Origin of the sequence: Paenibacillus sp. W2I17 (assembly GCF_030815985.1) — a bacterium.
Taxonomy (GTDB): Bacteria; Bacillota; Bacilli; order Paenibacillales; family Paenibacillaceae; genus Paenibacillus.
On sequence record NZ_JAUSXM010000001.1, the window covers coordinates 2,537,548 to 2,652,890 of the forward strand.

The 115,343-nt window shown below is 43.7% G+C and carries 92 protein-coding genes and 2 pseudogenes; 17 read left to right on the forward strand and 77 right to left on the reverse strand.

The features are described from left to right. Positions 1-42: 42 nt before the first annotated feature. Together mtnK and mtnA are read left to right on the forward strand one after the other, a co-directional pair. Positions 43-1,260: an S-methyl-5-thioribose kinase gene (gene mtnK, locus QF041_RS11095; RefSeq protein WP_307414067.1), complete on the forward strand. Its 1,218-nt coding sequence runs from the start codon at positions 43-45 to the stop codon at positions 1,258-1,260. A gap of 23 nt (positions 1,261-1,283) precedes the next feature. Continuing rightward, positions 1,284-2,358 (forward strand): annotated as a pseudogene (gene mtnA, locus QF041_RS11100) (S-methyl-5-thioribose-1-phosphate isomerase). A 107-nt stretch (positions 2,359-2,465) separates the two neighbouring features. Here the strand turns inward: mtnA and QF041_RS11105 are convergent. From QF041_RS11105 to QF041_RS11230, 26 genes are all read right to left on the reverse strand, one after another. After that, the gene (locus tag QF041_RS11105; RefSeq protein WP_017689545.1) at positions 2,466-2,768 is read right to left on the reverse strand and encodes a YunC family protein; all 303 of its coding nucleotides are present in this window, start codon (positions 2,766-2,768) and stop codon (positions 2,466-2,468) included. 214 nt (positions 2,769-2,982) lie between these two features. Continuing rightward, entirely contained in the window at positions 2,983-3,243 is a 261-nt protein-coding gene (locus QF041_RS11110; protein ID WP_307414068.1) for a hypothetical protein, read from the reverse strand. A gap of 146 nt (positions 3,244-3,389) precedes the next feature. Then, on the reverse strand, positions 3,390-5,348 hold the full coding sequence (locus QF041_RS11115) for a DNRLRE domain-containing protein (protein ID WP_307414069.1): 1,959 nt from the start codon (positions 5,346-5,348) through the stop codon (positions 3,390-3,392). A gap of 11 nt (positions 5,349-5,359) precedes the next feature. Further along, positions 5,360-7,465, reverse strand: a complete 2,106-nt coding sequence (locus QF041_RS11120; protein WP_307414070.1) for a hypothetical protein — start codon at positions 7,463-7,465, stop codon at positions 5,360-5,362. 50 nt (positions 7,466-7,515) lie between these two features. Next, entirely contained in the window at positions 7,516-8,685 is a 1,170-nt protein-coding gene (locus tag QF041_RS11125; protein WP_307414071.1) for a hypothetical protein, read from the reverse strand. A gap of 59 nt (positions 8,686-8,744) precedes the next feature. Further along, positions 8,745-9,968 (reverse strand): SPRY domain-containing protein, encoded by a 1,224-nt coding sequence (locus QF041_RS11130; protein ID WP_307414072.1) that lies wholly within the window; start codon positions 9,966-9,968, stop codon positions 8,745-8,747. 90 nt (positions 9,969-10,058) lie between these two features. Further along, entirely contained in the window at positions 10,059-11,207 is a 1,149-nt protein-coding gene (locus QF041_RS11135; protein ID WP_307414074.1) for a galactose-binding domain-containing protein, read from the reverse strand. A gap of 65 nt (positions 11,208-11,272) precedes the next feature. Beyond that, entirely contained in the window at positions 11,273-14,332 is a 3,060-nt protein-coding gene (locus QF041_RS11140; RefSeq protein WP_307414076.1) for a hypothetical protein, read from the reverse strand. Further along, complete coding sequence (locus QF041_RS11145) at positions 14,332-15,018, reverse strand: hypothetical protein (RefSeq protein WP_307414078.1); 687 nt, start codon at positions 15,016-15,018, stop codon at positions 14,332-14,334. Before QF041_RS11145 ends, QF041_RS11140 begins: the two co-directional genes overlap by 1 nt. A gap of 4 nt (positions 15,019-15,022) precedes the next feature. Beyond that, positions 15,023-15,595 (reverse strand): hypothetical protein, encoded by a 573-nt coding sequence (locus QF041_RS11150; RefSeq protein WP_307414080.1) that lies wholly within the window; start codon positions 15,593-15,595, stop codon positions 15,023-15,025. A gap of 33 nt (positions 15,596-15,628) precedes the next feature. Then, positions 15,629-16,249: a hypothetical protein gene (locus QF041_RS11155; protein WP_307414082.1), complete on the reverse strand. Its 621-nt coding sequence runs from the start codon at positions 16,247-16,249 to the stop codon at positions 15,629-15,631. A gap of 67 nt (positions 16,250-16,316) precedes the next feature. Continuing rightward, positions 16,317-16,859 carry a hypothetical protein gene (locus QF041_RS11160; RefSeq protein ID WP_307414084.1) on the reverse strand — a complete coding sequence of 181 codons (543 nt, stop codon included), beginning with the start codon at positions 16,857-16,859 and terminating at the stop codon, positions 16,317-16,319. Positions 16,860-16,878: 19 nt separating this feature from the next. Further along, a complete protein-coding gene (locus QF041_RS11165) occupies positions 16,879-18,033 on the reverse strand; it encodes a hypothetical protein (RefSeq protein WP_307414087.1) in 1,155 nt (384 codons plus the stop codon). Between the two features lie 25 nt (positions 18,034-18,058). After that, on the reverse strand, positions 18,059-18,547 hold the full coding sequence (locus QF041_RS11170; protein ID WP_307414089.1) for a hypothetical protein: 489 nt from the start codon (positions 18,545-18,547) through the stop codon (positions 18,059-18,061). 8 nt (positions 18,548-18,555) lie between these two features. Next, complete coding sequence (locus QF041_RS11175) at positions 18,556-19,197, reverse strand: phage tail family protein (protein ID WP_307414091.1); 642 nt, start codon at positions 19,195-19,197, stop codon at positions 18,556-18,558. An 8-nt stretch (positions 19,198-19,205) separates the two neighbouring features. Beyond that, positions 19,206-19,841 carry a hypothetical protein gene (locus QF041_RS11180; protein WP_307414094.1) on the reverse strand — a complete coding sequence of 212 codons (636 nt, stop codon included), beginning with the start codon at positions 19,839-19,841 and terminating at the stop codon, positions 19,206-19,208. Between the two features lie 19 nt (positions 19,842-19,860). After that, positions 19,861-20,478, reverse strand: a complete 618-nt coding sequence (locus QF041_RS11185) for a distal tail protein Dit (RefSeq protein WP_307414096.1) — start codon at positions 20,476-20,478, stop codon at positions 19,861-19,863. 19 nt (positions 20,479-20,497) lie between these two features. Beyond that, positions 20,498-23,950: a phage tail spike protein gene (locus tag QF041_RS11190; RefSeq protein WP_483874687.1), complete on the reverse strand. Its 3,453-nt coding sequence runs from the start codon at positions 23,948-23,950 to the stop codon at positions 20,498-20,500. Between the two features lie 51 nt (positions 23,951-24,001). Next, a complete protein-coding gene (locus tag QF041_RS11195; protein WP_307414100.1) occupies positions 24,002-30,553 on the reverse strand; it encodes a phage tail tape measure protein in 6,552 nt (2,183 codons plus the stop codon). A 50-nt stretch (positions 30,554-30,603) separates the two neighbouring features. Further along, complete coding sequence (locus tag QF041_RS11200) at positions 30,604-31,014, reverse strand: hypothetical protein (protein WP_307414102.1); 411 nt, start codon at positions 31,012-31,014, stop codon at positions 30,604-30,606. Between the two features lie 29 nt (positions 31,015-31,043). Beyond that, positions 31,044-31,526, reverse strand: coding sequence for a hypothetical protein (locus tag QF041_RS11205; RefSeq protein WP_307414104.1), 483 nt, complete (start codon positions 31,524-31,526; stop codon positions 31,044-31,046). A gap of 255 nt (positions 31,527-31,781) precedes the next feature. After that, positions 31,782-32,525, reverse strand: a complete 744-nt coding sequence (locus tag QF041_RS11210) for a hypothetical protein (RefSeq protein ID WP_307414106.1) — start codon at positions 32,523-32,525, stop codon at positions 31,782-31,784. A gap of 55 nt (positions 32,526-32,580) precedes the next feature. After that, complete coding sequence (locus tag QF041_RS11215) at positions 32,581-33,297, reverse strand: hypothetical protein (RefSeq protein WP_307414108.1); 717 nt, start codon at positions 33,295-33,297, stop codon at positions 32,581-32,583. Continuing rightward, complete coding sequence (locus QF041_RS11220) at positions 33,297-33,779, reverse strand: hypothetical protein (RefSeq protein ID WP_307414110.1); 483 nt, start codon at positions 33,777-33,779, stop codon at positions 33,297-33,299. The genes QF041_RS11215 and QF041_RS11220 overlap by 1 nt, the downstream gene beginning before the upstream one ends. 303 nt (positions 33,780-34,082) lie before the next feature. Then, positions 34,083-34,853, reverse strand: a complete 771-nt coding sequence (locus tag QF041_RS11225; protein WP_307414112.1) for a hypothetical protein — start codon at positions 34,851-34,853, stop codon at positions 34,083-34,085. Then, the gene (locus QF041_RS11230; protein WP_307414114.1) at positions 34,834-37,569 is read right to left on the reverse strand and encodes a hypothetical protein; all 2,736 of its coding nucleotides are present in this window, start codon (positions 37,567-37,569) and stop codon (positions 34,834-34,836) included. The genes QF041_RS11225 and QF041_RS11230 overlap by 20 nt, the downstream gene beginning before the upstream one ends. A 269-nt stretch (positions 37,570-37,838) precedes the next feature. Between QF041_RS11230 and QF041_RS11235 the strand changes: the two genes are divergently transcribed. Further along, a complete protein-coding gene (locus tag QF041_RS11235; RefSeq protein WP_307414116.1) occupies positions 37,839-38,411 on the forward strand; it encodes a hypothetical protein in 573 nt (190 codons plus the stop codon). 123 nt (positions 38,412-38,534) lie between these two features. Here the strand turns inward: QF041_RS11235 and QF041_RS11240 are convergent, their stop codons facing one another. Next, the gene (locus QF041_RS11240) at positions 38,535-38,921 is read right to left on the reverse strand and encodes a DUF423 domain-containing protein (RefSeq protein ID WP_017689551.1); all 387 of its coding nucleotides are present in this window, start codon (positions 38,919-38,921) and stop codon (positions 38,535-38,537) included. A 468-nt stretch (positions 38,922-39,389) separates the two neighbouring features. On the opposite strand from QF041_RS11240, the gene QF041_RS11245 reads away from it, so the two are divergent. Continuing rightward, positions 39,390-39,860 (forward strand): hypothetical protein, encoded by a 471-nt coding sequence (locus QF041_RS11245; RefSeq protein WP_307414119.1) that lies wholly within the window; start codon positions 39,390-39,392, stop codon positions 39,858-39,860. Positions 39,861-39,965: 105 nt separating this feature from the next. Next, positions 39,966-40,814, forward strand: coding sequence for a DegV family protein (locus QF041_RS11250; RefSeq protein WP_307414121.1), 849 nt, complete (start codon positions 39,966-39,968; stop codon positions 40,812-40,814). Between the two features lie 199 nt (positions 40,815-41,013). Here the strand turns inward: QF041_RS11250 and pdaA are convergent, their stop codons facing one another. After that, positions 41,014-41,793 (reverse strand): delta-lactam-biosynthetic de-N-acetylase, encoded by a 780-nt coding sequence (gene pdaA / locus QF041_RS11255; RefSeq protein WP_307414123.1) that lies wholly within the window; start codon positions 41,791-41,793, stop codon positions 41,014-41,016. Positions 41,794-41,890: 97 nt separating this feature from the next. After that, complete coding sequence (locus tag QF041_RS11260) at positions 41,891-42,301, reverse strand: hypothetical protein (protein WP_221823056.1); 411 nt, start codon at positions 42,299-42,301, stop codon at positions 41,891-41,893. A 206-nt stretch (positions 42,302-42,507) separates the two neighbouring features. On the opposite strand from QF041_RS11260, the gene cysC reads away from it, so the two are divergent. Further along, entirely contained in the window at positions 42,508-43,146 is a 639-nt protein-coding gene (cysC, locus tag QF041_RS11265) for an adenylyl-sulfate kinase (RefSeq protein ID WP_307414125.1), read from the forward strand. A gap of 158 nt (positions 43,147-43,304) precedes the next feature. Here cysC and QF041_RS11270 read toward each other — a convergent pair whose 3' ends face one another. From QF041_RS11270 to QF041_RS11315, 9 genes and pseudogenes are all read right to left on the reverse strand, one after another. Then, entirely contained in the window at positions 43,305-45,122 is a 1,818-nt protein-coding gene (locus QF041_RS11270) for an ABC transporter ATP-binding protein (RefSeq protein WP_307416949.1), read from the reverse strand. Beyond that, complete coding sequence (locus QF041_RS11275) at positions 45,122-46,255, reverse strand: nucleotidyltransferase domain-containing protein (protein ID WP_307416951.1); 1,134 nt, start codon at positions 46,253-46,255, stop codon at positions 45,122-45,124. The genes QF041_RS11270 and QF041_RS11275 overlap by 1 nt, the downstream gene beginning before the upstream one ends. A gap of 52 nt (positions 46,256-46,307) precedes the next feature. Next, positions 46,308-46,790: a lasso peptide biosynthesis B2 protein gene (locus QF041_RS11280; protein WP_237176183.1), complete on the reverse strand. Its 483-nt coding sequence runs from the start codon at positions 46,788-46,790 to the stop codon at positions 46,308-46,310. A gap of 4 nt (positions 46,791-46,794) precedes the next feature. Next, on the reverse strand, positions 46,795-47,094 hold the full coding sequence (locus QF041_RS11285; protein WP_017689560.1) for a lasso peptide biosynthesis PqqD family chaperone: 300 nt from the start codon (positions 47,092-47,094) through the stop codon (positions 46,795-46,797). Then, positions 47,091-48,038 (reverse strand): phosphoenolpyruvate carboxykinase (ATP), encoded by a 948-nt coding sequence (locus QF041_RS11290; protein ID WP_307414129.1) that lies wholly within the window; start codon positions 48,036-48,038, stop codon positions 47,091-47,093. Before QF041_RS11290 ends, QF041_RS11285 begins: the two co-directional genes overlap by 4 nt. Before the next feature lie 138 nt (positions 48,039-48,176). Continuing rightward, complete coding sequence (locus QF041_RS11295) at positions 48,177-48,314, reverse strand: paeninodin family lasso peptide (RefSeq protein WP_174806426.1); 138 nt, start codon at positions 48,312-48,314, stop codon at positions 48,177-48,179. A gap of 29 nt (positions 48,315-48,343) precedes the next feature. Then, positions 48,344-50,276 (reverse strand): annotated as a pseudogene (locus QF041_RS31270) (asparagine synthase-related protein). Next, positions 50,273-51,541, reverse strand: a complete 1,269-nt coding sequence (locus QF041_RS11310) for a sulfotransferase family protein (RefSeq protein WP_307414135.1) — start codon at positions 51,539-51,541, stop codon at positions 50,273-50,275. Before QF041_RS11310 ends, QF041_RS31270 begins: the two are co-directional and overlap by 4 nt. 423 nt (positions 51,542-51,964) lie before the next feature. Further along, positions 51,965-53,299 carry an MFS transporter gene (locus QF041_RS11315; RefSeq protein ID WP_307414137.1) on the reverse strand — a complete coding sequence of 445 codons (1,335 nt, stop codon included), beginning with the start codon at positions 53,297-53,299 and terminating at the stop codon, positions 51,965-51,967. Positions 53,300-53,554: 255 nt separating this feature from the next. Between QF041_RS11315 and yhbH the strand changes: the two genes are divergently transcribed. Continuing rightward, positions 53,555-54,724 (forward strand): sporulation protein YhbH, encoded by a 1,170-nt coding sequence (yhbH, locus tag QF041_RS11320; RefSeq protein WP_036609998.1) that lies wholly within the window; start codon positions 53,555-53,557, stop codon positions 54,722-54,724. Next, positions 54,721-56,157, forward strand: coding sequence for a SpoVR family protein (locus tag QF041_RS11325; protein WP_307414139.1), 1,437 nt, complete (start codon positions 54,721-54,723; stop codon positions 56,155-56,157). The genes yhbH and QF041_RS11325 overlap by 4 nt, the downstream gene beginning before the upstream one ends. A gap of 140 nt (positions 56,158-56,297) precedes the next feature. Here the strand turns inward: QF041_RS11325 and QF041_RS11330 are convergent, their stop codons facing one another. The 5 genes from QF041_RS11330 to QF041_RS11350 form a co-directional block, all read right to left on the reverse strand. Continuing rightward, positions 56,298-58,778 carry an EAL domain-containing protein gene (locus QF041_RS11330; RefSeq protein ID WP_307414141.1) on the reverse strand — a complete coding sequence of 827 codons (2,481 nt, stop codon included), beginning with the start codon at positions 58,776-58,778 and terminating at the stop codon, positions 56,298-56,300. 265 nt (positions 58,779-59,043) lie between these two features. Further along, complete coding sequence (locus tag QF041_RS11335; protein WP_307414143.1) at positions 59,044-61,866, reverse strand: endo-1,4-beta-xylanase; 2,823 nt, start codon at positions 61,864-61,866, stop codon at positions 59,044-59,046. A gap of 252 nt (positions 61,867-62,118) precedes the next feature. After that, entirely contained in the window at positions 62,119-63,123 is a 1,005-nt protein-coding gene (locus QF041_RS11340; protein ID WP_307414146.1) for a LacI family DNA-binding transcriptional regulator, read from the reverse strand. 129 nt (positions 63,124-63,252) lie between these two features. Next, positions 63,253-64,260, reverse strand: coding sequence for a globin-coupled sensor protein (locus QF041_RS11345; RefSeq protein ID WP_307414148.1), 1,008 nt, complete (start codon positions 64,258-64,260; stop codon positions 63,253-63,255). Between the two features lie 243 nt (positions 64,261-64,503). After that, positions 64,504-66,399, reverse strand: a complete 1,896-nt coding sequence (locus QF041_RS11350) for a PrkA family serine protein kinase (RefSeq protein WP_036610009.1) — start codon at positions 66,397-66,399, stop codon at positions 64,504-64,506. A 361-nt stretch (positions 66,400-66,760) separates the two neighbouring features. On the opposite strand from QF041_RS11350, the gene QF041_RS11355 reads away from it, so the two are divergent. Next, positions 66,761-67,606 carry a DUF2161 domain-containing phosphodiesterase gene (locus tag QF041_RS11355; RefSeq protein WP_307414150.1) on the forward strand — a complete coding sequence of 282 codons (846 nt, stop codon included), beginning with the start codon at positions 66,761-66,763 and terminating at the stop codon, positions 67,604-67,606. A 113-nt stretch (positions 67,607-67,719) separates the two neighbouring features. On the opposite strand, the gene QF041_RS11360 is transcribed toward QF041_RS11355, so the two are convergent. The 3 genes from QF041_RS11360 to QF041_RS11370 form a co-directional block, all read right to left on the reverse strand. Continuing rightward, a complete protein-coding gene (locus tag QF041_RS11360) occupies positions 67,720-68,346 on the reverse strand; it encodes an FMN-dependent NADH-azoreductase (RefSeq protein WP_307414152.1) in 627 nt (208 codons plus the stop codon). A 191-nt stretch (positions 68,347-68,537) separates the two neighbouring features. Next, complete coding sequence (locus tag QF041_RS11365; protein ID WP_307414154.1) at positions 68,538-69,761, reverse strand: aminotransferase-like domain-containing protein; 1,224 nt, start codon at positions 69,759-69,761, stop codon at positions 68,538-68,540. A gap of 136 nt (positions 69,762-69,897) precedes the next feature. Then, on the reverse strand, positions 69,898-70,554 hold the full coding sequence (locus QF041_RS11370) for a response regulator transcription factor (protein ID WP_017689577.1): 657 nt from the start codon (positions 70,552-70,554) through the stop codon (positions 69,898-69,900). A 439-nt stretch (positions 70,555-70,993) separates the two neighbouring features. Between QF041_RS11370 and QF041_RS11375 the strand changes: the two genes are divergently transcribed. Together QF041_RS11375 and QF041_RS11380 are read left to right on the forward strand one after the other, a co-directional pair. Continuing rightward, the gene (locus QF041_RS11375) at positions 70,994-71,404 is read left to right on the forward strand and encodes a uroporphyrinogen-III C-methyltransferase (protein ID WP_017689578.1); all 411 of its coding nucleotides are present in this window, start codon (positions 70,994-70,996) and stop codon (positions 71,402-71,404) included. Beyond that, a complete protein-coding gene (locus QF041_RS11380) occupies positions 71,401-72,465 on the forward strand; it encodes a phosphodiester glycosidase family protein (protein WP_307414157.1) in 1,065 nt (354 codons plus the stop codon). Before QF041_RS11375 ends, QF041_RS11380 begins: the two co-directional genes overlap by 4 nt. Before the next feature lie 300 nt (positions 72,466-72,765). Here QF041_RS11380 and QF041_RS11385 read toward each other — a convergent pair whose 3' ends face one another. From QF041_RS11385 to QF041_RS11410, 6 genes are all read right to left on the reverse strand, one after another. After that, positions 72,766-73,782 (reverse strand): LacI family DNA-binding transcriptional regulator, encoded by a 1,017-nt coding sequence (locus tag QF041_RS11385; RefSeq protein ID WP_307414159.1) that lies wholly within the window; start codon positions 73,780-73,782, stop codon positions 72,766-72,768. Between the two features lie 77 nt (positions 73,783-73,859). After that, positions 73,860-76,025, reverse strand: coding sequence for a beta-glucosidase BglX (gene bglX / locus QF041_RS11390; protein ID WP_307414161.1), 2,166 nt, complete (start codon positions 76,023-76,025; stop codon positions 73,860-73,862). A gap of 97 nt (positions 76,026-76,122) precedes the next feature. Further along, positions 76,123-77,718, reverse strand: coding sequence for a type 2 periplasmic-binding domain-containing protein (locus tag QF041_RS11395; RefSeq protein WP_307414163.1), 1,596 nt, complete (start codon positions 77,716-77,718; stop codon positions 76,123-76,125). A 53-nt stretch (positions 77,719-77,771) separates the two neighbouring features. After that, entirely contained in the window at positions 77,772-78,674 is a 903-nt protein-coding gene (locus QF041_RS11400; RefSeq protein ID WP_307414165.1) for a carbohydrate ABC transporter permease, read from the reverse strand. An 18-nt stretch (positions 78,675-78,692) separates the two neighbouring features. Continuing rightward, a complete protein-coding gene (locus QF041_RS11405) occupies positions 78,693-79,652 on the reverse strand; it encodes an ABC transporter permease (RefSeq protein ID WP_017689585.1) in 960 nt (319 codons plus the stop codon). Positions 79,653-79,663: 11 nt separating this feature from the next. Continuing rightward, on the reverse strand, positions 79,664-80,428 hold the full coding sequence (locus tag QF041_RS11410) for an alpha/beta hydrolase (RefSeq protein ID WP_307414168.1): 765 nt from the start codon (positions 80,426-80,428) through the stop codon (positions 79,664-79,666). 472 nt (positions 80,429-80,900) lie between these two features. On the opposite strand from QF041_RS11410, the gene QF041_RS11415 reads away from it, so the two are divergent. Then, positions 80,901-81,818, forward strand: a complete 918-nt coding sequence (locus tag QF041_RS11415; protein WP_307414169.1) for a serine hydrolase domain-containing protein — start codon at positions 80,901-80,903, stop codon at positions 81,816-81,818. 100 nt (positions 81,819-81,918) lie between these two features. Here the strand turns inward: QF041_RS11415 and QF041_RS11420 are convergent, their stop codons facing one another. The 16 genes from QF041_RS11420 to QF041_RS11495 form a co-directional block, all read right to left on the reverse strand. Beyond that, positions 81,919-82,173 (reverse strand): AbrB/MazE/SpoVT family DNA-binding domain-containing protein, encoded by a 255-nt coding sequence (locus QF041_RS11420; RefSeq protein WP_036610032.1) that lies wholly within the window; start codon positions 82,171-82,173, stop codon positions 81,919-81,921. A gap of 167 nt (positions 82,174-82,340) precedes the next feature. Next, positions 82,341-82,808, reverse strand: coding sequence for a tRNA (uridine(34)/cytosine(34)/5-carboxymethylaminomethyluridine(34)-2'-O)-methyltransferase TrmL (gene trmL / locus QF041_RS11425; protein WP_017689589.1), 468 nt, complete (start codon positions 82,806-82,808; stop codon positions 82,341-82,343). 138 nt (positions 82,809-82,946) lie between these two features. Then, complete coding sequence (gene serC, locus QF041_RS11430) at positions 82,947-84,035, reverse strand: 3-phosphoserine/phosphohydroxythreonine transaminase (RefSeq protein WP_307414171.1); 1,089 nt, start codon at positions 84,033-84,035, stop codon at positions 82,947-82,949. Between the two features lie 239 nt (positions 84,036-84,274). Beyond that, positions 84,275-85,699, reverse strand: coding sequence for a type I glutamate--ammonia ligase (glnA, locus tag QF041_RS11435; RefSeq protein WP_074094318.1), 1,425 nt, complete (start codon positions 85,697-85,699; stop codon positions 84,275-84,277). Between the two features lie 413 nt (positions 85,700-86,112). Further along, positions 86,113-87,177 (reverse strand): 3-deoxy-7-phosphoheptulonate synthase, encoded by a 1,065-nt coding sequence (gene aroF, locus QF041_RS11440; RefSeq protein ID WP_036610039.1) that lies wholly within the window; start codon positions 87,175-87,177, stop codon positions 86,113-86,115. Positions 87,178-87,466: 289 nt separating this feature from the next. After that, positions 87,467-88,420 carry a 4-hydroxy-3-methylbut-2-enyl diphosphate reductase gene (locus tag QF041_RS11445; RefSeq protein WP_307414175.1) on the reverse strand — a complete coding sequence of 318 codons (954 nt, stop codon included), beginning with the start codon at positions 88,418-88,420 and terminating at the stop codon, positions 87,467-87,469. A gap of 67 nt (positions 88,421-88,487) precedes the next feature. Beyond that, on the reverse strand, positions 88,488-89,948 hold the full coding sequence (locus QF041_RS11450; protein ID WP_036610045.1) for a sensor histidine kinase: 1,461 nt from the start codon (positions 89,946-89,948) through the stop codon (positions 88,488-88,490). Between the two features lies 1 nt (position 89,949). Further along, on the reverse strand, positions 89,950-90,639 hold the full coding sequence (locus QF041_RS11455; protein WP_091014684.1) for a response regulator transcription factor: 690 nt from the start codon (positions 90,637-90,639) through the stop codon (positions 89,950-89,952). A gap of 173 nt (positions 90,640-90,812) precedes the next feature. After that, on the reverse strand, positions 90,813-92,477 hold the full coding sequence (locus QF041_RS11460) for a S1C family serine protease (protein ID WP_307414178.1): 1,665 nt from the start codon (positions 92,475-92,477) through the stop codon (positions 90,813-90,815). Positions 92,478-92,625: 148 nt separating this feature from the next. Then, the gene (locus QF041_RS11465) at positions 92,626-93,288 is read right to left on the reverse strand and encodes a response regulator (protein WP_017689597.1); all 663 of its coding nucleotides are present in this window, start codon (positions 93,286-93,288) and stop codon (positions 92,626-92,628) included. Positions 93,289-93,306: 18 nt separating this feature from the next. After that, positions 93,307-94,332 (reverse strand): HAMP domain-containing sensor histidine kinase, encoded by a 1,026-nt coding sequence (locus QF041_RS11470; RefSeq protein ID WP_091032721.1) that lies wholly within the window; start codon positions 94,330-94,332, stop codon positions 93,307-93,309. Positions 94,333-94,335: 3 nt separating this feature from the next. Next, positions 94,336-95,364, reverse strand: a complete 1,029-nt coding sequence (gene liaF / locus QF041_RS11475; RefSeq protein WP_307414180.1) for a cell wall-active antibiotics response protein LiaF — start codon at positions 95,362-95,364, stop codon at positions 94,336-94,338. 198 nt (positions 95,365-95,562) lie between these two features. Continuing rightward, positions 95,563-95,778 (reverse strand): hypothetical protein, encoded by a 216-nt coding sequence (locus tag QF041_RS11480; RefSeq protein ID WP_307414181.1) that lies wholly within the window; start codon positions 95,776-95,778, stop codon positions 95,563-95,565. 111 nt (positions 95,779-95,889) lie between these two features. Next, entirely contained in the window at positions 95,890-96,429 is a 540-nt protein-coding gene (locus QF041_RS11485; RefSeq protein ID WP_081595013.1) for a 3D domain-containing protein, read from the reverse strand. Positions 96,430-96,857: 428 nt separating this feature from the next. Beyond that, complete coding sequence (thrS, locus tag QF041_RS11490) at positions 96,858-98,795, reverse strand: threonine--tRNA ligase (protein WP_091014697.1); 1,938 nt, start codon at positions 98,793-98,795, stop codon at positions 96,858-96,860. A 415-nt stretch (positions 98,796-99,210) separates the two neighbouring features. After that, positions 99,211-100,164: a putative sporulation protein YtxC gene (locus QF041_RS11495; protein WP_307414187.1), complete on the reverse strand. Its 954-nt coding sequence runs from the start codon at positions 100,162-100,164 to the stop codon at positions 99,211-99,213. 171 nt (positions 100,165-100,335) lie between these two features. Between QF041_RS11495 and QF041_RS11500 the strand changes: the two genes are divergently transcribed. From QF041_RS11500 to QF041_RS11515, 4 genes are all read left to right on the forward strand, one after another. Beyond that, positions 100,336-100,740 carry a hypothetical protein gene (locus QF041_RS11500; RefSeq protein WP_307414190.1) on the forward strand — a complete coding sequence of 135 codons (405 nt, stop codon included), beginning with the start codon at positions 100,336-100,338 and terminating at the stop codon, positions 100,738-100,740. A gap of 294 nt (positions 100,741-101,034) precedes the next feature. Beyond that, positions 101,035-101,529 carry a cation:proton antiporter regulatory subunit gene (locus tag QF041_RS11505; RefSeq protein WP_036610059.1) on the forward strand — a complete coding sequence of 165 codons (495 nt, stop codon included), beginning with the start codon at positions 101,035-101,037 and terminating at the stop codon, positions 101,527-101,529. A 4-nt stretch (positions 101,530-101,533) separates the two neighbouring features. Continuing rightward, positions 101,534-102,772, forward strand: a complete 1,239-nt coding sequence (locus QF041_RS11510; RefSeq protein WP_076289901.1) for a cation:proton antiporter — start codon at positions 101,534-101,536, stop codon at positions 102,770-102,772. 114 nt (positions 102,773-102,886) lie between these two features. Beyond that, positions 102,887-103,792: a YitT family protein gene (locus QF041_RS11515; RefSeq protein WP_307414194.1), complete on the forward strand. Its 906-nt coding sequence runs from the start codon at positions 102,887-102,889 to the stop codon at positions 103,790-103,792. A gap of 85 nt (positions 103,793-103,877) precedes the next feature. Here the strand turns inward: QF041_RS11515 and QF041_RS11520 are convergent, their stop codons facing one another. The 8 genes from QF041_RS11520 to QF041_RS11555 form a co-directional block, all read right to left on the reverse strand. Next, complete coding sequence (locus tag QF041_RS11520; protein ID WP_307414196.1) at positions 103,878-104,891, reverse strand: zinc-binding alcohol dehydrogenase family protein; 1,014 nt, start codon at positions 104,889-104,891, stop codon at positions 103,878-103,880. After that, on the reverse strand, positions 104,888-105,865 hold the full coding sequence (locus QF041_RS11525) for an aldo/keto reductase (protein WP_307414198.1): 978 nt from the start codon (positions 105,863-105,865) through the stop codon (positions 104,888-104,890). The genes QF041_RS11520 and QF041_RS11525 overlap by 4 nt, the downstream gene beginning before the upstream one ends. A gap of 195 nt (positions 105,866-106,060) precedes the next feature. After that, the gene (locus tag QF041_RS11530) at positions 106,061-106,594 is read right to left on the reverse strand and encodes a chromate transporter (RefSeq protein WP_307414200.1); all 534 of its coding nucleotides are present in this window, start codon (positions 106,592-106,594) and stop codon (positions 106,061-106,063) included. Positions 106,595-106,609: 15 nt separating this feature from the next. Beyond that, positions 106,610-107,245, reverse strand: a complete 636-nt coding sequence (locus QF041_RS11535; protein ID WP_307414202.1) for a chromate transporter — start codon at positions 107,243-107,245, stop codon at positions 106,610-106,612. 18 nt (positions 107,246-107,263) lie between these two features. After that, positions 107,264-108,550 carry an NCS2 family permease gene (locus tag QF041_RS11540; protein WP_307414204.1) on the reverse strand — a complete coding sequence of 429 codons (1,287 nt, stop codon included), beginning with the start codon at positions 108,548-108,550 and terminating at the stop codon, positions 107,264-107,266. A 30-nt stretch (positions 108,551-108,580) separates the two neighbouring features. Further along, complete coding sequence (locus tag QF041_RS11545; RefSeq protein WP_307414206.1) at positions 108,581-110,089, reverse strand: bifunctional metallophosphatase/5'-nucleotidase; 1,509 nt, start codon at positions 110,087-110,089, stop codon at positions 108,581-108,583. A 28-nt stretch (positions 110,090-110,117) separates the two neighbouring features. After that, on the reverse strand, positions 110,118-111,290 hold the full coding sequence (gene deoB / locus QF041_RS11550) for a phosphopentomutase (protein ID WP_307414208.1): 1,173 nt from the start codon (positions 111,288-111,290) through the stop codon (positions 110,118-110,120). Between the two features lie 19 nt (positions 111,291-111,309). Next, complete coding sequence (locus QF041_RS11555; RefSeq protein WP_307414210.1) at positions 111,310-112,131, reverse strand: purine-nucleoside phosphorylase; 822 nt, start codon at positions 112,129-112,131, stop codon at positions 111,310-111,312. Between the two features lie 325 nt (positions 112,132-112,456). On the opposite strand from QF041_RS11555, the gene QF041_RS11560 reads away from it, so the two are divergent. Further along, a complete protein-coding gene (locus QF041_RS11560; protein WP_307414212.1) occupies positions 112,457-113,698 on the forward strand; it encodes an ROK family transcriptional regulator in 1,242 nt (413 codons plus the stop codon). Positions 113,699-113,793: 95 nt separating this feature from the next. On the opposite strand, the gene QF041_RS11565 is transcribed toward QF041_RS11560, so the two are convergent. Continuing rightward, a complete protein-coding gene (locus QF041_RS11565; protein WP_307414214.1) occupies positions 113,794-115,179 on the reverse strand; it encodes an MFS transporter in 1,386 nt (461 codons plus the stop codon). Positions 115,180-115,343 lie beyond the last annotated feature (164 nt).

A 115,343-nucleotide genomic window follows, 5' to 3' on the forward strand; every position in this document is an offset into this window, starting at 1 on the left:
AGTGGGTTTTCCTGTTTCTTCATATATATGGAGGTGGCACCTTTGTCCCAATATCGCCCGTTTACCCCCCAGGATGCAATTGAACTGGCCAAAACATTACCGGGTCCATTTGCGGCAGATGCGAATCTGGATTGTCACGAGATCGGCGACGGCAATCTGAATTTGGTATTCCACATCACGGATCAGAACTCCGATAAAAGTATCATTATCAAACAGGCGCTTCCTTATGCGAAAGTGGTTGGAGAATCATGGCCACTCTCTCTGGTACGTGCCCGCATTGAACGTGAGATTCTCCAGGAAGAGTATCGTCTGTGTCCAGGTATGGTACCCGAAGTGTATCATTACGATGACGACCTCGCGTTAACGGTTATGGAAGATCTGAGTGATCATGTAATCATGCGCAAAGGCCTGATCGAAGGTGTTTCCTATCCTCTTTTTGCACAGCATATTGGGGAATTCATGGCAAGAACGCTGTTCTTCACATCCGACTTGGGCATGGATCAGCAATTGAAGAAGGAACAACAGGGCAGATTCATTAATCCGGACCAATGTAAAATAACGGAGGATCTGATCTTTGATGAACCCTACCGGATCGCCGAGAAAAATAATTATGATGTTTCCATTGAAGACGAGGCTGAAGCCCTTCGCACAGATGGAGAGCTTCACCTTGAAGTGGCCTTGCTGCGGGAAAAATTCCTGACACATGGGCAGGCACTGCTTCATGGAGATCTGCATACAGGCAGTATTTTTGTTACACCTGAATCAACCAAAGTCATCGATCCCGAATTTGCATATTACGGACCCATGGGATTCGATGTTGGTGCAGTCCTTGCAAACCTGCTCTTGAATTACGCATCCCTTCCAGGATGGATCCAGGATGAGACTGCTTTGCGCGAGCGTGAAACGCTTATGCTGAATATGGTTCGTGATGTATGGACTGAATTCGAATCTCGTTTCCGTGCCCTCTGGGTTAATGATCTCGTTGATCCGATGGCAAAAACGCCAGGCTATCAGGATCTGTATGTGCAACAATTGTTCAGAGATTCCATTGGCTTCGCAGGTGCCAAAATGGTTCGTCGTATCGTGGGACTCGCTCACGTGGCGGATATTGATACCATTCCAAATGCAACTGAACGTGAACATGCTCAGCGTAAAGCATTGTCCATTGGTAAAGCATTGATCAAGAACAATCGTCGCTTGAATACCATCGGCGAAGTACTGGATATCGTATCCACAGCTGTTACTACTACTAAGGCTTAACATAAGGAACGGAGGAACCACCCATGACAACCCCTGAATATGAGCCTCTGTCCTCTCTCATCTGGAAAAAGGACAAGCTTGAAATGCTTGACCAGCGTCTGTTGCCCGAAACGATCCTCATGTTGAAACTGTATACACCCGAGGAAGTATGGGAATCCATCCACTCCATGAAAGTACGCGGTGCTCCCAGCGATTGGTATTGCTGCTGCATTTGGTGTTGTATTGGGTGCCAAATCATACGACGGAACGACCGTTCAAGGTTGGTTGGACCACGTAAAATCCATATGTGCTCATCTGGCTACTTCCCGTCCAACAGCGGTGAACCTGTTCTGGGCACTGGATCGCATGGTGCAAAAAGCAAATGAGGTCGTTGAATCCGGCCTGAGCCTGGATGAGGGCAATGATGCGCTTGAAGTAGAAGCTCTGTTGATTCAGAAGGAAGACGAAGAAGTATGTCGCATGATCGGCGAGAATGCACTGCCTTTATTTGAAGATGGCATGGGTGTGCTCACCCACTGTAATGCAGGCGGACTGGCTACTGCGAAATATGGTACGGCAACTGCTCCAATGTATCTCGCACAGGAACGCGGCATTCACCTGAAAGTATTTGCAGACGAAACTCGTCCTGTACTTCAGGGTGCACGCCTAACTGCATTTGAGTTACAGCAAGCCGGCATTGACGTTACGCTGCTCTGTGATAACATGGCAGGCATGGTGATGTCCAAAGGCTGGATTCAAGCCGTTATCGTCGGAACAGATCGTGTTGCAGCGAATGGTGACGTAGCTAACAAAATCGGAACCTATAGCGTAGCCGTGCTTGCCAAGGCTCATAATATTCCGTTCTATGTAGCGAGCCCATTGTCGACTATCGACTTGTCCACTCCATCCGGGGACCTCATTCCGATTGAAGAACGCGCTGCGGAAGAAGTCACTGAAGGATTTGGTAAACGTACAGCACCGCAAGGTGTTAAAGTATACAATCCAGCATTTGACGTAACACCTAACGAATATGTAACAGCTATTATCACGGAAAAAGGCGTTGTTCGCGCACCTTTCCAAGAAAATCTGGCTGCCTTGTTCGCGAAGGAAGAAGCTTAATTTAATGAGAAGCGTTCGTGTGTATAGAGGTGGGAGCTACGATGTGCCAGGCTCTGTATTACGACGTTAAATAAGGGCTTCCCATATGGGGAGCCCTTTTATAATGATTAGATCATTTTCAACAAAGCCTCTACACCCGTCATGCCAACCGTAATGCCCATGGCCTCGGCTTCTGTTGTCACCGACTCCATAGGTGCATGCAGCAACTGCTCCAGTGTACGCACACCAACCGCCCGAGCCGCAATAATTTTGCGATCCCCGAGCTTCTCATTAAGTAATCCCACGTCGAGTGCTCCGCACATGATATATCCTTTGGATGTGTTAATAGTCAGCAAAGTTGTTTTGGGCAGTTTGACTTCTACCCCAACTAATACATGTTCTCCAACTACAATAGGCTCCATCGTCACCATAATTTCCCGATCCACCTCCTCTTCCACAGGTCACGATAATTGTATGCCTCATTCTGGATTGTCGTGTGGACACCTGCCGTGTTTGAGAAAATGTAGGTACTTACAGTTCAAATATACTGTTGGTAAATCTTTTCGCAGACTTAGATAATAGATATATGCTTAGTTGGAATATAAAAAGCCACCCTCACCCAGGGATGGTCAAAGTGGCCCTACCTTAAAACGTATGCTCATCATTCTTTAATCGCCTTATCTCCGTTAACTCTCTTCTAATCCCCAGTACTCGTCTATGAAGTACACTACGGTCTATTGATTCAGCTACCGACTTTTTGAACTGGATATCTAATTCACTTAATTGCTCCTGAGCTAGTTTCTTTTTATGTATTGGATTAACTTGGACTTTTGTAGTTTCAGGCTTGATAGGCTTCAATCTTTTCTGCTTCATAATCTGTTCAAATACACTGTCCTCTTGACGCATGGTCTTCATTCCTTAATATGTGATGAACACATTGTATCATAACGAGAAGACGACTGTTACACAATAAAATACAGATGCTTAGAGTTGGGCAAAAGCCTAAACGCAAAAAAAAGAGGGCCAATGCCCTCTTTGATAATTAACTCTTTTTATAAAATGTAAAAATAAGCTTGATTCCCTGGACTCTTCACAAATACTTTGGTCACTATATCACTGGCATCCCGTTTACGGATACTTGCAATTGAATCTAACTCTTCATTCGTAATAACTCTTGGTAGGAGATACGCGGCCAGATCAGGCTTGGAAATTGTCATTTCAGTAGCCATATCCACAATCTGTCTCACATCTACCGTAGAATGCATATCCTTCCACTCTCGTACCTGAAGATAGCCATCCAAGTATTCTCTTTCCTTGATACTAATGTGTGCATCCAAAACATCCATATACTTAACCTCAATGCTGGAAAGCACATCAGGTCTGGATATATATAATTGCCCAGGCTGTTCTTCCAAATAAGGAATCTCAAGAGTACCTGCTCTCTCATCATGATCTAATGCCCTGACTTGAAGAACACTATTCAGATCAGGCTTATTAACCGTAATCTCCGAAATCACAGTCGAATCACCATCGTACATGACCGTAAGCAAAGACCCCAACGTTGAAGTTGCTTTTATATAATCGGAGACTTCCAATGAAACATGAAGATCAGGTATGGATACAATTAAACTCGTATCCCGTCCATCATTGAACAACTGTGATATCGTTAACGTACTGACCAGAGACATTTGTCTATCTACCGTAATAACTGAAGGCAAGTCAGGATGAGACACTGTGATTTCTACAGTTTTTTCGTCGTCCAGACCTGTTCTAACGGCAAGATTGCCGTCTGTATCTCTAGTTGTTCGTATGGCGGTAATGAACTGCGAATGAAGCTCGGGCTTAGAAATAGAAACCCATGTTTCCTTCTCTTCTGTCCTACTTTCAGCAATAGAAATGTTCGAATCCAGGTCCGCGTCTATACGTTTAGCTACTATCAGATCTACATCCAGGTCCGGACGGCTGACTGCGATTACTTGAGGTATATCATGATGCATGTGATCCTCATAGCGGTGGACGTACAACTGAGATTTGAGCCAATCTAGCCCAATATCACTGTGCACAACTAACATTGAAGCTATGTCCTTGTAGCCTACACCATAAATAAAAACTTCACTTTCGATTTCAGTTCGACCGATGGAATAGATTTGAGAAGTGATATATCTAATCTTCAAAACAGGTGGTTTGGAAGACTCACGAGTGTTGAAATAGATCGGCGTGTTGCCGCTAGACTGAATAATCATTCCATCGTTCGAAAGAATACCTTCTCTCCACATTTGAAGTAATGCCATCATATCAAACTCAACATAACGTTCAGTCGTATCCAGGGTATAACTGGACGATAAGAGCTGAATGGAATGAGGTCTGTTCGCATACGTAATCCCGTACTCACGCCACAACGTATCAGGCTGATGCAGCTCAATGTGTGCTCCAGGTGCCAGGGTTCCTGTGTAATATAACCTCAATTTAGCGTCTTCCAGATATAACAGATCAGGTATTCTGGTATCCAAATCACCGAAATGTATAAACGATTCGAATTGCTCTATCTCGTCTCTACCGATCATCATACGCTGTGTATCACCAAAGTTGAGCGTCTGCAGGTGAGTTTGGCTTCGTGTGGTCGCATCAGCAACAGGCTTCAGGTTAACAGTCACACGCGGTGCTTCCAGTAATTCATATTTGCCGTGTGCACGGTTATGTGGTCGAACGTACAAAATGCCTTCAAGATCAACTTTGGATGCCGCTTGAATGGTTGCGCTCAGATCCCCTTGCGACCTGTACATCACATATAGCGAATTGCTTAATTCCTCTGAACGTCTGACACGTACGGATACATTGGAGACGATCTCGCTAACTTTTCTTGTAGCAGCTATTAGGACCGAAGGCAGTTCTTCATCCACCTGATTGTACAGGATATACTTTGCTGCAAAACGATTTTCCGGACTTTTAATATGTATATAACTATCTAATAGAGTCTCCCCGTTATTAATTCCACTCACTTCCTGTCTCATTGTATTGAGAGCTACACCCGGTCTGCTGTGACCTTCATTTCAAAATTACCATTTGGGTTCGGCTTGGCATGAATATCCGTTGCGATACGAATATAAAAATCGATGCTGTCCTCCGGTTGAATCAGACCATAGGTTAGATAATCGATCGGAAGAAACGGGTCGGCCTGTCTGGATAATTGGACGTCAACACCGTCCGTTTCGAATTTTTTATCCATCTCCAGGTATACATGATCCACAGCATATCCAAGCAAGTTTTTGATTCTGACTTTCTTCGTTAACGTCGTCTGTCCGGCGATGATCACTCCATAATCAAGTTGTTTCAAAATACCACCAAAGGTATCTGACAGAAAGTCTCCCGACTCGTCCATAAACATTAATCCTGAATACGATCCGATAAACTTGGTTTCCCATGAGTCTACTGCACCCCAATAGTCCTGAAATTCAACCTTCAATGTATTCTCTACGCCAAAATTAACATTTCTCTCGTCAATATTGAGTTCCATATTGAATGGAGAAGCTGCTAGTCGCGTAAAATTACCATCCGCCGGATAATACGTTTTACCGTTCAACAAGACGCGGTACTTAACCTTGCCTTGATCTGCATCATCAAGCACACCTGTTAGTTTGTTACCAGAGAAGGTCAGGTCGATTGTGGCAGTGGTGTTTAACAATTGCAGTGACATATCTCTAAACTCCACCGCATTACGCGGTGCATCAACGATCATCTTCACTTCGTCCAGCGAATAGCTGTTTTCATAGTGCTTACTGCTATCGAAGTAGTAGGCAATTCGAGTTAAATCTATTAGATCCTTTTCAGGGATGGCGTTGAGTGTGTCCAGATTCATTCCTTTTCTTTTGAATAACGTTGTATCCTTGATATCCAGATCAAGCCACTTGTTGAAACGGTATGTCTTCCATGTGAGCCCTGAGTCGAACGAAGCAGCCATTCTTAATATACCTTCCGGACTGTTCTCCGTTACTTTCGTAGCGACAACTTTCTTCACGTCTCCATATAACGCTATGTCTGTTGGTTGCACAATTAATTGCTCAAACGGTAGCGCGTTATACATTAGCATCATGTCCCGATTACCTGCAATTACCTCTTCATCATTCGTCCACGTAACCACGTCAAAATCTCCCTCAAGTTCATCCAATGGGGAGTAGTTAGCCGTGATATTTAGTTCCGCTGACGTTTTGGATGGATCGTCTGTGTAGTATAGAACATCCACACTGTCACCCAACTCGTCGTAGAGGGTAAAAGGTTCGGTTTCGATTGTAATCGTTGATTCGGTTTGATTTGGGTCATCGGTGTATTCAATGATTTTGATCTCATTGTCTTCCCATTCTTCGGCTAATGTAAATGGATCGGTTTCGATTGTAACTGCCGATTCTGTTGCATTGGGATCGTCTGTATAATAAAGTACTTCAATATCCTTGTCTGCCCACTCCTCTTCGAGAGTAAAAGGTTCGGTTTCGATGTTAAAGGATGCATTCGAAACTCTTGAATCTGTTGTGTAATAACACAATTCTATTTCGCCTACCAACTTCACCCACATGTCTTCTGGAATAGTAGTGATATCATCTATCCCGAATTCTTTATAATCATTTTCCGTTGGAATTGCATTAATCAGAGTTGTCCAGTTCGTACCATTGATATATTTATATCGATCGGCATGGAAGACTAGCGTTTTGTACAAGCCAGTAGCACCAAATTCACCAGAACTATCAATATCAATAGCATCTATCCAAACAATCGCATTTTGATTATTCTTTATCTCAACAGTATGAACTTTATTTACCATACCTATTTTTTCATAAGTAAGGACCTGATAAACTAACCCGGCATTCTGAGTTGTCTTTTCTTCCACTCCATCAATGAAAATGCTAATATCGCTACTGCCAGTAGTATATTGAGCGCCGATTATTCTAAGCTTCGTTCCTCTGAATGTAAAAGCAACTTTATCATTAGCAGTTGATGTGAATGTATACGTATTATTGTAAAAATCATTACTATTTCCCGATGTCCATGCACCTGAATAAGTAATAGCATTATTATTATTGTCTATTCTTTGCCAACCTGACTCAGCAAGTAGTAGTGCCTGTCCTATTGTAGCCATTCTTTCAACACTCCTTTCTAAATTCTAAATCAAACAATCATTTCACATCGTTATGTGATTGATGCCTTCTTGATTGGTATTTTTAATGTGTCTATTTTTTGTTTAAAGACTTTTCCTGAACCTAATTGAGAGTTGTATTGAACAATAAATCTTTGTTCAAACATTTTGGAATTGGCTAGATCAATAGAAGTTCCTTTATTCATACCGTGATTAAAGAATATTTGTTCTAATGGGTTAGGAAGCTTTACTAACCTAGAGGGTGTGAATTCAAACATTTTCAATTCATTGATTAATGTATAGTTAACATTCCCTCCATTGGCAGTCCAATTAATACGATACATTTTATAACTGTCTGTTTTGTTGATGTCGATAAGGTATTCTTTGTCTGTTAAAACTGTTACCCATGTCTGATCTGCTCTCGCATCTAAAACAGTCCAATTCACACCATCATTAGAACCTTCAAAAGTCCAGTTCTTAGGCATTATACTCGTTTCGTTTAGAGTGCTGGTGCTTCTTAAAGTATATTTTCCTATCCTAATAGGCTTATCAAACTCATACCCTAAATGTCCAATTCCACCCGTTCCACTTGCACTGAGATAATAACTATTATCAGCACTATCAAATGCTTTCCAAGCATCAAATCCAGAAGAATTTATACTACCAGCAAATGCTCTACCATTAGAAGAAGTATTGGATGTCATTAGTGGAACAGCAGTACTTACTCCAGTGATTTCAGGAGCAACGCTACAATATTCGCCTCCAGATGAAATCAAGAATTTATTCAAACCTGAAACAATTTCACCGTTAGAGTCGATGTCTATGGCATCAATAGAGAAGTTATTGTTTGTACTTGTTGTTGTTAACTTTACTTTGTGAAAACCATATTGTAAGTTTAGTCTTTCGAATACAATTACCCTGTATTTGTTTGTAGAGTTATTTGGATTGTATGAAGATATAACCCCATCCAATTCTACTGTTACGTTATTCACTCTGTTTGACCAATACATATCAATTATTCTTAACTTTGTTCCATAGAAATAGAATTCGATTGAATTTGTTGTTGCTCCACTCAGAGTAAAGTAATGAGCTGTTCCTGCATACGTATTTGGATCTCCCGTAACAGAAAGCCAGTTGCCATTGTATTTGATGCTCTTATTTGCATCATCAACTCTTTGCCACCCAGATTCGGGATTGAGCAGTTGATCTCCTACTGTTGCCATTCAACTCATCTCCTTTTAAAATAAATAGAACACACCATATAGATGTGTTCCTCATAAATTTAGCCTAATATAATTTTTTTTGCTCTATGCTTCTCCCTGTCGATTGGTTGTCTGAAGAGTTTGCCTGATCCTAGCGGAATTGAATCTTCATTAATATGTTGTTTAACATTCAACACTTCAACTGTATCGATTTGAAATCCTTTGTCCATACCATTCCGAATATAACTTCCCTCGCTAGAAGGGAATTCTAATAAAATAGAAGGCATTAATCCATAAAACTGAACAAAAGGAATACTTATCCATTCATTGCCACTAGTCGCTAATGTTGCTTCTATTTTATAATAATTATAAATTTTTTCATTTTTAATATCAAATGTTTGATAAGTAGTTGTATTTGAAACCAATGCTGTTTGTGTATCTAGCGTATCCCAAGTTGTACCATTGTTAGAAGCCATAAATTTAAATGTTCTCAGTCCAGCTAAAAATGAATATCTCTTAACACACACAGGATCATTGAATCTGTAGCCTATATATACTGGTTTTGAAGAAACTGGTATGAAGTTAGTTGTATAAACAGTAGTATCATCATTGTCAAAAACCTTCCATGTGTAACCTGTTGAATAACTTGCTGATCCAATAACGCTACCAGCTGCATTATCATAGCCATCCATCAACGGAATTAAGGGTTTGCCAACCTTTTTGTACAATGAATATGTCGTATCTTCAGATGAAATCAAAAATTTATTAAAAACTTCAAATGCGTATGGCTGATACCCATTTGGAATAGGATGTGCAAATGAAGTAGCTCCAAAATTAAAAGTAACTGTTTGACCTATCGTACTAGCTTTTATATATGGTATTACTTGATTATCTCCCATAAAGGTTTTAATGTCAGTGTGAGAAACCCCTAAGCTAACACCATTTTTCCAAAACTCTAAGATACCATTATCTAAATCAAGTAATACGGATATAATGTCATTTGCAGTTAAACTTGTTCCATATCCAGTTAATTCCGGGTATTTCGCGCCACTGTAAGCATAGTATCCTCTGTAGTTCGAACTAACAGCAACACTAATAGGTTGACTTGATAAAGACACACCAAAATGATAATTAGCATTACCACTGATATGCTTAACTTCCCAATACCATTTTCCTGTGCTTTTTCCTTTGTTTGCACGAATACCATCGGAACTAGTAGTAGAAATAAATGTTAAATCTCCATTGCTTAGATTAGGACTTCCAACTTTGTCAGATGGATTCAGTGTTACTTTTATTGATCCCATTACTTTACCCTCCTTATCCGTACATCACCATATTTCATATTTTCTTTCAAAACAAACAAGACACATCATATAGATGTGTTCCTCGTAAATTTAGCCAAGCGTAATTTTATCTACTCGGCGTTTTGACATATCAACTGTGTGTTCGAAGGTTTTAACTGATTCATGAACAATAGAATTAGATTCAATAGGCTTAACACCGTTAAACTGTGTTGGATTAATTGTTGGTTCCATACCATAATTCATAAAGGTTTGTTCTGATTGGTTGGATAGTTTCAATAGTTTAAATGGTATTCTTTCATACATCTTAAACTCGCGGATGATGACATACCCGCCACCATTATTAGAACTCCAATTAAGCCTATACATTTTATAACTATTTGTTTTATTAATATCAATAGAATACTCTTTATCTGTATTGTTCGCTGTCCATGTTTGATTTACTTGTGTATCTAACACAGTCCAAACTACTCCATCGTTACTACCTTCAAAAGTCCAATCTTTGGGAGCGAACAAAATAGTGTTTGCGGTTAGTGTGTATCTTCCTATAACGACACGTTTGCTAAACTCATAACCCAAATGCCCTGTTTTAATTGAGTTCTGACTATAGTAATCACCTACATTTCTATCAAACGCTTTCCAAGGCTCATAGCCAGTGCCATAAATACTACTTGCAAAAGCAATACCGCTAGGAGTGGTATTGGATGTCATTTGTGGGATTGCTGTTTCTGTCGCATAAACTGTTGGTGCTACTGAATAAGTTTTGCTATTAGATGAAAGTAAGATTTTTCTATAATGTACATACTCTAAAAATTCAAATTCTTGAACCCTCATTGAATATGTTCCCGAAGTGAAATTAACCCTATAGTACCTATATGAATTTGAATTATTTATATCATATTGATTTTTACCATTTGTATTCCACACAACAGAGTTTTGTGAATCTAATATCACCTGTTCTCCTGAAAATAAACCAGTATTACTTGCTTCTAAGTTAAATCCAGTAGGTGGTACTGCTGTATCTATAGCTATAGAATATCTTGAAACTTTGACTTGATTGCCGAAGTCAACCCTGAACCAACATGATGGAGCTTTCGCATTTGTACTCCAATAAGTAGAAGAGTTTTTATCGACTGCATACCATACCAATCCACTGGTCACTTGTTCGTTAGCTTGAACAGCGTATGGTGTGGGTACGTTTACCGCAGTCATTGCAGGGAGCAAATCTTTATAATACCCCATAAACGATTCTCCTTTCTAGACAACATCATTATTTTAAAAACAAAAAGAAGTAGAGCATCTAAGCCCTACTTCACACTTACACTTGTTATTTCGAAATACTTTTTTAGATCGATTCTTTCTTTAAATAACTTGCCTGATCCTAGCGATCCGTTGGCAGTCATGGTCTGAACGAAAACTTCGTTCTTCCTATCAAATACAGATAGATCATCCATTCCGTCATTAATAAAAGTGTCTTCTGAAGGCAAAGTTGCGGATATTGTATTCCATCCAACTACTTCACCTTTTGGTGTTTTCTCAAACATTTTCAACTCTGCAATTACTGTTATTGTTGCATTCCCCTGATTGGCACTCACATTAACTCTGTAATAGGTGTAAGCATCTGAGTTATTAATTCTATACTCTTCTACCGATCCTCTCGCTAAAGTTGCATTGTTTGTTTGAGTGTCCAAAACAACCCAACTGACACCATCATTAGATCCTTCAAATATCCATGTTTTTGGCGGCTCACCAGTAGCATAATAGGTGACATTAGTCCTCATGGCTAGAGAATACTTATATATAATCTTCTTAGTTGGGAATTGATATTGCAACCAACTTATAGGCGTTAAAGAAGCCCATCCATATCGTTCATCCTGAATGCCATTGAATGCTTGATATGCATCAAAGCTTGCACTGTTAATGCTACTAGCACTTGCAATACCTGATGGAGAAGTGTTTGATGTTATAACTGGAATTGCGTTATCATTCGACTCTATAAAAACTTTTGGCGCATATTTTTTATAGGCTCCATCATGTTTGACGAAGGATTTAAACATTGGCAAAGTTTCTAGTTCTACTAATGGTCTATATCCATTTGTAGTTATTGTGGTATCCGAAGTTAGCCATGCATTTGCAGATGTACCGCCACGTCTAACCCTATTTGCGCTAGCTCCCGGATTAGTTGTACTAGTCCAAGAATATCTCACATCCCAATTCCAAACATTATTGTCTCCTGCAACTATCGATCCATTAAGAGTGGAGTTAACTATATATTTATCCCACTCATTTTCTTTGTCAGTAGAGGATATGCCACCAGTCAATAAGCGAGAAATGAAATTGTATCCTGTAATATCCATATTAATGGGGACACCAAAAACCAAACCGCTACTACTCAAAGTATTCCACGAAATACTATGCTGAATGTTCCTATCGGCAATAAGTCGCTTTCGACTATTCCAGTCTTCTACCATAATAAAATAGAAGTCTCCATTTGGCGTTGCTGAACCTATGGAAGAGATAAAATCAGAGGTTTCTTTGCCAAGTCTGCCGAATGAACCAACAGCTCCTGAAGTCGCAACATAATTACATCTGATGCGTTTACCAACCTCAAGTTCTCCAACACTTGTTACTTCATCTGGATGAAATAACCGACCTGTGGAATCAATATCAATTGCATCGAAATGCCAATAGCTAGATGATCCATTACAATCTATAACTACATCGTGATAACCTTCTATGAGATTTGTCTTCTCATAGCAAAGCATTTGAGAGACATTAGCAGAGGAAGTCGAAGAGAAGGTTTCAGATTGTCCATTAATAGTAATTCTTATTGACATATTATAATTCGGGTCGCCATAACCTATAAATCTAAGTTTCGATCCAAAAAATCTAAAGCGAATTTCACCATCAGTTAAGGTGCTATTAAAATAAATAGAACTTCCCTTCCATAGACTTGCATTAGAGAAAGTTGTCCATTTCCCATTTATAATAAATTGAGGGTCAAGATTATCATACCTTCTCCAACCCTCATCTGGTGTAGTCAATTGGGTTCCAATAAGTCTTACCATGCGTCCAGTTACATTAATGTCTATTGCATCAATATGAAAATTACCTGTGCCACTAACTTTTTTAACTATAACCTCATGAACCCCATCAGTTAAACCTAATTGTTCAAAAGCGATCCTTTGAGGTTGATATTGAATAGAAGAAGATGAAGTTGTTAGGTCGATATATTTTATTACTCCATCAATGCTAACTTCAACATTTGTATCATATGCGCTACCATACTCTGCAATGAGTCTAAGCTTGTCTCCTGTAAAAGAAAATTTTATATAATTCCCAATTACATTGCTATACCTAACTGAGCCACCTTCAAATACACGCCCCGTGGAATTCGTTACTGTCTTCCAATCTGTACCCAAATACAGTGCGTAGTTATCCGTGTCATACCTCTTCCACTCTGGCTCTGGTGTTGTCAGTTGTTGTCCGACACGTGCTACCAAATAACCGTTATCATCAATATCTACAGCATCAATATCCAACCTCCAATCTCCGTTCGTTCCGCTGATAAGATTAACTTCATGAATACCTAATGGTAGATTGGTTTTTTCATAGGTTACTTTCTGTCTTTCGTCTGCTGTTGTTGGCATTCTTGGATTAAACTTCTCAGTTACTCCATCAATGACCACTGAAATATCATTTGCAAAAGCCGGACCTATGCTTGAAATTAGTCTAAATTTGGTTCCGTAAAATTTAAACCTAATTTCAGTGTCACCTTTTCCTTGAGATGTATAGTGATGACTATTATTGTAAATACCTTGATTTGCCCCTGTATAAGCAATCCAATTCGCTCCAAGATAAGCAAAAGCATCGTGTGTATCATCAAATCTTCTCCATCCTGTTTCAGGGGAGGTTAGAGCGTGTCCATACAGATACCCCGTTTCATCAATATCTATAGCATCTAAAGTGAAATTTATCCGATTATGACCTGTTGCAATAGTAACCGTGTGAACTGCAAGAGGTAATCCAGTCTTTTCATACACTATGGATTGCTGAAGGTTAGGGGAACCTACTGCACGAAACGCACTATACATCTCTGTTACACCATCTATCGTGATAGAGTTATCAGAATGCCTATCTGAGTAAAAGTCAGAGATAATCCTAAGCTTTGTTCCGAAAAAAGAAAATGTAACATAGTTATTGTCGACAGCTCGGCTAGTTACTCTTATACTGCCACCATAATAAACTGTATTGGATGGGGATGGGGTGGTCCAAGTTCCTGTATACTTTAAGCCAACATGTGTATCATCATAGCGTCTCCACCCTGATTCGGGTGCAACTAATTGATCTCCTAATACTGCCATCATTACACCTCCTTATATTCAAATACTGGACGAAAACCAATATAGTTTTGTGATGCCGAAGAACCTGTAAAAGCTACACCTCGATTGTCTGACCTTGATTCATATCCACGTACAATTCTTGAAGTATTAGTTGCACTTAATGATGTTCCAGCATTTGTAGTCCATGTGCCAATAGCTGGAGATTCTTTAGTCCAAGAAAAAACATTTAGATGATGCCAAACATTATCGTCATTGGGCTTTACCTTTCCACCCAAACGACCATTTTTGATATACACATCCCACTCATTAATTGTAGGGAATGCTCCCAATCCTAAGTCCTTCATACTCAGTTTTCCATCCTTATCTGCATATCCTACTCCACCAGATATACTACGGACAATTCCTGAGACACCACCAAAGGTTTTAGGCAACCCTTCGATAATCTTATTTGCATTCATTGAATCCCAAGTGACAGTATGATGTCTAATGCGATCAGAGATTAAAAGACCTTTATCTACTTTAATAGCGTACCAGTAGTAGTTGTTTAAACTTGTAGTACCAACCAACCCATTTACAGGTATTTCGTTTATTCCTAGAGTGCCATCTATAAATTGCTCTCCAGAAGAATCATATCTCCATACAATATAGTCGCCAATCTCCATATCACTTATATTCGATCTCAATACGCCTGTAGTCGCTGGAACTGCCATAAAATCACCCCTTACTCACTCTGATTCTATCTATTTTCTTAAATTTCGCTTTTTCAACCTTCTGACGTAACACCATGCCTGTTGGAGTGTCAGATGCTTGTTCCATGTTCAATTGATATATTTTCTTTAAGCCTAGTGAACCAGATTCACTTTCAATAAAGGGATTACTGTATTTATCCTTCTTATTAAAATCGTCTATGTAAAAGTTCGAATATTTCTTTTCTGCAAAAATCTCAATTTTCACCTTCGCATACTTGGCAGGAGATTTGGACACAGCGCTATTAGCTGAGACTTCCTCATACTCCAACCACTCAAAGCCGTCTTCAGATGTACTCCAGTAGATCTTGTATGCTGCGCCCCCCGCAACATCTACCTTTGAAGCCACACCTTTAAATGATGCGATCTTATCCTGAATTCGAATCGCGGTGGACTCCCAAGATCCAGTAGCAGTATAAATTGAATTCCCGTCCGCATCATGACCCAGTTCTCTTAATTTCAACCTCTGATCCTCATATATCGTATCTTTAAAAACACCTACAGATAGATCTATATCTAGTGCAATTTCTTGAATTGCCATATTCTCACCACCTATCTCATCTCAAAATCCAGCTCAATGAATGTCCCAGTTAATGATCCCTGCATGATTTGCCTTCAGAGGGGCTATGATTCGATCTATGACAAACCCGTTTTTACGAATTACGAGTTGCCCAGGCAAGTCCAGGTTAGAGGAAATTTTTATTTGAAAGAATACGGATTCCTTTAAAGGCAGAGAACATACGCATTGAAAATTAATTTGTGCATCATTCAGGTTCATTGTTTTTTTGTAACCAAAGTTAAAACATTCAATCGTATTTCTGAAAGCCCCTGAATTCCCTTGCCCTGAAAATCCAGCCATATTCGCTTCTGAGGATCCATTTTTGAATTGGATGATGTCATTGTATACAAACGTTCTCCCGGTTAAAGGGTACTCCTGCTCCTCACATTCATAAGATATGGAGTAACGATCAGCATTAATGTGAAAGACCCCATTGGCAACATTGTAATAAACTTGGGATCCTTGACCCATCAATCCGAATAACACCAACTTCTCTTTGTTGATGTCATAAAAGCGGTGTGGATGTTGTGTCTGAAGATCATACTCACTCAGATACGTTCCATCATAATAATCGGCAATCCATATATAAGCTTGAGATACAGGTGAACGAGAGTACTGTTTCTGACCTAAAATCACAGTTTTTCCTCCTCATAGATAAATAAAAAGACAGGCTATAATAGCCTGTCTGCATCATTAACTTTTCTTAAACGTAACGATAGGAGATACGTTTCTTGAACTCTTGTTTACCACTACGAGCATTCAAGGGTACTTCGCATTGAATAGACAGCGTTACATAGTTACCTGCGGCGTCTTCTTGATTTCCATTATTATTGACTCCCAAAATCTCTTTTGCTCCCGGTACTAGCGGTGTTGCATAAGGTATTCCTGAATAATCCACCGTGGTTTTGCCCGTAGTTCCAATAGGCTTCGAAAAGTCTTTGCCTACACGAGAGCTCTCTTCATCCAAGTCGTTCTCCCCAAGTGAGTCCACTTGCACATGAAACCAGTTGTTTTTAACAGCTTCAATATCGTGTTTAACCGTATCACCAGTGCCCCCGTCCATATCCCGCGTTGTAAAGGTGCAATCCTCCATTTTTGACACATCCGTCGCACCACCTTTGTTGTTCCACACATTAAAAATACGAATTTCACTTTTGGTATCTGCATCAATAACACCATAATCAAACGGTGCTACAATCTCCTTGCTATGTGTTGCGTCCATCCATGTAATAATTGGTTGTGTCATTATAATCAATCTCCTTTTTTTATGTTCTTATGGTTAATTGAATTGTAAGATGTTGAATATCAAGTCCTGCTTTGATAATTTGAATCCGAAATACATCCCCTGCCGAAACTTGTTTGTTACTAAACTTTGCCTTTTTATTGTCAACATGAGCTAGTGCATTAAACTCCAATGGAGCGTCCATGATATCCACCCAGTGGATTAGATCTCTGGATTTCTCAATTCTGATCTCTGTTTCTGTTTCTCCATAGACACCACAAAAACCCTTCACATCCAGGATCTCTCCATGAAATGGGAAAGGAGCTACAACCCCTATGACTTCCTGAAAGACATAAGACTCTTTGCAGAATACAATTACACGGTCTTGGACTTCCAGTGGAATTTCGTTTAACTTCAAATGCTCCGCTACACTCATTAAGCCATCTCTATACGGATTAACTACCTGCAAATTCTGGCCAAATATATCAATTTCAATCCAGTTGTTTCCATCATAACGATATCTTTTGCCATCCTTGTAGGTTTGGACCGTCCAGCCTGTCTCAGGAAAAGGATAGGTGTCCCGCAGTTCACGAAGATCCGATACCGGACCTTTATACACGAGTCGAGTCGTTTTATAGGCATCTTTGGCTCGATTAGCAGCTTCTAACGCTTCATCTGCTGCCTGGTTGGCATGATCCGTGGCACGCCGGGCTTGCCCTGTCTGGTCTATGGATTGCTGAATGACTTCTTCTACTCGTTCCATCGCCAGCTGCGTCTCATCCAGCTTACGCTGTGATTCTTCTATAAAATCTTGCAATGTTTTGATAACATCCGGATTACGTGTAATCATTGCATAGATTCGTGAAGCAGGATACATAATGAGTCCTCTACCTTTATAGCGACATAGATGAACCCTCCCTTCTTGAGAAGGGTGAAATTGAATGGTACCCATGCCATAATGAACGAGAAACTCATTCTCTGCCAACTTCTGTTTTTTCTCATATACATGTTGGTCAATCTCAACAAAACCACTAATAACAACCTTATCGGTAGATGAAGGGATTTCAAGTAAAGTGATCATGCTATTAATGACAGGTAACGAATCTGTCCGATCCACAAATGGATCTACAGCATCCCCCTTGCGGGCAATAATTGTGAGGGGATCATTATACTGCATATGTGTATGTAAATTTGACAATAGTTCACCTCCTTTCGTTTAATACTCAGTTTGTATATACATTGCTGCTTCCAGTCGTGATTCGGGCAGAAGTCCCCAATGATGTGGTAACTGTTGAATTGACACTGCCAATGGCTTTAGCTCCTGCAAATACGGTCGTACTCCCTGATGCAACTCTTCCCTGTCCACTGCCCGATGTAGAGGGTCGTATGTTAATATATCTTGTTGAGCCATTACTCGTTGGTACAGCAGGACTTGCGGTCCATGTATCTGGAGAAGGGTCGTTCACACAGGTAACTGCCCGTCCGTTCACATACACCGTGGAGTTGGATGCTGTCCCCGATGAGGTTATGACTGCATTGGTGCTTCCACTGCCACCTGAAGTCCAAATTCCACCGCCCCAGTCCAAGCATGAACCTGTTTCTTCGTCCCTAACTCTACAAAAAGGTTCTATCCAATTTTCAATGTCGTATGTAACATGCCCACTTTTACTTGTCTGACTTACACTTGAACCGTTATAAGCTACTCCAGTCATATAACCTCCTACTGTAACAACTTGAATTGATATCTGAACTGGATTCGTGCATCTCCACGAACACGCAAAATATTTTTCCCCACAGACAAACTTAGAAATTGATCGTTAAAATCCTTATATCTGTACGTTACAGGAAGAGAGGATTCTATATGTTGTCTCTCGTTATCCACATACACTTCCTCATCATGCACCAGATTCTTGAAACGAAACTCTTCAGCATGCCGGGATTGATTGTCAATCTGAAAGTCACCGTTCCCTTGCTTGTGAATCCAAATTTCAGGCTTACAGACCTGATCTCCTTTATTGAACAGCACAAGAACCGGTTCAAACGAAAAAGTGATTTCTTTCAATTTCGGTGATTTACTCAAGTCATTTGTATCAAACAAGACACGATACATAAAATGGTGCTGATCGACCGCTGTGTCTTCACTCAGTCCAGGTACAATTCCATCATTAATGCACGTTTCCCAAGAACTCCATTCCATACCATCCATTGAATGTCTCGTCTGTACGGTAATTCTGGAACTCTCCGAACTAGCTTCACTAACCCAATTCACCCGGCTAAACACGCCTCCCGATTCAATAGGAATCTGAATTGGACGAGATACATAATGACCTTTTTGATGTGTTACTGACAGCCAATTAGCCATATAAACACCTACTCAATCTTCCCAAAAGGTCGAAACCAGGCAGCTGAACCGATTTCTTTCCATTTTGCGATTCGATGGGTGGACCAGACTGCATTCTTATCATACGTTGTTGTTCCATCAATCGTAGTCCAAGTTGGCTCTTGATCACCGGACTCTCCTGCCTGGATACATATGTAGTACCTGCCGTTATCTATTGAAGGCAACACCATATCATTTTTCTGATACAGGGTGGTTGAAGCCCACTGACTCGTTGCCCGAATATCCTGAAATTCGGACCCTTCTGATATTGGGAAAACAGGTTCCCGATAACCGGAGTAACCGGACTGGATGCATTGATACACATGACCATTATCCACCGTTGGCACGATGTAATCTCCATTTTTGTAAGAATGCACACTCTCCCATTCGGGAGCAGCTTTACCAGAACGTGTATTTACCCAGCCGTAATAACTGCCATATACGCAGTTGGCATTACGTAATGTCGCATTTTGCAGATAGTCTCCGCGGATAGGGATGTCTGTAACAAAGTCATCGGATATCTGGTCCAACTTTTGAAAGTTTTCACCCAAATCTCGAATGGTGTTCTCAATCTCATCTGTAAACGCTGGTATTTTTAATTGAAGCTTGGATGTATTGGTTGACATAATTCTCTCCTTCCCGAATTCAGTTCAGTTCAATCCATGTTGTATATTTGGGGTAATCGCTCCATTTAGGTCGGTTCGTATTTAAGGTGAGATGACCTTCTGAATTCACAATCACCGATTTGGAATCTATCCCTGTTTGAAAAGTCGGTTTCCACTCATAGATCCGGTCTTTCCATTCATACGTTCGCGTTGTCATTACCGGGGAGTAGGCATACGGTGAATCACACCTGAACGTCAATGTAATGTAACCTTGCCTCAGTCCATTGTGTATCAGTGTTGCTTCATCTACAACGAGTGCATAAAAAATCCTTTCAGGATTCACCCCTTCCTCGGTAGTAAATGTTAATTCCTGATAATAGTCATGCTGCGTTAACCATCTCGCCACTTCCCTGATCTTGTCTGAGTCCCAACTCTCTTCAAATGCAAAAGAGACCGAGAATTGTAGCGGTTCAACCTCAGTTCTCATAAAATAAGGTTGATCCCTTCCCTTGATCTTCTCTTCTACAATACTCCGGGAAGGAGCAAAGTTTTCTTCCAACATACCACTGCTAAGATTGACGTTAATGATGCCAAAATCCACAGATTTTTGGCCTGCATACGAAAAATATAGTGCATCCCGAATGGTTATCGTAATCACCTCCTTTCCAGATATACTGTTAATTCAGGTCTATACGTTGGCCGTTAATTTTAATATTGCGATTAGCTTTGATTTCAATATCACCATCGTTTTTCATATGAATGGTTGAACCAGCTTCTGTTTTGAAAATAATTTCTTTGCCACTTACTTCAACTGGTCCGGATTCAGACTCCATAACCACTTTGTCATCCATGAATTTCAGACTTCTTCCTCTTCCATTGGATTGTGCCGAATATAACAGTTCGAGGGACCCATTGGGTTTGGTTATTAGACCTTTACCATATTGCCTTGCGTCTCCCTCACCCATACTGATAATCGGATAGGCCGTCTGTCCATCTCCTTCAAAATACAGCTTCATTTTGGTCTTGTCTGTCATTCCATAGACCATCACTGGCCAGCTGGTTACATCTGTTGTCATTTCACCAGATTGACTGGCATTACGCCAATATAACTTACGCCCATCTGATAACGCTTTATGCGTACCCGTTCCCGCCTCAACCATACTCGTCAGAAAGGTTAACTCTTTCCCTTCAATCTTGATGTAGTTGGACCATCCTTGTACTGCTGCGCGCGTCAAAGTTGAAACTTTGCCAGAAACGATTGAACTTATGAAACCATCCTCTGCAGTAACCATCGTTGCTGCGATCAGTTCTGCATCGATCGCTCCCGCACCAACAATGTCCCATTGATTCATGAATATCTTACGTTGCTCCGAATCAATCAACAGCGTGTTTTGATTATCCGTTATCTTCAGCTTTTTGAATTTAGCAGTACCGTCCATGGCAATGGATGCAACAGCATCTTCAAACTCTTCTGCGCCAGCCCAGAATCCTTTCAATGGGAACATTTTCATCACACCTGCTCCATCTCGCAAGGTTAATGATGATCCTTCGATCTGGCCATCTTTGAACAAAGAGTTTTGAATCTCTGCTGAATCTGCATAGAGTTTATTCATCCAAACATTTCCGTAATAATCCGCATGAAAAGGAGCCCTCGCCCATACACTGGACCCGAGAGCTAAACCATTTTTATCTATTGTAAAGACCTGATCATCCACGCCAGCTTTGACAAACAGATCACCATCAAGCGAAGTACCGAATGTTTTATCTGCAATCCCGTTACGAAAACGTTCGATAATGAATCCTTCATCCGCTGTCATAGAAACGCGATTAACTTTGGTCGTATCATTACAGTTAGATGAACCGTACCTGTTCAGGAAAAATCCAAAACTATCCGGTTGCTCCGATAGCAATCCGAGCTTAACGACTTCACGTCCACAACGGTCATCGATCATCAATCTGGACCCCTCAATGGTAAACACACCTGTTGTATCCCCTATCACAACCCGCTGACCCAGAATGATCTTGCCCAGCACCATTTCAGCAATCAGTCCATCTGCCGTAATGGCCGTTTCATATCTCAGCCCCCCTGATCGTGTCAGGCCCAGTGCACCATTTGTCAAACGTAGAAAACGTAATGGATCATCCGGATCAGTAATGGTAATCCCCTTGTTGTTAATATCCACTGTGTTGTTAATGGACATATTAATTTCATTTGTAACCTTATTCCAGAATCGGTCGAACAGCTTGCTCATATCAGATGAATCAACAACAGCTTGACCCCATTTTATCTTATTGGTATCAACAATGATCGAGGTGTTCTTGGTTTCATTTAGAAACTTCTCAATGCGGGTAGATTCATCATTTACATTTTTAATGTTGGATAACGTTAGACTGATGGAAGACGAATCATAGTTATATTGAATCTCACTAATACGGGCGGTCACCTTAATACCAACTGATTCATATTTCACATTGACATAATCCCCAAGATTGAGTTTATCCCAATTAAGCTGCTCCTCCACAATCTCCAGAAAGTTAACAATATCTATATCCACAGATAGTTGAGGTACCTGTAGTTCCCTGAATTTTTCGAGAGCTGCCTCGTACAGATCCTTTTCATCAATGTACTTGTCTTCATTAAATTCTCGTTCAATAACAAAGTAGTTGAGCTCCTGTAACTGCTCTGAGGAAAAGTTGTTCTCGGCCGTTAATAAGGTCTGTAGCTGTGTAATTTGTTGCTTAACCGCTATAATCTTGCTATTCAGGTTTGAGATTTCGACCTCTTTCAGGGAGATCTGGTTCTTTTTCTGATCCAAACTATATCGATCCACAATGATAGCTTCATTGGAAGAGGTATCGTATTCACCAAGGCTTATGGTGTTTACCTGAATGAAGCAACTTGCTGCACCCCCGTTTAAACTCACTGTAACCGAGTCAGTTCCCTTAGATCTGGTTAGCATCGTCCATTTTCCAGATACTGTATTGACCCATGTTCCATTCACTGAAATGGATACTCCAGCAGCAGGCTCAAGTCTTATCATGACAGCATATGCATAATCTGAGTTAAGTTGAAACGTTCGAGATGAGTTGCCCGAATGAGTATATTTTTCAAAAAACATTTTATCAGCAAACTGTTGGGAAAGTGTCACTTCCTCCAAAACAGCCTCGTCGTTTTGCAACTTGTTCAGATCAATCTGTAATGGAATCAGATCCTTTTCATACTGTTGAAGCTGAGCCAGATACTGATTGAATTTCTCCTTGTTAGACTCAACTAGGTTATTGTAATCAAGTAAAGCATGGCATAGTCCATCAGACATCCAAAGACTTGAAGTAATGACTTTACGAGAAGAATCGCGTTCAAACGGATACAACCAGTATCCAAAATTCTCAATATAATTTTGTCCTGTAGGATTCACTTTCTGAATTCCTAAACCATCTCTGCCACTGGCATATAATCTCGTAACCATTTCCTCAGCACTTGTCTCTCGATTCATGCTTTTTAACAATTTCCCATAACCTACGGTGAGTCCTCGATTAATTCCCGTTAGTTCTGGCTTGGTCATACTGATTAGTCGTTTTTCTGTATTAAAATGAACAATCGCGTTATATGTCTCTGCTACCGAGAATACAGCCTCAAGCACACTGTTAGATGAAAAATCGAATGTCCTGTAACTTAATTTAAAATCGGCATCCAGGTAATCAATGTTCCAAAGCGTGTTGGCCAGCAGTTCCGTCAGCACTTGTTCTGCATGATACGATTCTGCAAAATAACTATGGATACGCTTGTCTGACAATTCCCTGGCTAGTGAGTAACATCGGACGTTTAGCATGTCCGCATCACCCAGATCATCCCCTAGGCTATTTACCGTAAACCACTCTATCTTGGTACCTTGCACCATTTTTATTAAATATCGTTCTTTGATCAGATCTACATTTTTGTTTCTGCGCAAGACATGGGCAATATCCAGCTGGTACGGTATAGAGAACGATAACTCGCTAACATCATTTAAGCGTAAACTCATGGAGTCATGACAAATCTCACTCATTTTGCTAATGATCTCCCGATTCGGTTTTGCTAAAAAATATTGGGGCTGTATAGGCTTTCTAAGATAATCTATAACACCTGGCATTCGGCTTCACTCCTTTCTCCAAATATAAAAAGGAAGGGCTTCTGCCCTTCCCTAAATGGTTCTCCACTTTAATTTGTTATTCAACGCTTCTTCGAATTTCCCAAGCAAGTTCATTCCGGTATCGTTATCTTTAGCCATAATTTCAACTTTATCAATCTGGATTCGGTTATCCGTATTTCCGGCAACTCTATTCTCAGAAAATTTGAATGTACTGAAATCAAGACCGGTTTTGATTCGATCTGTGATCCCCCGAACTACATCTACAATCTTCAGAAGATTGGATGTATCCGATTGATTCAGAATCAACTCTTTCTCATGGGCAAGCAAGAATTTTCCTCCTGCAAACGACGGAGTCATACCACCAGTATTCGCTGAAAAGATATTTAGCTTAGCCAGTTCCGCAAAGCTATTGTCAGGAAATTTATATTTGTCCCGGTATCCCTGGTTCTCCTGTTGCAGTTTTTTGAAATCCTTCTCCAGTTGCTGATATTTATATGAGTCTGTATTATATAAAGACATTTCTTTTCGGATTTTTTCAGCTTGATCCTTATTACTCAAATAATGTGTCCATGCTTTTCTTGTTTCCATCGTGCCTTGAATTTTAAATTCATTGGCTGATCCACTATTATTGTTACCCTGTGATCCTGAATCGGATGATGAATAGTCTCCTGCTTTAAATTTCCCTATGCCTTCCATCGATTGCTGAAAGTTGTACGTCATGTTCTGCATTTCTTGAGAGGTTTCAAAGGCATGCTGCTTAATGCTAGCAAATAATTCGTTATACCTGTCTCCTATTTCGGTTAATTTTGCACTGACGACTGCAGCATCATTACTCATCAATCCTTGCTTCAAATCATAAAAATACTTTTGGTCCTCAAGGATGTCCTTGTAGTAACGTTCTGTTTTCTTCTTCTCATCATCCAGATTAGCTAGCGTTGCCTCATGAAGATCGCTATCTTCTTCTTTTAGCTTATCTGTGTAGTTCTTATGATCATCAAGTTGGTCTTGTAGTCCCTGCTTAACAAGTTCTCTTTCACGATCACGTTCGTACTTAGCGATTTCTTCATCTACGGTTGAGAGTTGCTCTGTCAGATCTTTTCGTTTTGCCTTAGCCTCCATGGAGTTATCCAAAGACAAAACGTTAAGTTTGTCCACAATTTTCTGACGTTCGTTCTTTTTCTTGGTCAACTCTTCCTCATAATCGACAGAAGAATTTTCACGATCCAGTGCTTTTATCCGTGCATTAATGTGCGTTTCGAACTTCTTCTGCTCATCATCCAGATGTTTATTTCGCTCTTTATGACGTTCGTCTTCAGCCTTCCGCTGCTCATCAATGGCATCGATAGCAAAGTCACGCTGCTGCTCAATGACTTTTTTGAAATCTTCAATAATTTTGTCTGCGGCATTTTCACGCAAGGCTTTTAATCTCTCATTTACGTCACTCATCGCTGAATTGTTGTCTATTAGCGCTATGTTTAAATCTTTCAGCATATTGGTATATTTTACGGTCTGATCAGCGTTTAATTTGCCACCTGAAAGTAGATGCTCAACATATTTAATCTCTGCTTCTGTGATACGGTTTTTCTCTTGTAGAAAAGGTATCTGGCTTGCAAGTTCCTTATTATATTCTGCAGATCCTTCCGTCATGGTCTTCAATTTTGCATTTGAAAGAGAAACTAGATGATCTTGTTCCGAAAGCTTGTCATTATAACTTCCGATATATGAATCTATCACTTTCTCTCTTTTAGCATAAATTTGAGATTCATCCTCTACGTTATTTGATTCCAGGTCTGCAATTTGCTTATTATACGTTTCTGAAGTTATTTTCTTATCTTTAAGCAGTTGCTTAATCTTGGCTATCTCTTGCTCTCTCAATTTAATTTGTTGACCAACATAACTAATTTGTGATTGTTCTTCTTTGCGCCATTCATCAGAATTAATATATAACATGGATTGTTTACTTGTGGATTTTGCGATCTTTGTCTGTACTTTATCGATTGCCAATTCGTAATATTCAGTCCAGGAATCGATTAGCTTGTACCGATTATCGTTTTGTAGGTTAGAAATATCTTTTAATTCATTCTGCTTCTCTTCTACTGCTTTATTCTTTTCATCTAACGTCGCTGGTACAATTACGGACGTATTACCTTTACTTTTTGGGGTGGATGATTCAGAGTTTATAGATGCTACTCCCGAAATAGAAGCATAGTTATTAAGTACATTGGGAACGTATTTTTTCGTCTCATAAAAAGGAATATTATGTATTTCACCATTATTAATCCATTTATTCACATTCCCAGGACCCGCATTATACGCAGCCAGAGCATGTTCAACATTACCTTTATACATTTTTAGAAGATCCGAAAAGTATTTGGTTCCCCCTTTAATATTCTGTTCAGGATCAAAACTGTTTTTTACCCCTAATCCTTTGGCTGTAGGAGGCATTAACTGCATAAGTCCTGATGCTCCTACCGGAGACATGGCATTAGGCTTGAATCTGCTCTCTGTTTGTATAATTGCCGCAATCATATTCGGGTCGACCTTATACAGCTCAGCATACTTGTTAATATAGTTAGCATATTTTCCTGCGTAACTACCTGTTGTTTTCGCTGCAGTAAAAACGCTCTCAGATGTTGCATCTTCTGATTGCTTGGTTGTTTTTATTTTGGTAGATACTAATTTCTCCGGGTTCTGTATACCTTTCTCAATAAGGTTTTTCTTCTGTTCGAGTAAAGAGTTTTCTTCCATCAAAGATTTTCGATATGCAGCTGAACTGGTTTCCATATTCTTTTGTCTGTTGTGAAGATCATCCAAGGATTTATCTACACCTTGAATTTGTTTCTGAAGTTCGGTCAGAACCTCCGTGGTTTCTGTATATGTGTTATTGGCTTGTTTGGCGGAGTTTGCAGCCTTATCAGAGGTCCCCGCGTTTTTCTCATTACTAATGCCCAAAGAATCCAGTGATGATGTCAACGCACTCATAGTGGCATTTGTGTTATGTACAGTTACTAAAAATTCTTCATAAGGGGCTGCAAGATTCTGGAGATCCTTATTAAATTTGTTACGCATCCCCTGATTTTCAGTTCCTAATCCTGTGTAATCCTCAACTTCAACGTCTGCAGCCAGTTTTAACCTGACTTGGGCTTTTGCGGCATTTAGTTCCGCAACCGTCGTAATGGCTTTGATTTCAATTCCCCAAGCTTTCAGTTTACTTGCCAGTACTTGGTTATTATTAATCAGCTCATTTTGACCTAGCAATTCTAATGTTTTGAAATAATCAACCTTGGTTTTCTTCAAGTTTTCCAATGCTGATTTTTCAATTGTATAGCCATCTTTGGTTTGTTTCACATGCTTAGCAAGTTCGGGATACTTCAGAATTAATGCATTCATCTCATCTGCAGACAGAGACTGCCCTTTGGATAGATCATGAATAACAGAGTTCAATTTGCCAATCTCCGAGGTAACACTATTGACCTCACTGGTGAATTTACTTAAATCGGTATTTACCTTGATAGGTTCCTCTAATGGTGCTAAATTAATCTCCGCAATTGCTTGATTAACTTTATTTAACGTATCAATAGTCATATCACCAACGTTAGGCAACTGCTGTAGAAAAGCCATCGCTTCTTCGGGTGTTTTAAATTCTTGATTCTGGAGAGCGTTAAATATTTCTTTGGCATCTTCACCAATTTCCGTAGCTGTAGCTTCACTTTGAGCAGCCATTTCAACATAGATATCGACAAACTTTCGGGTTGATGCCTTAACCTCTATCCCTTCTGCTTCTTGTAGATCTATATAGCTCTGATAAGCTCCTTTGATCGCATCGGCTTTAATATTAATATCTTGTTGGAACTCTTGATTTAAATCGGCAAGTTCTTGACGCAATTCTTCATATTTTTGAGCAGCAAATTCACTTTCATTTACAGCCTTATTGTAATCAGTCTGATTATAATTTTCTGGACCCATCCGATTATATTTCTTTAATTCATTTTGCCAATAATCATAGGTGTCAGACTTGTATTTCTTTACTTCTTCTTCCTTGTTTTTAATTTCTTCTTTATTACCAGTTATTCTTCCCTCAATGTCCCTTGACTGTTTGTTATATGCCAATTCAGCCTTGAATCTTTCGTTCTCAATTTCTGTCTCGAGTTGTTCGATTTTCCCTTTAATTGCTTCTGTATTCTCACTCAGAGATTTGGTCTGACCATTAAGTGACTGAGTTGTAATTCCGTATCTGGTAGACAATTCACTTTCAAGTTGAGCAAGCCTTGTTTTTTCTTCATAATTAAGCGAACTCTGGTTTGAGAGTTCCTCATACTCTGCTGATAACGATTTCAAACCATTGAGATCGTATACCTTCTGATTCAACGCTTCTGTTTTATCAGAAAAATCCTCGGTGGCTTGAGTCGCGTTTGAGAACTTATTCATTAACCACTCTAAACCGGTACCAATTAGCGCAAACACAAGTCCTACACCAGTGCTAGCTAGTAATGCCTTAAAAGAATTTTTTAATATAGTAAGACTCATGCTCAACGCTTTGGTACCCGCACTCGCTGCAATAGTTGCAGCAGGAATTCCCATTAAACCAAGAACGGCCTTCGCAATCTCCATTACTAAAATTCGTAAAGACGCGCTTAACAAACCTACGGCCATGCCTAAGAGACCAAATAATGCAAAGCTGCTATTTAGTTGTGCCATCCAGTTCAGTAAACCGGTAACAAGTGAAGTAATGGTGATAATGCTGTCTGATACTAATGCGTTACCCAGTGCTAGTGTGAGTGACTCCCAAGCGGTCTGCATATTTTGAATTCGTGCGCCGAGTGACCCCATATATTGCTCATTATCTTTCATTGCCGCCCCTTGGGAATGAAGGGCTGATTCCGATGCATTCACGGATGTTTGCCAATTCTGCATCAACGCAGTGAACGTTGTTGTCTGATCTTGTCCTGCCAAGCTGAAAGCCGTATTTTGTTGCTGAGCTTTCGTTAACTGATTCCATTTTCCCGCCAGTTCATCCAGTACCGTGATCACATCTTTGTCAGCTTTGGAGATCCCTACGGATTGTAGAGCCCCGGCAGATTGTTCATCTGAGCCAACTCTAGTATATATCGCCTTCAGTCCTCGTCCGACGACATCTCCACTTTCCCGAGTAATACTGCTAATAGCCGCTGTATTTCCCAGTAGCTCCTCAATCGAAACTCCAAAGGATTTGGCTGCTGCGCCAGCTGAAGTTAAGGATAATGCCAGATCCTTACTTGAAACACCGTAGTTCCCACTAACCTCCTTGAGCTTATCTGCAATCCCCATACTCTTATTAGCTTCGATGTTAAATACAGCCATTGCCCCAGTAAGCGTATTTACCGAATCACCTGGCGTCAAGTTGGATATATTCTGAAGCACACTTGCAGCTTTCCCAAGACTCAGTGTATCTGACTCGTTAAATCCCTGATTGGCAAAGCCGATTAAATTCCCGTTCACCTCAGACATGCTACGTCCCGTAGATTGAGCAATATGGATACTACCATCCATCATTCGATCTTCGTTGAATGACTTCCCTATTGTTCGTCCTAACTGATTCATCTGACCATCCATTTGAATGATGGATTGAACTGCTTTCCTTAAGACATCCATGGGCTGAATCAATGAGGTTACATTTCTCATCCATCCCCCAGCCATGGTTGAGGCACCCTGCATAACTTCACCCAAGGTTTTGATTTCTCCACCTGCTGCAGAAGACGAGCGCGTCGTTGCTTTAAGCTGCTCATTGACTCTAGCTAAATGCTCCGCAGATGCTTTATAACCAACCGTAGACATGGATGAGTTAAGCGTCAGCATCTCATTGCTTAGTGATCTTAACCCATTGGATACCCTTCCATTCAAACTGTATTTTTGACTTGCCTGAGCGATTCTTTCTTCTGTTTCCTTAATGGAATTACGCAGGTTTGTATCCATTTTTGCATTCTGTTGTAGCGCTTGCTGATGTGCTCGATCTTTGGACTCGTTGTTTCGGCTTGTTTGCTGTTCCAAAGCTCTGCGCGTGGCCTGTTCTTCACTGAGAATGATTTCACGTTGCTGGTTCAAACGGTTTTGTTGATTAAGGATACGTTGCTGTTGACCTACACGCTCCATCACTTTATCGTAATTTCTTACTTCACCGTCATTATTAGTATTCACTGTAAGAAGTTGACCTGCATCATTTTTATATGTTTTAGAGTAACCGGTAATTTCACCTAATTGATTTTTGTTTGCTTTACTCTTGGTCACTGTATAGCCTTCTAGTTCTTGTTCCAGACGTTTAATAGATTTTCGTTGTTTCTCATAAGCTGCTGTCTCAGCATCCGTCATATGGCGCTGACGTTCTTGAATCGTCTGAATACGTTTATATTCATCCATTGAACTTTGCATCATCAATTGATTCTGAACCATGGTACGATTCAATCTGTTCATGCCCTCTGCATAAGAGTTGATTCCTTGTACAAAACTTTGATCAAAATCTACTTTGACCTCAAGTTTGTTCATTTTATTTGAAAGTTCTCGAAGGGCCTTATTCAGATCTGTAATTACTTGATTGGTATTTATATTCAAATCCAGTTCATTCTGCATTCATGCATCGCTCCTCTTATAACAAAAAGGAGCAATTCAATGAATTGCCCCTATTGTGCGTATTGTTCGAACTGTTCACACAGTTGGTCGTAGACATCCGCTGTTTCTCCCTCCAACTGCAATGAACAATTCTGCAGGATTCGGTACATCGCTTGTAACATTGGCATACGTTCAGCATTTGACTCGATCATCACTTGCTCTTCCAGTAACTCCTGCAACTCTTTTTGAAGTATTAGTGAGTCTCGTGGAACCATGCTGCCATTTCTCATGGCAAAACTGCCGTCTTCATTCTTTAACATGTGTTGATCTTTCAGCTCTTCCATTTCTTCATGAAACTGCTGATAATGTTCAACCAATAGTTTTTTAAACCGAGTCCGTATACGGCTTTCCTTGGCTTCCAGCTTGAGCTGGTGAAGGAATACAATGTGTTTTTCCAGATTTGCTTTCAAAAACACTAACATGAGTATTCTCCTTTTATAGATGTATTTCGTTAAATAATCTCATCTGTTGATTGTTGTGCACGTGTCAAGGCCAACTCAGATACCATTGCTGCCATTTTTTCTTGCAATGCCTTAAACTGTTCTTCAAGTTTTCTAAGTTCCACATCCGGAAACTGTGTTAGTACTTCTTCCATAATTCCGTTATCTAGCAACATGTTGGTTACCTTGATGAGTTTCTCCACATCCAGCTTTCTAGGAATCGGAAGATCTGAGAACTCTTTTAGAAGAAGTGTGTTATACAACCCAACTGTATCTTTGATAACTTGATCCGTAACATCTGTTTTCTGTCTAAGTTGATCGATTAGAGATAAATAATTGGTGTTCACATTATCAATTAGCGATTTCCGAAAAAAGGTATGAATCTGGACTTCATACTGCTGGTCTGTTACATAAATCGTTTTGCGCTGATTGTTTTTAGCATCTAGCGTACTTAAAGCTGCCGCCGTTAATTTTTTTGTTTTTGTCGTAGTCAATATGATCACTCCTGATTCTGATTTAATGGTCCCATTAACATGAGAATTCCCTGATATTACGGCTCTGTACTTGAGCAAATTATTAATGATATCAGGCGAAACATAGAAAAAGCCGCATGATCATGAATGAAGACACGCAACATTTCAAGCATATGACGAGGTGATATAATTCTGTAAAATGCTCAAGCTACTTGGGATAAACACAGAAAAGGGCTGAACCAATGCTAGGTCCAGCCCCATCCTTGCATCTAAGTTTTAGTCTTCCAGTACGTCGATAACAACCATGGCTTTGGAATGCGTATCCTTCAGCACTTCACAAGTAAATGTAAATGGTTGCGGATCGCCCGTTGATGCCATACCAATCGAAAATCCAGGCATGACTTTCAGCTTAGGAATAGTGTACACAGCCTCCACGTCGAAGCCATCTTCATTCTTCCAGTTAGTCGTGCCTTCAAGAAGGTATGTTCCTGGGAACACATCCGAAGCAACCGTCATACTTTGCGTAGTATCTGGCGCTGCATAGTAATAATCAGCAATAACTTTATCTCCCTCATTGAGAGTGGGTTCCGTAAATGTCACAGTAGTACCTGTAATAGGAGATGCAGTGAGTTTGGCATCCATAGATGATCCGTTTGATGTTTTGAAGAAATGCGCCAACTTGGATGTAAGTGGGGCATGACTAAGTTTGATTTCTCCTGTCTTAGCCACTTCAAGAACCTCTTTTTTATGCACAGGTTTAGTTCCTTTTACAAATTTAGATCCTGTAAGAACAGCGAGGGATTCTTTGGAGATCAAAGCATCTTCCATTGTCATGGTTACATCTTTCTCGGAATCCCAGCCAATTAGCTTCGGATGCCCTTTTCCACCACGTGCATATACGGTCTGTCCAGCAAACTCCATCGACGATGTCGTCAAACTTTCCAAATAGACAACCGGTTCCCCAGTCTTAACATCTTTCAATACTACATCCAAAATTTCACGTGATCCATATCTGCTCATAAAAAAATACCTCCGATAGTTTTATATAGTTTAATTTGATTGGTAACTCTGCTTTTTAATTTAATGGAGAAATCCAATGTTTTAACTTGATACTTTTGGAATCCGCCCCATGCAATAAAGCCTGAATGTTAACTTCATAATCATCTAATAGCTTCATGCGATTAAACTGATCATTGAATTGAAAGAAATTCAGATCAAATACATTAAGAATGTTGATTCCATTGGCGTTAGAACTCAAGATGGATATCAAATCGGTAAAAGTTAAAGCGTCCTCCGACGATGAACTTTCTTTTAATTCACGCACTCTGCGTTTTCGTGCAAGCATCTTTTCTCTTAATGCACTTGCTCGCTCATTGAGCGGATTGAAATCATCATCCTGCTTAGTCACTACACAATGTTGAATCTGAATGATTTTGACGATATGTTCCAGATCCGGATAGGACAAGCTGATGTCACCAGCCATAATACATGAATCCGAATAACTGAATTGAATGGCAACGTTAAGAAAATAATGAAAGGCATTCAGATAAGTAGCAACCAAGCTTTCGTTCCTGCTGTACAATAGTAGTTCAATCAACGTACCATCATACTCTTTCAGTGAAAGCGATGGATAAATATCCTCTATCCTAAGACTGACCAGATTTAGCTTTTCATTAAAGTTCTCATATCCTTCTTCAACGATTGCATCCAGTGACTTGGGAAAAATATTAAGACCTTGAAATACGATAGGCTTGTTAGCCAGCGTTCTTAATTTGATGTACTGTACATTCATCAAGCAAAATCCAGCATGCGATAGGCAATGCTATCCCCATAGTAGTTAGAGTTTATATCCAGAACATCCATCTTATAAAACTCCAATCGTCCCAAGCCCAAATCTTGATTCCTGGCGAAAAGTTCATCAATTTTACTGATAATATAATCCGTGCGTAACAGCTCACTATTGGACTGACATAGCTGACGATGAGTGTATACATTAAAACACAGAATGCCCGCTTTATACTGATGCTGAACAGGTAGAATATTCTCTAGCGAGATAGAAACTACAGTTTTCAGTACATCTTCATTTTCACCGGGAATGCATCGGTGCGGGAAAATCCGTTTGTATATGTATTGTTTCGGATCAACTACAATGGATTGTTCTAGATAATCCGCTGTATCATAAGCAACAGCCTTCATCAGATCCTTTGACGTCAGCAACTTGTCAATAATCTTTTCTCTCGTGCTACTTAATTGAATGAATGTGGATCGAACCATACAGCACCTTCTTTTTTGAGTGATGGAGCAGCCCTGACTTGTGTCTGCTTAAAATAAATTTTGACAGAGCAACTAGGATTCATTTCCAATTAACGTCCCCCTTCTACCTAAATGGTAAGTAGACAGCAAAGGTCCCTTCATGGGAGTCTTTTCCCTTGACTATCACTAAACACTCTCTTGAACAAACGTGGAAACCCTTAGTGTGACTGGCTTAGAGGTTATTTTCTAATGAAGCGCAGACCAGAAAATAAAAAAAGCAAACCATGATCAATACGATCATGATTTGCTTCAGAAACTGCTCATTCAGACAAATGCAAGGTAAGTACGGCCCGCTTGATGATATCCAGCTTTCTTGCAGTCCTTACAATACTTCATTCGATTGGACTTGGCCAACATGCGTTTTCCACAGATGGTACAGATCTTAATATTCTCGCCTTTCCATCGTAGGTACTCCAATACAAAATCATCGAAACGCTCCAAATAAAAAGCAATGTTATCATTCTCGCAAGCAAACTGCACTTGTACATTTGTTGAATCGACTCGCTTGCTTCCTATGAGATAACCCTGTTGAATCAGTTTATACACCAACAGCCCTTGATCCTTTTTACTAACTGCCATTTGACTATCACTGTATACTTCTTTCAAATCGTTATTAACCCAATACGTACTATTTTCGTTTATAAGATTGTTGATTTTGCTATATACCAGCATTACAAATGCTAATTTCTCTAGTCTTATGCTTTTTAATGCTTTGATCTTCTGGAGTTCATCAACCGTTATCGGTATTTTATTAATTTCAATCATTGTACTTTTCTGATCTTCTTTTCTCTTTTTTATCCAGTTCATGGTCTGACTGATGACACGTGTTAGATACGTATCCCATTGAACAGTATTATAATCTGGATAGTGTTGAGCCATAAATTGGTCTAATAACATATGAACTTCATGCTCGCTCTTCCCTTGTTCAAATTTATATTTGACCAGACATGCCAACGTTTTGGTTGGCTTCTTATCCATTTTCCCATGTGCAATGGCTTGCTCGGCATGATGACGTTCATTCAGAATAATTTTCAAGACGCTGCTCCTTCACATGCATTTGGGTCATTTTAAAGGTTCTTCCCGTGTATTCAATATCGCCCTCCGGATCTCTAACCGGATAATGGATGATGTGATCATTGCTAAGCAATAGATTGCGAATAATTTGATCCCCCGAGACATCCCATACAAATTGCTTTGATTTCTCCGCATTTCGATAACACATGTCCACAATCATATTGCACAGATCTTCTTCGTTATTGCAGATCTCCAGTGCCTGCTCCTTGAAACGTGAAACAAACAACTGCCATCGGGCTGATCTTTCTTCCTTTTTCACCTTACTCTTACGCAAGTTAGTCATATAGCTACGTAGCTCTTCGTTATGCATCTGATATAAACGTTGAATCTCTTTGTAACGAGCTTGTGAGTATTTTTTGGTACTCATCAATATCGTATGATCAAATGGACTCTCGGACTGTTTTAGCTTTAACTTGTTGAACTCTTCTTCCACTTGATGGCATAACCGGTTCATCACAGAAGGTGCCGTGGATACAGGCATTCTCTGTTCATACTGTGCCAGGAACTGTTCCTGATCCGGAGATAACTCCTTCTTCAAATACAACTCAACAACAGTCATGCCAAATAACTGCAAGCACTTCTGACTCGTTTTTTCTACATAGGTTGTATATTCTTTTTTCTGCTCCGGGTCATTGTATATGAAAAAATAAGGCTTCTTGTGTGCTACCATTTTCAAGGCAGACTCGTCCTTTACCGCAGCGCGAATATCATACCAGTGCTTCGGCATTTTTTTACATTCAATCCCTTTGGCCTGGTCAATGGCATTTTGTTGATAATGCTGACCACATTGAATTCGGTACATCATTTCCTGATATTCTGAACTTTGCTCATCATAATTGGCTAATACATCGAACATTGATGTGATTTTGTTCGTTGTAAAACCGATCAGATCACCAAAGCTGTCTTTGTTCGCCTGGATTAGATCCTTTTCATCCGGAATTTTTTGGGCTGAGGTTTTCTGTACACATACAATCGCATCAAGCTCCTGTATTGCCTCAAGAATCGTTTTATTATCTGTAGTTAAGACCTGATCACTATCCATATCTGCACCATTTAAAGAATGTGTCGTCGTATCCCATGAATTCAAGATCGTGACCGTGTTCATATAGCGATACCAATGCTGCATCTCATCTGTATTTTGAAAACGAAGCACCTTGATATTGTTATGACAAGTCATCGGAGCTCTGAAGCAAGCTACGCGGTCCTCATGGCGTTCATTCCAATATCTGGAGTAGAACTCACCTGAACTTAGCAATCCTGTTAAAGACAAGCCAAATATGCTCTGACACAATGTATAGGGATCACCAGATATAATGCTGAAATTGCCTTTAACTCTCAGAACTCCGATCTTGGCTTCATTCATTCGCTTACGTATTAAAGTATGAATTTTGCCCCGCACAAAAGGATCATCTATAAGTCGCGGGTCTACCATCAGCCCTTTAATATAATCATCTGGACTATTTCTATAATCGTTCTCATGGATGTGAATTCCTTTGAGAAATAACAGTGCCTTGCGATAGTCTTCACCTAGTACATCTTTAATCGAGTCTACCGTGGGACGAATAAGTTCACCAATCTCGTTATCATCCAATTGGAGCGACTGAATAAACTGGTAGTTTAAATGACGCTCATCCTCCAGTTCTTCGGGTGTAACCTTCGTTACGCTGAACGTGTAGCCATAATAACCGCAACATAACAGATAATCGTCGATACTGTTGTATGAACTCCATAGTTTGAGCATAGACGTTGTGATGATCAGGTCTACCTCTCGAATATCCACAGGATTACCCCAAGCATCGTCCACCATATACTTGCCTGCAACTCGATTAGCAAATTCGTGATAATCAAATGTAAAGACCATACCTTTACAGAAGCTATTACGAATACAAAATCCACTCGGGATATATGCATGTCCCAGCTCGGTTGCCCAGAGTTCACTAAGTGCAGGAGAGATAAGACCGAACCCGTCACTCATATTCATCTGAATAGGCTCATTTTTCCTACTCTCAATGCGAGGGTATTCTGTCTCGGTATCATCAATCTGAATAATATCTGCGCCAAATTCGGTTATACAATCATGAACAACCAATACCCGCTCGGGATGTGATACAGGCGTGCTTGTACTGCAAGCCAAGGCCTTATATGCCTCCAGTTTGGCAGGAACCAGCTCTTTATTGGGATCTCTGCCGTTATTCAATCTTTTCTCCAACAGCGGATGAATATCCTCACTCACATAGATGACCGTCGAACTTTTGGCTCCACCTGTCGTAGCCAGTAACCGCTTATATTTCTTGCCGTTGATGGAGAAAGCTTTCGATGAATTCAGCCGATCATAGTCTTTATTATTTTCAATGACCACCAGCAAGTAATCATCGGAAAACTTCAGATTTTTCAGTTCTTCATGCAATTTCTTCATTGCTCTTTTATGTTCAGCATTGGTTTTCAAGGCTTTTAATCGTTGGATTTCCAGCTTGATTCTAGCCAGATCTTGTTCCCTCTCCTTGTAGCCTCGAATACGATCTATAAAACGAAACACCTGATGGTTTCCAATAGATGCCACTTCTCCATTTACTGTCGCTTCTTGATAAGTAAGATGCAGATCATAATCCGCTTTTCTAATTCTGGAAGATGTAATTTTATAAACGTATCTCAATCGATCCTGATATGCATTGCCCATTCCCGATTCCCCCTGTTGCTTCCTGTCCTGATTAAATAAATTATAGAGTAGACCCGCACGATTGGCGCAGGCAAACAGGACGATCAGGGGATGAAAAAAGAAGAATATTTGTTCTATTCTGGGGAGAATTTAAGGGTCACTCCGGGGCTAGATTCATTTCGTTTCGGCATATTTCTGCGTCTCTAGCACTATGATAATTTCCTTTTTAATGATATAGTGAATTGAAGCGTTTTTTTGAGCTGACATACTTTTTAACGGGGCTGGGATGAATGAAAGAAACCTTATCCAATCAAGAGGACATCGGCTTTTTATTTAATGTCGATATACTTATTAAGAGCCGCTCAAATGCATTGGCACTGCAGTCCCTGTTGGAGTTCATAAACAATGAAGAACAAATTGCGGACTTTCGGATTCAATCCGGCATAGAGCTAGGCAAAATTATTGAAGCGACACTCCAGTCCAAGAAGGACTCTTTCGTCACACTTCACAACGAACGCAAAAAAGCCAACGCAGCACAGAAGGCGTCCACTGCAGCTCAGACACCTGCCTCACCTGCTCCAGTCAAAATACAGAATCAACAAGAAAAACCGGTTAGCGAGAAAAAGCCTGCCACCCAAACATCCAATGTATCCGATGGAAACTCGTTTGACGCGTGGATTGACACGCTCATTAAAGAGAATAAACTCACCCGTATTGTTGTCAATAACAAGAACGGTAAACATCAGAGCATTCCTTGCCGTATTCTGAATTTTGATCGAGATACCAGTATTGTGAGCATCTACCATGTCGATGAAAAACAGGTGTATACGTTCCGAACCAATGAAATCGATGAGTTTCTGTAACTAACTTCATCGGATTAAAACAAAAAGCAACTTGCGTTAGAATGACGGGACATTCTAACGCAAGTTGCTTTTTTAGTTCTATGGTTCATGTAGGTTGAACCCTCCGAGATTTGTTTGGACCCATCAGGAACGATCCTTACCTCGCTGCCACACATCTAATGCCAATAACAACCATCCGGCAATGAAGGCTACCCCACCAATCGGTGTGATGGCACCCAGAATCTTGATGCCAGAAATACTAAGCACATACAAGCTGCCCGAGAACACAATAATTCCGATAAACAACAGACGCGCTGCCCACTTCAGTTTTGTCGATGCTCCAAGTTGACCAGCCGTCAAGCCAATAATGAGCAAGGCCAATGCATGAATCATGTGATATTGTACACCTGTCTCATATGTAGCTATGGCCGCGGGCCCAATTGTATCCTTGAGCATGTGAGCACCAAACGCACCAATCGCCACCGATAGCATGGTCATTACAGCTCCAAGCATCATCCATCTTCGTTGCATATAAGTTCTCTCCCTTAATTTAACTACAATTCACTCCTATTATTGTAGCGAATCCACTCCTCCTTTACCAGTCGGGACGGAGCTTCAAAGATCATATGTCTGTTTATACTTAACAATCCTATCCCTGCCCTATAAATTGTAGGAAACCAGCGTAAATCCTTGATTTTTATCGATAATTATGGAAAAGTAAACAGGTATGTAATCGTTGTATTTTAAGTGCAAGTTCAAAAAGATTGGTTTTCAGTACCAAGAAGATGGGATGAAGCTAGAAATGGAGTAGCGGAGCGTAGGGAAACTACGTGAGCAACGGACATTTCGGGTGAATCCCATATTCGATGATGATGATGCCGTTAGGCATCTTTCGTAATCAAAAGCGGACTTTTTGAACAACCTTTATAAGAAGAATCATTACTCATCGATTAGGTTAATAACACTCAGTACGATGATTAAGGGAGGCAAGTCAACATTATGGATAATCGCGATTCCTATAATTCAGGTTATAACAACACGGATCAGAATCCTGGCCATGCAGATCCATACAATAACAATGGGTATGAAGCATACCCGCCAGATCATGAGAGGCAACCAATGGCACCACTGAAACATTCCGGACCTGGGATCGCCAGCTTTGTCATTGGATTGGTTGCAATCTTGGGTTATATTCTGATATTCTTTATTGCCACCATGGCTGTAAACGAGTCCATCGGAGTTCTAAGCCCGTTGCAGACAGAAGAGATAGCCTTGCATCCAGCAGTGGTTCTGGCTTCATTAGCCATTCTGGTCTGCCTGATTCTCAATCTGGCCGGAGGCATCGTCGGAATTATTGGTCTTGTCCTCAAGAATCGAAAGAAAGTTTTTGCCATTATCGGAACCATATTAAATGGGATCATGATTCTGTTATTCGTTGGACTTATCTTGGTAGGCATGACGCTGATGTAACGCTTTGCATCAGCGTCATGTTTCCTTATAATTAAAATGAATGGGTTTACACATAAGTATAATCTATATTTTTTGCCAAAATCATTGTTTTCAAAGGAGATTGACATGTCACGAATCAAAATTTTTGCCGACAGCACAAGTGATCTGGCTCCAGAATGGATCCAGCAGCACGATATCGGTATCATCCCCTTATATGTCGTGTTCGGTGAAGAATCACTGAAAGACGGTGCTGAGATTAAGCCTGAACAGCTATATGAACGTGTCAGCCAAGATGGGCGTCTTCCCAAAACAGCTGCACCTTCCCCCGCTGATTTCATAACGGCATTTCAACCTTACATAGATCAAGGGGATGAGATTTTATATATCAGCTTATCTTCTGAACTTTCCTCTACCTATCAAAATGCACGACTAGCGAGTTCCGAGTTCCCGGAAGGGCGAATTTCGGTCATTGACTCACAGAATCTCTCATCAGGAATTGCGCTGATGGTGATGAAAGCTGTACATGCTGCTGATAAAGGGCAAAACCTGACTCAGATTACACACCTGATTGAGGCGATGAAATCAAATGTACGCACGGAGTTTGTCATCGATACACTGGAGTATCTGCATAAAGGCGGACGCTGTTCGGGCATGCAGAACCTGATTGGAAGCCTGTTGAAGATTCGTCCTGTCATCCGGGTAACAGATGGCAAGATGGCACCTGCCTATAAAGTGCGCGGCAAACGGGAGAAAGCTCTGGAACAAATGCTGAATAATACGCTCAGCCATAAGGATCAGATCGATCCAGACCTGCTGATTGTTGTGCACACCATGGCTGAAGAAGATGCGCTTGATTTGCAGAAGTCTTTGCAGGAACAAACGGGTGCCCGTGTGGAACTAACCACTGCTGGTTGTGTAGTATGCAGTCACTGCGGCCCGAAAACGATTGGAATCATCTATAGTACTGTTTTATAGTATTACACGCTACATCGTATCGTATTACCCAATCCAATCCTTTCTTCTAGATCTGTATGTGGTACATCCAATACTTGGACTGGCATACCGTTATAACTAAAAAGGGCATTCCGAGCTTAATCGCTCAGGATGCCCTTTAATATTTTTGCTAAACTTTTGAATGACCTACACTTGGTCCATTGCTCATTATGATAATGGATCAATAACTTTTGGTCCGCAGATCATCCAGACTTTTGAATGCGTATCCTTGCTTGCGAGCCTCATCAATGATGGAACCCAGAGCTTCCGTGTTATCTTTGGATACCGAATGAAGCAAAATGACAGCGCCCGGATGGAGTTGTTTCAACACCTGTTGATGAGCATATTGTGTACCACGCTGCACATTGGTATCCCAATCTTTATAAGCAACAGACCAGAACACGTTCACGTACCCTTGGGCATGACTCTCTGCAAGCGTACGATTGTTAAAAATCCCGCGCGGTGGCCGTAAAAAGGTCGCTTGTTGACCCGTCAGCCGATTGACCTCCGACTTGACCTTCTCGAGTTCCTCTCTAAGCTTTTCATTGGAGATGCGGGTCATATCCGGATGACTCCATGAATGATTACCGACAATATGACCTTCAGCCGCCATACGTTTGACCAACTCAGGCTGATCTTTCAGATAATGACCTGTCACAAAGAAAGCAGCTGGTACCTTCTTGGTACGCAAAACATCCAGTATGGCAGGTGTAAATCCATTCTCATACCCGTTATCAAACGTGAGATACAATTCCTTCTGTTTTGTATCCCCCAGGAAAATGGCATCGTTATGTTGTAAGATCGATTTAAAGCCTTCCTGATCAATGGAGGGCAGTTGACCGTTTTGACTTTTTTTGAAGCCAAAGTGATACGCTCCGGTAACCGGTGAGGCTTCAGTCTGTGCCGGTACCATACTGATGGACAACAGTCCCAACAGTATATATAGAACCATTCGCTTCATTCTATCCGCTCCTGTTCCTGAAAAATTCGGTTAGTCGTTTGCACACACGAATACCTTCAGGTAATATGCCACAGGAACGGCTAATGTATGTAAATCATCAACGATCGAAACGTTTATTTTCAGCTTGTGGCGGAGATTGATGGAACAATTCAAGTAAGGTCTGAGGTTTGCCACTGGAAGCAAGCCATTCCCTCACGGTCTGTATGGCACGGGTCTGTCCATCTCCCCGATCACGCCATGTAAGCAGCTCGATAACTTTGATAATCAAGGCCGACATATTGTGATTATCCAGTTCAGACCGCTCTGCCCTCAGCTTGTGATACAAAGCCTCCTGCTCCCAATCCAGTAGAATCTCATCACCGATGGTTGGCTTCAAAAGTGTATACGCTCTGTCACAACCTTTACAACGAACCGTGCTGACCTGTTCATCTATAAATTCCGCTCGGATATCCTGCTGGCAATCCGGGCATTTGAACCCAACTTGTATGTTTTGTATGTTTTCGTTCATGACATTGTTCCTCCTGCGATATGAGCATTTTGCATCATTCGATGCAAAAACTCCTTGGATATATGCATAATGCTTATGTATGTAATACATCTATACCCGATATTTTGTCGATTCACGCTTATTTTGAAGAAATCTGTAAGGTGCTATAATCTTGTAAATATGTTAAAATATTATACATATCATGGTAGGGAAAAGGCGGGATACTCATGTCGAAGGAAGAACGCAATATAACCTGGCAATCATCCAGCATCAACAGACAAGACCGGGAGAAGCATAATGGGCACCCTAGTCGTGCCATATGGTTTACCGGGTTATCAGGTGCAGGAAAGTCATCCCTTGCATTTGCCCTGGAGCAGTATCTCTACGATCAAGGCGTACGCTGTTATGTTCTGGACGGGGATAATGTACGTCATGGACTGAACCGTGATATCGGTTTTACAGCAGGGGATCGTCAAGAAAATCTGCGGCGAATTGGTGAAGTATCGAAGTTAATGGTAGATGCCGGGTTGTTTGTACTTTCGGCTTTTATCTCTCCTCATGAACAGGATCGGGAGATGGTTAGACAGTTATTTGAACCAGATGATTTCATTGAAATCTATGTGCGCTGTTCAATCCAAGAATGTGAGCGTCGTGATCCCAAGGGTCTATACAAAAAAGCCCGCAATGGTGACATCCCGCATTTCACAGGCATTTCCGCCCCCTATGATGTACCCAAATCTCCTTCATTTATCATCGATACAGAGCAATGGTCCATTGAGGAAGCCGTGCAAGAGATCGTACAGCATTTGGAGCAGATTGGTGCTCTTCAACTGCCGCTTCCTACGAAAACAGCCCTCGTTCATTAATTCTTGCTCATTATACTAACTACTTACATGAAAGGCGCACCAATCGTGGCGCGCCTCTTTACGTGATACCATTGCTGTTTATACCATAGATAAATGAATAAAGAGAAAAAGATACATACTCTATCATCACGTTTGAACGTCTTCTGATGTCCACTCACTTACTGCCCCACAACACCCGCTTGCATGTTCAAAAGTTTGCTGAAAGTCCCTACCGGATCAGTAGATAACTGCTGGTACCCGCCCTCTTGAATCACCCGACCTTCATCAAGCACAATTACACGATCTGCCGTCCGAATCGTGGACAATCGGTGTGCAATCACGATAATGGTCACATGTCCTTTTAGCCGTTCTAACGCCTCATGAATGTACTGTTCATTCTCGCTGTCCAGCGCACTCGTTGCTTCATCCAGTACCAATACAGAAGGATTCCGCAGCATGGCCCGGGCGAGCACCAATCGCTGACGTTCGCCCCCCGATAGCCGAATACCCCGATCACCGATAATCGTATCCAGACTCTGAGGCAGCTTCCGCACAAAAGCCGCAGAGGAGGAAAACTGCAAAGCCTGCCACATCTGTTCTTCACTTGCATTTGGATCAACCAGACGCAGATTCTCACGAATACTCGTATGAAACAGGAATGGGTCCTGGGAGACATATCCGATGGAACTTCGCCAGCTCAATAATCGTTCTTCTGACAGAGGCACACCGTCAATCAGAATACGACCAGTTTCAGGCCTTACGAGGCCCATAATCAGATCTATCAGCGTGCTTTTGCCTGCTCCGGATTTACCTACAATTGCGGTCATGCCCCTTGCTGGAATCGAAGCTTGCACATTTCTCAATGAGTAAGCATCACTTCCCTCATAGCGATAGCAGACATCCTCACAGGTGATAGATTCCTTCAGTTCCATAGGTTGAATCCCATCAGTTCCAACGTCGCCTGCTGAAGCAATTTCTGCACTAATCTCACGACTCTTCGCCGTCTGCGCTTGCAGTTCTCTAACTACCCGAAACGCCGGCAGCATGGAGCTGATGTACTCCAGATTGGACTGAATTGCCGTAAACCTTGGCCATAAGCGGGAAAATATAAGGATGATGAGCAGCAGACTTGCTGGAGGCACCGTCATTACACGGAGAGAAAGATAGATAAATGCCGCAATAATGATTGCCGCGGACATCCGGTGAATAAGCTGTGTCCCACTGTTCAATTGGCTAAATTGAATGACATTGCGTTCTATCTGTCTGCACATGCGCTCAAACCAGTTCATGTGTGAGCGCTCAAGCATGTTGCTTTTAATATCCTTAATGCCGTTAAAATGCTCGGTAATGCCGTTATAATAACTTTGGGAAAATTCAGAGGTCTGGTCTCCGATCTGCTTGGCCCGCTTGACGAATTTTCTCAAGACAAAAAATAATAACAATCCACAGACCAGCACAAGTGCCGTCAACTTGGCGGACAACCAGAAAGCAAGACCGATCTGAATACCCGTAAAGATCAGAGAGGCTGCCATTTGCAGCATAATGCTCGTTCCCTGGCTCACACGTGCAAGTTCAGTCGTTAATATATGGTTAAAATCGGATTTTCGTTTTTGGAGAAAAAATGACCACTGCGCCTTAATGATGGCACCATAGGTTTCCATGCGCAGCGTTCGTACAAATTGCTGCTGGATTCGCGTATTACGGATCGTCTGGAGACGCTGCATCCAGGCCTGTCCAGAGACAATCAACACAAAGGTGAACAATACGAGTAACAATTGGCTATTTTCAGAAAAACGATTCAACACTTCGCCAATCCAGGGAATGTTTAAGCCTGTGAAGCCCATCTCAAATATGCCAATCAGACTCAGCATCGGAACAAGCATGTAGATACCGATCCCTTCCATGAGACTGATACAGATCATCCCAAGCAGATTCCAATATAAAATGGGCCCCGTGACATGATGCAACTTTCGCATGAAATACCTTAATTCCGAGATCATACTTTACCCCTTTCCGTCACCGTATACCTTTTAATTCGCCGCCAGAACCAGAGAAACGGACGTAACGGAAAGTACAGAAAAAACAAAGAACGCGGAAGTGGCAGTTGATCCACATCCCATGTACTTGGATATAAACGTTCAATAAAGAAAAACCATTTCTGTTTGGTACTTCGAAGTTTAAACAAATACGATTGATAAGACTTCATATCAGCCGGACTTTCCAGCATGTCGTTCATGAACTTTGCGCCTTCGTTGGCTAATCGCTTGCCTGTACGGTCACTTAAGGACATCAAGGACCTGTACTCTACATCAAGCGGCGTATTCAGCAGATCTGAGGCTAAGTGAAGAGCCTGTGAACCGATCGATAAACGTCCCTCCGCTTTCAGACGTCTCTCTACTTTCTTCACATCGAGTGGCATGCTGCGGATCATCTGGTCGATATCCAGTAACCAGCGCAGTCTGAACCAGCCGTGTCTTGCACCATGGGTTACGAGATAGGCCCATAGATCTTCTTGTTCAAGCATACGGACAGGTGTCTGTGTGTATGAACTGAACCGGCTTCGTTTCCACAGCAATTCAAAATCGGTTTCTCTGCCCGAATCCGGATTCAGACGCCAATGGATCTCCACTTGAGTCATTTTGACCGGATGTGTGTAACAGATATGATGTTCCCGCCATTTCCAGCTGCGCACCGTAGGTGCCCGCTCCGCTTCCTTGGATACGTATCCGAGGGTAGCCAGAATGCCTTCAGCCGCCTCCACATCATCAAACGGAATCAGGATATCCAAGTCTTTGGAGGTTCGCATGGATACATCGCCATAGAGATCATGGGCGAGCGCTGGTCCCTTTAGTGTAATATTGCGGATGCCGCGTTCACGAAAAGCTCCGCACACTTGCTCCATCTCAGCTGTCAGATGTAACATGCGGAACGTATTGACCGTATATTGTTGTCTCAGACTCTCCATAACATCTGCAGGAATGATTGCAGAGTTCAATTCTTTCATTTTCAAATAAAGGACAGAGTATAAGCGGTGATGATAGACAAGCCGCAGAAAGAGCTGCCAATCGGTTCCTTGCAAACCCGCCTTGAGTTCTTCAGGGGATAGAGCCGTCAGATCACCTCTAATCATGCTCAAAATCAGCTTAAGCTCCTTCGGAAACCCTGATGAATAGAGTTCACTTTCATGTATCATAGACAATCTCCCCAGATCCCTTCTCCGGACACCGTTTGCCAAACACACCGACAACCGTATATTGGTCCATAGTATCAGCTCCGGTCACGATCAATTTACCACTTCGCAGCCAGGCATGAGCCATCATATGTCCTTGCTTATTCCGTGCTGTCCCCATGTATAACGTACTCTCTATCTTGCGTCGCTCAAGCATCTTCATCCCGGCAATCGCCATTACAAGGCAGCGGCTTTCCCATAACGTATATTTGCTGGCGAGCGATATCGCTTTGGAAATATTCCGTATAGTGATGACCTCGCTGCGATCAAGTCCTGTCATCGGTGTTTCAACCATAGGTGTACCCAACCCTGGCGCGATTTTGGCAAATGGCATAGCCTTCTGTATGCGTGCCCAGCCAAGGAGGATATAGGCCTCCCATACCAGTCGACGCATCGACCGCGGGAGCGAGAGATAAACCTTTATTTTTCGCAACATGGTTCTACACTCCGCGAGTAACGTCGATTAAACCTTCACGGGACAGATGTTCAAGGAATTGCACCACCTGCTCACGACATACATCTGGCTCAATTTCATACTCCGCAGCAAGTACCTCAACAACTTCACCCAGCGTGCGTTCTTCTGCGATCAGGTCCCAGATTCGTCCACCGGTACTCCCCAGATTGTAGTATTTTCCAGAGCTAATGCTCATCATAACTTTCTCACTGCCCATATCACTGACCAGATTGCCTTCTTTCCGGGTTACCCGGTCTTCCACATTCATCGGCGTAGTCGCTGTCATTGTCCTGAATGCACTCCTTTACGTATATGATCTGTGATCCGATCCACCATCTCAAATGCTGTAAACTCAGCACCCGTTCTGACCAATCTGCCAATCTCCACACTTGCTGAAAGTCTTGAAGCCGTCTCGAACAACCACTGTGCCAGCCCCTGTCTTGCAACGAGTCCACCACGGAACGTATGCGAGCATAACAGATGCAGTCGTTCTAGCCCCGTCACTTCAATCAGTTGAACAGATGTATGTTTTTCCTCCGGTTGTGGAGCAAGTTCGAATATTCCACCTAGTGGCACAGCCATCTCATGAAAATAGTGCTGAACAGGTATCGCATACTTGGTAATCTCCGCGTGAACCGTTGCATAATCCTGTTCCTTCATTCCGAAGCCATCCAGACTGGGCTGCCATAACTTCTGTTGCGGGTAACCAGGTGATACGATAGCTCTTCCTCCGGCATCCCAGGTCAGTGCAACAACATCATCGGTGAGAAGCGGATATCCGCGTGATGCCAGTGCGGCCGACAGTGTCGATTTGCCTGCTCCCGAATGTCCGACAAATGCGTAAGCCCAGCCATCAATAACCACTGCACTGCCATGCAATGGAAGAATACCACGCTGCATCATAATGACCGCCATACATGTGCCCAGGATGAATAATCTGACCTTTTTCTCATCTGCACCCGGTATGGGGGATACAACAATGCGCTTTCCTTGTTCCATTAGAAACAGACCTGTATCTTCGATTTTGAAAAAAAGACTGCCCTCTCGTGCCACAAAGTTGTCGTTGCCTACATCCCAATCCTCCCACAATGGGGTCAGATCTGCAGACTCGATGTGTACATCCACTACATCATAATCCGTCTCCGCATTCTTGGGTGCAATCTGAAGTTCAGGCATTCGAATTTGGCTCGACCAGCGCAGACCATACGCTACATAATGCACAAGCAACAATGAACGACGCCTCCTTCGTAATTAAATGTAAAAAAAGCCCTTATATTCATGTTGCTCAATATAAGGGCGGAGGCGAAAAGCTGGATTTGTTGCATTTCCGCCCTTTAAGTATGATGACACGTTTTGGAACTAAACAACTTAGGAAGTTGGATCGTACAGATCGGCATCGTGAACCGTGATCCAGTCAATTTGTCTGTAGCCAGTACCGGCCATCGTTTGATTGACTTCCAACACTTCAAGAGCTGGTGCTTGCCATTCCTTTTTTTCCATTTGCATCGTATTCACCTCCTTTCATGTGCCCTCATTCAGAATTTTCGAATGAACCGATAGACGATCAGACTATGCATCATCAATCGCAGATCTGGATGTGAAGCAAGTTCAGGTCTTGGACTCGGAAAATTGGCCAGGGCAGACTTGATACGCTCCGTGTTTAATATGCCAGCAACCTTGCTGTCAGAACACAAAGCACGTAACTCAGCCGTAAAGGCATCCCAATTCGGAATGATGCGATGCAGCCAATCCGCCGGTTGTACACCCCGTACCCGTTGATTCAGCCTGACCTTGTCAGGTAACTCCGGTGAAGTAGCCCGGCGAATCAATGAACGATCCGTCCCTTGTTTCACATATTGTTCAATCGGAACGGACAGACAGAACCGGATGACTCTGGCATCACTTGTCGGATCACGTTCCCAAGCGCGGTAACGCAGAGAACATTTTGTAGCTACAGCACCGTTTTTGTTCGCAATGGCCAGATTATTGAATTTCTCGGCACGCACTTTGAGTGCATCAGCCTGGGCACCGCCCTGCAGAACAATAATGGATTTGAGTCGTTCCAGTACACCCGTTCTCTGCGCAAAATCAGGATGAATCAACTGTACGGATGCGGCCTGGCTGGCTCCTTTGGACTGAGCCTTGAACCAATCCGGATATGCCTTTTTCCCGGTGATCTTGGCTATACGGGAGAAAGGCATGCCAGTGCGTTCACTGTACTGCTGCATCTCACGGAACCAGCGGTACCAGCGGCCACTTTTCAGTAGACTGGCGTAATAATCCAGAGCCGGTCCCCAGGAGATGGTGAAATTACCACGTGCTCCTGTGAGCAGAATACCTGCATCCTGCTGGCTCGCTTTTTCATAGAATCCGCGAATCCAGAACGAATTTTCAAAGTATTTATAGGGCATTTCCATAATGTCGAGCCAGGTGTCTACTTCACTGAGAGGACTTCTGCCTTCAAAATCCAGATAGTTCTCTGTGATATTCCCGACGTGGTTAATGGTCGAACGTATGAATGGTCTCTCGTCAGCAAGCAACGTTTTCGACGTGTAATCCGTAAAATCCGGCACGGGAACATAGCTATAAGCATGCAGCCGTTTGCCCTGACTTCTCAGTGTACCGGAAGCAAAACCAAACCACGGCTCCCGAGTCCAGCCCGCCACTTAATGCAGCAGCCACCTGCCTGTGAGTTCGTAGTCGTGATCCGACCGCCTGCCCAAAGACCTCTCGAAACGCTTCTACATACTCACCATCGGATTTCAGCCTTAGAGGTTCGACTTCATTCCAACGATGATATTGCTTCAGCTCCAGTCTCCCATCCCGGAAAACAAGTGTATGTGCGGAAGGCAGCTGGCTTATTCCCCGATATACGGTTGAATTGATATCTGCTGAATCATGCATGTCAGGAATGGCAAGGAATTCGGACAGCCAGGTCTCATCAAGTTCTTTATGTACCCCTTCAAGCCCGAGCAACGGATTCATCAGTGTGCAGAAAGCAAAACGTGAACCATCATGTCGGTAATAAAAAGCTCTCATGCCTGTAATGTCTCTCGCTGCATACAGTTTTCGATTCCGCTCATCCCATATCGCGAATACAAAATCCCCCAGCAATCGGACAGCTACATCGTCTCCCCAGCGCTGATAGGCACGCAAGATCAATTCACTATCCGATAACATCGCCAGTTCAGCTCTGGAGATCTGTAATTGATCTGCCAGTTGTTCCCGGTTATCCAGAATGGCATCTGCCGTGATGGTCAGACCACTTACCTCATCATATAAAGGCAACTTCTCGCTAACCGATTCCGGTGTAATCCATTGGGCATGACAGCTGAGGAACGCCTCATTGCCTTTCCACACCCCTGTTGTATCCGCAGGGACATGCCCCAGGCTTGCGTACAGACGCCAGCTGTCTTCCCATAGCGCCTGCTGACCATCGTTGTGTACAATTCCTGCTATAGCGCTCATGACTTGCCTCCCCGTAGAATCTTGCGCTGTGAAGCCCAGGCGCTAATCTGATGACCAAATGGTACCCATGATTTGATACGCTGTATTTTGCTTTGAGCAGAAGCCAGTTGGACTTTCAAACGTTCTCGCTCAGTGTATCCTCGTTCCAGACGATGATCTGCCGCCCTTAGTGCGGCCTGCAGCTGCCTAATCGTTGCCAGTGCAGCCAGTGTGGGATCTATCTTCTCAGGTTCTTCGAGAGCTGAATCATTCCGATTTTCATGGGAATCATGGACGAGTGAATCAGCTGGCTGCATCCGATAGTGCTGCTGCCAGTCGCAACCAGTCGCTGTCGTCAACTGATGCGTAATCCGCTCGATGACCTCTTGATCCGGACTTGCATCATAATGTACACCCGTCCATTGTTCGGCTTCCGCCAACTGTTCACTGTACCCCATTCGATGGAATAGATCCGCTCCCATTACACGGCAATACAGTTCAACTTCATGCGGTTCTAATATGTTTTTCCAGTTGTTAACAGAACCCTGATGTGCCTCTTGATGCGAAGAGAGGAAAGGATCACCCACGCCCATACTGTAGAACATGTCAGACTTGGCACTGTCCAGAAAATGTCCATACTGCTCCATACCCTGTTCATATCGAATTCCCAGAAACGCGCATAGTTTTTCAAGTTCTTCCTGTGGATTGGAAACCAATCGTTCATATTGCAATTCATACGCATTGGAGTGTGGTTCGGCAAAATAATCATTCAAGCGGAGCATACCCAGTGTGAGATCTACAGATTTCATATTTAATTTGGAGCTCTGTAAACTATGAGTCAGGTCGAATCCTTCACCTGTATGGCGGTTTACCTTTTTGAATGATGCTGCTATGGCCAGAGGATTACGCTGGAGATGAATGCGCTTGGACTGTGGGAACAGACGATCCAGCCATTCTAGCATGTAATAATAACGCGGAGATTTATCAACGACGAAGTCTGCTCCGCTCCCTTCCAGGAATCCATTGTAGATCTCAAGAGCAAAACTTCTGCACGCCTTTTCGAAGACATCCTCGGATACCATGGCATTGTAGAACTGACGCATGATGGAGCTGCCACCATAAGCACGTGAATCGGTTTTTGGCAGATCGACAAGACTCATCAGAAACCACATTTCCTGGGTGGCGAATATACGACTGTGATTTTGCAGCATGACTGTGGATAATGAACTACCACTGCGGGGAACACATAGTAAGAAAACAAGTCCGTTACCTTGAGCGTCGATCAATGGCAGCCTCTCCTCTGTTCAATAAAATAAGCATGCAGCCGGGATAGACCAGACTCTACTTTTGTGTTTGGCAAAACGAATACTACGCAAACTATTAGGTCAGTATTTTGCAACATTCCGTCGGAACCTTACCCGAGAGTGATGCAAATACATGTATTCTTTCGACAACTCTCAGATACAATATGTATTTATAGTTTTACTCTATGATACAAAATGTATCATGTCAATCTTTTATTTTCACCTTTTCATAAATTCTTACTCTTTCACTGTATTCTGCTGTCTGTCGTTTAAGCACTTATTCATGATCAACTATGTTCTGATTGCACAAACGCGAATAAGCTCCAGACATGTTCTGTGAGGAACAATGCCTGAAGCCATACGTAATCCGTTGAGAAGCTTACTATGAAAACCGTTGGACAATCATCAGGTCAATTTTACATTTGAACTTTTCCCAGGAGCTCTGAAGCTCCCATTACGCCCTTCTTCCTGATCTGCCAGTGTAGCATCCTGCATCCCCTTCTGTACCTTCACGGTTAACAATACAGCAATGCCAGCGACGAAAAAGAAGATCAGCGACAGAATGCCCCAACGCGTGGAACCCGTGATCTGTCCGACATAACCGAATACAAATGGACCAAAGATCGAAGAGAATTTGCCTGTAATATTCACAAAACCAAAATATTCGCCTGTTCTGCCAGCTGGCATCAGATTGCTAAACAAGGAACGAGCTGTGGATTGACTCACACCCTGCACAACACCAACCAGCCCGGCGAGCACGTAGAAGTGGATCGCTTGTGTCATGAAATAACCGAGAATCACAATACATATGTAGACCGATAAGCTAACGATTAATACCTGCTTTGCTCCCCAACGCTGTGCCCATGCTCCCAGTAACAATGTACACGGGAACCCGATGAACTGGGTTAACAGTAGCGCGAGCATCAGGTCGGTTGTGCCGATACCTATACTTGTCCCATAGATTGTAGCCATCAGAATGATGGTATTAATGCCGTCATTAAAAAACCAGAAAGCCAACAACATGCGGATTAACTGGGGAAAACGCCGCATCTGACGAAAGGTCTGCCGCAGTCTGCGCACGCCCACCGCAGCATACCCTGTCCACGAGCCGGGCATGTCCGGTGATGCAGGCCGTCTCGGAGCATGACGAAAGATCGGTATCGAGAACAGCAACCACCACAACGAGACGGAGATAAAAGCAAGTCTTGTGCCTGCCAATGTACTGGTCATCCCGAACCAGCCCGGTTGCTGAATCATCAGCAGGTTCGCCGCAAGCAGCAAGCCTCCTCCAATATAACCATAAGCATAACCTTTGGAGGATATCATGTCCCTTCGTTCCACGGGTACCAGATCAGGCAGCATTGCATCGTAAAAGGTGTTCCCACCCGCAAAACCGATCGTGGATATGACCAGCAACGCGGAAGCAAGGAACCAGTCCCCTTCACCGATTGCGCTGAATCCCAATGTGGCAAGGACGCCTATAATTGCAAATACACGCAGGAAGTCGCCTTTCCGTCCTGACAAATCAGCTAGCGTGCCTAACAACGGTGTTAGCAGAGCTACGCACAACATGCCAATGGAGTGTGTATAGGCCAGGTAAGAGGCGGCGGTATCCGTATCCAGCGTTGCTGCAGCCACCGAAGCATAGAATACGGGCAGTACTGCGGCCAGCACAGTTGTCGCGTAAGCCGAGTTGGCCCAATCATACATAATCCAAGCCTTGATCGCCTTTTTATTCACATAAATCCTTCCTTTACATGCAACTATTATAATGATTGATGTCTTTCTCCTATTGTAAAGGAAGGATATCACACTTGTTCACTGTTTCTGTAAAAAATGGTGCAGTTCTGTTCTTACGACTCACCTTACCTCTGTGGTGAACTTGCGTAATTGTATCATTTTATATCCACTCTCATCACATATCGTCCTCGCCCGTGAATATACTTAATTACCGACAGGCCAAACTGTGCCGCGTAATCAATGGGGGGTGCCTACATGTCAAATTCACACCAGCCTTACTCGTTCGTCGTGTCGAAAGAAGATTGGTCGCTTCACCGCAAAGGGTACCAGGACCAACAACGCCATCAGCAAAAGGTGAAAGATGTCATCAAGCAGAATCTGCCTGATCTGATTACGGAAGAAAACATCATCATGTCTGATGGAAAACAAATCATCAAGGTACCAATCCGCAGTCTGGATGAGTACCGTTTTGTGTATAACTACCAGAAGCAAAAACATGTCGGTCAAGGAGACGGTGACAGTCAGGTCGGAGACGTCATCGGTCGTGATCCCTCTGCTTCGCAGAAACCCGGCAAAGGCGAAAAAGCTGGCGATCAGCCTGGTCATGATATTGTGGAAGCCGAAGTGAGTATTGAGGAATTGGAAGATATGCTCTTCGCTGAGCTGGAATTACCCGATCTGAAGCAGAAAGACAAAGACCTGATTGAGACACATACGGTAGTTTTCAACGATATTCGCAAAAAAGGTATGCAGTCCAATATTGACAAGAAACGTACCATTCTGGAGAATCTGCGTCGCAATGCAACGACCGGTACGCCAGGCATCCATCACATCAGTCCGGATGACCTGCGCTATAAGACATGGGAAGACAAAATCATTCCACAATCCAATGCCGTTATTATTGCCATGATGGATACATCCGGGTCCATGGGTTCATTTGAGAAATACTGCGCGCGCAGCTTCTTCTTCTGGATGACCCGTTTTCTACGCCGTCAGTATGAGAAAGTTGAGATTGTTTTCCTCGCCCATCATACGGAAGCCAAGGAAGTAACCGAAGAAGAGTTCTTTACCCGTGGCGAGAGCGGAGGCACCATCTGCTCCTCTGTATATATGAAGGCACTGGATATTATTGACAGCCGGTATCCACCTTCCAGCTACAACATCTACCCTTTCCACTTCTCTGACGGGGATAATCTGACCTCGGATAACGAACGGTGTGTTAAGCTGATCGGTGAGTTAATGAAACGTAGCAATATGTTTGGATACGGCGAAGTGAATCAGTACAACCGCAGTAGCACACTGATGTCGGCTTACCGTCATATCAAGATGGATCAGTTCATGTATTATGTGATCAAAGAAAAAGGCGAAGTGTACAAAGCTTTGCGCAGCTTTTTCCAGAAACGGGAAGGAGGCAGCGTTAGATGACAGATGAGATCCGCGACCTAGAATACGCTATTGCCGAGATTATGGAGATTGCCAATGGTTTTGGTCTGGACTATTACCCCATGCGGTACGAAATCTGCCCATCGGATATTATTTATACATTTGGAGCCTACGGCATGCCGACCAGATTCAGCCACTGGAGCTTTGGCAAAACATTTCATAAGATGAAAATGCAATACGATTTTGGACTCAGTAAAATTTATGAGCTTGTCATCAACTCCAACCCTTGTTATGCCTTCCTGCTGGATGGCAATTCCCTTATTCAGAACAAATTGATCGTAGCCCACGTATTGGCACACTGCGATTTTTTCAAAAACAATGCCCGCTTCTCCAAATCCAACCGTAATATGGTCGAAAGCATGGCTGCTACGGCGGATCGGATCAGCAATTATGAGATGGAGTACGGAACGGAAGCGGTTGAAGCATTTATCGATGCCGTGATCGCAATTCAGGAACATGTGGACCCACAGTTGATTAAACCCCGCCATTTGGACAAACAACGTTACATGGAGATGAAAATGCGGGAGCAGCGCGGTGAGAAAAAACCACGGCCGGAAGGTCGCTATGATGATCTATGGTCGCTTGATGATGTGAAGACCGAAGAAACACCCGCCGAAGGTATTCAGGTCCATCACTTTCCGCCTGAACCGGAGAAGGATGTCATGTGGTTTATTCAGGAATTCTCGGAAGTGTTGACCGACTGGCAGCGGGATATCATGAGTATGATGCGTGAAGAGATGTTATATTTCTGGCCACAGATGGAAACCAAAATCATGAACGAAGGCTGGGCATCCTACTGGCATCAACGCATTATCCGTGAACTCGATCTGAACAGTGAGGATACGATCGAATTTGCGAAACTCAACTCCTCCGTGGTGCAGCCATCCAAACAAAGTCTGAATCCGTATTATTTGGGACTGAAGATTTTCGAGGATATTGAACGACGCTGGGATAACCCAACCCGTGAAGAACAGGAACGTTGGGGCCGCAAACCGGGGCAAGGTCGTGCCAAAATGTTCGAGGTGCGTGAATTTGATTCCGATACCTCCTTTATCCGCAATTACATGACCAAACAATTAACCGAGGATCTGGACCTCTACGTATTTGAGAAAAAAGGCCCGGACTGGAAAATCACCGACAAGTCCTGGGAGAACATACGGGATCAGCTCGTATTTTCACGTGTCAACGGAGGTTCCCCTTATCTGGTCGTGCAAGATGCCGACTATATGCGGACCGGGGAACTCGTGCTGAAACATCAATATGAGGGCATCGAGTTGGACCTGAAATATATGGAGCGCACCATGCCTTATCTGTATCGCCTCTGGGGACGTACGGTACATGTGGAGACACGTGTCGAGGATAAACCGATCTGGTTTACGTATGATGGCAAGAAGCACCACCGCAAGTTTTTGTAAGGTTTTCAAGTATCATTAATTGGAAACGAAAATATAAATGCTCTTATCATGGATGAGTTTAATGTTTAATAAAAGATACGACATAAAAAAGCGGCAAGTTCCTGACATACACGGGAACTTGCCGCTTGGCATACATAAAATTAGAATGGTACCGGCGGTGTACCATTACCCTGCAATCGCAGCGGTACAAAAAAGTCATGCTCCACTTCACTTGCTGGCAGTGGACGACTGAAATAATATCCCTGAATCTCCCGGCAATCATTCTGCATCAGAATATCCAGTTGGCCTTTCGTCTCAATGCCTTCCGCAATGACTTCCATCTTGAGATTCTGTGCCATTGATATAATGGTCGCCACAATGGCTTGATCGCTGTGACTCTCTGTAATGTCCGTCACAAACGAACGATCAATCTTGAGCTTGTGAATCGGGAAATGCTTCAGATAACTGAGTGAACTGTATCCCGTACCAAAATCATCCAGGCTGATCTTGACACCCAGTGCTGTCAGTTCATTCAGGATCGCCGTGGATACGGCTGCATCCATCATCATGCTCTCTGTTATTTCCAGCTCCAGATATCGAGCATCCAGCCCTGTCTCCAAGAGTGCATTCTTGACCTGTTCTACCAAGTTGGATTGGTGGAACTGCTGGCTGGACAAGTTAACCGATACCGGAATGAGTGGTCCGCCACTGGCATGCCAGAGTTTCATCTGCCTGCATGCCTCCCGCAGCGTCCAATTGCCAATCTCATAGATCATGCCTGTCTCTTCTGCAAGCGGGATAAACACATTGGGTGCGAGCAGACCTTTGAGTGGATGGTTCCAACGTATAAGAGCCTCCACACCAATCATTCGGCTATCCTCGGTACGAATCTGTGGTTGATAGTACAGGACCATCTCATCGCGTTCCAAAGCTTTACGAAGATAACCCTCCAGCTCAATGCGTTCATATAGTTCCGAATCCAGTTGGGCAGTGTAGAATTGGAAACCATTTTTGCCGTTTTTCTTCACTTCATACATGGCGGAGTCCGCATGTTTCAGCAAAGCATCCACGCCCACTCCATGATCCGGATACATCGCAATTCCAATGCTGGCGGTTACGTAAAAGTCATTCTCCTTCAGTCGATAAGGTAACTGAATGGCTTCAACAATCTGTTTTGCAAGTTCTGCCACTCGTACTTCTGTCGCTTGGTCCTGGGTCACAACGAGTGTGAACTCGTCACCGCCCATCCGGGCCAGCATGACATTCTCCATAGCCAAGGGATCAGAAGTTTCTATGGCTTTCATGATCCGGTTGCTGACTTCTCTTAGAAATACATCTCCAATGGAATGTCCCAGCGAGTCATTAATCATCTTGAAACGATCTATATCCATCACCATAACGGCAAAAGAATTCCCTTTTTCTGCTGAATCGTTAATCGTACAAGCCAGCACATCATCCAACTTGCGCCGATTGGGCAGCCCCGTCAACGGATCATGCAAAGCTTGGTGACGAATCTTCTCCTGAGCCTGTTTCTCCTCCGTTACGTCTTTGATCAAAATGTGACTTCCCACATGTCTGCCATCAATGACAACAGGAACTACAACAATACTAAGGTCCAGAAGTTCACCCTGTACGTCTCTCATTTTGGCCATGTAGTGCGCCTGCTCCAGCCCATGATCATCCCAATCGATGGAATCAAATTCACTTATCCACTCTATATCGATTTGCTGAGCAATCTCATCAATGGAACGATCCATGACCTCTTTTTCAGGATATCCGGTGATTGTTGTTACAGCAGCATTAATCCCTTTAACAATACCTTCCTTGTTCACTGAAATAATGGCATCTGAATGGTTATGATACAAGGCCTGATACCATTGCTCGTTCTCATGAATCCGTTGATCTTTCTGTGACATTCGCTGATTGATAAATATGCCAAACAACGTCAAGCCCAAAGCAATAAATGTGCCCGAAGCGATCAAGTAGGCGAGAATGCCTGGCTCAATCTGCATACCTGAACTTACCATGGAGCCATGTGAATGATGGAAATGTGCGGCTGACATCCCGGTATAATGCATGCCAGAGATTCCAATACCCATAATGAGACCGCTGCCCACCTTGTAAACCCAGGTATGTCTTGATTGATGATAACGGAAGAAAAACATGAGCCACAATGCCGCAAATGAAGCAAGCGCTGCAATCAGAATGGATAACACCACTCTGCCTGGTTCATACGTAACCGGAGTTGACATCGCTGCCATTCCCACATAATGCATCGAGCTGATCCCTGCTGTCATCAGTACTCCAGCAATCATGAGTTTGCTTATCCTGCCCGACTGTCTACCCGCAATGTTCAAGGCCACCCCCGATGCGACAATAGCAAGTAGAACAGATAAAACAACCTTACCGGTGGAATAGGAGACTTGCGTAGGCAGAACAAAAGCCAGCATACCTACGAAATGCATGGACCAGATTCCCAGCCCCATCGATACTGCACCGCAGCTAAGCCATACATTCCGCGCCATCCCGCTAGCCTGACTTACACGGCCTGCAAGGTCAAGGGCAGCGTATGAAGCTAACGATGCAATAATATAGGATAAAATAACAAGTTCTAAGTTGTACGTACCATGTAGGTGCTCCACTCACTCTGTCCTTTCAACCGGGAAATGCCTTATATGTATGCAAAAATGTAAAAAAGAAGCGAGTGCGCTGTCTGGATGACAGGCACTCCCTCCGCATCATTTGACTCGTGACCACAGACTTAGTTGAAGCCGTTGTCATACATTGGAACCCGTTTATTTGAATGTATATAGTCTAAACGTCCCAGCCTTTAAAATCAACACTTATTTCCAGATATACAATGTTGAATAGCTAACATTCTCATATTCTAATTCACAACTAAATATTCTATTTACGAGTCAATAACAGACTGCCAAAACCGGAAGTATCTTGATAAGAATTACCTGATGAATCACTCCAGATGGACACACTGCTTCGCTTGCCATCTCCCGCGCCATCATCATTAACTTGAAGATCAAACCCAATCCATCTTTGCTCTTCAGCACGAACGCTATCCAGTGGGATTGCCACTTCAACTGTATACCCTCCGCTTGTTAATCGGGTAGCTGATTTGAAACTTTCTTTCCGTGCATTTCCACCAAAAGAAGTCTCATTATCAAAATTGACCCGGTACTGGGCATCATCCTCCTGATAGAATGTTGTCTGATCTTTGCTCGGGTCGATAAAAATTTCAATTGAATCCTGCTCATGTGCATTAGAACTTAATTTGCTTCGCAAAGGATCTTTCACATCTGCCAATACGTACAGGTATTTCTCATCCCATAACAGCTGTGCAGTCGCCGTTGCACCGGAGTTTCCGACCACCCAGACATCCGTTTTAACAGATGCAGCCTTTTTCCAGACGTTATCCTTTTTCGCATCAATGACAGGTTTGCCATAAGTGACCTTGGTTTGTTTCAAGACAGAACCAAGCTTCAGTTTGCCCCGGTTGGCTGGTTTGTCGGGCTGTTGATTGGAAATATCATTCCAAACAATGGTCGCTGTCTTTCCAGCAGCATATTCATCCGTAATCCGAAAATCCAGAGACAAGACCTGGCCTTCGGTAAGTAAAACAGATGACATAGGCAGTGATGCGTATACAACATACCCGGTTTTTGTCTCCTGTACGTTGTAAGTATTTTTATCTTTGCCTTTACCGCCATCCCGTTTAAATGTATATTGACCATTTGCAGACGGCGGATTTTTCTTCTTGGCAGACAGATCAGCTTCAGAAGTTGCAGCGCCTGTCCCCTTGACTTCTTCCGCGAGGAAAACCTCCACCTGATCCCCTTTGCGACGTGTAGTATCCTTCACTTCCACTCGTAAATTCACCTTTTTGGCATCCCACATCATACGAGCCTCACCCGTAACCGCAGATGTACCATCTGCCAGATGATTAATTTCGAGTCCTTTCACAGCACCCCAAAGAATGTCTTCCTGTCCTTTGTGATTCGGGAAAGAAGGGCTGGCCTTCAATGCTGTCCATTCATTACGATAGATCGGAAGGGTGGTAGGGTCCACCAGTGCCCAAAATGCCGGTTTTGCTTTTAATTTACGATCAAATAACAATGGTGCATCTTTGCGTCCTTTGACTGGATGATTATCAAGCCATGTACCATCATCCGCAAGTCCCCATACTGTAACGCTGTCCATTACACCGCGTTTTCCCAACTCGTCGAACAGGTCGAACAGTTCACGATAACGATAAGCTTGTTGCAGCATTAATTCATCTGTGACAGGCATCTCCAGTTCAGAATTACTCGAATAGATCGAAACGTCCAGCTCTGTAACCTGTACATTTACACCAAGAGCGATCACTTTCTCAAAAGCCTCACGAATGAGCTTTACATCCGGTCCGTACATGGATACATGCATCTGGAATCCAACCGCATCAATCGGTGTTCCTTTGGCAAGCAGCTTCTCTACAAGCTTCACCATATCATTCACCTTGTTTCCATTGCCCTCCATTCCATAGTCATTAATCACCAGTACAGCATCGGGGTCAGCCTCACGTGCATATCGGAAAGCCAGCTCAATGTAATCACTGTCATCTCCATCACCATCTACATCCCCAATAATATCTCTCCACTTGGAGTTACTGGCCTCATTCCGCAAGCCTCCTCCGTCTGAGATGACTTCATTGACGACATCCCATGTATGAACCCTTCCTTTGTACCGGGTCACGATGGTTTGAATATGGGTTTTCATCCGTGCAAGCAACTGTTCCCGCGTGGCAGGTTTCGATGCATCGTTTGGATCTGTAAAGAACCACTCTGGCACCTGACTATGCCATAACAGCGTATGACCTCTGATTTCCATGTCATTTGCTTCGGCAAACTTCACCAGGCGATCTGTCTCTGACCAGACAAACTGTCCTTCCTGAGGCTGCATCGCATCCATTTTCATAAAGTTTCCAGCTGTAATACTATTAAAATGTTTCGTCAACAGCTGAGAATGCGGATCTTCCGCATCCAGTGCAGACTGGTCGATTGCCGCTCCCATTGCATAGTGTTGTCCCACAACATCCACTAGATTTGGAATGTTCGGCTCTATTTCAATTTTTTCGGCTTCCGTAATCAGTACATCATCCACGTAAAAAGTAATCGTATCCGCCGGCGTCACTTCCGCTGACGTCTTCCAAGGTGTCTCTGCATACATGCGGAATCCGGTGATGCCGCTATTTTCTCCGGGGATCACCACATCCGCCTCGATTTTTTTCCACTGTCCTTTGTTCAGAGTTGCAGAGGCAAACGTAGCATATTCTCGACTTGAAGCGTCGTTATTGTACTCTTTCTCCAGTGAACCGTTAATAACCTGACTGTCCGGTCCTTCATCGTACATGGCCCAAAACGAAATATGAACCGTGCTGCCCTTCTGTACATGGTCTATTACTTCAATTAAGGGTCCATGGAACGTTTCAGTACGGGAAGAGGTTCTCAGGCTGCGTGTACTGTCGTGACCTACTTGCGTTACGATATCAAGCTTTTCACTCGCACGTGGACGCCATTGTCCCAACACACCATCTTCAAAATCAGCCTTGAACAGTACTTCATCATCGCCAGTCTTAACGTCCGCAGCCGCAGCACGTGTCCCTCCTGTTCCCACACTTGGGAACAAACTGAAGATCAATACAGCCGACAAGCACAAGCTCCACCATTTTCTCAAATGCATCCGATCTCCTCCTTGGTTGGTTGTTTGTGAAGAGTAACCTTTGTTCTGTCATGCGCCAGCCCTTTACAAGATCGTTGTGCAGGATTGGATAGACGTTATTCAATAGAAATTGTAAGCACTTTCATTATACGATTGCCAGCGAACTTTGTTTACCCGTTAAACTATAGGACTTATTCTAAAAACTTTACAATAATACAAAACGACAAAAAGCACAGCTTCTTAGCTGTGCTCCGTGTCACCGTCATTACATATTTACACTTTTAAAGGTGCTGTCGTCTGACGAACCACCAGATTGGAAGGTTCCGTCACCACGGGAGGAGAATAAGACGGATTCTCGATCATAGCAATCAGATATTCGATGGACTTAATGCCAATGGAATAGATATTCTGATTCACCGTGGTCAACCCCGGTTTGAATACCTCAGCATAATACGTGTTATCGAACCCGACAACCGAGATATCTTCTGGTACACTCAGTCCATGCTTTTCAATTTCATGAATCGCACCAAAGGCAGACATGTCTGATGCACAGACAATTCCCGTTGGTTGATCCTGAAGTGCCAGCAATCGTCGGGCAGCCTTGCTTCCCCCGTCGAAGGAATAATCGCAGATCTCCAGATATACCGTAGAATACGGGATGCCGCATTCTCGCAGCCCTTCCCGATATCCTTCCAATCGCAGATTGGCTACGGCAGGTCCAAGTGTCCCTGAGATATAGGCAATTTTGCGGTGCCCAAGCTCATGCAGATGTTTGACACCCATCGAGATCCCGTTCGCGTTATCCGTAGTAATGTAACCGGCACGTTTGCCTAACATGTCTGTATCAACAAACATCGTCGGAATCTCTGCATCCACCAGTTCCTGAATACTCGCGTTTTCTCTGCCTTCCCCGAATACCACAACCCCATCCACATTACGACTGCGGCAATGTTTGATGAACGAGTACGCCGGATCATCGAATCGAGTAGACAACCGGACCAGATCATATCCACTGTTCTCCAGCGCTGTCTTGATCCCTTCCAACAACTCTGAGACAAAAGGGTTCGTAAACGGAACTGTTAACAGTACTCCCACCGTCCATGAACGGCGTTTGACAAGTCCACGTGCGACCACATTGGGTTGATATTTCAATAATTCGATGGCTATATTGACTTTTTTGCGTGTTTTTTCACTTACATCAGGATAATCGTTTATCACTTTGGAAACGGTTGCAACAGATACTCCCGCTTCCTTGGCTACATCATGGATAGAAGCCATCTGATCACCTCAACCTCTTTCAAATCCCCTGTCTCCGGCTGCATTTTCTATAACATCGGCAGGTTTGTCTACCCATTATAGCTTAAAACAGCCTGAAACGGTATGGAAGGTTCCTAATGCTTTTAAGCTCTATTCCTGCTGTTCCAGATTCTTCAAATCCAGAGACAGTTTCTCCATTGTTGTTGCAAATACAGCGAGTTCAGCCGAGCGTGAAGCTTGGCTACGTGCTCCGCGAGACGTATGATCCGACTCCTGCTGCACACTGCTCAGTTTCTTCATGATCTGCTCCAGATTAGACTGAATTTTACCCTGGGCATCCCGGGAACTGGCTGCAAGCTTGCGCACCTCACTGGCAACTACTTCGAAGCCACGTCCAAACTCTCCTGCATGAGCAGCTTCAATCGCTGCATTCAGACCGACAAGATGACTCTGATCCGATATTTCGCGAATGAGTTCACCCATTTTTCCGATCTGCTGGATCTCCCCTGTTAATTCCGTGAGCAGAACCTGAGCCTGATCCTGAGAAGCCGCTGTTTCTTTGGCTACACTTGATATAGCCATTGCACTTTCATTTAATTCACTAATCATGCCTGTAAGCTCTTGAGTAATCTGCGTAATCGCCTGTAATGTATGTTGTTGGTCATCGGCAAGCTGATGTAACTTTTCTTTTTCTTTCTTCTCATAGGCTTCAAGGACAAGCTGTGAATCCAGATTAAACATTTTGCTGAGCGCCTGAATGACAAGATGCCAGGAATCAGGGATAACCTGTTGGAATATGCTCGTTGCAATATCCAGGTAGACCATATAGGTACCCAGATAATAATCTTCGGACAGACCAATCCGTGAATGCACAAGTCCAATCGCAATCCGTTGCTCAATATATGCGTCGTCCACGATTCCATCCGTCATTGATAACCAATACATCTTCTGTGTTTCTTTTAGACGATCAATCGTAGAGAATCGGGCGATCAGATCTACCAATTCAGGATAATTCCCCACATGATTGTAGAAATGATCCACCACTTCCTTAACGACTTTTTTAAAAACAGGCCGATGTTCGGCAAGCAATGTTAGATCCCCTGCGGTTAATCCCATGTAATCAAGTTGCTTCTGTCTTGTTGCGGAAATACTGCTCATATCTGGTTCAGTCAGCTCCTTAATAAACACTAAATTACTTTAAATTGTAAATATATGTATTGATTATAGACTAAAATACCTAAATATACATATACCATTAGAACTAATTCTCTTTAAAATTAACCTTATTTGTCAGCTTTTTAGACTAATATGACCTTCATGTAATTAAAAAGGCCCTGACCCTGCTGTGAAGGAGCCTCACAGCAGGCATCAGGAGCCTGATCCGGAATGGTTCGTTGCCGATTAGCGATTAAGCAGACTACCCACATAACGTAACAGTTCATTCGCGCTGGCTGCGGTGTATCCATGTTCCTCAATTAAGCGTTTAATGACTTCATTCATACGTTTCAATTGTGTTGCATCCGGTGTTTTGGTTGAAGTTGTGATCTTGACGATATCTTTCAGATCGGTGAACAACTTTTTCTCAATCGCTTCACGCAAACGGTCATGGCTGCTGTATTCGAACTTGCGCTCCTTGCGGGAGTATGCTGAGATCCGGATCAGAATCTCTTCTCTGAACGCTTTCTTTGCATTCTCGGAGATCCCGATCTGTTCCTCAATGGATCGCATCAGACGCTCATCCGGATCCATCTCTTCATCCGTGAGCGGGTCACGAATCTTGGACCAGTTGCAGAATGCTTCAATGTTATCGAGGTAATTCTCGAATAACGTTCTTGCCGACTCCTCGAATGAATAGACAAATGCTTTCTGCACTTCCTTCTTGGCCAGTTCGTCATACTCCTTGCGTGCAAGAGCAATGAAGTTCAGATAACGCTCCCGCTCTTCCTTTGTAATCGAAGCATGTTGGTCCAGACCGTCCTTGATGGCCCGCAGAATGTCCAACGCGTTAATGCACTGAAGATTTTGCTTGATCAAAGCACTGGAGATCCGGTTAATGACATACCGTGGATCAATGCCAGACATCCCTTCATCCAGATACTCATTTTGCATCTCGCGCAGATCAGCTTCTTTGTATCCTTCCACTTCTTCACCATCATACATGCGCATCTTTTTAACGAGATCCATGCCTTGTTTCTTCGTTTCCTTCAAGCGGGTAAGTATCGAAAAAATGGCTGCAGTCCGCAGTGCATGCGGTGCAATATGAACATGCTTCATGTCACTTTGCTGAATGAGCTTGGCATAGATTTTCTCTTCCTCGGACACTTTCAGATTGTACGGAATCGGCATGACAATCATCCGGGATTGCAGTGCCTCATTCTTCTTATTGGAGATAAATGACTTATACTCCGATTCATTCGTATGCGCCACAATCATTTCATCCGCACTGATTAAGGCAAAGCGTCCTGCTTTGAAGTTCCCTTCCTGCGTGAGCGACAATAGATTCCAGAGGAATTTCTCATCACATTTCAACATCTCCTGGAACTCCATTAATCCACGGTTTGCCTTGTTCAACTCCCCATCAAAACGATAGGCACGTGGATCGGATTCGGAACCAAACTCCGTAATGGTGGAGAAGTCGATACTACCCGTCAGATCGGCAATATCCTGTGATTTCGGATCGGATGGGCTGAACGTTCCTATTCCCACGCGATTATCTTCGGAAACAATGACCCGTTCCACCGGCACCTTGCTGATATCACCACCATATTCGGTACGGAGTCTCATCTGGCAGGATGGGCAAAGATTACCCTCAATACGGACTCCAATTTCCTTTTCCACTTCAGGACGAAGCTCCAGTGGAATCAGATGCAGCGGTTCCTCATGCATCGGGCATCCATCAATGGCGTATATGGCACCTTTCTCTGTCCGCGAGAACTGTTCAAGCCCCCGCTTCAGCAGCGTCACCAGCGTCGATTTCCCTCCACTTACGGGACCCATCAGGAGCAAGATCCGCTTCCGTACATCCAGACGGCGTGCTGCCGAGTGAAAGTATTCTTCAACCAACTTTTCAATCGAACGGTCCAGTCCAAAGATCTCCTGTTCAAAAAACTTGTACCGCTTATGCCCACCTACTTCTTCAACCCCAAACGATTCAATCATCTCATACACTCTGGCGTGAGCCGTCATTGCCGGAGTCGGGTCCTCTCTCAGCAGTGCAATATAATCTTCAAATGTTCCGTTCCATGTCAAACGGTCACTCTCTGCCCGATGTTCCGCAACGCGTTCAAAAATATTCATGCTTGGTACCTCCCATGGCTCCTTTAGTGTGATTGTCAACCATTCCGAATGGTATGAAGAAATCAATAGAATTGCGGCTCCTGCTTGAATACCAATCTTGCGGTCCTGTGTAGTACCGCCACCCTCTGTCCAAACGTCTTGTTTTGTTGTGAAAAGTGTATTACATACCTATGCGGCAATTCGGATAAGTTGACCTCTTTTTTTCAATCAACCGCTTCGAATTTTGGCTTTTCCCTGTTCTATCAGACATCTTGTGCCTTCAGAAAAAAAAGAACGAATATGATATAATGAGGGTTCTAAATTCAGGAAACCGGACAACACATGGTCAGAGACAGGCCACTTCTGGAAAGGAGCACGGACGATGGCAGTGAAATACGAAACCGAATTATATTCGCCTGTGAAGGCTTTCTTCGAGCAGCGTGGCTTCGACGTCAAAGCGGAAGTCAGACATTGTGACCTCGTAGGGGTCAGATCCGACCAGGACGAACCACTCATTGTGGAGATGAAAAAAACATTTAACCTCTCCCTGTTGTTACAGGGTATGCAGCGCTTGAAGCTTAGCCCGTTCGTGTATCTGGCCGTCGAGCGCAACCGTAGCAAACGTGGAGCCGTGAACCAACGCTGGAGCGAACTGACCGCACTATGCAGACAACTTGGTCTGGGGCTGCTGACTGTCACATTTTACAAAACCAAAGCTCCCTTGATTGATGTATTGTGCGAGCCCTCCGCCCTGATCCCCCTCACTGGCCGCAATCAGGTTGCCCGTAAAAGCGGAGTTCGGCGGAAACGATTGCTCAAGGAATTCGACGAACGAAGCGGAGACTACAATACGGGAGGCAGCACACGAAGACAGCTGGTCACAGCATATCGTGAGAAGGCTTTACGTGTCGCATCCGCTCTACGAACGAACGGAGAAGCCTCTCCGGCCAACCTTGCCAGACAGACAGGCGTAGGTTCTGCAGCAGCGATTCTGCAAAAAAATTATTATGGCTGGTTTGAACGCCTCTCCCGTGGAAAGTACATTCTGACAATTAAGGGAGTACAGGCGTTAACCGAGCATGCACACATGCTTGAGGATAATGATATGATTGAACGAACCATTAATGAACTCGATGTAACGTATTCTGTATCTGGTGAAAATAAGGACGACCTTGCACACATCGCTGAAACAGCGGAGCAGTACTTGAAAAATACAGGCCATATCTGAACCGGAATCATCTGAAGTAACGGATGTGAAAAAAATGAGAATGCAAAAAAAACACCTGTAATCTCCACTGGAGACTACAGGTGTTTTGATGTGTTCTATATAGAAGATTGTTATTAGAATTTTACTGCTACTTCGGAAGCCAATTTCAGACCTGCAGTAACGATTTCTTCAGCACGATCTGCAGAAGCGTTATGTCCTTCAACGATTACAAGCTCAGGGTTTTGAATGCCCCAGAAGTTCAATACGTTAGTTACATATTTAACGGACATTTCAGCAGATGCCATTGGCTCTACGGAATATACGCCACCACGAGCATTCAGCAATGCCACTTTTTTGTCGCCTACGAGACCTACAGGGCCTTCAGCTGTGTATTTAAACATTTTACCAGCTTGGCTCAGGTAGGAAATGTAGTTCACCAGTGGAGCCGGAACAGTGAAGTTCCAGAGCGGGAATGCAAATACCACTTTGTCTGCTGCCAAGAATTGATCTTGCAATTGTGCAGCCAGTGCTGCAGCTTTTTGCTCTTCGGCAGTTGCTTCAATGCCGTTTGCTGCTTTGTAGCCACCAGTAATTACAGTGTTGCCATAGTAAGGAATATCTGTATTGTAGAGATCCAACTCAGTAACTGTGTCACCTGGGTGGGACTCTTTGTATGCGCTCAAGAATGCATCGTACAATTTAACGCTGACTGCTTGATCAGCAGGACGGTCATTTGCTTTAACAAATAAAATATTAGACATGTTGAATTTTCCCCCGTTAGATAAAATATATGAGTGCTTTTTCTAAACCGGCCACCATTGTAGCTTATATAAAGAAACCAACAACTCATTAATTCATATTATATATAAAAATGTTAGTGGATGCAATAACGTAATCACTTTGGTCATGAACCAATTTTAATTTTTGCTACAAAATCTATTTTTGATCTGACTTAGCTACGAGCCGTAAACTCGGAAATGGCTTCACTGATCAGGTTCATGCCAAGCAGCAATTCATCCCGGCCCGGATGGCTAAAGTTCAATCGGATGTAACGTTGATCCTGTACACCTGTGGAGCATAGTGATCCAGGAAGAAAGGATACACCTTTGGGCAAAGCCGCCTTAAGCAGAGCGCCACTATCCAATCCTTCCGGCAACTGTACCCACAGATACATTCCGCCCTCAGGGGTATTGTACTGACACCCTTTCCAGCCCGGCCTCTTCAACAGTTCAAGCATCAGTTTGAGTCTTGTCTTATACTCCCGATTCAACATCGATAGGTGATCACTCCAACGAAATGGGGAATGGGCAAGCAATTGATACAACAGCCGCTGATTCATCGGACTGGACTGACCATCTGCAATTCGTTTAACCGAGGCCATTGCCTGAATCAGCGCAGGATGTCCAGCGGCCCATCCAGTTCGAAGAGCGGGCGCTACTGTTTTGCTGAATGAACCAATGTAGAGAACATGTCCACCCTGATCGGCAGTATCCAGTGCAAAAAGTGAAGGATATTTACGATAGAATTCCACCGGCTCAAGGCCATCGAAATGGAGCTCTCCGTAAGAATCATCTTCCACAAGCAGTACACCATAGCGCGAACACAGCTCAAGGACAGCCTCCCGCCGCTCCATACTCCATAAAGCACCGGTCGGATTCGAAAAACTGGGTGCAGCAAAAAGCAGCTTCGGTCTAACCTGCTGCATGTGATGCTCCAAAAGGTCTGGCAGTATGCCGTCCCGATCACCCATTACGGGCACAATCTTGGCTCCTTGCATCTCCAATACCTCAAGACAGCCTGGAGATGTGGGATGTTCAACCAGTACAGAATCTCCTGGCTCAAGCAATAGACGCATCACCAGATCGATGGCCTGCTGGGTACCAGTGGTCAACAGAATCTGCTCGGGTACCGTTCGTATGCCTTTGCGTGCATTCCAGTCTTTGTTCAACCACTCTCTTAGGGGTGTGTAGCCTGCTGGCTCTCCATATTGCAATGCGGAGGGGCCTGAACTAAAGACCGACACGGCTGCTTCTTCCAACAATTTGAAAGGAAACAACTCCTCCGCAGGCAATTCTTCTGCCAGAGAAATGAAATAATCCCTGCCAGACATCTCACGTATATCCCTCAGTGGTGATGACAAAAGCCTGTTGGTACGGGAAGCAAAGAAATATTTCATCGATCCGTTCCCCTTTCATCCCTATTCCGAAACTGTACTCGCAGTCCGCAGCCCTACAACCTATTCCTGCTCGCCATCGAATATGACCGGATGCATACCGAACTGTTGTGATTATGGGAAGAACAAACCTGTTTCGTCAGGATCCCGTCTTCACTTGTCTTGCATGCAAGGCATAACGTTCAATGGCCTGTGCTCTACTGCTTACTTCCAGCTTCACGTATATTTTACGCAGGTAATTATCAATGGAACGTCTGCTAACGTTGATCTCATTCGCTATTTTATCATAGGTTACACCCTGAACAATTCTTTCCATGATAAAAGTTTCGGTTTCTGTTAATTCAATGACACGTGCTTCTGTCGGAGACTCCACAGGTTGCGCCCACTCCGCACTGTTTAACCACGACAATGGAATGGACACATGGCCCTCACGTAACCCAGAGATCAGATGAATCAGCTGGCTAGGGGAAGCCTGTTTGGATAACATACCGCTTGCACCAAGGCTCATCAGATGACGAAACAGCTTCACATTGTCTTCATCCGTCAAAATAATGATGTGACTGTGAGCTGACAGATTCTTCATCTGGGCAATATATTGATCTGCCTGACCCTCCGGAAGACGATAATCCATCAGAATCAGATCAGGCTGGTGAATATTCACCAGATCGAGCCCTTCTGTTCCGGTCGAAGTCATGCCACGTACCGTCAGATCTTGCTGCTCTTCCAAAATCAATTTTGTACCGAGCATGCTGGTGGGGTGGATATCTATGATGACCACCTGCCATACTTTTTTCATTGTTGTTCCCCCTGTTATGTATTGGACAAATAACTTTTAAATTCTGTCATGATGATTTCATCGTCTATGCGACAATCCGAGTATAGAAGAAGCATAGGTCGGATTATGTCGAAAAACAGAAAAATACAGGAGGCAGCCGATAAAAAAGCTCTATTTTCACTGTATTTTGTTATAAAAACACCATGACGTCCATCTTCCCATTCCCGGAAAGGTCAAAATATAGTATAAATTTCCTGCATTTCTATCTAAAAAAGTCGAAAAACCTGCCCAAAGTTCCTACTTATTGCATCTATAAGAAATTGTATCCTAGGACTTCCTTCCGATGCAATCTCTTTTTACTCTATTAAGTAAAGAATTTCATTTTTGCGTAATCAATAGGGGCATGATAGAATGAGGACTGGAAATTTTTTTGTACCTATAAATGACCAGGAGTGATGATATGAAACCATCTGCCCCGTCCTCTGACATCCATCACACCCGGAGCGCCAAAGGCAAGGCTGGATCTTCAATCAAGCTGTTTCTGGTAATGTGGATTGTTCTCATTGCACTAGGAGTCGTTGGAACCTACTATTATAGTAACCATCTCCAGCAACAGATGATTAACCAGCTTCAAGCCCATAATCAGCAGCAGATTGCAGCGCTAAAAACCGACTACGAAAATCAGCTAACAACGATATCAAAGGAAGTGGAAGACCTGCAGGGACAGGTTCAATCCTTCAATGAATTGCTGACTTTCACCAAGGATAATGCAAGTGACAAAACGGATAACAGCAACAAACTGTATACCCAGCTGAGCGAAGTCAAAAAACAACTGGAGACACTCCAGAAAAAGATGGACCTGCTCAAATGATTACACCCGTCAAACAGGTTAATCGTTTTTTTATGCTTGCACTCGCTCCTTTTGTTGGATTGATATTATGCCTGCTGCTGCTTCGTCCTCCACTTGAACCCGGAGGTTTGATGCCTACCGAACTGTCAGAGGATACGATTACACCCCGGACCCAAGCAATTAGCCAAGAGCTTGCGGGGGCAAAAGATGCTGCTGTCCAGACTTCTTCTTCTATTAAAAGAACGACACAGCTCTATAATAAAACAACAAGTACGATGTCTACACTTGTGCAGAAGGCTTCCGCCCAAGCGGATCGTCCGGAAACGATCTACAACAAACGGATTTCATCCAAGCTTGGCGTTCCATTTGAACGGGTAGACAGTGATCGGCTAACGATTGAAATGTACAGAGTGAATCCTGGCAGCTATAAGGGCTATGCCATGAAGATCAAGCTAAAAGACCCTACGGCCATGCAGATGGCTCTAGACAGTGAACCTGGGCGTTCTGAGACGACCATGCAGGCTGTGAAGCGTAACGGTGCAATTGCCGGGATTAACGCAGGTGGATTTGCTGACAGTGGCGGCAAACGTTATCCACTTAGCACAACCGTCATGGACGGGAAGTACGTGAATGGTTTTCAGGCCAGTTTCAAAGATTTGTTTTTTGTAGGACTTAACGATACCGGCAAACTTGTCGGAGGCAAGTTCTTCGACAAAAACTCACTGGATCGCCTGCAACCACAATTTGGGGCTACGTTTGTACCCGTGCTGCTACAGAATGGACGTAAAACCGCAATTCCCGACAAATGGAAAGTATCACCCAAACGAGCACCACGTACAGTCATTGGCAATTATAAGGATGATCAGTTATTGATTATTGTGGTCGACGGATATAATGAGGGCGGAAGTTCCGGTGCTACCCTTGAAGAGTTGCAAGGGCGGTTGTTCAAGCTTGGGGTGATTGACGCCTATAATCTGGATGGCGGTGGATCATCCTCGCTTATTCTGAATAATCGGGTCGTGAATAACCCTTCAGATGGCAGCCTCAGACCGGTACCCACACACTTTTTATTTTACAAATAATAGGGTGAAGCATTTCTTTTCTACCTATAATGGTTATAATAGAAGAAAATGAGCTTGTGCAGGAGGTGCGAAGGGTATGTCATTTTCACTGACATTCTGGATTATTGCAATCGTATTGACTCTCTTCATTACAGGCATTCTCACTTCATCCTACAACAATGACAAAACAAAAGGCTTGTAAAGGCCAAGCCTCTCTCCGGAGAGAGGCTTTTTCTATTGCTTCATCCTCGAAATAGCAAGAGACAAGGCTTAAAAGAATGATTCGATTCTTCTAAGCCTTGTCTCTTGCTGTATTCGGGATCAATAGCTAACCGCCCGGTCATTCCGCATAGATATAATCGAATCAGACGGAATAGGCCCATTCACCGACCCACCCTCAACTAATGTCACATAAATTCGTTCATGATCGACGGGTTCTCCAGCAATAATCTTGATCAATTGTTCAGCAGCGAGCGATCCCCACTTGCGTTTGGAATAATCAATGCTTGCCAATCTCGGCTGGACATACTTGCTCAATTCAATATTGTCAAATCCGATGACATCAATCTCCTGACCAACGCCAAGTGCACTGTCTGCCAGACGATCACACAAGCCAATAGCCATCTCATCATTGAGGCAGAATACCGCTGCGGGTCCATCATACACCTGCACAATCTGATCTGCGGCTTGTTCTCCACCACTCTTCTCAAAGTCTCCCGTGATCTCAATCCATTCCACATCGGCTTCACGTTCCGCAACCTGTCTCACAGCCTTTAACCGCTGCACAGAGTCAAATGAACCTTCCGGTCCTGTCACCACGTAGATTTTCTTATGTCCCTGTTCAATAAGATGTTCCATCGCAAGTGTTGCCCCGGCCTTATTATCCAGCAGAACCTGATTAATGTTGGGATGATCCATCTCACGGTCCAATACAACAATTTTGTGCCCACGATCGGCATACTGCATTAGTTCCTCACTTGCAAACGTATGATCCAGAATGATCGCACCATCAATCATCCTCTCTGGAAGCATGCGATGGGACTGTTTACCACTGCACACGATCAGGTCATAGCCTTGAGCATTACATACGGATTTCATGCCACTCAGCAAGTCTCCATACACATCTCCTCTAAAATCGGTCAAGAAAACACCTAGAATTTTGGATTCCCTCTTCTTCAGTGTTCTTGCTGCGGCATTTGGAACATAGTTCAGTTCTTTGGCAATGGCCAAAATTTTGGAACTCGTCTCATCGGTCACTTTGTTGCTGCCATTCAGCGCATATGACACAGTAGAGATGGAAACTCCCGCCTGTTTGGCGATATCCTTGATACTGACCACATTCTTCGCTCCCCTGTTATGTTCATCAGGCCTTCCATAACAAAAGGCCTGACACATTACTCTTTACATTCACAAGATTAAACAAGTCTGAATGATTTCTTCTGAGTATCCCGACTGTTTGCACCCACAAGAATATGGAACTCGCCTCGATCACTGCGGTAGCTTAAGTCAGAATGGTGATAACGAAGCTGTTCTTCATTTAACGTAAACGTGGCTGTACCACTCTCGCCTGGCGCCAGTGCAAGCTTCACATATCCTTTCAGCTCACGCATAGGACGAACGACTTCACCCGTTACATCACGAACGTACAACTGAACGGTCTCCACGCCTGCGCGCTCACCCGTGTTCGTTACACGTACTTGAATGCTCAGGGACTCTTCGGTAGTCATCTCATTACTTGACACTTCAAGATCACCATAAGAGAACGAAGTGTATGAGAGACCATAACCGAACGGAAGCAAAGGTTCATTCGGGCTGTCAATGTATTTGGATACGTAACGTTCTTCCGTCTTCTCCGGGTTCAGTGGACGACCTGTATTGAAATGGTTGTAATAGACCGGAATCTGACCTACGGACTGCGGGAAAGACATCGTCAGACGTGCAGATGGATTCACTACACCTGTCAGAACATCTGCGATCGCTGCTCCGCCTTCACTACCTGGGAACCAGGCTTCAAGAACAGCATCCGATTCATCGATTACACCATGCAGATCCAATGGACGGCCGTTGAAAATAACGCTGGCAATAGGTTTTCCCGCTGCTTTGAGCTGTTTAACCAATTCCAATTGGGCTGCTGGCAGACGAATATCCGTGCGCGAGCCACCTTCTCCACTCATCTCGGAGTCTTCACCAAGAGCAAGGACAATCAGATCTGCTTTGCTTGCCACTTCCAGGGCTTCGGCAATCTGCTCAGCTGTAATCGTATGAACATTACTGCCTTGAGCAAATTGAACTTTCCCACCCGTCAGGCGTTCTTGCAGAGCTGTTCCCAATTTAACTGCATCTTCCTTAACCCCTTCACAGGACCACCAGCCCAGAATATCAGGACTCTGTGCAAAAGGACCAATGAGGGCTACATTAGCATCAGGTTGAAGTGGAAGCACGCTGCCATCATTTTTCAACAGGACAGCCGATTTGGTTGCCAGTTCATACGATACCTGACGGTGCTCTTTGGAGAATACAATCTCACGTTCACGTTCAGGATCAGCTGCACGAAGTGGGTTATCGAACAATCCCAGCTTTTCTTTCAGTTGCAGAATTCGCAGAACGGCTTCATCAATGAGCTTCTCATCCACTTCACCACTCTCAATCAGTTCAGGCAAATGATGCACATAACAAGGTGTCATCATCTCCATATCTACTCCTGCGCGAATGGCACGATATGCCGCTTCACGATCATCTTCCGCAGCACCATGCGCAATCATCTCGCGAATGGAAGCCCAATCCGAGATCAATACACCATCAAAGCCCCACTCGTCACGCAAAATGCCGCGCATTAACTTCTCATTGCCACTTGCCGGAATACCGTCAACCGTATTGAACGAAGTCATGACCATCTCCACGCCAGCATCCAATGCTGCTTTGTACGCTGGCAAATAATACTCACGCAGGTTACGCTCAGACATGTCCACCGTATTGTAATCCCGACCACCCTCAGCCGCTCCATATGCCGCAAAGTGTTTAACACAGGCTGCAAGACGATCTGGCTCATCCTTCAAGCTATCGCCCTGATATCCACGTACAAACGCAGCCGCAAACAAACTGTTCAGATAAGGATCTTCTCCTGTCGTTTCCATCACACGACCCCAGCGTGGGTCACGAACCAGATCCACCATCGGTGCAAAGGTAACATGCAAACCGGATACAGCTGATTCACGTGCTGCAATTTCAGCACTTTTCTCAGCCAGTTCTGTGTCCCATGAACAACCGATCGCCAGTGGAATCGGGAAAATAGTTTTGAATCCATGAACTACGTCAGCCATGAACAAAAGCGGAATGCCCAAACGGCTTTTTTTCATATAAGCTTGCTGTACATCAATGATAGCCTGCGCACCGGACAATCCCAGAATGGACCCACTGGCATCCACGGACTGCTCCGTAATTCCCATCTCTTCCATTGGCCCTGTGATCTGACCTTCCACATTCGTTCCTTCATAGAAGTTGGCAGTCAACTGAAGAAGCTGTGCTGTTTTTTCCTCCAACGTCATCTGTTTCACCAAGTCTAGCAACTGCTCGTTATTCATCAATAGTATCCTCCACTACAAGTTGTTGAAATAAAGAACCCGGCTGCGTTCGGGGAGAGACCGCGCACCGGGTTCAAAATTAATTACTGAACGATTACTAGAATTTCTCGTTTAGCTCATCCAGATAAGGTTGAACCAGGGACATTTTACTGTTCACCCATTCTTTCCAGTTAGCCTCCAGATCTCCGCTTTTCAGGATCAGGTTGGCATATTCGTTCTGGTAATCGAATGAAGCTTGACTCTTAGCTTTGGAATCGTACAGGTTGATATCCCAATCATATGCTGCAAGTGATTTGCCTTCTGTACCGAGTTTTGCTTTTTCTTCGAACAATTTCACGGCTCTATCACGGTAATCTTTTTTGATTGCAGGGTTTACAACACTGAAGTCGTCACCCAGCAGATACAGACCTTCGAAACGTGCTGGATATTTATCTTCCAATACCGTTCCTTCTGGCAACAAGCTAACGAGTTCGTTGTTTTCATCATATTTCCAATCTTTTCCTTCAAAGCCCATGTTGATGAGCAACTGTCCTTCTTTTGTTGCGGAGTAATCGATCAGATCCATGATCCGTTCGAATTTCTCGTCACTGATGTCCGGATTGAAGATCAATGCAGACCAGAAGTTGGCTTGCTCCATGTTACGGTATTTCCCGTCATCGCCTACTACGATTGCTGTGTGTACCAGTTCATCACTATCTACACCCAGATTTTTTTTCATATCGGAATCCAGACCTTGTCTGTACGAAGCCAGTCCGCCCAGACTTGTTACAGCAGCTGTACCTGTTACTTTGAAATTGTTTTGACCTTCATTGTTTTTCCATGTGTAGAACTCAGGATTGAGCAGTCCATCTTTATAGGCTTTTTGCATCAATTTAAGTCCTGTCAGCGTTTCAGGATCTGCTGGTCCCCAGTGGAATTGGCCATCTTCACCTTTGTAGAACGGAGAGTCAGTCATGGCATGCACACTGTTCGGCATAATCATGTTTGTCATGGCATCTGCCGCATTGTAGGACAGAGGTACAAGTTTGTTACCCACTTTGCCTGGATCTTTTTCTTTCACTAGTGCAGCATATTCATTCAATTCGGTTGTTGTATAAGCATCTTTCAGTTCAAAACCAACCGCTTCAGCCCAGTCTTTACGAAGCGCAATGACACCAATTTGGTTCGTGAGTGGGTCAGCTGGTTTGTTCTCGAAGTAGATTGGTCTAGGCAGGACATATGTTCCACCCGTCAATTCTTCCAACTTGTCTCCAAGACCCGTCAAATTGTAAGCTGCTGCCACGTTAGGCCAGCGTTCTTTCCAGTCATCCGGGAATTTGTAGAACAAACCTTGTTCAATGCTGTTAATGGCATCGCCATGTACGTAGTTCCATACCGCTACATCCGGCAAGTCGCCAGAGTTGATCCATAGACGAAGCTTCTCGCCCCATGAATCCCAATCAATATAGTTGTAGTCCCAAGTTACATTGAATTTGTCTGTCCAGAACTTGTGGAAGTCATTATCCAGGTTCCCGTTTTTGATTTCTGTCAGGTTAGCTACAGAGATGGTCAGGTTGTCTTTGTAATTTCCCTCTGCATCTTTTTCGTTACCACCTGAAGCTCCTTGGCTGGAACAAGCGGTCACCATCAGCATAACTACACTAAGCGTGATGGCAAAGAGAGCTCTTACTGACAACTTTTTGTTCGTTTTCATGTTTTACCCCCATGTTTTTTAGTAGAATTTTATTGCAAAATCCTATACGTATATCAGGTCTTGATTGCCCCTGTTAATACCCCTTTGGCAAAGTGTTTTTGCAGCATTGGGAAGAAACACATAATTGGTACCATGGTGACAAATACGGCCGCCATCTTCATACCCATTGAGAAGTTGCTTGCCTGGGCAGCATCCACACTGGATGCATTGGATGCATTCGTCGTAGATGTCACGATAATATTTCGGAGTACATTCTGGAGCGGTAACTGATCCGCTTTTCGAAGGAATATCATCGCATCATACCAACTGTTCCAGTAAGCCACACCGTAGAACAACGTGATTGTAGCCATAATTGGTGTAGCCAGCGGAAGAACAACAGAGAACAAAATTCTCCACTCTCCGGCTCCATCCAGTCTCGCCGATTCCATGAGTGATTCAGGCAAGGTGTAGAAGTAGTTCATCATCAGAATCATGTTAAAAGCACTGAAGCTTCCCGCCAGAATGACGGACCACAGCGTACCTGTAAGATGAAGTGATTTCATGATCAGGTACAGCGGCACGATACCACCATTAAAGATCATGGTGAACAGTACCAGGAAAAAGAGAATTTTCTTAAACGGAAATTTGTTGCGACTAAGGCCATATGCCATGCTTGTTGTCAGGAACAAGCTGAGTGGCAAGCCGATGACTAGCAATATAATTGTATTTTTGTACCCCGACAGAATTGTTCCGTCAGCGAACAATGCCTTGTAGGAATCCAATGTCCATTCTTTAGGGAACATCAAAAATGGATTGTCAGCATATTCTTTTTGTGTTGCAAACGAGATCATGATGACATTCCAGAACGGAATCAGGATCATCAGGGCAAGCACTAGTAATACGGCAAAAATAATGTAATCGAGAAGTGTCATTTTTTCTGTACCAATTCTCGGTTTTTTGTTAGCTTTCTTGCTCATCTCATTTTTCCTCCTCTCTTATCGGAACAAACCGTCTCCGCCAAGCCACTTGGCAAATCTGTCAGCAAGAAGCAGCAAGGCCATATTCACCAGGGAACGGAACAAGCTGACCGCTGTCGAGAATGAGAAATCGGTTGATGACTGGAACGTAATCCGATAGATATATACATCGAGTACTTCCGATACATTTTTGGTAGCGGCATTTGCCAAGTTGAAGATCTGGTCAAATCCGGAAGACATCAATCCACCAACCGAGAGAATAAACATGATTGTGATGGTTGGAAGGATGTTCGGTAAAGTAATTTTGAACATCTGTTGCATACGGGAAGCCCCGTCAATCTGTGCTGATTCATACTGATCCTGATCAATACCGGAAATGGCAGCCAGGAATATAATCGCGCCCCATCCACTTGATTTCCAAATATCAGTCAACAGCAACATGGGTACAAAGTTGGATTCAGACCCCAGGAAGTTAATCGTTGGCAATCCGAGTAATCCGAGCGCGCTGTTTACCAGTCCGTCATATGCCAGCACATTGATGACTACCCCGGATACGATGATCCAAGACAGGAAGTGCGGGAACGTAAGAACGGTTTGGAATAATTTTTTCCCTCTGCGCATCCGCAATTCATTCAACAACAGCGCCAGAATGATCGGGAATGGGAACTGAATAATCAGTTTCAGAATATTGATGTACAGCGTACGCCATACTGCGTCGATAAAGGTTGGATCACGGAAAACATATTTGAAGTTCTCGAATCCGCTCCATGGACTTCCCCAGATTCCCAGGTTGGCCTTGTAATCTTTGAATGCCAGAGACAGGCCACCCATCGGCATGTAGGCAAACAGAATTAGCCAGACAAGCCCCGGAATAAGCAGGGTGTATGTCATTCGGTGCTTCCAGATTTCAGTCCAGAGCGAATTGCCCTTCACGTTTCCCTTCAGCTTTTTGCTAGGTCCTTCGGCTGCAGGTTTCACATTGCATCTCCTCACTCTACTATGGTCTTGTCGTTGTACAGAAAATCAAACATCGTTCTCAGGTGGTGCTCCCAAAATCTCCATTCATGAGCCCCCGGCGTCTCCACATACCGAAAATCAAAGGCAGTCCCCTGCATGTATTTCGCATAGTCGCGATTCATCTCTACGAAGGGGTCACTATCGCCACAGCAACTGAGGATATCCGGTAAAGGAACACCCTGTTCCAGCAGCTTGGCCGACAGTGCGTAAATATCCTGATCGGCTTTCACCTGTAAACGTTCTCCAAAAACCGCTTTCATTTCCTTGATCATGGTCGCTGGCATATGGGGATCATGAAGTCGTGTCTGGATATCCGTTACGCCAGATAGAGACACTACTTTGCGATATCGCTCTGGATAAGTTAGTCCACATTTCAGTGCACCATATCCACCCATGGATAAACCGGCGACGTATGTTTTCTCCGGATCAGGATTCAGATTGAGCAGACGCTTGCATATTTCAGGTAACTCCTGAGTGATGTAGTGGAAGTAATTCAGGCCGTATTCCATATCGGTGTAATAGCTTCGATTCGCTTCCGGCATAATGATAGTACAGCCATATTGCTCTGCATACATCTCAATTGTGGTTAACCGCTGCCAGGTACTCGCATTATCGCCTGCCCCATGCAACAGATATAGTGTACCGCCTGAAGTCTCTCCGGAGTCACTGGACACAACATGTATGCTGGTGTTCATGCATAAGGTTGGCGATCCGGTTTCGATCGTTATATGTGCCATAATGTAACCCCTCTCATCATCGCCTGCTGTCTTTACTCATTCGTTTCTCTGGCGTTGGATTGCAGGCTGTTGTAGATTCCCTTGTATTACGATGGGTTATCGAAACGATTTTCTCGAATCGTTTCAAAACATAGCCAACGTTGATTCACATGGACTTCATTACAACACTTTTTATGTGGAAGCGATTTCTTCGAATCGTTTCGAATAAATCATAAGCCCGATGAGTAAATCCTGTCAATAACCTTTTTACAAATTTCGCGTTTTTTTCTCGAAAAAATGCTTTTTCAAGTCTAAATTTGCGTCGAAAGACACTATTATTACGAAAAAATGAAAATTTAGTCAGTGCTATTACAACTTTAATTGACACCAAACCAGGTTTATACTAACATGAGTTCTGATTTTGCATTCGAATTACGGAAACGTTTCACCAACCGATTTTACTCAGGTTTCACCTGATATTAGGGAGGTTAATATGTCTGAGCAACTCAAAGGTTTTATTCATACGATTACGGAGCAACAATTGAACGTTTTTTCCATTCGCATATTACAAAAAGGGCATCTGCTTGCCCATTGGGACCGGGATAAGGATCAGCGCAGGGTACAACATTCCATCAGTAAATCCTTCACGTGTATGGCCGTTGGTCTTGCGCTTAAAGAAGGTCTGTTACATCTGGATGCGACACTTGGTGATTATTTCTCTTATGATCATGCACCCACTGCACAGTGCAATCTCCCATCGCCGCAGGAATTGAAACTGCGTGATCTTCTCCGAATGTCTTCAGGCCATGACTCTCCCCCTCTTTGGGCTGATGAACGAGCTTCATTGACCGAAAAGGACTGGGCTAAATATTATATGTCTCTGCCTCTGGACCGGGTACCTGGAGAACAATTTACATATAGCAGCGGGGATACATTTATGATCTCAGCCATGCTACAGGCTGCTACCGGCCAAACCGTGAAAGATTACCTGACTCCACGGTTATTTGATCCGCTTGGCATCCATGATGTAGAGTGGGAAACCTCTCCATTGGGGGTAACACTCGGCTGTGCAGGTCTTTGGATAAGTAATGAGGAACTGAGTCGATTTGGACAGTTACTGCTGCAGGAAGGCCTTTGGGAAGGCACACAGCTTGTACCTGCGGATTGGATCAGACAGGCTACGTCCCAGCAGATCGAAACGACTGGTGACGGAGATTGGGGAAAAGGTTACGGTTATCAGTTCTGGATGTGTTCTCATGGCGCTTACCGCGCCGATGGAGCCTATGGTCAATTGTGTATCGTAATTCCCTCAAAGGATGCTGTCATATGTATTAATAGTGAGGAAGAAAATATGCAAGGTATCCTGAATGCCGTATGGAATGAGGTTTTACCCCTTTACACCAAGGGTTAGTCTACGTATTTTATCTTTTTTTCAATTTGCAATGATGCCATCCGATTGAGAATAAAACAAAAAAACGCCACGGGGTCAACGGACCCCATGACGTTATTTCTTATCCGTGTTGTGGAAGCTGAGTCATTTCATCTAAACATTGTGCGCATATGTAACGCTCTTTGAACTCGTTGACTTCCTCGATGGATCCGCAGAAAATACATTTTGGACGATATCTCTCCAAGATAATATGGTCCCCTTGTACTAAGATTTCTACAGGATCTCCCTCATTCATTTGATACCTTTTACGCAAAGATTTAGGCAATACGATCCTACCTAATTGGTCAACTTTGCGAACTACTCCAGCTGGCTTCATAGCTACGGCACACCTCTCCTATCTTACTCTAAATTTCTAGGTACATTTGTACTATGTTTATAGATTCGCCAAGATTTTGTCGAATCCTGCTGGAAATAAACATTTTTTGTCCTTTTTTTTGAAAAATGTTTTTTTACCGAATTCTAGCCGTCATTTATAACCTCAATTTATCCTTCTAACCCCGGAAAATTGAGCTGGCGCAACGCTTCATATACAATAATTGCTGCCGAATTGGACAGATTTAATGATCTAACGTCACCAGTCATTGGCATTTTCATACATGTATCGGGATTCGCAGCAATTAATTCAGGTGGCAGGCCTTTAGTCTCTTTACCAAAAACGAGGAAATCTCCATCCTGAAAATTAAAATCACTGTATCGATTCTTGGCCTTCGTAGTTGCGTAGAAGAAACGACCTTCCGGATACTTTTCCTGAACCTCAGCAAATGAGTCGTGGTATTCAATATGAACAGCATGCCAGTAGTCCAGCCCTGCACGTTTCAATGTAGCATCATCTGTTCGAAATCCAAGTGGACGTACGAGATGCAGATGGGTACCGGTTGCCGCACAAGTACGCGAAATATTGCCTGTGTTCGCCGGAATTTCTGGTTCAACCAGAACGATGTGTAAAGCCATATGTGTTCAATCTCCTTTTCATTTCATGTTGACGACAACCCTCTAATCTTAAAGAAAAGCCCTCCACACGTCAATGTGGAAGGCTCTGGTAAGGCACAGGATTAGACACGAAGGTCCATCACACCGTACCTATACTAATTATCCATTTGTCTTCTGGAAGTGGGTCATAAAGTCTGTCAGTGCCTTAACACTCTCATAAGGAGCAGCATTATAAATGGAGGCACGGAGACCACCCACACTGCGATGTCCTTTCAGACCTACAAATCCTTCTTCCTCCGATGCCTTGATGAACTTTTTCTCCATTTCCTCAGAAGCAAGACGGAAGGTTACATTCATCAGGGAACGATCTTCTGGTTCCACACAACCACGGTAGAAATCGCCGGAAGCGTCAATTGTGTTATAGAGCAATTCCGCTTTTTTCGTATTTTTTTGCTCAATACCAGCCAGTCCGCCCTGTTCTTCAATCCATTTCAATACTTCGTTCACCATATATACCGAGAAGGATGGCGGCGTATTGTACAGGGAGTTGTTATCTACATGTGTGCTGTAACGAAGCATGGTTGGAATCGTTTTAGGCGATTCACTCACCAGTTCCTCACGAGCAATTACAACCGTAATTCCGGATGGACCCAGGTTCTTCTGTGCACCCGCGTAGATCATGCCAAACTGATTAAGATCAAATGGTTTACAGAAAATATCACTCGACATGTCCGCAATCAGAGGCACTGAACCAGTATCCGGGAACGACTTGAATTGCGTACCTTCGATCGTTTCGTTGGAAGTCAGATGTACATAAGCCGTACGTTCTGGCAAACTCAGATTCGAAACATCCGGCAATTTCATAAACTTCTCTGCTTCTGAAGATGCAGCAACATGTGTCTCGCCGATCAACTTCGCCTCAGACAGAGCCTTTTTGGCCCAGCTGCCAGTCATTACGTAACTTGCAGTCTGCCCTGCACCGAGCAGGTTCATTGGCAACATCGCGAACTGAGTGCTTGCACCGCCCTGCAGAAAGAGAACCTTGTATCCTTTTGGACTGCCTAGAAGCGACAACAACCGCTCCTGAGCTTCATTATGTACAGACTCATACACCGCTCCACGGTGAGACATCTCCATAATCGACATGCCTGTATTACGAAAATCTACAAATTCCGCCTGTGCACGCTCCAGTACCTCAAGTGGTAACGCCGCAGGTCCTGCATTAAAGTTATACGCTCTTTTTGTCACAAAATCCCCCGCCCTTTCCATCCGTAACTCTGACATACAAAGTAAATATTATCGCTATGATATCAGTATTCTCTATCTGCTTCAAGGGCAATATGCACTGAAGTGTTGAATTCAGGTCATCAAATTCCTTTATCACCCTGCAAAGTTAAAGCACTACATTGTTTAATTCAAGGAAAAGCCTCCGAGAGCGTGTCCCGGAGGCTTTAAGTTGGAACAAGAACTGTTCCGACCCCGACCGATTAGCAGTCGAAGTAGAGGCTGTACTCGTGCGGATGAATGCGGATTGCTACTGCTTTCGCTTCATCACGCTTGAGGTTGATGTAGTTTTCAATGAATTCTTTTGTGAATACGCCGCCTTCAGTCAAGAACTCGTTATCCGCTGCCAATGCATCAAGTGCTTCTTCGAGGGAAGCTGGCACACTGCGGATGTTTTCTTTATCTGCATCAGACAGGTCATAGATGTTTTTATCGAGCGGACCATATCCAAGCTCAGTTGGGTTGATTTTACGTTTGATTCCATCCAGACCCGCCATCAACATTGCGGAGAATGCCAAGTATGGGTTAGCTGTGGAGTCTGGTGTACGGAACTCGATACGACAACCTTTTGGTGTCACAGCTGCAACCGGAATACGAACTGCTGCGGAACGGTTACCTTTGGAGTAAACCAGGTTTACTGGTGCTTCATAACCAGGTACAAGACGTTTGAATGAGTTTGTACTAGGGTTAGTCAAAGCGATCAGTGCCGGAGCATGGTACAAGATACCTCCGATGTAGTGCAGAGCCATTTCACTCAGGTTAGCATATCCCGCTTTGTCATAGAACAATGGGGAATCGCCATCAAAGATAGATTGGTGAACGTGCATTCCGCTACCATTATCACCGAACAATGGTTTTGGCATGAATGTTGCTACTTTACCATATTGACGTGCAGTGTTGTGCACGATGTATTTGTATGCAAGCAGGTTATCTGCTGTTTTCTTCAGTGTATCAAAACGGAAGTTGATTTCGGCTTGACCCGCTGTCGCCACTTCATGGTGATGACGCTCGATCGACAGGCCTGCTTCTTCCAAAAGGCGACACATTTCGCTACGGATATCTTGTTGTGTATCCACTGGCGCTACTGGAACATATCCACCTTTAGTGCGAACTTTGAAGCCCAAGTTTCCGCCTTCTTCTTTGCGGTTAGTGTTCCATGAAGCTTCTTCGGAATCTACATAGTAGGAAGAGCTGTTCGTGCCGCTCTCATAACGTACATCGTCGAAGATGAAGAACTCGGATTCAGGTGCGAAGAATGCCGCAGTACCTACACCGCTCTCTTGCAAATAAGCTTCTGCTTTAACAGCGATACTACGTGGGTCACGCTCATAACGCTCGCCATCCGGAGTGAAGATATCACACATAACATTCAATGTAGGGTGTGCAGTGAACGGATCGACATAAGTCGCTTCAGGGTCTGGCATCATAACCATATCGGACTCTTCAATTCCGCGGAAACCTTGGATAGAAGAACCGTCAAAAGCTACTCCATTTACGAACGTGTCTGCATCAACAGCCGAAGCTGGCAACGAGATGTGATGTGCACGACCAGCTAAATCTACAAAACGAAAATCTACCCACTCGATGTTGTTCTCTTGAATTGATTTCAATACGTTTTCAACCGACATGTATTCGTCCTCCCAAATATTCCGAACATTAAACAACCCCACTAAGAAAATGTCTAAATTCGAATTTTTTTCTGTCGTCATTATAAATTTTAAAACATGACATCGTCAATACTTATGTAAGGTATTTTTTGAAGGCATGTTAGATATACTCACACTTTATAAATAACCTAAATTCATATAACAACTAGTTTTATATACATTTAACTGGTTTAATGCGGTAAAGCGACCCCTTTTTCATCCTAAATCATGGGAAAAACTTCACATCATAAATGTTTCTTATCACTATTGATTAATAAATACGTTCAAAACTGCAAAATATGCAAAAAACCGAGCATCTATCTAATTCCGTTGCAATGAACGAGATCAGAGGAGATGCCCGGATAATGATCCAGACCTTGACTATGAAATTCTTATTACACGCCTACACGTGCCGGGAAAAATTCTGCTGGTTGTTTGGCTGTGCTGAATGATTTACCGACGATTGGTGCCAATTTCTCCAGATCCTGCAGCAGGTTGGCGAATTGGTCAGGGAACAAGGACTGCACACCATCTCCAGTCATGGAGTTATCCGGATCGGTATGCATTTCAATGATCAGGCCATTGGCACCCGCAGCAACGGAAGCTTTTGTCATCGGTTCCACCAGTTCACGTCGTCCAGTACCATGGCTCGGGTCAGAAATAACCGGCAAATGGCTCAGAGACTGCAGAACAGGAATCGCTGACAGATCCAGCGTATTCCGTGTGTAGGATTCAAACGTACGAATACCACGCTCACACAGCATAACATTTGGGTTACCACCCGCAAGAATGTATTCAGCCGCGTTCAACAATTCATCGTATGTCGCACTGAAGCCACGTTTCAACAATACCGGCTTGCCACACTCGCCCAATTTGCGGAGCAGGTCAAAGTTCTGCATGTTACGTGTACCTACTTGCAGAATATCGGCGTACTCGGCGCAAATATCTACATACTCAGGTGTCATGACTTCTGTAATGGTCAGCAGATCATGTTTCTTGCCTGCTTCCGCCATCATGATCAATCCCTCTACGCCCGTTCCCTGGAAGCTGTAAGGACCCGTACGAGGCTTAAATGCTCCCCCACGTAACACTTGCCCACCAGCAGCTTTCACAAGCCCGGCAATCTCATCAATCTGTGCAGCGGATTCAACCGCACATGGTCCGCCCATGACAACAAGTTCTTTTCCGCCGATATCTACACCTTTGATGGAGATCACCGTATCTTCCGGATGGAAGTCGCGGCTTGCCAATTTGTAGGACTTCGAGATTTTCACGACATTCTCGACACCTTTCATTTGGCGAAGATGCTCTTGCATTTTAGGTTCAACTTTACCAATCAAACCAATGATAGTACGATCCTCTCCGCGAGAGATATGCACCTGAAGCCCTTCTTTTTCAATAACTGCAACGATATCCTGAATCTGTTCCTCCGGTGTAGCCTTGCCTGCAATAACGATCATATTAATTCCCATCCTTCCTTGTATGAGAGCACAATCATTTCTTAACGTGCGTCTGATTAAATATAAAAACTCTGTCGCGCTTAAACGCTTGTTCGCTTTTAAGCTTTTATCCGTTAAAGTGAATATACCATAGTTCTCTTATTGCGTCAAGGTACACATTCCTTATCCATATACAAAAAGAATCCTACTCCACAGGCTCCGACATTCGGATCTGCGTAACAGGATTCTTCTCATTCACATCTCGTTTTTAATTCACATACACTTAGACTTACTTTTACATTAGCTGCGCCTAAGGTGTACGTGTTTTTTCTCTAACTGGAGGCAACAGTTTGCTCATGTTCACGGTACGTTTGATCTCCCACGTCTCCGGCTTGTCATGTTCATACTGCTCCAGGTAAAGGATGACTTCCTTCGTAATCGGGGTTGGTGTTGATGCACCCGAAGTAACCGCCACCTTATTTACACCTTTCAGCCATTCTTGCTGAATCTCGGAAACATCGGATACACGGTAGGCCGTAACACCCGCAATCTCCTCCGACACTTGTGCCAGACGGTTAGAGTTATTGCTGCGAGGATCACCCACCACGATAACCAGGTCCGCTTGACCTGCCTGTTCAGCAACAGCTTCCTGACGAACCTGAGTTGCGAGGCAAATTTCATTATGAATCTCAGCTCCCGGAAACTTCTCTAGCAGACGGCTCATAATGTGTTTGATATCCCACTGGCTCATCGTTGTCTGATTCGTAATAAGGATTTTGCCTGGAGGTACGTTCAGTTCTTCGATCTCTTCTTCCTTCTCGATCAGATGAACGAGGTCTGGCGCAACGCCAACAGCACCTTCTGGTTCAGGATGATTCCTTTTACCAATATAGATAATCTGATAACCTTCTGCTGTCTTTTCGCGAATGAGATCATGTGTCTTGGTGACATCAGGGCATGTTGCATCCACTGTTGTCAATCCTTTGTCCCGTGCCAGCTTACGCACTTCAGGAGATACACCATGAGCTGTAAAAATAATCGTGCCACTCTCCACTTGGCTCAAAATATCCATCCGGTTCGGACCATCCAATGTAATAATACCTTCATCTTCAAAGGAATCCGTCACATGTTGGTTATGCACAATCATACCCAATATATAAATAGGTCGTGGTAAATCCAGATTGCGTGCCGCTTGACGCGCGAGCACCATCGCATCCACAACGCCGTAACAATATCCCCGCGGCGAAATTCGTAGTACTTCCACTTGGTTGCCACCCGCTTTCTTTCTCGGCAACGTTGCCGATGTAATTGCAGTCCTGTCTATTATACCTTTATTCGATAGGCGGAGCAAAGACAACCGGCAACCAGATAATAAAGGTGGTTCCTTCTCCACGTCTGGTCACAACCTCAACCGATCCATGGTGTTCCTCAATAATCCACTTCGCAATCGAAAGTCCCAGACCTATGCCCGGTGTAGCCCCACGGGATTCATCTGCCCGATAGAAACGATCAAAGATGAACGGCACTTCGTCCCGATCCATCCCAATACCGGTGTCGCTAATGCGTAGTCCCACCTGGCCCTTGTATAATACGGCATCCAGCGTCACAGAGCCTTCAGGTGTGTATTTAAACGCATTTTCGATGAAAATAAACAGCATCTGTTGCAGATAGTCCTTGCTACCATTCACATAAATGCCGTTCAGGATGGAAAAATCTCCTGGAAGCCAGTCTGCCTGACGATCCAGAAATTGTGCTCTGCGTGCTACTTCCTGTACGAGTATCTGCAGCGGGATCGGATTCAGTTCAATTTTCTGACCCGTATCCGCTCTCGCCAGCGATAACATGTCGCTGATCAGCCTGCTCATACGTTTTCCCTCGTCCGCCATATCTTCAATGGCTTCCAGCGACATTTGTTTGACAGTCTCCTCATCCAGATTCGGTCGGTCGCTTCCTTCCTGATCCCACAGCTTCTTCAGGAAGTCTACGTTCCCGCGAATGGTGGTCAGCGGCGTACGCAGTTCATGCGATGCATCGGATACAAAGCGGCGCTGGGCAGCATTCGTCTCCTCCAAACCACGGAATGACAATTCTGTACGTTCAAGCATATTATTCACCGTTTCAATCAGACGCCCGATCTCATCCTTAGGCCCAGCATATTGAATACGTACACTTAAGTCATCTCCAGATTGAATCTGATTGGCGGCATCAATGACAGTCACGAGCGGACGCATCGACTTGCGAGCCAAGACGAGACCTGAGGTAATAGCCAATGCCATCGCTACCAGCCAGCCAAAAACCAAAATATTAAGCAACGCTTCCAGCAAGCGCTCCTGTGAACTTACATTGGCACCAACCTGAAGAATCCCACGTACTTCATTGGTTCCCTGAAGAGAAAGGGGAAGCTGATTCACCAGAAACGGTGTACCATCCACATAGATCTTGGATATGCCTCGCTTTTCAAGAATTTCATTGGCTTTTAATACCGGAAACTGAATCTCCAGTTTTTTCATATTGCCGGAAATTATGCCTGAGCGACTCTGATAATCCCAGAGTTGAATGTAAATTTGTGCCTCCTGAAGCTGGCTCTCTGTAAATGGGTCCAGATCCAACGACTGCGAAAGAGGATTTACACCAATTTGATCCGTAATCCGGGCACTTTTCACCTTTAATTGCTGTTCGACTTCCTGATAGGAATTAAAATAAACAAAGGCATAGATGACAACGCCCCAAAAAATAAGCACGGCGGCCAGAATACCAGAATACCATGCGGTTAGTCTTAACCGAATGGACATGTCAGGAGTCACCTCTCAGAATATAACCGGCTCCCCGGATGGTCTGGATTAGACGTTTGCCACCGTATTCTTCAGTCTTCTGTCTGAGCATGGCAATGTACACTTCAAGCACGTTAGACTCACCGCTGTAATCATAACCCCAGATTTTATCCATAATCAGATCGCGGGACAGTACCCGTCTTGGATTTTGCATGAACAGATTCAACAGTTCGAATTCTTTGGCAGTCAGTTCCAGACGCTGCCCATCTCGCAATACTTCACGTGAGTCATTGTCCAAAATGATATCTTCATACATTAAGCGGTTGTCCGGCGTACCCCCACTATCAGACTTGCGGCGCAGCAATGCACGGACACGTGCCAATAATTCTTCCAGCGCAAAAGGTTTTACAAGGTAGTCATCGGCTCCTGTGTCCAGTCCGGTCACCCGGCTCTGTACTTCATCCTTAGCCGTCAGCATTAGCACAGGCACTTTGCTACCTGCTTCTCTCAATCTGCGACATACCTCAAATCCGTCAATCTGCGGCATCATCACATCCAGCACAACGATGTCCGGCTCCTTGTCCATCAGTTTGCTGAGGCCTTCGGCTCCATTGGAAGCCGTCTGTACCTCATATCCTTCAAAAGCCAGCCCCCGGCGGAGCATGGATACAATTTTTTCGTCATCATCCACAATCAAAATAGTTGAGCGCATGGTCTTTCTCCTTTATCCTAACGTTTTATCCCATTGTAACAGGCAGAAGCACAATCTGCATCTTCAAGTAGGCGGTCTCCAATCCTTGCTGGTCCATTGTAACATTGCTCCATCAGGGCAAAAAAACGGAAGGGCCTTCAAACCCTTCCGTTCTGTCAATCCTCACCTGATATTTATGGTTGCTGCTGTTGTGTATCTGTTGTTTGTGAAGTATCAAAATCATTTTTATTGCCGATTTTGATTTTCAGATCCATTTTCTTACCGTCACGCACCACGTTTAATGTAACTTCACTGCCGATCTTCTGTTTCTTGATGAAATCAATCAGGTCTTGACTTGTCGCATAAGGCGTACCGTTAGCACCTGTGATGATATCATATGCACGAAGATCTGCTTGGTAAGCCGGTGATTGGAAGATCGTGCTGGCTACAACTGAACCTTCGGTAACATTTGTTCCCATTTGTTTAGCAACTTCAGGCGTGAGAGCCATCAGAGATGCACCGATAAATGGTACTGGCTCTTTGGGAACTTCTTTGTTCTCTTTGAGATATTTAACGGCTTCAGAGATGACGCTCGACGGGATTGCAAAACCAATTCCCTGTGCATCTGCGCTTACTGCAACGTTCATTCCGATAACTTCCCCATTCAGGTTAAGCAACGGACCACCGGAGTTACCCGGATTAATCGAAGCATCGGTTTGCAACAAATGGCTGTACTCACGTGTTTTTCCTGTTTCTTCATCTGGAATGCTGATTGTACGTTCTTTGGCACTCAGTACACCTGCTGTAACGGTGTGTTCAAATCCTTCCGGGTTACCAATAGCTACAAGCCATTCACCGACTTGAGTACTGTTGGAATCACCCAGTGGAGCTACAGGGAACGCATCGTCACCACTGTTTTTCTCAATTTTCAATACAGCCAAATCCAGATCAAAGCTGCTTCCCAGCAGTTTAGCTTCATAAGGTTTACTGTTGTTCTCCAGGGTCACCTGGATTACATCTGCACCCTGAACAACGTGTTGGTTCGTCAGGATATATCCTTCTTTGTCAAAAATGAACCCGGAACCAATGCCCATAGGTACAAGCTGATTACTACTTTGTGGTTGCTGGCTTTGGCCTTGATTGCCTTCCGTTCCGCCCCCATTACCAAAGAAGTATTGGTACAACGGATCACTTGTATTTGATCCACCCTGACCCAATCCTGTACGTGAGGACTGCTTTGCGAGTGTTTCGATTTTAACGACAGCCGGACTTGTACTTGTTACTACGGAAGACACATCTTCTTTGCCTGTTGGCAGTAACGACGCTGTGACATTGTTGCCTCCGCCTGTGTTTGTAGACGCTTCCTGTCCTGAACTTTGATTGTCCGTGTTCGTAAGTGCCGTCTCCGGTGTGAACATGTTTGTTCTATCAGCGGTGTACATGAGAACAGTGATGACCAGCATACCGGCAATAAAGGAAAATAGAAGTGATCTTACGGAAGAACGTGGCTTGCGGTTATTATAGTTCCAGTTGCCTTTGCCGCCATTCCCTTGATCTCCACCGTTACCTGAGCCGTTTCCACCGCCCCCTGATGATCTTTTCGCTTGTTCAGATGATTCACTATTATAGTAAGTAGGTACGGGTCTCACCGGATCAGGTTTTGTAATCTCTACATTTCCTTCTTCACGCTGATTATTGCTTCCCATGTGATTTGCTGTATCTTCCTGATTCACGGACTGAAAAGGTCCATAAGAATAATAATAGGAGGATTCGTCCGTTCCGGAAGAATTGCGGTTCTCCGTTTGTTTGGTTTCGTTTTCCTCGTCTTGACGGTTCGATCTATAGTTGCGTTCGTCCATGCCTCTCTACCTCCCAATCTCTTATTCCCAAGAGATATTCTTTAACTGTCCTTATTTTGTACTTTAAACCTTAACCGTACCTTAAAAACAATTAAAAAGGAGATAAAAGCACGTATGAATAGACTCTTTTCCCCGTCATAACAGCATTTTACCCTTTCGTTTTCACCCAACCCTGACGATGCGCATAGATGGCCAATTGTGTACGATCGTCCATCTCACATTTCATCAGCAGGTTGCTCACATGTGTTTTGACGGTTTTGATACTGATATGTAATTCTTCCCCAATGTCTTTGTTGGTCTTTCCCTCTGCAATAAGCAGCAACACTTCCTTCTCCCGTTCAGTCAGACCTGATTCACTCTCTCTCGCTGTACGTTGTCTGATTCCCCGGGTTAATGCCTGCGACACATCACCTGTCATAACAGGCATGCCTCTATAGGCCCCTTGAAGAGCATAGATCAGTTCTTCAGCAGAGACTGTCTTCAGTACATAACTTACCGCACCCGCTTCAATCGCTTGCACAACCAGATCGTCCTCCAGGAAACTGGTGAGCATCACAATTTTCATCCCTGGAAATTCAGTCATGATGGCTTTTGTTGCTTCAGCGCCATTCATTACCGGCATCATCAGATCCATCAGGATCAGATCCGGCATTTCACTATCATTTAACTTACGCAACTGATCAAGCGCATCTTGCCCATGGCCCGCTTCTCCCATCACATGAAAAGTAGGTTCCAACATCAGATACGTTTTCAACCCCATTCGTACCATATCATGGTCATCCACAATCATTACGTTTACTTTCCCACTCATTCCGTCTCCCCCTCTAGTTCATTCAGAAACATTCGGAAATTTCGGGATCAATACCCGTACCGTCGTTCCCGCTCCCGGCTTCGATATAATCTGAACTTGCCCCCCAAGCTTCTCCGCCCGTTCACGCATGGTAGATAACCCGTATGAACCCGGACGCTCCGCTTGCTGCAAAAATCCCTGACCATCATCGCTGATGCTCATGCTGATCTGATGTTCACTCTCCCGTATGGACAGACTAACCACTCCCGCCTCTGCATGCTTCACGACATTGGCAACTGCCTCCTGAATAACAAGAAACAGCTGGTGCTCAATGGCATCCGAGATTCCGCCATCCAGTTCCAGCTCTTTCACACCTTTAAGACCATTCTGCCTGCAATAATCAGGAAACCAACTATCCAGTGCTGCGGTAAGGTCACGCCCTTCCAGTTCTACCGGTCGAAGTTGAGCAATCAGTCCTCGCATCTGACGCTGTGCAATATGTGACATCTGGATTAACTGGTCCAGTACTTTACCGCCATGTTCCGGATTCATCTCCAGCAGACGAGGTAAGGACGAAGCCGACATATGCATGGCAAACAACTGCTGGCTAACCGTGTCATGGAGGTCCCTTGCCATTCGTTTGCGCTCTTCAAGCACAGCCCGCTCCGAGGCTTGCTCCTTCTCAATGACTTCCTGCTCACCGAGGCGCTGAAGCAGTCTCATCTTTTTCTCAATCGAATCCATCATGACATTGAACTCCTGATAGACACGACCAAACGAAGCGTCATCCGCTTCAGGCATGCGCACCGCCAGATTACCCTTGGACACTTTCAACATGTTGAGATCAAGCAGGTCGATCTTGCGTTGGAGTCGTAATGCAGCGATATATCCGGTGATAACGGTGGCCAGCACAACAACGGCAACATAGGTCCATGCCCGCTGACGACCAGCCCCCATCAACACCTCTCCATACAATAGATAGAATCCGCCCAGCGTAATCAGACCAGTTAGCGCAAAATACATCATCAGTTCCCATTTATTGGCCTTGAGAATTGTTCGAATCATGCGTTAACCCACCTTATTCACTTTGACGTCTCCGATAAACACACTTACAATAATCCGTACTTTTTTGCTTGCTTCATGGTAATGGGCAGTTTCAGCCTGGGCACTACTCAGGAATCCGCCGCGTTTCTGGTTCAACAGTGACATATCTCCAATGAAGGAATTTGTCGTCACCGTCACACCCAGATCCATATCTTCTGGAACAAATACTTTCACATCCCCAATAAATGAAGAAATGACAATCTTTGTCTCCCCATAAGGAATCTGTGCCTTGGTCAAATCAATTACAGTATCTCCGATAAAAGCCGAGATGTTCATTGGTTTCAACGAGAACACTTCCTGCCCCATGTACAGATCACCGATGAACGCCGATTTGTTAATGGTATTGCCACTGCCATAATCCCCATAACCATTTCCGTAGCCATCACCATAATGTTCTCCATATCCGGTATCGTTAGAGTTATACGATTGATGTTTCTTCTTATACTGTTGCCCTTGTGATGATGAATCCGTTGATCCTGTGAAATGAGGGCCATGTGCATCGTTCTTCTGTTCCTGTTTTGGTTTGCCAAATGTTTTCTCGAACTGTTCGTCAAACGACGAAGGCATCTCCAGATCCTCCGGAGCCAACGGTTTATAAGGTTGCTCAGGTGCTGGAGGTGGCTGCATCTTGTCATGATGTCTCCGATCACGACGTCGTGGCCCAATCAGTACAAATAATCCTCCGCCAATCAGCATAACCGGGATCAGATAACGAATGAACTCCCCCATGGAGTAATCAATCCATCCCAGGTTACGGGCAAGAAAGTAACCACCAATAGCCAGTACAATTACCGGTCCAATAAAGGCGTAGCCCCCGTTGCGACGAATCTCGGAGATTCCTTTGACCCCCCACCAGATTAGAAATAACGGCCAATATGTTCTGAAAATATATCCTACATCAATGTCATATCCCAATTGTCTGAACAAGATCATCGCACCAATAGCAATAAGAGGTATGCCAACCCACCAGCGGTCACGCGTCGATCGTTTCATCGGTCATGTCTCCTTTGTCTGTATTATGTATCCAGTGTAACTCAGACAAGACAATGAGAACAGCGGCGGCAGATGGAATTCATCTCGGTCTCGAGACTGAGATGGGAGGATATTAATGTAAAAAACTTCGCATATGTAAAACACCCCGGAGCTACTGCTCCAGGGTGCTGAATCATCATTAGATTAATGAATCTTCAATTATTTTTTGTATTTTGATGTTTTGCCTTGACCTTGGCCAGTCTGGCCTGTGTTTTCTACACCGAACTCGGCATTGTATTTTTCATCAGGTGTTTGGAAATTATCTTGTACTTTGTTTTGAGCGGATTGCTTCACTTTTGCTGCTGCATTCTCTTCTCCAAACTCTGCATTGTACTTCTCGTTTGGCGTTTGGTACCCTTGTGATTTCTTAGCCACAACGAATCACCTCTCTCTTCATATTTACGATGCATTGCTGCACCGCGGGGTTCGTCCCCAGTCAATATTATGTGGAGAGAGCACTTCTGTTATTCATGTTCACATGTGAAATTAAATGGCCTTGTCCAGCCAGGAATCCGGTACAGATTTGTACACATCAATCGCATCGGCCAACTCGCTGAGCATCTTTTCTGTACACTTTCCAGCGCCTTGCCTGATCACCTGTACCTCCACATCCTTTTTGCCCCACTCTTTGTACACTTGCTTGGTTGTCGGGAAATACAGATCAATCTTATTACCTTTGATCGCTGAACCGGTATCTGCAACAATTCCGTATCCATAGCCCGGAATATACAGAATGGAACCCATTGGGAACAACTTCGGATCAGCTGCAATCGTGGAAACTGTTTCTTTATCACGACGTACTTTGACACCAGAATACGTAATTCCGTATTGAGGATGTTTGGGTCCTTTTCCTGTAGACTCCACACCTGCCGTATATCCCGTTGCTGTAACCTTTTGTGTACCCAGGATTTGTTCTGAACGCGGAGCAAGCACCGGCATAGACGGATCTGCCACTTGTTTTTCTGGAAGCTCAGGTCTTGGAATGACCATTGGTTGTGGTGACCACAATAAAGCCATATACACCATGGTCGTCAGCTGGGCTTCATCGCTGTATTGATGGCTGACCTGTTCCGGAAATTCTTGACTAGACTTGCTCGAAGTTTCAATAATCGGACCTTCACTGCTGCTGCTCTGACTCTCGACATGCAGTACTGTTCTTTCCTCTTCAAATGTATAGGCATCCGCCTGATTCAGGTTAATCATCATCCCGGCGAACATCACACAGCCAACCAATAAACCCCGTATATGTTTCTTTTGAATTGAGAATTGCTTTTTCATTGTATAACCTCCCCCTCACTGCAAAGGTTTTCCAAAAAGCAATTAATCTATACTTTTTACTGCAAACACTACGAAAAAACGCCTGAATAACATAGGTCAATCCCATGTTATCCAGGCGTTATGCAGAGTGATCAGCGCAACTTATGCACTGGTTATCTGATAGTTCATATGTTCATTTATACCAAACGTGTTGCAATTTCTTCTTTCAATTGAGCGATAATTTCATCGACCGGTTTCATGCCCAGATCGCCTTCTCCACGCTTACGCACAGATACTGCTTCTGCATTACGCTCATTCTCACCAACAACAAACATATAAGGCATTTTCTCAAGCTGCGCCTCACGGATTTTATATCCAAGCTTCTCATTCCGCAGATCGGCTTCAGCAGAGATTCCCGCACGTTTCAGCTTCGCTTCCACTTCACGCGCATAATCGTCGAAGTTTCCCGATACCGGGATCACTTTTGCCTGAACCGGAGACAACCACAGCGGGAAAGCTCCTGCAAAGTTCTCCAGCAAAAATGCTGTGAAACGTTCCATTGTACTAATTACACCGCGGTGAATAACGACCGGACGATGTTTCTGTCCGTCATCTCCCACATATTCAAGTTCAAAGCGCTCAGGCAACAGGAAGTCCAGTTGAACCGTAGACAATGTCTCTTCTTTGCCCAAGGCTGTTTTGATCTGCACATCCAGTTTCGGACCGTAGAACGCCGCTTCACCTTCAGCTTCATAGAAAGGAAGGTCAAGTTCTTCCACAACTTCACGCAGCATGCGTTGCGACATCTCCCACATCTCGTCGTTCTGGAAGTATTTCTCGGTATCCTTCGGATCGCGATAGGACAGACGGAAACGGTATTCGTTAATACCGAAATCCTTGTACACTGTTTGAATCAACTCGATAACACGAGCGAACTCTTCTTTGATCTGATCCGGCCGCGCAAAAATGTGTGAGTCGTTCAGTGTCATTGCACGTACACGATGCAGACCTGTTAATGCCCCCGACATTTCATAACGGTGCATCATACCAAGCTCGGCAATCCGGATTGGCAGATCACGGTAGCTGTGCATGCTGGACTTGTACACCATCATATGGTGAGGACAGTTCATTGGACGGAGAACGAGTTCCTCGTTATCCATAACCATTTTCGGGAACATATCTTCCTGGTAGTGCTCCCAGTGTCCAGATGTTTTGTACAATTCCACGTTACCCAGAACCGGTGTGTATACATGCTGGTATCCCAGGCTTTCTTCCAGATCCACAATATAACGCTCCAGAGTACGGCGCAGCTTCGCACCGTTAGGCAACCAGATTGGGAGGCCTTGACCAACCAGTTGGGAGAATGTGAACATTTCCAACTCTTTACCCAACTTGCGGTGATCCCGTTTGCGAGCTTCTTCGAGGAAGTGCAGATGCTCGTCCAGCTGAGCTTTTTTCACAAAAGCTGTACCATAGATACGTTGAAGCATTTTGTTTTTGCTATCTCCACGCCAGTAAGCACCCGCGACATTCATCAGTTTGAACACTTTGATTTTGCTAGTTGACGGTACGTGAGGGCCACGACACAAGTCGAAGAATTCACCTTGCTCATAAATCGTGATCACGCTGTCCGCTGGCAAATCACGAATCAACTCAAGTTTGTAAGGATCGCCCACTTCTTCAAACGTTTTGATTGCATCCTCACGGCTAACTTCCTTACGTACAATTGGCAAGTTCTCGTTCACAATACGTTCCATTTCCTTCTCGATCTTTTGCAGATCTTCAGGATTGAGCGCATGTTCGAGGTCCATATCATAGTAGAAACCATCTTCAATGACAGGGCCGATACCGAGGCGTACCTCTTTGTTACCATATAAACGTTTCACTGCTTGAGCCATCAAGTGAGCTGTACTATGACGCATCACTTCAAGTCCTTCTGGTGAATCCAGAGTTACGATCTCCACCAATGCTCCCTCATGAAGTGTTGTGGACAAGTCCACCACGATACCATCCAGCTTGCCGGCTACGGCATTTTTGCGCAATCCGCTGCTAATCGAAGCGGCTACGTCCTCAATGGTGCTGCCATCCGCGTACTCACGCACCGAACCATCCGGTAATTTAATGTTCACTGCCATTTGTCTCATTCCTCCTGTTAATGTAACCTTCATGTCCAGATATTTATGGACTGATTATCTATTGCTATTCCAGTCATTTTGCAAAGGAACGCAAAAAACACCCGTCCCGGCAAAGGGACGAGTGATATATACTCGTGGTTCCACCCTAATTCAGCTGATTCATCCATATTCGGAAATACAGCCCTCATTGGCATGACGGTAACGGGCATGACCCGGCAGATCCTTACTCGCGGATAATCCCCAATAAAGGCGATATTCTAACTCCACTTTCAAAATTGCAGCTACAAAGGGGTAAACCATACGTGATATCCGGAGGAAATTTCAGCCTAGGTTCCTCTCTCTGCACCGATCTTGCGTGTGGTTGTTGTCTTTGTCAACGCTTTTGGTTCAATGGTTCTCATGAAAAATTCATGGATCAACAGTTATTATAATTGCCGAGATCACTTGCGTCAAGACCTGTCAACAATCCTGAGCGCAGCACTTCGCATTCCGGGCAATGATGACATATTTGCACTTTGTCTTCAAAGATCTGGCATATGGTTGAGATGATTGGCAGATCCGGGGTGCGTGTATGAAGCATGACCTTCTCAGGAGAGATCGAGATGAGTGTACTTACAATCATATCTTCAATATCCATCTCCAGTTCCAGACCCGGCATTTCTACAACAACCTGTTCATCCTTTTGCACGGGTAACAGATTAAGTCCAGCATCCAGGACCTGAAATTCATGCATTCCCTTGTGTACAAGATGAACCAGAGGAACTTTGGCTTCTTGAAAAAACACAAAATATTTTAACAGCCCCATAAACTCTTCATACTGCCGATCCATCCAAAATTCATCCAGCGCATACTCCACTAATTCCTGAAGTTCCTGCTTATATGGCCGTATACGGAAATTGATAATACCTTCAAGGTGAAAAAAGTGAACATCTTCCAGATCCTGCCGTAGTCCACTGGCTAACGTAGTACGGCGGCGCTCCCGAAGTCCGGGCTGATCCAGATCACCATTTAATAGAAGTGGCATGCAGATTCGATTGACCTTTTCCACCTCATGCTCATCCATGACAGAACACGCCTTGGCGATCATAGCCTCCACCATGCTCCTTTCTTGTGTCTCCATAATGAAGTCGGCGAGTCCAAGGGAGAGCAGATCACTAATCCGGGGAAGCCATTGCTGGAAGTCTTCGTGATTCTCATTCCCTCTGCACACCCAGGTTGCTCTTCCATCATTATGTTTGAAGGTGAGCCGGAATCCTCTTTTACTTATATGTAAACCTTTGGTTTTTTCCTTGACACAACGATAAAATTGATCCGCTTCCTCTTGCCCTGATACATCGGTCCATACAGCAAACAGTTCCACAAGAATCACTCCTTTCCTTCCTGTTCAAAGTATATGGCAAGGCCGATGGGGATATACGAAGCGGATTGATGGAAAGCGTGTCATGATTTCTCAGTATATTATGAAGAGGTTTGGAGTTAAGACAAAAATGTGTTATTATTTTAATAACAGTATGTTTCACGGAAAAGGAGGGAAGCCAAAATGAGACAACAACTTAGAATACTCCACTACACTATTATTATCATTTTGTGCGTTTTCCAAGCCTTGTGCTTCCCTATTCCGATGCAGACCGAATCTGCCGTTGGGGTGTCTGTAGAAGCAACTTCCAACAAGGAAGTGCTGTTGCAAATACCCGAATCCCAGCAGAAACCGGTCATTCGCAAATACCCACAAGTTATGTCCAAGCTGATTGCGGTTACGCATAATAAGCCTGTCTTTCTTGTCCTCGCATTGTTATTGATGCTGCGAATCCCTACAACGGGTCTGTCCTTTAAACCGTGGTATTGTCTGTTTAAACGCAGATTATTTCTGCTACCTATTAAGTTTACCAGCATGTATGTATCCCTCACCCCTATAGCACCAAAATACGTGAACGCTCTTCACTAGCCGTTACGACGTATTTACAGGTTGCTTTTGCATAGAGACGCCTCTGTATTTAAAGACGGTGTGCTTGTGCATAACTTATAACCCTTTTAGCACACGTTAGATAAACCCATGTTTATGACAGTACCTATTTTTGTTGTACCTACACCGACAAATTCAAATCATATGGCTGTGTCAGGAATTTCTGGCTCTGTTTACCCGCATCTTTTGATGTTCCTTTGAGCAGCAGATTAATCATTTTCGGGAAATAAGCCTGTCTTCTGTGGCCAGCCCCTAATTATAAGGAGGCAACAATCCATGGATGTACGCGAAACAGACTTGCCGGGAATCGGCAAAAAATTTCAGATTGAAACAAGCAGCGGTGATAAAATTGTCATTATTATTCACGATGACGGTCGCCGGGAAATGTACCACTTCGAGTATGATGATCCCGATCAAAGCATCTCGATGATCACACTTGACGATTACGAAGCACGACAGATTGCTGCTATTGTTGGCGGATTAACTTACAAACCAAAGCAGCTTGAAAATATTGAAGTAACGTTTGACGACCTGATTATCGAGTGGTACAAAATCGAACCATCCTTTGGGAGTATCGGCAAATCCATCGGTGAATTGGACGTACGTCAAAACTCTGGGGCAACGGTTATCGCCGTTGTAGAGAAAAATCACAAAAAACATATCAGCCCAGGTCCGGAGGTAGTTATCAGTGCAGAATCCACGGTGGTAGCCGTTGGCGAACGCAATCAGCAGAAACTGTTTAAATCCCTCCTCCTGACTGGAAGGGGGTAAATAGATGGATCATTTGATATTCGAAGTAGGTCTGGCCCTTGTGCTCATTGCGGCAGCCGGCCTTTTATCGGCAAAACTAAGATTTTCGGTCGTTCCGTTTTATATTCTGATCGGGATGGCCGTTGGGCCACATGCTATGAAAATCTGGCATCTGGACTTCCGCTTTATTGAGAGTCAGCCTTTTATTGAATTTATGGGTCGGATCGGTATCCTGTTCCTTCTCTTCTACCTTGGACTTGAATTCTCGGTAGGTCGTTTAATTAAATCGGGTCGCTCTATTGCAGTTGGCGGCTCGATCTACATCGGCATTAACTTTACACTGGGATTAATATTTGGTTTTATGTCCGGTTTCCCCGTTGCAGAAGCACTTATTATCGCAGGTATAACTACCATCTCTTCCAGTGCCATTGTGGCCAAGGTACTCGTGGATTTGAAACGAACGGCCAACCCGGAAACAGAGATGATATTGGGTATTATTATGTTCGAAGATGTATTCCTCGCTGTATATATCTCGATCTTGTCCGGACTTGTGCTTAGTGATTCATCCTCCATCGGAGGCGTCATCATGTCCGCACTTATTGCCCTCGGATTCATGCTTATCGTGATTATCCTTGGACGCAAAGCAACACCGCTACTAAACAAATTGCTTAAAATTCGATCGAATGAGCTATTCTCTCTCGTTGTATTTGGAGCCTTGTTCCTCGTAGCTGGTTTCTCTGAAACTATTCATGTTGCCGAAGCAATCGGTGCATTACTGGTTGGTCTGGTGCTTGCTGAAACAGAACATGCAAAACGGATTGAGCACTTGATTCTACCGTTCCGTGACTTCTTCGGAGCAATCTTCTTCTTCAGCTTTGGATTGTCCATTGATCCGTTGTCCTTGGGTGGCGAAGCCGTATGGTTAGCTCTGATTGCAGTTGTTATTACATTGTTCGGTAACTTCCTGGCGGGTATGATGGCCGGACGCAGTGCAGGACTATCACCCAAAGCATCGGCCAATATTGGATTAACCATTGTGTCACGGGGTGAGTTTTCCATCATCTTGGCCAACATGGGTAAAGCCGGGGGACTGTTGCCAATGATTCAACCGTTTGCCGCGCTGTATGTCCTGATTCTGGCCATTCTGGGTCCTTTATTAACCAAAGAGTCCAAACATGTATTCCGTTTATTGGATAAAATATTCAAGTTCAAAGATCCTCGGAAAAAGAAAGAAGAACCAAAGGTTTTGCAGAAAGAAGGATAATTCCCTATGTCTGTACAGAACAGACATACTAACGTACTTCGCGGCTGTTACGCCGATCTTTCTGTGACTAACCCAGGGAGAATGGCTCGAAAGCCGCACTAAGGAGGATGACCTATGAAAGCACCTCTGATATCGGCTAATCCGGTGCCAAACACCGCCAAGACCAGGATATCGTCTACCCGCCGCTGGTTAAACCTGTTTCTCGTTATTGCGGGCGGAATTCTGGCCTCCGTGGGACTTGAATTGTTCTTACACCCCAATAAGATTATTATTGGAGGCATTACAGGCATTTCCTCACTCTTCGCCCACTGGACCGAAATGAGGATTGGATTGTTCCTATTTTTATTCAATGTTCCGTTTATATTTCTATCTTACAAGATTGTGCAGAAGAAATTTGTACTGGTTACTGTTCTGGGTCTGGTTGTCTTTTCGATCGGTGCCATCGTGCTTCATCCCATGCCGCCACTTGTAGAGCATCCGCTGGCTGCCGCCATGTTTGGCGGATTATGCCTCGGACTCGGAATTGGGCTCGTCGTGCGGTATGGTGGGACACTGGATACGCTGGAAATCGGTGATCCGTCTTCCCGCCCACCTGAACGTGTATTTAGCGGAAAACGGATGCTTATCGAAAAAATAATCATGCTGCTTAACTTGTTGATACTGACAGCCGCTGGTGTTGTCTTTGGCTGGGACCAAGCGATGTATTCCGTAATCGCCTACCTTATTGCTTATGAAATGGTGTACATTGCGTTCAGGGGCTTTTCTTCCAAACGCAAAGTAAGCATTTTGACCACACAAAGCTCTCAAGTTGAAGAAGCTGTACGCAAACGGCTGCGCCGTGAACCTGGAACGCTGGAAGCCACTTCTAACTCAACACAACTTGCTATGGCGGAAGGATGGATCAGGCAGATCCCGGGTGCACTTTATTATGAGGTACATGTTCTGGAGATGATCTGGTTGAAGTCCATTGTGCGTCACATTGATCCACATGCGGGCATTGTAACAAATCCGGAAAAATAAAAAAACGCTCTCTTACCCTATGGATGAACAGTTTTGTTCAACAAGGTCAGAGAGCGTTTTTTTCTGTTATTATAATTAATTGATATTATAGTTCAACGATAGCTTTGACTACATGTGAATCTGGCAATAACCATTGGTCTATTGCAGTAGGTAACTCATCAAATTCCACTCGGTGTGTGATATACCCATCCATGCTTAATTTCTTTTGACGCAAGGTCGACAGGACTTGTTCAAAATCTTCACGGGTTGCGTTTCGACTGCCCAGGATACTCATCTCCCGCTTGTGAAATTCGGGGTCATGAAAGGTAATATCCGCTTTCACCAGTCCTACAAAAATGAGTTGACCACTATGCGCCACATATTGAATAGCCTCATTCATGGAATTCACATTACCTGTTGCATCGAAGACAGCCGTAGCATAGTCGCCTCCCGTAATTTCAGCCACTTGTTGTACAGTATGTTCATTGGCCTGTACCAGGTCATCCGCTCCAGCCCAAGTCCGGCTAAGCTCCAGCCTGTCCAGATTACGATCAACGGCAATAACACGCGCTCCCGCCTGTTTGGCAAATGCCATCACACCCAATCCAATGGGGCCAGCTCCAATCACAACCACATGCTCACTAGGTTTAATTCCTGCTCTTCTGACGGCATGGGCTCCAATGCTTAATGGTTCTACCATTGCCGTCTCATCCAGCGTCAAACCTTCTGCTGAGAGCAGATGTGAGACTGGCACGCTGATTTTTTCTCTCATGCCTCCGTCTACGTGTACACCCATGACTTGCATGGACGCACAACAATTGGTTTTTCCACTGCGACATGCAATACAGTGACCGCAGTGCAGATACGGAATAATACTTACCTGATCCCCAGGCTGTAATCCTGCGTCGTTCGGACCGATCTCTTCAATAATAGCCGCCAGTTCATGACCCAGAACACGAGGATAGGTAAAGAATGGCTGGTTGCCTTTGTATGCATGCAGATCCGTTCCACAGATCCCAATCCGCCGAATGGCAACCAATGCCTCTCCTTCTGCTCGTTCAGGTTGAGGCAGGTGCTGGAGTTTCAATTGATCTATTTCTTCACATACAATGGCTCTCATCGTTGTTCCCCCTTGGATGCTTCTGCTGTCGTGTTGCTTGGCTTAATATTATATTCAGGTCGTCCGCTTGACCACGTCTCGTTATGCAATGGAGCCAGAATGCGGAGCACTTCATCCAGCAGGCTCTGATCCATCGGTTCCTCTATCCAGGCTGCATTATTGAGGATATTGCGCTGGCTGGCACTGCTCACCAGTGTTGTCGGAATTCGTTCATTCGACGTGGAGAATTGTACGGCCAGCATGGCAATGTCACTGCCTTGTTCTGCACAGAAGCGGGCAGCCTTCAGGCAGATCTGTTTCACCCGATTATCTGCCGGATGCCAGGCAGGAGCCCCTCGGGTACTCAACAAGCCCATAGAAAGAGGCGAAGCATTGACGAGGCCAATTTCTTTTTTTTCCAACAAGGGCAATAACGATAATAACGAGGTATCATTCAATGAATAATGACAATACGAGATGATCGCATCCGCATCGATCTGTGGCAGAACCTTCTCGAATAAAGGCAAGGGTAAGCCACAAATGCCCGCATGTCGTATAACTCCCTGCTCTTTCAGACGCAGCAGCGTTGGAAAAGCTTCTTCGATAATAATCTCTGCTGGTACAAATTCAATATCATGCAGGAACAGAATGTCGATATAGTCTGTATGCAGTCGATCCAGGCTCTCTTGCACACTATTCAGAATTCGCTGACGCGAAAAATCAAACTCATTTTCCCCATACCGTCCGGCTTTGGTTGATAACATATATGAACTGCGCGGCAAACTGCGAATGGCCTCACTTAGCACCGTCTCCGCCTTCGTCAATCCATAGTAAGGTGAAACGTCTATATAGTTCATCCCTGCATCTACAGCGGCGTGTACTGTGCGAATCCCCTCACCTCGATCGATATCTCGAAATACGGAGCCCAGTGAGGAGGCCCCAAAACTCAATACAGGTACTTCAAGTCCGGTCTTTCCCAGTATTCTTCTTTTCATCAGCTTGCTCCTTCCCAGCATGTCTGCTTACTCGAGTGTCCCTTCATTGTAACAGTTCAATTTCAATATAAAATATCGCCAAATGCGTAATATGTACTGTTTGATGATCTTGATGCGGAGGAACAAAACAAAATAAAAAACATCTTAACGCTTCCTGAGATAAAATCAGGAGCTTTAAGATGCTATCATTCTACTTCAAAAAAGAATAATTCCACCTACAGCAGCCATTAAAATAACTGCAAATGGATGAATTTTATATTTCATTACAGCAATCAGACTACCTGCACACAATATTAACATTCCAAAGGTGGACCAGTTAAAAACCGTTCCCGTATCTCGCCCAACCCCGAAGTGTATCGCAGCATAAACAATTAATCCTGTGACAATGGGGCGCAGCCCATAAAAGGATGAACGCAGCCACACATTATTCTGCAGCTTTAAAAATAGGGCAGAACATGCAATAACAATCAGGAGAGAAGGAAAAATAATGCCAACCGTTGATATGATTGCACCCGTAATTCCTAAGTGATTATATCCAATTAGAGTCGCTGTATTTGTGGCAATAGAGCCGGGAGCCATGCCCGCGATAGCAACGATTTCCTGAAATTCCTCAGGCCTGATCCACCCGCGATCTGTCACCTCCCGCTCAATGAGAGTCATGACGGCATATCCGCCACCAAACGAAAACGCCCCTATTTTTAAAAATACAAAAAACAACTCCCATAGCAATGCAATCATCACCTTTTAAATGTAGTATTCGGGATAATTCAGATCTGTTTTTTTGATCTGTTTCTCCTTTTCTGTAGGTGCTGCAATGCCAATCCCTCGTTTTATCCCAATAATCAGGATGCCGACAATTGGGCCAGCCAAAATAAGAACGACAGAATGGATGTTGGTAAATAAAAGCAGGGCAACACAACTTCCCGTAATAGCTAGAGTAGCAAAATCTATGATGGAGGATTTCCCCATTTTATAGGCAGCAACTATAATTAAAGCCACAACTGCTGCATGAACACCTTTCAGAGCAGCCTCCACCTTGGGAACATCTTTAAACATCATTCCAAAGATACTTAATATAAATACGATAAAGAACGTGGGCAGTGTGATCGCAAATACAGCGGTCATTGCACCTGAAACTCCTGCCAGCCTGTATCCAACGAAAGCGGCGGAGTTTACTGCTACCCCGCCTGGTGCAGAACCGGCAATCGAGACCATATCACTCATCTCTGAGGAAGTAAGCCAGTGCTTTCTATCAACAATCTCGCGCTCAATCGCAGTAACCATCGCGTATCCCCCTCCAAAAGTGGAAGGGCCCAATTTGAAAAAAACTACGAAAATATCAATTAATTTATGGATATCCTTATTACGGAACAGATTCATAAGCGCCATCTCCAGTCGTCAAACCCATTGCGCAATGAAGTTAACCAAAAATAACGCTGTAATCACATACAGGGCGAAAGGGATTTTTTTTCTATTGCCAGCAGCAAGATTAAGAATGGTATAAATGATGAAGCCAAACGCCATACCATCCACAATGCTGTAAGTTAGCGGAATCAGCACTATGATCAGAAAGGCGGGAAATCCCTCAGCAAATTCCTTGAAATTGATACGCTGAACATTGGAGATCATCAACCCTCCAACAATGATTAGAATCGGAGAGATGGCACTGTCTGGAATGAGTTTGATTACAGGAATAAAAAACAAGGATAACAAAAACAATAATCCGGTAACAATGGAGGTCAGTCCTGTTCTGCCACCTGCGGTAATTCCTGCGGCACTTTCAACCGTGGACACCGTAGGGCTTGTGCCAAAAAGACCTGCAAAGACAGCTGAGACTGCATTCGCCTGTAAGGAGCGTTCGAATTTTTCAGGCTTTTCTATCATATTTAAATGTCCATACACCAAACCTATATTTTCAAAAACAATGACCAGGGTTAGCGTTAAGGTAGCAATCCAGAACGTCATGGAACCTATTTGTTTAAAGGACATGCTACCAATAACATTCAAAGAAGATTGTATTGATAATGAGCCCGTTTCATGTAAATTGGTATCAACTTGACCGAAAACAATCGCAAGCACTGTTCCTACAACAATTGTAATTAGAAAGCTGCCAGGCACCTTTCGCATAAACAAAATTAACGCTATAATCAGTGTCGCCAGTGTAAGGATTACATTTAGTTTGCTGAGATCACCAAGCGCTACAAATGTTGTAGAGCTCGCTGCAACAATGCCGCCTTTCTGCAGCCCTATAAAGGTGAGGAACAGGCCAATTCCGATCGTTGTTGCTTCTTTCAATCCATCAGGTATCGACACTGAGAGCCATTTGGCCACTGGTGTAAATGCCACAAGCACGAACAACAGACCCGAGATAAAAACGGCACCAAGTGCCTCTTGCCAGGAAAGTCCCATCGTATGAACAATGGTATACGTAAATAACGCGTTGATTCCCATACCTGGCACAAGAATAATTGGAGTATTCGCCCATAATCCCATCATTAGACAGCCGATAAATGAAGTTAGAACTGTAGCAACCACTCCCGCTTCCAGTGGAATTCCAGCGTCATGCAAAATGGATGCATTAACGGCAATGATGTAAACAATGGTGAAAAACGATACTGCCCCAGCAAGAATTTCCTTTTTGAGCAATTTAACCTTTTCTTTCGACCTTTCATGGTTCTCGAACACCTGATATAACCTTCTTTCTGTTACCCTCGGCTATGAAGAGGAGACTACTGAATCTTTGAATTTGACTCGGTCCTCAATCACCGGCTTGATATGACCCGTCTTGCGAATATAATCAATTACAATATCACGCATGATCATAGATGTGTCACGTACATTGCTCCCTTTGAGAAAAGCCGTGAAACCGTCTCCACCTTTGCAGGTGAAATCATCGGAAGCAATTTTATAAATACAATCTTCCTGAAGTGGTTCGCCGTTGAGCGTCGCTCCTGTCACTTGACAACCTTTATCTGCTTCAGGGTCTACGATAACTTCGATGCCCGATTGCTCCAATACGCCGGCTGTCATCCCTGCGCTCTGCTCCAGTACCTCCTTTAGTTCCTGTCCGGTCATTTCCATCACAAGGATGTTGTTGTTAAACGGGACCGCATTAATGACATCTCCAACCGTGATCTCACCCTGATCAATATCCGCACGCAAACCTCCCGGAGCAGTGAATACTGCATCAGCCCCCGTATACAAACGAACAGCGTCTGTAACGATGTTACCAAGTAACGATTCTCCAAAATAATTTCGTGATAAATTGTGCTCGGCATATCCAATCTTCTCTTCAATCAGCTCTTTTAAACGATGTTCCCAGTATTCTACTCGCTCAGCTACAATCGGGTCAGGCTCAATCTGATCCGTATAGATCGGTTCTAGGTGGCCTTCATAAGACACAATTTTTCTCTCTGCAGGGTCCACCTGCAATTTCAAATAACCTACAAAGGTTCCCAGACCACGCGTAGAACATAGCAGTGTTCCTGTCTCTGAAGCTACATAAGGTTTGACGATGGATTTATGTGCATGACCCGTGATCATCAGATCAATCCCCTTCACGTTGTTGCACATACGCACATCTTCTTCAAAATCTTCTTCCACATCAACGTCGCGATCTGTGGTCGATTGCTCAGCCGGGACACCCTCATGAGCAAGCACGATAATTAAATCTACGTGTGGCCGCAAAAGATGAACATATTCCTGAAGCAGGGACTCCTGTTCACGGAATTCAAGTTCTTTCACGAGATCTACTTGAATCGTCTCGTAACCTGCTTTTTTTCCGTGTATACCGATGATCCCGATCTTCAAGCCATCTTTCTCAATAATTTCATAAGGCTTGGCGAATAAAATATTGGTTCCTTTATAAAAAATACTTCCTGACAAAAACGGAAATTGAGCCTGTGCAATCAACTTTCTTGCATTGGGTACACCGTGGTCGAATTCATGATTTCCAACACATGAAGCATCAAATCCAATCGTGTTATACAGATCAACCGGCGCTTCCCCATTCGTCAAAAAACTGATTGGCGGTCCGGTTATAATGTCGCCTGCATCCAGTACAAGTACATTAGGTTCTGTATTGCGAATTTTGTTAATATAAGTGGCCATATAAGCAGCTCCGCCCATCATTGGACTGCCTTCAATCCATGTCGCACGAACTGGTTTGTCCTGAGCATGAAAGTCATTTGTATATACAATGGTCAATGTTTTCGGTTCTGACATTAGGAGATCCCCCATCAATTAATTTTTGTCACAGATGATTATAAAAAGAAGTGCCTTGACCTGTATTCGGAACACTAAAGTTTTCAGCCAGCGTGGCTGCCAAGTCAGAGAATGTCTCACGAACTCCAATGCTGGATGGATTGTTGATTGCCGGACTGTATAAAAGCACAGGAACGTATTCACGTGTATGATCTGTTCCCGGATGTGTTGGATCGTTACCGTGATCAGCTGTAATGATTAGTAAATCATCTGCTGTAATGTGTTCCATAATGTAAGGCAAAAGAGCGTCGAATTGCTCCAGTGCCATTGCATACCCTTCGGGGTCGCGGCGATGCCCGTACAGTGAGTCGAAATCGACCAAATTTGTAAACAACAGACCTGTAAACTCTTTGTTTAGTGAAGATATTGTTTTCATGATACCATCTAGATTATTTTTTGTAGGAATCGCCTTTGTGACGCCCTCTCCACAAAAAATATCATTGATTTTACCAATGGCTATAACATCAAGCCCGGAATCTTTCATCGCATTCATTAAAGTGGGAGCCGGAGGAGATACCGCATAATCATGACGGTTCGCAGTGCGCATAAAATTCCCTGGCGTTCCGGTGTAAGGCCGGGCAATGACACGTCCAACGCTGAACTGGCTGTGGCGTGTCAGCTCTCGAGCAATCTCACACGCATCGTATAATTCCTGCAGTGGAATAGTTTCCTCGTGAGCAGCAATCTGAAACACACTATCGGCTGAAGTATAAACAATCCAAGCTCCTGTCGTGATCTGCTCTTCACCTAATTCGTCAAGAATTTCTGTACCAGAAGCTGCTTTATTGCCGATTACTTTACGCCCGGTCCGTTCCTCAAAACGATTGATTAGCTCCGCTGGAAATCCGTCTGGATATACGTTAAATGGTGTCGTGATTTTCAGGCCCATGAGCTCCCAATGCCCTGTCATCGTGTCCTTTCCAATCGAAGCCTCAGCCATTTTCCCGTAACAGGCCATCGGATTTTCCACCGGCTCTATTCCTGATATATGAGTGATATTTCCAAGACCCATCTTTTTCAAATTTCCAAGCAAGAAACTCGGCATACGTTCTGCAATATGGCCCAATGTATGAGCGCCTTGATCACCAAATTGTTTTGCGTCAGGCAGTTCACCGATCCCGACACTGTCTAGTACAATTAAACATACGCGTTTATAACTCATAGGACCCTCCTGTGCCATATTACATTTCCTTAATAATTTCGAGTACCAACTTCAGGAACTTAGGCTTTACTTGTTCGGCTGCTTCCATTACTTCCTCGTGAGAAAGCGCTTGCTGCAGCAATCCCGCTGCTTTATTCGTAATGCATGAAATACCCAGTACCTCCATACCCGCATGTCTCGCAACAATTACTTCGGGAATCGTAGACATTCCTACTGCATCTGCACCAAGAATTCGCGCCATCCGTACTTCGGCAGGGGTTTCATAAGTTGGGCCCAGATTCCCCATGTAAATGCCTTCTCTAAAAGAATATTGCTGTTTTTCTGCTACACGTTGAGCTATTTGAATAAGTCGTTTGCTATAAGCTTCGCTCATATCTGGAAAACGTTCTCCGAAATCCTTCTCGTTTGGTCCGATCAGCGGATTTCTTCCCATATTATTAATGTGGTCCGTAATCAGCATCAGATCTCCGACCTCATAGTCTGCATTAACTCCTCCAGCTGCATTGGTCACAATTAACTGACTAATGCCAAGCGCTTTCAAAATGCGGACCGGAAGTGTCACATGCTGAGCTTCATATCCTTCATATAAATGAAAACGTCCTTTCATCATGACAACGCTTTTGTTATTAATTTGTCCAAACACTAATTCTCCTGCATGACCTTCTACAGTAGACATCGGGAAATGAGGAATGGATTCATAAGGAATCACTTTTGCATTTTCGATTAAATCTGCCAGTATGCCTAATCCTGAACCAAGAATTAAACCGATCTCCGGGCGACAGTCTATTTCCTTTTCAATAAATTGTGCGGCTTCTTGAATTTTTCGTTTAATATCTTGCATCTCATGCACCCTCTTTATGTTTGTCTTCGTGTTCATACATTCATCATAGATCACATTTGTTTCTTTGTAAATATAATAAAATTCATTTTGATAAAAAATATACGTATAATTGATTAAATATCTATTTTTAAATAGTAATCCGAGTGAATTAACTGTCATTTTCAGTGTTTGTCTTTTAATTTTTCTCATTATAAATAATAATCAGCTTGATTTTCCCTTTTTATTCCTTTAATTTATATGAGCAGGATGATTTCGATATAGGAGAGACACAAACAATAAGGTAAAATAGGGAGAAATCGAACATATTAACTATTGGAGGACTTTTATGTTACAGGAATTTGTAGGTCTAATGTCTCCTAAGACAAAAAGTTTAAAAGCTCTGTATTCATTAGTCCGCAAACATGGCCCCATACGTATTAATGAGTTGGTCGAACTAAGCGGATATAAACATTCAACCTGCTCCCGGCTTGTTGAAGAATTAGTACAGGCTGGCCTGATATACGACAGCGGATCAGCAGAATCCAAAGTTGGGCGTAAGCCTGCATTTTATGTCATTACACCTGATTCTCACTATATGGTAGGTGTTGAGATATCCAGTTTATTTATTGTCATTTTGCTCCTTGACTTGAATTTGCAGGTTTTGGAAGAGGTTAAGTTCAAAATGGATTTTAATTCTCCCCCTCAATCTACACTAAATCTGATCAGTGACAGTATTGAGGATATGCTGCTTCGGCACCATGTGCAGCAGAAACATTTGCTTGGAATCGGTGTAGGTGCTATTGGGTCGATTGAAAGGGAGAACGGTACTATCCATTTTAAAGATGATCTCTCCAATGACTGGAATCAGTTAAATATCATTGAGTCCCTGGAAAAACGGTTCTCTACGGTTGTTCTGCTGGATCATGGAGCTAATTTAGCTGCTTTGGGTGAATATCGAAGCAATTACTGGAGGGAAACCGAGAATCTTGTGTACACCTCTTCCGGCATTGGCATTCGAAGCGGCATTATCCTACAAGGACAAGTTGTCGGCAGCAAGCTGGATATGGATGAATCCTTTGGTCATATTACTGTAGATGTTCATGGGAGAAAATGCGCTTGTGGAGCATATGGATGCCTGGAAGCGTACAGCAGCCTGCCTGCTGTTCGAGAGGAAGTGATTCGTCAAATAAAGCGTGGGAAATCATCTTCACTCCTGGACACACCTCTCCAAGCAGATGACATTCAATTTCATCACATATTAGATGCCTTGAAACAGGGAGACCCGCTGTGTTCAGATGTTGTACGGGACGCTGCCTACTACTACGGCATTGGTATTACCAATCTTATTCAGTTGCTCCGTCCGGATATTGTTATTATCGGAGGCGGGCTGGGGGGTAATATTGACTTCTATGAAATGACATTAAAAACGGTGCAAGAGCGCACGAAGCAGTATAAAAACCTACAAGTCAAAATTATTAGAGCATCTAGCGGCTATAATGCAGTCGCTGTAGGAGCAGGCTGTATGATATTTGATTATTTCCTGGAAGAAAAAACAGCTCACGCTGAACCCAAACATGTTATAACTTGAAATCACAAAAATCCTCCCTATAAACGGGAGGATTTTTGTGATCGTTAGCAAAAGCGAAGCTTTTTTACGGAGATCAACATTAATATGCTATCGAATCATTCGACGCGATTAAAATTTTTATTAAATACTCTAGTGAATATGAACGTTGCAACAGCAATCATCATCATGAGTAACAGTGCCAAATTACTATACTGTGCCGATTGAGGGTTCGACGAGAGGTCCACAATTTTGTTCATCATGTATGGTTGACCATACAACATAGCAATTAGTGCCCCACCAAGTGAACTTCCAATATTAAGGACAAGTCTCTCAACCCCAACCCCCGATCCATGCTGATGCTTCGGAAGCAATTGAGTATAGTTACTAAGATATCCTGAGAAAAACAAAGCGTAGCCAATGTTAAAGAAAGCCATTCCAACAAACACGAATACGACAGAAAAACCAACTAAAAAAGCAACCATAGCTAATCCAGAAAAAATAAATAATCCGCCCAGCAGTGCAATATTACGGGAACCAATCTTACTGATGATACGCCCCGAATTGATCCCCGCAATGAATGCCGCAATATTCGTTAATGAGTAGAATACGCCGATTGTGCTGACTGGCAAGCCATAGGCCTTATGAACAATAAACGGGAAGATAAAGCCGAATCCCACCTGGGTTCCATAGAATAAACCACAGACGATCAAAGACCACACAATTCCTTTTATCTTAAATAAATCAGGTTTGATGAATGAATTTTTATTTTTCCTTGTATAGATTACAAAAATCGCAGTGCACGTAAAAGCAGAAATTAATAACAAAGGATACTGCATTTTAAATGTCATATATGTGATCAACAGTGTCGAAATTAATGTGACTAACAACATACCCATGAAATCAAAGGACCCTTTTTTGCTTTCATCCTTAGGCAAATTTTTCATAAGTGTAGGTATCCCCAACAGCGTAAGAAGCGGGAAAAGGAAGATAAAATTCCAGTGGAAATAGTCCGTTATATAACCGCCGAAGAAGTGGCCTGCTGCAGAGGCAAGCTGAAATATCGCTGTATTATAGCCGAAATATTTGGCAGCAGTTAACTTATCGAAGTATTTAAGAGCAATAATAACTTGCAGTGCAAGGGGAATAGCAATGGTTAAAGCAAACATTACCCTTGCTGTAATCAATAATGAGAAACTATATGGTGAAAAGAAACCGATCAGGGTTACGACAGGAAATACAAAACAGGTGAATAACATTAATTTGCGAGTACTCACAATATCTGATAAAGCCGAAAATACAATGGAGGCAATCCCCAAAAACAATTTCCCCAGCGTAACAATCAAACTTACAGTTGAAGGACTCACACCATATTCTTGGGACAAATTGGGTGTGATCAGATTGAATACGTTTTCATTAAACACTTGAAAAAATTCGTAGAGCAAGATCCACGGCATACACTTGATGACTCTTCTCTTGATTTCCTCGCTCTGCAAGTTAACCATTCCTTAACCTCCCTAATGTTAACATCACTCAACTCTTCTCCACAAAACCATATGAAATCAATAAACGGGTTCGATTCCTCCTTCAAGCACTATTACGATTTGGATGATATTTATCATAACGAAATCATATCCCTTTGTAAATCTATTTATTTCGTTTTTGAGAA

Coding starts and splice junctions, on each gene's coding strand:
- QF041_RS11275 (WP_307416951.1), bottom strand. CDS start 46,255: ATGATTAGAGGTGATCTGACGGCTCTATCCCCTGAAGAACTCAAGGCG.
- QF041_RS11260 (WP_221823056.1), bottom strand. CDS start 42,301: ATGAACGAAAACATACAAAACATACAAGTTGGGTTCAAATGCCCGGAT.
- thrS (WP_091014697.1), bottom strand. CDS start 98,795: ATGGCAGTGAACATTAAATTACCGGATGGTTCGGTGCGTGAGTACGCG.
- QF041_RS11535 (WP_307414202.1), bottom strand. CDS start 107,245: ATGAATCTGTTCCGTAATAAGGATATCCATAAATTAATTGATATTTTC.
- QF041_RS11450 (WP_036610045.1), bottom strand. CDS start 89,948: ATGTCCATTCGGTTAAGACTAACCGCATGGTATTCTGGTATTCTGGCC.
- QF041_RS11285 (WP_017689560.1), bottom strand. CDS start 47,094: ATGACAGCGACTACGCCGATGAATGTGGAAGACCGGGTAACCCGGAAA.
- QF041_RS11175 (WP_307414091.1), bottom strand. CDS start 19,197: ATGGCTAATTGGCTGTCAGTAACACATCAAAAAGGTCATTATGTATCT.
- QF041_RS11395 (WP_307414163.1), bottom strand. CDS start 77,718: ATGAAAACGAACAAAAAGTTGTCAGTAAGAGCTCTCTTTGCCATCACG.
- QF041_RS11200 (WP_307414102.1), bottom strand. CDS start 31,014: ATGTTAGTGTTTTTGAAAGCAAATCTGGAAAAACACATTGTATTCCTT.
- QF041_RS11510 (WP_076289901.1), top strand. CDS start 101,534: ATGGATCATTTGATATTCGAAGTAGGTCTGGCCCTTGTGCTCATTGCG.
- QF041_RS11420 (WP_036610032.1), bottom strand. CDS start 82,173: ATGAAGCCAGCTGGAGTAGTTCGCAAAGTTGACCAATTAGGTAGGATC.
- QF041_RS11190 (WP_483874687.1), bottom strand. CDS start 23,950: ATGCCAGGTGTTATAGATTATCTTAGAAAGCCTATACAGCCCCAATAT.
- deoB (WP_307414208.1), bottom strand. CDS start 111,290: ATGAGTTATAAACGCGTATGTTTAATTGTACTAGACAGTGTCGGGATC.
- QF041_RS11485 (WP_081595013.1), bottom strand. CDS start 96,429: ATGGTGTATATGGCTTTATTGTGGTCACCACAACCAATGGTCATTCCA.
- QF041_RS11170 (WP_307414089.1), bottom strand. CDS start 18,547: ATGACTGGAGTAGCTTATAACGGTTCAAGTGTAAGTCAGACAAGTAAA.
- QF041_RS11195 (WP_307414100.1), bottom strand. CDS start 30,553: ATGCAGAATGAACTGGATTTGAATATAAATACCAATCAAGTAATTACA.
- QF041_RS11215 (WP_307414108.1), bottom strand. CDS start 33,297: ATGAATGTACAGTACATCAAATTAAGAACGCTGGCTAACAAGCCTATC.
- QF041_RS11280 (WP_237176183.1), bottom strand. CDS start 46,790: ATGTTGCGAAAAATAAAGGTTTATCTCTCGCTCCCGCGGTCGATGCGT.
- liaF (WP_307414180.1), bottom strand. CDS start 95,364: ATGAAACGATCGACGCGTGACCGCTGGTGGGTTGGCATACCTCTTATT.
- QF041_RS11375 (WP_017689578.1), top strand. CDS start 70,994: ATGAAACCATCTGCCCCGTCCTCTGACATCCATCACACCCGGAGCGCC.
- QF041_RS11105 (WP_017689545.1), bottom strand. CDS start 2,768: ATGGTGACGATGGAGCCTATTGTAGTTGGAGAACATGTATTAGTTGGG.
- QF041_RS11240 (WP_017689551.1), bottom strand. CDS start 38,921: ATGCAACGAAGATGGATGATGCTTGGAGCTGTAATGACCATGCTATCG.
- QF041_RS11505 (WP_036610059.1), top strand. CDS start 101,035: ATGGATGTACGCGAAACAGACTTGCCGGGAATCGGCAAAAAATTTCAG.
- QF041_RS11370 (WP_017689577.1), bottom strand. CDS start 70,554: ATGAAAAAAGTATGGCAGGTGGTCATCATAGATATCCACCCCACCAGC.
- QF041_RS11325 (WP_307414139.1), top strand. CDS start 54,721: ATGACAGATGAGATCCGCGACCTAGAATACGCTATTGCCGAGATTATG.
- QF041_RS11145 (WP_307414078.1), bottom strand. CDS start 15,018: ATGGCAGTTCCAGCGACTACAGGCGTATTGAGATCGAATATAAGTGAT.
- QF041_RS11245 (WP_307414119.1), top strand. CDS start 39,390: ATGGATAATCGCGATTCCTATAATTCAGGTTATAACAACACGGATCAG.
- trmL (WP_017689589.1), bottom strand. CDS start 82,808: ATGGCTTTACACATCGTTCTGGTTGAACCAGAAATTCCGGCGAACACA.
- QF041_RS11345 (WP_307414148.1), bottom strand. CDS start 64,260: ATGAGCAGTATTTCCGCAACAAGACAGAAGCAACTTGATTACATGGGA.
- QF041_RS11460 (WP_307414178.1), bottom strand. CDS start 92,477: ATGGACGAACGCAACTATAGATCGAACCGTCAAGACGAGGAAAACGAA.
- QF041_RS11410 (WP_307414168.1), bottom strand. CDS start 80,428: ATGGCACATATAACGATCGAAACCGGATCGCCAACCTTATGCATGAAC.
- QF041_RS11140 (WP_307414076.1), bottom strand. CDS start 14,332: ATGATGGCAGTATTAGGAGATCAATTAGTTGCACCCGAATCAGGGTGG.
- QF041_RS11455 (WP_091014684.1), bottom strand. CDS start 90,639: ATGCGCTCAACTATTTTGATTGTGGATGATGACGAAAAAATTGTATCC.
- QF041_RS11210 (WP_307414106.1), bottom strand. CDS start 32,525: ATGAGCAGATATGGATCACGTGAAATTTTGGATGTAGTATTGAAAGAT.
- yhbH (WP_036609998.1), top strand. CDS start 53,555: ATGTCAAATTCACACCAGCCTTACTCGTTCGTCGTGTCGAAAGAAGAT.
- QF041_RS11135 (WP_307414074.1), bottom strand. CDS start 11,207: ATGGGGTATTATAAAGATTTGCTCCCTGCAATGACTGCGGTAAACGTA.
- QF041_RS11525 (WP_307414198.1), bottom strand. CDS start 105,865: ATGAAAAGAAGAATACTGGGAAAGACCGGACTTGAAGTACCTGTATTG.
- cysC (WP_307414125.1), top strand. CDS start 42,508: ATGTCGAAGGAAGAACGCAATATAACCTGGCAATCATCCAGCATCAAC.
- QF041_RS11545 (WP_307414206.1), bottom strand. CDS start 110,089: ATGTCAGAACCGAAAACATTGACCATTGTATATACAAATGACTTTCAT.
- QF041_RS11160 (WP_307414084.1), bottom strand. CDS start 16,859: ATGACACAACCAATTATTACATGGATGGACGCAACACATAGCAAGGAG.
- QF041_RS11415 (WP_307414169.1), top strand. CDS start 80,901: ATGTCTGAGCAACTCAAAGGTTTTATTCATACGATTACGGAGCAACAA.
- QF041_RS11465 (WP_017689597.1), bottom strand. CDS start 93,288: ATGAGTGGGAAAGTAAACGTAATGATTGTGGATGACCATGATATGGTA.
- QF041_RS11500 (WP_307414190.1), top strand. CDS start 100,336: ATGAGACAACAACTTAGAATACTCCACTACACTATTATTATCATTTTG.
- QF041_RS11250 (WP_307414121.1), top strand. CDS start 39,966: ATGTCACGAATCAAAATTTTTGCCGACAGCACAAGTGATCTGGCTCCA.
- QF041_RS11515 (WP_307414194.1), top strand. CDS start 102,887: ATGAAAGCACCTCTGATATCGGCTAATCCGGTGCCAAACACCGCCAAG.
- QF041_RS11230 (WP_307414114.1), bottom strand. CDS start 37,569: ATGGGCAATGCATATCAGGATCGATTGAGATACGTTTATAAAATTACA.
- QF041_RS11115 (WP_307414069.1), bottom strand. CDS start 5,348: ATGAGACAGGAAGTGAGTGGAATTAATAACGGGGAGACTCTATTAGAT.
- QF041_RS11295 (WP_174806426.1), bottom strand. CDS start 48,314: ATGCAAATGGAAAAAAAGGAATGGCAAGCACCAGCTCTTGAAGTGTTG.
- QF041_RS11235 (WP_307414116.1), top strand. CDS start 37,839: ATGAAAGAAACCTTATCCAATCAAGAGGACATCGGCTTTTTATTTAAT.
- QF041_RS11565 (WP_307414214.1), bottom strand. CDS start 115,179: ATGGTTAACTTGCAGAGCGAGGAAATCAAGAGAAGAGTCATCAAGTGT.
- QF041_RS11470 (WP_091032721.1), bottom strand. CDS start 94,332: ATGATTCGAACAATTCTCAAGGCCAATAAATGGGAACTGATGATGTAT.
- QF041_RS11130 (WP_307414072.1), bottom strand. CDS start 9,968: ATGGGATCAATAAAAGTAACACTGAATCCATCTGACAAAGTTGGAAGT.
- QF041_RS11340 (WP_307414146.1), bottom strand. CDS start 63,123: ATGGCTTCTATCCATGATGTAGCCAAGGAAGCGGGAGTATCTGTTGCA.
- QF041_RS11125 (WP_307414071.1), bottom strand. CDS start 8,685: ATGGCAACAGTAGGAGATCAACTGCTCAATCCCGAATCTGGGTGGCAA.
- QF041_RS11335 (WP_307414143.1), bottom strand. CDS start 61,866: ATGCATTTGAGAAAATGGTGGAGCTTGTGCTTGTCGGCTGTATTGATC.
- QF041_RS11110 (WP_307414068.1), bottom strand. CDS start 3,243: ATGCGTCAAGAGGACAGTGTATTTGAACAGATTATGAAGCAGAAAAGA.
- aroF (WP_036610039.1), bottom strand. CDS start 87,177: ATGATCGTTATTGCAGGCAAGGCTACACCGGAGGAACAGATTCAGGAT.
- QF041_RS11150 (WP_307414080.1), bottom strand. CDS start 15,595: ATGGCAATTCAAGAAATTGCACTAGATATAGATCTATCTGTAGGTGTT.
- QF041_RS11400 (WP_307414165.1), bottom strand. CDS start 78,674: ATGAGCAAGAAAGCTAACAAAAAACCGAGAATTGGTACAGAAAAAATG.
- QF041_RS11365 (WP_307414154.1), bottom strand. CDS start 69,761: ATGAAATATTTCTTTGCTTCCCGTACCAACAGGCTTTTGTCATCACCA.
- QF041_RS11555 (WP_307414210.1), bottom strand. CDS start 112,131: ATGCAAGATATTAAACGAAAAATTCAAGAAGCCGCACAATTTATTGAA.
- QF041_RS11350 (WP_036610009.1), bottom strand. CDS start 66,399: ATGAATATTTTTGAACGCGTTGCGGAACATCGGGCAGAGAGTGACCGT.
- QF041_RS11120 (WP_307414070.1), bottom strand. CDS start 7,465: ATGGCTACAATAGGACAGGCACTACTACTTGCTGAGTCAGGTTGGCAA.
- bglX (WP_307414161.1), bottom strand. CDS start 76,025: ATGAATAACGAGCAGTTGCTAGACTTGGTGAAACAGATGACGTTGGAG.
- QF041_RS11520 (WP_307414196.1), bottom strand. CDS start 104,891: ATGAGAGCCATTGTATGTGAAGAAATAGATCAATTGAAACTCCAGCAC.
- QF041_RS11180 (WP_307414094.1), bottom strand. CDS start 19,841: ATGTCAACCAATACATCCAAGCTTCAATTAAAAATACCAGCGTTTACA.
- QF041_RS11220 (WP_307414110.1), bottom strand. CDS start 33,779: ATGGTTCGATCCACATTCATTCAATTAAGTAGCACGAGAGAAAAGATT.
- QF041_RS11380 (WP_307414157.1), top strand. CDS start 71,401: ATGATTACACCCGTCAAACAGGTTAATCGTTTTTTTATGCTTGCACTC.
- QF041_RS11560 (WP_307414212.1), top strand. CDS start 112,457: ATGTTACAGGAATTTGTAGGTCTAATGTCTCCTAAGACAAAAAGTTTA.
- QF041_RS11355 (WP_307414150.1), top strand. CDS start 66,761: ATGGCAGTGAAATACGAAACCGAATTATATTCGCCTGTGAAGGCTTTC.
- pdaA (WP_307414123.1), bottom strand. CDS start 41,793: ATGAAGCGAATGGTTCTATATATACTGTTGGGACTGTTGTCCATCAGT.
- QF041_RS11360 (WP_307414152.1), bottom strand. CDS start 68,346: ATGTCTAATATTTTATTTGTTAAAGCAAATGACCGTCCTGCTGATCAA.
- glnA (WP_074094318.1), bottom strand. CDS start 85,699: ATGTCGGTTGAAAACGTATTGAAATCAATTCAAGAGAACAACATCGAG.